This is a genomic window from Rickettsia akari str. Hartford (genome assembly GCF_000018205.1).
GTDB lineage: Bacteria > Pseudomonadota > Alphaproteobacteria > Rickettsiales > Rickettsiaceae > Rickettsia > Rickettsia akari.
Window position 1 is genome coordinate 634,385 of record NC_009881.1, and the last position, 115,343, is coordinate 749,727.

The window sequence follows — 115,343 nt, forward strand, 5'->3', positions numbered from 1 at the left end:
AAACTATAAAACAACAGTTTGTAAATTATGGACTAGAAACAACAGATGTTACAAAACTTACGAATGTAATACCTATACTACTTGATAATCCTGAGTCATTAAAAAAGGTTTTTGATGAATTTGTTAAAGGTGATTATACGGGAATAGCTAAAGAATTGGTAATGTTCATTACGAATAATAACGAAATCAAAAAATATTTAAACGAGAATAAGGAAATATTTACAGGTATTTTAGATAAAACTTAAAAAGATATACAATTATATAATATACTAACACTTATGCTCAATCCACCGGATAAGTTGGTTCAAATCTTAGAAAATATTGAAAATCAAAGATATATTAATATCGCTACTAGTATAGGTAGTTTAATTTGGACAGAAGGTCAAACGCTGAATATTATAAAACAAATACCAAATGTCGTTAAAGCGGGAGTTGGGTATTTTAAATCTGAGAAGTACCTGTAGAATGAGAAAATAAAATTTAGGCCGATGGTATTACATCGTCTAAAATTTAAATAGTAAGATTAATATTGTATGATCTAAAACAAATACACTTGCCATTACTCCTATTTCTAATAATAAAAAGAAAGACGAAATACATAGATAAACTATACTCACTGAATCCCAAAAATTGATATCGTCTACGAACTTTTATAGTACCCTACGTTTTTTCAAAAGTCCTCAATGTCATCCATTGCGAAAGTAGGAATCCATGCTAAAAAATCTTTAAAATTAAAGATTTTTTATTAGATAATTTTTTTTCAAATAAAGCTTTAAGGAACTTTATTTTAGTGAATTCCCGCCTCCGCAGGAATGACATTTAATATTTGTGCAAACTCTTCTTGGTTAGAATATTCCAATGTGGTTTTATCTTGTATCTGATTTTTAAACCAAGTAACTTGTCTTTTAGCATACTGACGGGTTCGTATTTGAGCTGCATTGAGAGCTCTATCTAAAGTCATATCGCCGTCTAAATAAGCTAAAATTTCTTTTATTCCTACAGCTTTTAAATCCACATAATCTTTAGGAGCAAATTGCTTTTTTATTAAAGCTATTTCGTCAATTGCCCCTTCTTTAAATATCTTATCTAAACGCTCATCACAAGTTTTATATAAAAATTTTCGCTCAGGATTTAAGAAGATAATTTTGAAATTAAAATCAGATAAAATTTGCTCTTTTGGTAAAGTTTGAAAGGAACAAATAGATTTACCAGTTTCCAAGAATACTTCATAAGCTCTAATTAAACGCTGAGTATCATTTTTGTTTATTTTAGAAGCAGCAAGCGTGTCAAGCTCCTCTAATTTATTCCATAATTCTATATTACCTATTTCAGTATGTAAGTTTCTTACTTGTTCTCGTAAATCTTCTGATATATCAGGAATATTATTATATCCGAAAACTAAAGAATTGATATATAAACCAGTTCCACCTATTAATATAGGTAGTTTGACTCGAGCAGTTACTTCTTTTATTTTTTCTGCAGCAAGTTTGAGATATTTTACTACCGAAAAATCTTCCGTAATAGATAGAAAATTATATAAATGGTAAGTCACTTCAGCTGTATAGCTTTGCGGAGGGGAGGCGGTAATAATAGGAATTTTCTTATAAACCTGCATTGAGTCGATATTTATGATCTCGCCGTTATATGCTTTAGCTAGTTCATGCCCTAAATAAGACTTTCCACTAGCAGTTGGCCCGCATAAAATTATTATGTCTTTCGTTGTCACTGATATATAGTTTAGTCTATAATTGTTGGGTCGTTGCATGGCTCGGTTTTTCGTCATTGCGAAGAAATTACAGAGTCATTGACGAAGCAATCCAGTAAAAAATGCTGATTTACAGAATTTTTCTATGGATTGCCACGCGGCCTACGGCTGCTTGCAATGACGGGGTGGTATCCACATCGGTAACACCTCGCAATAATGACATCGTACAATTAAACGGTTTCAGTTTCATGTTGGCCGACTAAATAAGCCCGCATCCATGTAGTCAACTCTTAGACTCTTTAAACCGTTAGATGCTGCTACACCATCTTTAAGTTTAAAAACAAGAGAATCATAATTAGTAGGCGCAAGGTCGTTACGTGTGAGAAAAATATATAAAATAATATTTTAGAAAGCAATAATTCTTTAATAATTAATTAATAGCCCGTATTTTTCAAGATATTTATTAATTATAGCTATTATTTTCCCTAAGCCATTTTTACTAGCTGATTCAGCTCTTGCAACTATAATAGATTCGGTGTTAGAACTACGCAGTAACCACCAACCATGCTCGGTATTTACCCGTACACCGTCTATATCATTAAACTCTATTTTCTCTTCTAATAATTTTTCTTTAATCTCTTTAATAATTTGTAATTTTAACCTAGACGGAACAAATATTTTAATTTCCGGTGTACTATAGCTTTTCGGTAAATCCTCTATTATTTCATCCAGAGTCTTACTTGATTTGCTAAGTAAATCTAAAAATCTAAGTGCTGCATAAATTGCATCATCAAAGCCAAAATATTTATCGGCAAAGAATATATGCCCGCTCATTTCACCGGCGAGTAAAGCATTTGTTTCAAGCATTTTGCTTTTAATAAAAGGATGACCTGTTCGCCATATTATAGGATTTCCGCCAAATGACCTAATTCTATCAACTATTAACTGACTGGCTTTTACATCGACTATTATGGTAACACTCGGATGTTCCTTTAAAATATTCTCAGCAAATATACATAAAATTTGATCACCGAATAATATCTTACCGCCCCCGCTTACAATACCGATTCTATCACCGTCACCGTCAAAAGCTATACCAAGGTCACAATTTTGTTCTTTAACCACTTTTATTAGCTCTTGTAAATTAGCAGGGTTGGTAGGGTCAGGGTGATGGCTTGGAAAATTCCCGTCAATCCTACTATTTATGATTATGTTGTGATTAGTTAAATGCTTTTTTAACTCTTCAATAATATTGCCTGTTGCTCCATTGCTGCAGTCCCAAGACACTTTTAACTGCGGATTAATATTTATTCCCTCTAAAATACGTTTTAGGTATTTATGTTCTATATTATGTCCACAATATATGTCATGCCCGCGAAATCGGAAATCCATGTCTCCACTTGTATTAATATGAATTCCTGCTTTCGCAGGAATGACATCAGGGGTTGTGGGCATAACATGATTATTCAAAACCTTTGCTAATAAATCCTTTATCTGATCACCGAAAAAAGATTTACCGTGTTGCAGCATTTTAAAGCCGTTATCGTCACGAGGATTATGCGATCCCGTAACCATAATACTACCGGCAGGCATAAATTGTTTATCGACAAAATATAGTACTGGTGTCGGAACTACGCCAATATTTATGATTTCAGCCCCTGCATCAGTTAGTCCTAATTCTAAAGCTTTACAAAGGGTATGGGAGCTGAGCCGACCGTCTAAACCAATACAGATTTTGCTATTATCTTTTGTGATAGTCATCTTGGCGAAACAAAAGCCGATTTTATAAGCTATTTCTTCTGTTAAATCCTTAAGGCTATTGCCTCTTATATCATAAGCTCTAAAAATTTCTTTGTTAATTTGCATAAAAAACCATTTATGTCATGCCCGCGAGAGCTGGCATCTAAAAAATAACATTAATAATTATAAACATATAAAAACTTGTTTTTATATGTTTTACTGGATCCACACCTTCGCGGGAATGACATAAAACGACCCATGCAACAACATCTACTACTACTCGCAATGACGCGTTTGCATAGTCTAAAAACTAAAGCTTTCACCTAAATACACTTCCTTAACTTTTTTGCTGTTTGCTATTTCCTTAGGTTTTCCTTCTCGCAATACTTTGCCCTCAAAAATAACATAAGCACGGTCAACTGTATCTAGAGTATCACGTACATTATGATCGGTAATTAATATACCTATATTAAATTCACGTAAATAAGTAATTAGATTTTTGATATCGGAAATAGCAAGTGGGTCAATACCGGCAAGAGGCTCATCAAGCATAATAAATTTAGGCCCTATTGCAAGTGAACGTGCAATCTCAAGCCTACGCCTTTCGCCGCCTGATAAGCTAGCAGCGGATAAATCTTTTAAATGCACTATCGAAAATTTCTCTAGTAAATTATTGGTTTTTTGTTCAATTACTTCTTTATCATTTTCAGATATCTCAACTACAGCTTTAATATTATCCTCAACCGATAATCCTCGAAATATCGAAGGTTCTTGAAGAAGGTAGCCGATGCCAAGCCTTGCTCGTAAATAAATAGGCAAGTTGGTAATATTGATACCATTTAAAAGTAATTGCCCTGAGTCCGGTTTCATTAAACCGATAATAATGTTAAAACAAGTTGTTTTACCGGCTCCGTTAGGACCAAATAAACCAACTATCTCTCCTTGTTTTATATTCAGAGATATATCAGTTAATATATTCCTTTTTTTATAGGATTTTGATATATTTTTAACCTGTAAGCTATCCATCTTTTTTATTTGTGTTTTGTTGCTATACGTCATTCACACGAAAGCGGGAATCCATTATTCACTTGTATTAAGATGGATTCCTGCTTTCGCACTAATAACCTAGATATCCATGCGAGCAATGCTACACTAAAGAACTCTATTTCTTAACAAGATCTACATAATAGATTAGTTTATTAGTTTTTAAAACATTATCGTCGCGTTGTAATATCACATTACCAAGTAGAATAAGTTGTTTGTCATCAAAAAAATATTTAACACTATCTGCAAGTAATAATTCATTATTTATTTTTCTTTCTACAGTCAATTTGGTTGGAACAACTATATGATCAATAGTTTGCTTTTTATCTATTGTTTTATAAAAAATATATAATTCTTTCGTTCTAAGTATCGCATTATCGAAGTAAACAACTACATTTCCAAGATATTCTGCCTTTTGTTTGGTTCTATCAATAATTAAAGTATCAGATGTAATATGTAGACTTGAAATATCTTTATCACTAGCATATATAGACATACTAACATTAAGAAATACTACAAGTTTAATAATCCGATAAATCGATGATTGTGGAGACATTGCCTTTAAAAATTATAATATTAGTTTCATCCATTATATTAAAACTATCCGAAGTAATTGAAGAATTTTTGTAGAATAATTTAGCAGAGGAGTTGCCGGTTATATTCTTATTTACTAAATCAATCCTTGCATCGTTAGTGTTAAATATGATCTCATCAAAAAAAAGTTTTACATCATTTTTTAAATCTAATATGTTTGATCCTTCATCTAAAAAGCCTTCTTTCGCATTGATAATAAAAGTTTGGTCTTGATTTACGTTATAAATAGCATTTATCACATCTAGTTTATATTTGTTATCCGACTCTTTTATAGCTCGCTCAGTTTTAATCTTATACGCATCTAAATTTTTATTTACTCCTTCAAAAATTGAATCTTTCAATATAATATTATATTGAAAATCAAAATTTTTAGTATCTTTTAACCTGTTTTTTGTAACGTTAATATCATTTTCTTCATTAATATAACCGCTTTTAATTAATATATATCCTATATAAAAAATTCCAACTATTATTAAAAGATATAGAGATTTCCAAATTTTTTTTCGCCGTTTATAAAAAGAAGGCATAGATTTTAGCTAACTCCCATACGTAGCAAATCATGAATATGAATAATGCCTATAATAATATTATCATCAACAATTGGTATATTAGTGATATTTTTGGCTTGCATTAAATTTAAAGCCTCTTTTGCAAATATTTCCGATGAGATATAAATAGGATTTTTGGTCATAACACTTGATGCTGTTTTTAAGTGGATTTGATCGTTAATATGACGACGTAAATCCCCATCGGTTATAATCCCTATCAAATTTTGGTTTTTATCCGTGACAAGTGTACAACCTAAACGTTTTTTATTCATAATAATTATAGTGTCGGCAAAGGACGTATCTTCATATACTAAAGGTATTTCATCACCGCTACGCATTAGGTTTTTAATTTTTGTTAAGTTAGCACCGATTATACCTCCTGGATGATAAATTTTAAAATCATCTTTAGTAAAGCCTCGTTGTTCATGTATAACAGTTATTAAAGCATCACCCAGTGATAACATTATTAAAGATGATATAGTAGGAGCTCCAATTAAAGAAGCTTCCGGGTGCTCAGGTACTATTAATAAAAAATCGCTTCTTTTAGCTAAAGTGGAATTTTTATCCATTGTCATTGCAGCAATTTTTATGGAAAAGTTTTTACAATATTCAACCACATTAAATAGTTCTTTAGTTTCACCGGAATTAGATAGCATAATTACCAGATCATGTCTTGTAACCATACCTAAATCACCGTGACTTGCTTCTGCCGGATGTAAATAAAAAGCAGGCATACCAGTTGAAGAAAAGCTAGCAGCTATTTTTCTTGCAATATAACCGCTTTTGCCTATGCCGGTTAGGATTATCCGTCCTTTGAAAGATAATAAAAATTCTATAATCCTGCTGAAGTCTTCAGGGATATTTTTAGATAATTTTTCTAAAGCACTTGCTGCACTAGAAATAACCCTCTTTGCGATGATTTGGTAATTATTTGTGTGGTTCATTATGTGCTCATTTGTGAAAATCGCAATTGCGAGCAATTAAAGGCTTTGTTGTATAGATCATTGTATGCTATTTTTGTATTAAGACCGATGTCATGCCCGCGTAGGCGGGAATCCAGAAAAATAACTTAAAGTATCGATATAGAAGTTATAAATTTGATGAAATAAATCTAAAAAACAAGTTTTTTATAGGTTTTGACTGGATTCCCGCCTACGCAGGCATGACATAAATTGATCCACACAACAAATGACATTTAATTAAAATACTTACGTTCTGTAATTACTTCAGTAGTGTCAGAATTATTATCTTCATTCCAAGCTCGTTTCTTACTAGAATCACGTCGCTCAGGTTCTGAGTTTTCCTTAGAATTATTAACATTATTTTTTTGCTTTGGATTATTTGAAGATTTATCCTTATCGGCATTTTTAATAGTTAGTTTTGCTTTGCCTTTATTGTCAAAGCCTATTAGCTTAACTTTTACTATATCGCCTTGTTTTAAAACACTGCCAACCGTTTCTATTCTTTCTTCTGCAATTTCACTAATATGAACAAAACCATCTTTAGTACCTAAATAATTAATAAAAGCACCGGAATCTAAGACTTTCATTACCGTACCGTTAAATATTTCACCGATTTCAGGCTCAACGGCAATAGCTTTAATTTTATCTAAAGCGACTTTTAGCTTATCTCTATCTGAAGCATAAACAGAAACCGTACCGTCATCGCTTATATCTATTTTAGCATCGCTAGTCTCACAAATTTCCTTTATTACTTTACCGCCCGGTCCTATAACATCTCTAATTTTATCCTTATCTATTTTTATAGTAGTAGTAGAAGGAACATTCTTACCTAGTTTGCTATTTGGTTTACTGATAATTTTATTCATTTGATCCAGTATATGCAAACGACCGAGTCGTGCTTGCTCTAAAGCTGCTTTCATTATTTTAAAATCTACTCCGGATATTTTGATATCCATTTGTAATGCAGTAATCCCTTCGCTAGTTCCTGCAACCTTAAAGTCCATATCACCGAAATAATCTTCATCGCCGAGAATATCCGATAATACGGCAAATTTTTTGCCTTCTTTAACAAGTCCCATAGCAATACCCGCAACCGGTGCTTTTATCGGTACGCCTGCATACATTAAAGCAAGAGAACTACTGCAAACAGTTGCCATTGAAGAAGAACCGTTAGACTCCGTAGTTTCAGCAACTACTCTAATAGCATAAGGAAATTGTACTTTATTAGGTAATATTGGATTAATAGCACGCCATGCGAGTTTACCGTGTCCGACTTCACGACGACTAGGTGCTTTCATCGGCATTGCTTCATTTACCGAATAGGGTGGGAAGATATAATCAAGCATAAAACGCTCTTTATACTCACCATCTAAACTGTCAACTAGCTGCTCATCTAAACTAGTACCGAATGTAGTGCTAACTAAGCTCTGCGTTTCCCCTCTAGTAAATAAAGCTGAACCGTGTGCGGAAGGTAGCAAACCTATTTCACAAGCAATTTGTCTTATATCCGTAGTACTTCTTCCATCGATACGTCTATTTTTTTCTAAAATTTCGTTACGCAATATATCTGATTCAATAGATTTTAAAGCCGATTCGATTTGATAATTACTATATTTTTTATTTTCTATATCGCTTACAAAATGTGTAAGCACTTTTTCATGTATTAAATCTAAATTAGTACTACGTTCCTGTTTAGATTTAATCGCAAAAGCTTGTTTAATTTCTTTTACAAATAACTTCTCAATTTCTTTCTTTAATGAGGCAGGATATAAATCTTGCATTTGAAACTTTGGTTTTTTAGCTTCTTTTGCTAGTTCTTTAATGATCTTTATTATCGGCTGGAAGCTTTCAAACCCAAACTTTACGGCTTCTAACATTTGTTCTTCAGAGAGTAAATTAGCTTCCGATTCAACCATCATTACCGAGTCTGCTGTTCCTGCAACTACTAAATCCAGCTGACTTGTTTTTAATAATTCAAGTGTCGGGTTTAAAACAAATTCACCGTCGATTAAACCTACTTTACTTGCAGCAACTATTTCTAGATAAGGAGCAGGGGATAGACTAAGTGCAGCCGATGCACCGATAATTGCAAGTATATCTACTGGAGTCTCAGGATCATATGACAGAACAGTACAAGTTACATGAGTTTCATTAACAAAAGCCGGATGAAATAACGGTCTAATCGGTCTATCTATTAAACGAGATACTAAAACTTCTCTATCTGATGCTTTTCCCTCACGTTTAAAAAATCCCCCTGGTATCTTACCGGCAGCATATGCCATTTCTCTATAATTAATTGTTAAAGGAAAAAAACCTATACCCTCTTTTGCTTTGTTAGCTACTACAGCCGCACATAACAAAACGGAATTACCCATTTTCACCGTAACTGCCCCATCAGCCTGACGTGCTATTTTACCTGTACTAAGCTCAAGAACTTTCCCGTTCCATGTAACACTCTTAGTTATTTCGTTAAACATCTATTTATCTCATTGCATAATTTAATTTTTCTTTTTTATTCCGGATTTTTATTATGTCGTTTCCGCGAAAGTGGGAATCCATTACTTTAAAGCTTTTTAAAAGCTCAATTGATCTTGCTTTATCTTGGATTCCCGATGCCGCGGGAATGACATAGGTACACTACTTCACCTTCCTAATGCCTAGCTTACTTATTAAATCTAAATATTCGCTAAGACTATTCTTTTTAATATAGTTAAGTAATCTACGGCGGCGTCCGACTAAAACTAATAATCCACGTCTTGAAGTATGATCTTTATGATTAGATTTAAAATGCTCGGTTAAATTATTGATTCTTTCAGTTAAGATAGCACATTGCACCGCACTTGAACCGGTATCATTTTCCGTTATAGCATATTCTTTAATTAATTGTTGTTTACGTTCTTTAGTAATCGACATCAATAATTTCTCCTTAAATTGTTATAATACATTAAACACACGTAAAGAATTAAAGCAATTCTTGTTTAAGCTACCTATTGCAAGCAGAGTACCCTTATAGCGAACCCATAAAAGACTAATGTCGTCTTCATAATCAAATATGCATTTCTGTCCATATTTAATTTGCTGTGCTTGGCTGTCAGTTGCATCAAGAACCAGGATGTCGTCCAGTATTGCTTCTATCTTTATGCTTTTTTCCTCTAGGAAACTTTTCGTAATTTCGTCAGGCGATTTAATTCGGATAGCATTTTCTGCTTTAAATATTCCAACCTGAGTACGGCGTAATTCTATCACAAATCCTAAACTTTGCAAGGACAATGCCAAATCTTCTGCTAAAGTCCTTATATAAGTACCTTTTGAGCATTCCGTATAGTATATAGCGATAGCATTTTTCTTATCAAAATTTAAACATTTTAGATTATAAATCGTTATATTTCGTGGCTTTAATTCTACTTCTTTCCCCTCTCTAGCAAATTTATAAGCTCTGACACCGTTAACTTTAAGAGCTGAAAAAGCCGGCGGTATTTGTGTTACTTTACCGATAAACTTAGAACATACGGTATAAGCCTCTTCTTGAGAAGGGATATAATTTTTTGTTGCTATTACGGTGCCGGTATAATCGCCACTATCGGTTTGTAGTCCAAATTTTATTGTAAAAATATAGGTTTTTCTAGAATCAATTAGCAGCTGTATCAGCTTTGTAGCTTCACCTACGGCAATGGGTAGTATCCCTTCCGCTTCAACATCTAAAGTACCGGCATGTCCTACCTTAACTTTTTTACCGAGTATTTGTTTTACCATGCTAACCAGTTTAGCAGAACTTATACCTCCTGGTTTATAAATATTTAACCAATAATTACTCATTAATATACTTCTATAAAATAAATGGTTCATACCTCAAATTAAATGAGTATATCCTTGACTCAAGTTTAAAAAATCTTTAATATGTAACTCTAGCCAATAGCAAGATATAGGTTAGACCAAATAATGACAATTAACCCCAGTAGTATAGGAGATTCTTCTTCTAAAATCAATATCCGTTTTTCCAAACTTACCGATTATATATGGCCTATAAAATGCCACGAAGTTTCTAAATTTTTATTCATCACCTTATTAATGTTCTGTATTTTATTTATCCAAAATCTAATCAGAGCTTTAAAAGATAGTATTGTTACTACTATGATAGGTGCCGAGACTATCTCGTTTTTGAAGTTTTGGGGAGTGATGCCATCAGCTTTCTTAATAACCGCTGTATATGTAAAGCTTGTTAATAGGATAAAAGCAGAAAATATATTTTATCTTATTATATCAATTTTTTTAACATTTTTTGCTTTATTTGCATACGTTATTTTTCCAAATCATGAAATACTGCATTTAAGCCCTGTAACCGTTCAAAATTTAATGGTAAGCTTACCTAATTTAAAATGGTTTATATTGCTTTTATCAAAATGGAGTTTTTCGCTATTTTATATAATCGCCGAATTATGGCCAAATGTAGTTTTTGCATTACTTTTTTGGCAGTTTGTTAATAATATTACTACCGTGGAAGAATCTAAAAGATTTTATCCGTTATTCGGTTTACTTAGTCAAACAGGTATTTATTTAGCAGGGCAGTTTTTAGAAAATCTAAGTAATATTAATGATTACATAACTAATAAATTTGCATTGCAATCGTCTTTTCATACACTTTCTATACAAATTATACTAACTATGGTATTAATTTTAGGAATAATAGCTATTAAAACTTTTTGGTTGCTTAATCATAAAGTACTAGACAAAGAGCATATGGCGTTACTCAAATTTAAAGCAAAGAAAAAATCTATGACTATTGCCGAAAGTTTTCAGATGATTCTATTGTCAAGACATATTAGATTAATTGCAACTTTACTTATCTGCTATGGCATTGCCATTAATTTAGTAGAAGGTCCTTGGAAAGCAGCAGCTACTAAAATTTATAAAACCCCAACCGAATATGCAGCTTTTATAGGAGGTTATTTGAGCTACACTGGAGTATTTACTATTTTATTTGTCGTACTTGGTTCAAATATAGTTAGAAGACTTGGCTGGTTTACGGCGGCTGTCATCACACCTTTAATAGTTTTTATTACCGGTATATTATTTTTTGCTGTTAATAATTTTGAAGGATTTGTCGGCTTAATAATAGCAAATTTTATTCTAACTGATCCTACTTTAGTTGCTATAACAATAGGTGCTATTCAAAATGTACTTAGTAAATCAAGTAAATACACCTTATTTGATTCAACAAAAGAAATGGCTTATGTTCCTTTAGATCCGGAAATAAAAAGCAAAGGTAAAGCCGCTGCCGACGTGATAGGTATAAAACTCGGTAAATCCGGTAGTGCATTTTTACAATCATTGGTATTTATGATATTACCTTCCGCTAGTTATCAATCTATTTCCATCTGTTTAATGATTATATTTATAATTACTTGCTTAACTTGGCTTTGGGCAACTACAAAACTCAATAAAGAATATAAAAATTCCATTAAATTTTTTCAATAGTAATATCGGTTTTTTCTTGATATTACTAAAATCTCTATATACTATCCTTGGCAGTATAACACAAACTGTGAAACAACGCCGTGTTATTTGTTTTAATGTCATTGAGATGAGATTACAAAATAATTGACGAAGCAATCTCAGGCAAAATTTCTGAGATTGCCACGCTCCTTACAGTCGCTCGCAATGACGGCTCGATATTCGCGTGGGCAATCACATAATTACTTACAGTTTGTGCTAATTAATTTTTTATTAAATTAGAGGAGGTTTTATGAGTCAAGATCATACTGGATATGAAAATGATGAAGGATATGAGTCCGATATAGATGAAAAAACACAAGAACAAGCTGCTCCTGCGCAACCTACGCTAGATACAGCTGATGATGGTTTTAGCTTTACTCCTGCATCTTCTACTCAATCTACTCCTGCCATTAGTACTTTATCTGGCACTATTTCCACTGACGATCAGATATCAGACCCAATAACCAAGGCTGTAAGAGAAATAATTATACAACAACAAAAAGATGAGATAGCAGAACAAATATTAAAAGACCTGGCAGCCCTTGTAGACCGTGATTTAGCTGAACAAAAAAGAAAAGAAATAGAAGAGGAAAAAGAAAAAGATAAAAAGTTAAGTGTGTTTTTCGGTAACCCAGCTAATAGAGAATTTATTGATAATGCTTTAGAAAAGCCTGAACTTAAAAAGAAATTAGAATCAATAGAAATAACAGGTTATAAAAATATTCTCTTAACATATAGTGCCGCTAATGGATATCATGGTGGATTTAAGCCGGTACAGTGGGAAAACCAAATAAGTGCAAGCGATCTTAGAGCCACGGTAGTTAAAAATGATGCAGGCGATGAACTCTGTACATTAAATGAAACAACTGTTAAAACTAAGCCTTTTACTGTAGCTAAAAAAGACGGTACTCAGGTTCAAATCAATTCATACAGAGCAATAGATTTTCCTATAAAACTTGATAAAGCCGATGGGTCAATGCATTTGTCGATGGTAGCATTAAAAGCTGATGGCACAAAGCCCTCTAAAGATAGAGCAGTATATTTCACTGCTCACTACGAAGAAGGACCAAACGGTAAACCTCAACTTAAAGAAATAAGCTCACCGCAACCTTTAAAATTTGCCGGAGACGGACCGGATGCGGTAGCTTATATTGAGCATGGCGGAGAAATTTATACACTTGCGGTAACACGCGGTAAATATAAAGAAATGATGAAAGAGGTAGAACTACACCAAGGGCATAGCGTTGACTTATCACAAATTATAGCTGAAGATTTAACAAAGGTACAGGGTCGATCTCAGGAAACACTTCAACCGATAATAACTCCGAATCAAGAATTAAAATCATCTATTGAAACGCCTACCACTACACAAGTACCTCCAATTACTCCTGCCAGCCAACCACTACACACTGAGACTTCACAAATGCCACAGTCGCAACAAGTGAATCCAAACCTCTTTAATGCAGCTACAGCTTTATCATGCAGCATGCAAGATTTATTAAATTATGTAAATGCAGGTTTAACAAAAGAAAAAGACGGTAATACACAAATTGATTTAATTAACGAAGCAGCTACTGCAATTCTTAATAATGAGAAAGAAAAGCAGGCTAATTTCATTACTTTAACTAAAAATATGGTCAATAATAACGCCCTCACGCCGGATACAAAAGTAGCTCGAGTAAATGCGGTATTAGAAACCATAAAAAATAATCAGGATACCCCAGACATAGAAAAATCAAAAATGCTTGAAGCTACAGTAGCTATCACATTAAATTCAGAGAATCTCACACCGAAGCAAAAACAGCAGATGTTAGAAAAGGCAGTAGATGTCGATTTAAGTTTTAAAGATGATACAAGTAGAGCTGTGGCAATTGACGGTATTACGGGTGCTGTAATAAAAAGTAACCTTTCTACTAAAGATAAAGGGACCATGCTGATAGCAGTAGGTGATAAGGTTAATGCCTCTGAATTAAGCAATGCGGAAAAACAACAATTATTAGGTTCTGTATTAAAGAAAGGTGTAGAAACCAAAATTCTCAGTCCAGAACAACAACAATTGATGCAGCAGAATTTAGATAAGATTACAGCGGAACAAACTAAAAATGATAACATAACAGAGGTGCAAGGTATTTTAGCTAACCCTGCGTTTAATACTATCGCTAAAACTGCAGCAATACAAAAGGTTACTACAAAGGTTTTAGATAGTCCGATTACAGCAGAAATAAAAGGTGAAACGCTTGAAAGTATTACTAAGATAGTTGCTGAGAGTCCTTTGAACGTTCAAGATAAAACAGACATTGTTAAAGGTATGGGAGAAGCTATAGCTAGTCATAGAACTATGGCACCTACAAAAAAAATTGCTGCTATAGAATCCGTAGAAACAGGGGTAGCAAAAAGTATAACAGATTTGGAAGATAAAAAGTTAATGACTAAAGGGTTAGTAGATGGTATTTATGAAGACAAAGCAAATCCTGAAATAACTTCTGAAATGATGAAAGCTGTTTCTAAAGGGGTTGATAATAGTACTGCTATACCGGAAGATAAACAAGCTCTTAAAGATGCAGCGAGTGAGGCAGCTTTAGATAGAGCAACTCAAAATTTCACTGAAGAGTTAAAAGGACAGAATTTAGACGAACCTAAGCCTCGCGATGATATATATAACAAAGCTCAAGATATAGCTTATGCATTAAAAAATGTTGTTACCACTGTTTTAGATGCTAATCCTGAAAAACGTGAAGTCTCAGAAGAAGAAGTTATGAACAAAACTTCCAGTATATTAAATGATATCTCTAAGATTGCAATTGAGAAAGTCAATAATTTGCGTGCTATGCTCTCTCCAGATAGTAATCTTAAAACTCTTGAAGAAAAAAAAGCTGAAGCAACAAAAAAAGTAGATGAGCTGGTAAAGGAATTTGGTACTAAATCTTCGACTGAAGAACAGCAAAGTTTCATTCAAGCTAATTTAATTGACGATAAAACTTTATCTAAAGAGGTACGTTTACAAACTATAGATAAGTTATTACAAGAACAAGCACAAAAACGAGCAGAAGCAATTAAAAACCCTAATGTTAAAACAGAAGATTTAAGGGTAGTATCAGGACAGTCCGCATTAAAACCTATAAGTAACGATGAGCCAGATATTGAAAAAACTAAAATGGTAGTAGGAAGAGATCGAGTTAATATTAAAGATAATATAAAAATTATGGGCGCATTAATGAATGCAAGAGATAGCATTATTCAGTCGGAAAAGCTAAATAAATTAATACCTATTAAAAAAGAGTCGGCCTTTCCGCAACGCTAATTAAGATTTGTATGCTATATATAATGGCAAGCAATGTCATTCCTGCGAAGCATTGTTACGTGGAGCGGTTTTACCTCTGTCACTCCCACGGCTTGTCTGCGATATGACACCGAATGCGTTTTGTGGTCCAAGCAACAACACCTTTCTGCAAACGCAGGAAGCATGTTCTTGTATGGTTATTTTATCAATTAAGGTGGCTTTTCCAAATTCCCGCTTTCGCGGGAATGACATCGGGATAGTTCCATAAAGCTGCTTTTAGCTAGGAAATAATGATAGTGACTATTTCTCAGCTATAAGCTGAGATGTTATAAATAGAAGTGTAATCGATTAGAAATAGGTCATCATTAATAGTTGCACCTTCTTGCTCATCAATATACTGCTGTATCATTTCATCAGTAATATTACCCAAACTAACTGCCATATAACCTCTAGCCCAAAAATGATTGCCCCAATACTGCTTTCTCAAATAAGCAAATTCTTGCAATAATATTCTTGAGCTACTGCATTTTCAATACTGCACAAGTTTGCTAGGTGTTATTTGCGGTCTATACTAGATAAACATATGAACATGATCACAAGCTACTTTGCCTGAAATTATCTGTACTTCATGTTCCATACAAATACTCCTAAATAAATCTCTAGATCTCTCTTCGCTACCTTTCACGTTAATACACTCTTGCTATACTTTGGTACCCACATATTGTGTACTTTTAAATCATACTGGATATGGCTATTTTTTTCTATAACTTCTCATATCTCTTTATAAATTCGTCGCCAAGGCAACTTCATTATATCTTACATTCGACTAAAGGCGATTGATTGTTCATCCCAAATCGGCATATTAATTATTTTACGAGCTAGCTTTTAGCTTATCTTTTCCGGCTAAACATTTTACTAGATTATTAATGGCTTGTTGTTCTTCCGTGCTATTAATTTTCATAAAATTTCTTGAAACTTCAATACACATACGTTGATGTTGAGTATATACAGGCTGCGGTTTATTAGCTTCTTCTAAACCTTCAAAGAAATAATCAATATTCCTATCTAAAGCTTCTGCTATTAGTACTAGCCTTCCTACAGAAATTCTATTAATTGCTTTTTCGTATTTTTGTAATTGTTGATGAGTAACATCAATTACTTCAGCAAGTTGTTGACGAGACAACCCCTTAGCGAGTCTTAAAGAATAAATTTTCTGACCGATAAAACTATCGATTTTTTGTATAATATCGTTTTTTCTACCCATTATCTTCTCCTTGGTTACTAATTATGTCTATATTTAAAATTTTTCTTTGAACAAAAATTATGTTATAATATATTATTATAAAATATGTGGCTATCGATAATTTGATACCATTAAACTTATCCAATTGTAAGTAGAAATAATACCATAAATTAGTATTATAAGCAACTACAAAATAACATTTTTAAGTTTTTTGTAATCATTTGGTAAATAATTATTAAAGAATCGTGCAAAATTATTTCTTATCACATAGAAACAGCATAAGAGATTTACAACTATTTTAAAGATACAATATAAATATCTTATGTTTTAAAAACTTATTTACTGAGGTATAAATTACAATTTATATAAAAATAAAGTTTTGCTGTGTTATAGAAAAATATAAAACTAATACAAGGGAAAATTTTATTTCTATGTCAATATTTCAAGTCAAAGATAAAATATAGTTTCATTTTAACTATAAATTAATTATTTACAGCGAACTTATTTAAGGTTAAATATAAAATTGATAATAACAACTAAATCTTATAATGAGAAAAATTTTTAATTGTCTTTACGTAGCCTTATTTAAAACAATAGAAGATGATGGCGTTGAACATTCGGGATATATGTCATTCATGATACTTGTATCTATTTTCCCTTTCCTAGTATTCTTATTAGCTTTAACAAGCTTTTTAGGAGCTTCAGAACTTGGTCAAAATTTTATACAAATTTTTCTGGAGAGTCTTCCGGAACAAGCAACGGAATCAATAGAAAAGAGAATACGAGAATTACTAAGTGCTCCTCCTCAAAGTTTAATGAATCTTGCCATAGTAGGCAGTATTTGGACTGCTTCTTCTTTTGTAGAATGTTTAAGGACTATTTTAAATCGTGTATATCAAATAAAATCCCCTCCCACTTATGTAAGAAGAAGATTACTTAGTATTATACAGTTTCTTATAATTAGTGCCTTAATTACCTTTACTATGTTTCTTTTAGTGGTGATTCCAATATTATTTACAAAAATACCGATAATATTAGAGACCATTGAAAAATATAAGATTATTTTAAATTTTACAAGATATTCTTTAATTTTAATTTTATTATTTTTAGGTGCCTCAGCTTTGTATTATATATTACCCAATGTAAAACTAAATTTTATTGATGTATTTCCAGGGGCTCTATTAACTGTGATATTATGGGTCATAAGCGGCTACTTGCTTTCAACATATATAGTCTACTATAATCAACTAAATCTAATGTATGGTTCCCTTGGTAGTATAATAGTTACATTAATATTCTTCTATATTATAAATATGATATTTATCTATGGTGCAGAATTTAATTATCTAATGAAAAATTATAAAAATATAGAGTGAAGTACTGCTTAAAGCACTTCATAATTATCTAATTTTACAAAAAAAATAATTAATTGAAACAATTTCGGCAGTTTTATATTTAAAACTTTATATCAATCTTTATTTTAGAAGTACAATTTATTTAAAAAAGTCCGGTTTAAATAACATAAAGCTCTCTTGAGATGACGTAGGTAATGGAGTTAAATTATATTGCGGATCGAAAGCATTCCCGTAAATTTTTTCTATTTTGTGAAGCGAACTTGGAGATCTTAAAGCCAACAATATTGACTTTAAAATAGTAAAAATTGCTATATATGGATCGGTTTCGGGAGAAGCTAAGCGATGCTCTAAACGTTTAGGAAAAGAATTAGGAGTTCGTACGGCTACACTTCTATTATTTCCACCGTACGATATATGAGTAGGAGCCATAAATTGTTTATTTATTCGTGAATAATCTAGAGTAGTAGGCATAAAAGCGAGTATGGTATCTAGCATATAGTGACATAGCCCTTGTGCTGCTAAAATTATATAATAATCATTGAACGCAGAATTAAAATTAATATGAAAATGCATACTATTACCATAATCATCCAAAAATGGCTTAGGAGAAAAATCTATATACCCGTTTAACTGCTGTGCAATTTTTTTTAAAATATTTTTAACCTCTAATATATTGTGGATATATTGTATTAAGTTTACAGAAGGAGGGAGATCTATTTCAAATTGGTTATTGCCTTTTTCTTTTTTTATTTTAGCAATTTTGAATCTAGCTAAGTATTTGCTTGAAAGTATTTCAAATTTAGCTATATCAACATTGTGACTTAAATAAAACTCTATTTCTACGCCTATAATAGGAATTAGGTTATAGTCTTGGTGAAATTGTGCTATTATTTTTTCCAACTGTTTATTTTTTTGTAAACGTTTGGATAAAGTATTAATAAAACTATTATAATTAATATAGGGTAGTTTCATGGAAGGATTAATCAACGAATCAGTTTATTATAAAATTTTTGATAAAACATTCAATAATTCTAGTCATAGATATATAAAAAAAAATAACTCTATAAATGAAGCAGAAATAGTTGAAAACAAAAAATCTATTACTACTTATTTTAAAGCACAAGATATTTTAATTTTAAACCAAGTACATAGCAATCAAATTGTTAATGCTGATAAGTCCACAATTGCCGTACCTGAAGCAGACGGCAGCATTACAACTAAAAAAAATTTAGTATTAGCTGTACAATCGGCAGATTGTGTACCGGTACTACTTGCAAGCGGCGATGGTAAGATAATAGGAGCGGCACACGCAGGTTGGAAAGGCAGCATCAACAATATTATTAGTAATATAGTTACTAAAATGATAGAAAAAGGAGCAAAGAATTTAATAGCAGTGATCGGTCCTGCTATAGCTCAAAGTTCATATGAAGTTGATGATGAATATTATAAAACTTTCTTAAGTAAAGATATTAACAATAAACAGTTTTTTATAAACTCGATAAAGGAAAATCATTATATGTTTGATTTACCGGCTTTTGCAGAGTTAAAACTTAAAGAAGCAGGTGTTAAAGATATAAAAAATATTGCTGAAGATACTTACACAAATCCATTAAAATATCCAAGTAAAAGACGCTCATATCATTTGCAAGAACCTTATAATCAGAATATATTATCAGCTATCGTAATTAAATAACAGTATTGTTAAATAAATATTGATGGTTTAAAAAAGCTACATCATTGCTAGCGGACATATACTACGTGGATACCACTCCGTCATTGCGAGAAGAAACTGAAAGTTTTGACGAAGCAAGGAAGAACAAACATTCTGTAAATCAGAATTTTTTTAATTATTTTTCTGGATTACCACGTCGCTTCGCTCATCGCGATGACGATATCTATCTTTATTGAGCAATGCCAAAATAATGCTTCATTTATCCAGAGTATATTAATGAATCACGAGAAACATTACTATCAAATAGTTTATGCACCAAACGATATTTTTAAAAAACAAGCAGAATATATAGACATTGTTGATGATAATATCCGTACTATTTTGTCGATCAAATGCTTCAGACTTTACATATAGAAAGGGCAGTTGGCCTCAGTGCTAATATGGTAGGAATATTAAAGCGTATAGCAATAGTTGAGCTACATGAAAATAATAAATCATCGCCTATAGTGTTGATTAATCCGGAAATAACTTATTTTTCGGAAGCAAAACAAACTTTTATTGAGTGTTCTTTATCATTTCCAGGCATTGAAGCCTCTATTACACGCTCAAAAGTAATCAAGGTAAAATATCTCGATTATGACGGTAATAAACAAGAACTAGACGCAGAAGGCTTTTTAGCGACTGTAATTCAACATAAAATAGATTATTTAAACGGTAAAACTTTCTTAGATTATTTATCAAAACTTAAGCGTGATATGCTCCTTAAAAAGATGCTCAAGCATATAAAACTCCATCCTCCACATATTCACGGTAACACTTGTAGACATTAATTAATTCTTAAAATAATAAAACTTTCTTGACTATTAATAGAAAAAGTATAATTTATTTACAATTTTATTTTTTATTAATAGATATGAAGGAAATATTTTATGTATCAATAACAACTAAATATATCTAATCAATATCCAGAAGAATGTTATATAGATCAAGAGGCTTGAATACTTAAAACACCTTGTAATCTATATAATCACTCATTGAACATCATACATAATACAGAATCAATAAAATCTATAGAATGTGTAACATGAACAGTAATATATGGATAGATGTGGGTAACAAAAGATTTACACAAGGCTTGATGCCGCCCGCTAGCATATCTTGGTTATAATAGTTTTGGTGATAAACAAAATATAGATAAGGTAAAATTATATATAGCGGTGGGAAAAATTTAGACAATGAAACATGTAAACAACTCATTAACAGTCAAAATAATAAAAACTTTGATCTTAGTGAATTTTTACAAATTAATCCAAAAATACTCTCAAAATCTTTTAAACAAAGCCAACCAATTTGCTAGTATATGTAAATCTAATGCAACAAATATTTCTAATGATACTGTATTATATAATGATACAGTTTTAGAAGCTTACCGTCCATTTCTTAGAGCGGATTTGCTTGATATTTTTAAAATTCATTTAACATTACAAGATAAAATAGTGTACTATGGACATAGAGGAACTATAAAGTATATAGGAAAACGCGTTATTGAAAAAGTGTCTGATTGTGGTAAAAAAATTCATGAATTTTATTTATACCGGTAACAATAAAAATGTTAGTACTAATCTCAATACTAGTAAAGTTACCACATAAAACTACTGAAATCAGGAACAAACATAATAAATGTTACGGTGAAATACGTGAAACCCATATAAAATTTAGATTAAATAAACATTATCCAATAACAATTATATAATATAGATCACTTTCTCTTCATGATAAAATAATCCCTAGATGGTCTTTTGATTTTAAATTTGTTCTGAGCATTCCTAACGGAGATAAGATGGAGGCAAAAGATAATGCGTATCTAGGCATTAATTATAATCTTGAAGGTAAAATATATAAATTAACTGTACCAAATCCTCACATAGTTTCTTAAAACCCTCTTTGGCCTACTTTAGTCATGTATCATGGTCAAATTTATACATTACATGTAAAATAGTGGACATTATCACTACTTAGTGCAAAAAGTATATGAACATAGAGGAATGGTAACAATATTGCATGAAGACCCACCTTATTCTTTAGAATTGATAGGTTGATTGGAAGTATGGCCAAATTACAAAAATGACAGTAAAACAAAAATCACATCTTTATAAACCTTAGCCAAGCTTCCCAGTCACGTTTGCCTAAATCTTCTTCAAACGATAATAAGTCTTTTACAGTCTGCTTACATATTTCTACAGAATGGATTATAATCTCTTGTTCTTTTGTAGAATTTAGTACACATTGTGTTTTACAAGCTTGTTCTAAATGGTAAGTATAAAACATAGCTTCATGAATAGTTTTGCCTCAGGTAATAGCACCCGTGATTACGAAGTAACATCACATAATTTTGCTTAAGGTCATTAAAAGTCTACTACTTTACTTATCAGTATTTAGCACTCGAGAATTATCATCATGATATGATATCCTTCCCCTTCTAAAATTTTTCCGTATAAACTCACTTTTAAAAGATTCTCCGTAGTTACTTCTTCAAACCTTAGTCCAAAAGGATAAATATAGTAAAAATTGGCATTTTTAGGTCTTGCGGATAGATGCGTATAAGTATGATCCCAGCGATAAATATGCCATTATCCGGTAAGCGGTAGCTAAATTATATTTTATATCCATAATTGTTAAAATCTATATTGGTTTTATCTCATGCTTGCGTGGCTTTGACCTTATGTATGTGATTCCCGATTTCGCGGGAAATGACATAGGAGAGTGGTGCAACAAATCTCCAAAAGCTATTTAAAGGGAGCGTATACTGCTTCTTTCTTTATCTCTATCGTTGCTTCTTTAGGTGCTTTTATACATTCTTGTAAAGATTTTGTCCCTAAATACGGTGCTAGATTATAATTTAATATATAACATTGTAAATTATCTTTCTTACCGCCAAAATTAAATTCAATTTTATTGCCTTGCTCCAATAGCGTTTTAACCTTTGTCGTTTTTTGAATAAAATTCTTTTGTTCTACGTTTAAGTGTTTGATTCTTAGTATATTTTTTACTACGGAAAATGTAGAAATAGCAAAAAGCATAAGGAATATAAATAATTCTTTATTACTTTGCTTATTTAAGAAAATACTATTTTGAATATATGAAGCTGCAATCATTCCGATCGCTATCACATAACATCCAAGGTATCTAAGTAACGATGCTCCTCTCATTGCCTCTTCATAACTAAAGTTAAAGAAATATAAATATAACCGCCATAAAGCAAAAATTAAAAAACATCCAAACGTACTTATCAGGAAAAATTTATATTCTTGCAGCAAATCCAGTTTATATTGATGAATTCCGTACCATGCAGCTATACAAATAGTATATACAACTAAACTGCCTTCTTTTACTAAGAATAACAAGAGAAATTTACCGTAATTTAGTAATAATGCTCTATGCTGTTCATTAAAATTTTCAGCAATATATATCAAATTGCTAACACTATGTTCACCTCTGTCAAAAAAATCATGAGTATTTTGAAAATAACTCATCCAAATCAAATTACACCAAATTGGCAAGGTAAGTAGAATTAGATATATAATGTAATCACTTGATTTTTTAGGTTTTTTATAAAAAATCATATAATGAGCTATAAGAATTATCGAAGCAAAACTTGAAAACCATGTTCCAATTTCTCGGAAAAGTGCAAGCAATATCGTAATAGGTAAAATAAGCAATAATGCTTTTTTCTTGTCTTCCTCAATGATATAAATCGTAAAAATAGCTCCGAACATTAAGCCAATAGTACTATCATTATATATAGAGCGAATTCCTGTCGTATATAATACTACGATGCAAAGTAAAAGTGAAAACAACATTCCGGTTTGCCAGAGCTTCTTATTTGCGGCTAAAGGAGCTAGAAATGCTAAATGTAATAAGAAATGAGCAAATAATACGTTACCGTCTGAATAACCTGAAAGTGAAAGCATAAAGTAATGATAAACGGCAGCACCTCTAGGATAATGTGCATGAGTAGTAATAATAGAAGTGAACGAGTTTTGACTTTCAAAAACACCGAAATATAGCAATTCCTTAGTAAATATCCCCCAGTGCGAGAAATCATCATAAGCATGCAGAGATGCTTCCATTGTATAAAGAAAAAATATGAAGATTATTAAAGCGAATATGATGATTTCAATTATATTTTTTCTAGATTCCTGCTTCCGCATGAATGACATAAAGTGAGAGGATGACATGAAAGCTAAAAATATACCGATGAAATAACTTACATGTGTTATAGCTGGTAATAGCTTTAACATAGTAAAGCAATATAAAATCGGTACTAATATGCTGATTGTTACGGGAATAGCGAAGGTCAATTTTGTTTTGAAATATTTGGCAAAAAAAGACGAAAACCCAAAAATGCTTAATATCGGTATTATTATCATATTAATTTGTAAATAAATTTTTGGTCATTGCGAGGAGCTATAAAACCCACTGTGTTACCCCCCATGGCTTGACCATGAGTGCAACCGCCTTTATTCACCCGTGTTTAATCTTAGCTTGCGCTGCGGCGATTCTTGCTATAGGGATACGGTATGGAGAGCAAGAAACATATTTTAAATTCATTCTATGAAAAAATGCTATAGAAGCAGGGTTTCCTGCATGTTCCCCACAAGCTCCGAGTTTCAAATTAGCATTACTGCTTTTCCCTCGTTTTATAGCAATTTCAATTAATTCTCCTACTCCTTCTTCATCTAGAGTAGTAAATGGATCGGATTCAAAAATCTTTTCTTCTAAATAATATGGAAGAAAAGATGCAATATCATCTCTAGAAATTCCATATGTAGTCTGAGTTAAATCATTAGTACCAAAACTAAAATAGTCAACTTCCTTAGCTATTTTCTTACTGTCGAGCGCTGCCCTTGGTAGTTCTATCATAGTACCAAGCGTAAAAGAAAATTTATATCTATAACGTTGTTCTAATTCCTCTATTACCTCATAAATATCCATTTTAAGCTTTTTTATTTCACCTACATTGCTAATTAAAGGAATCATTAGTTCTAAGTTACATTCTATATGTTCTTTTTTATGTAGCTCAAACATAGCCGTAAAAACTGCTTCAATTTGCATTTTGTAAATTTCCGGTGAACATATACCAAGTCTACATCCACGGTGACCGAGCATAGGATTTACTTCATGCATAGCATGAAGACGTTGATTAATCATGGACAAAGGTAGATTTAAGCTGTTTGCCAAATCCTTTTTATCTTCTTCAGTAGTAGGTAAAAACTCATGTAACGGCGGATCAAGTAATCTAATATTTACCGGTTTATCTTTCATCACTCTGAATAAAGCTTTAAAATCCTCCGTTTGCAGAGGCAATAATTTCTGCACGGCAAGCTTTCTACGTTCTATATCAGGAGCAATAATCATTTCCCTTACTAAAGGAATTTTATTTTTATCAAAAAACATATGTTCGCTACGACACAAACCTATACCTTGAGCCCCCAACTTTATAGATACTAAAGCATCGTTAACCGTTTCGGCATTTGCACGAACTTTTAAGCTACTAATTTCGTCTGCCCAATCTAAAATTAACTTTGATTCCTCACTGAAAGTAGGTTGAATTAACGGCATTTCACCTAAGAAGATTTTACCGCTACCTCCATCAATCGTGATAATATCACCTTGTTTAATAACTATATCACCTGCTGTTAATATTTGCTTTTTTTCATCTATAGATAAATTACTTGTACCGCACACACAAGGCTTCCCCATACCTCTTGCCACAACTGCGGCATGTGAAGTCATTCCGCCTCTAATAGTTACAATACCTGAAGAAACATGCATTCCGTTAATATCTTCGGGGCTTGTATCATGACGTACTAAAATTACTTTATGATGATGAGATAATTTTTCAGCATCATAAGGCGAGAATACTGCAATACCAGTTGCAGCACCTGGAGACGCAGGAAGCCCGTCGGCAATAGAAGTAAACCCTTTACTGTAATCAATACTTGTATGCAATAATTGATTTAATGATTCCGGATCGATTCGCATTAAGGCTTGTTCTTTAGAAATAAGCTTTTCTTCTACCATTTGTACGGCAATATTAATAGCAGCGATGGCTGTTCTTTTTGCAGTACGTGTTTGTAAGATATATAGCTTATTATTTTCTATAGTAAATTCTATATCCTGCACATCTAAGTAATGTTCTTCAAGCTTTCTCGCAATTTGTGATAATTCCTTAAACACTTCCGGCATCATTGCTTGCATAGAATTTGAACCATTGGCAATAATAGGCATAGGTGTTCTAGTTCCAGATACTATGTCTTCACCTTGAGCATTTATTAAAAACTCTCCAAAGAGCTTTTTTTCTCCTGTAGCAGGTGATCTAGTAAAAGCAACTCCCGTAGCTGAAGTTTTACCTAAATTACCGAAAACCATTGCTTGGATATTAATAGCCGTACCGAAACACTCCGAAATATTATTGATTTTTCTATATATAACCGCTCTATTACTCATCCAAGAATGCAGCACCGCTTTAATTGCCGATTCTAATTGTTCATAAGGATCATTAATTAGTTGCTTAGTATACTTAATATGCAACCGTTTAAAATCTTCAATAATTTTTTCTAATAATTCTACGGTAATATCACTATCTTTATGAATATCGGCTTGAATCTTGTGCTTTTCATAAATTTGTTCAAATAGATCACTAGGTATAGATAATACCGTTGAACCATACATTTCTAGAAATCTTTTGTAACTATCAAGAGCAAATCGTTTATCACCACAGGAATCCGCAAGAGCATTACACACTTCGTTATTCATGCCAAGATTAAGGATAGTATCCATCATTCCAGGCATTGAAATCGTAGAACCCGAACGAACCGATAATAATAGTGGATTGCTTGTGCTGCCGAAAATTTTACCGGTAGTTATTTCAAGTTTGGTGATAGCCTTTTTTAAGTCGTTTTGAAAATTTTTAGGAAAGTTATTATTGTGGGTATAAAAGTAATTACATAGATCCGTAGTTATTGTAAAACCATCAGGAATAGGGAGTTTTAGATTAGACATTTCAGCAAGACCGGCACCTTTGTTACCAAGGACATTCTTCATGCTAGCGTTTCCGTCACTACCATTACTGCCAAAATAATAAATTAATTTTTTCATATCATATATCAAAATTTGCTAACAATTTATGTGTTTAGAAGCATTAAACACATATTTATACAGTATGAAAACAATAGTAGCAATGTTAAATTTAAGAATATCGTTAATAAAATAGTTGAAATTTTAAATTTGTTATTATAATTTGTTATTATACTTATTAATTAAATTATATTCTGTGTACAAAAGTCAAATTTTCAAAAAGATATTATTAATTTTTGCTAAAAAATATCTCAAAATAGCAAATCAATTAGAAACCCTCACAGAACCTAATAGGTGCATTGAACTTCTTCTAAATGCTATTGACTAATTTAAGAAAATTGACCATAATTCTAAACAGGTCGTGCAGTTGCGTGATGATATAGCAAAGCTGTAGATCACGAGGAAAGTCCGGACTCTATAGAGGTATGGTGCCGGTTAACCTCCGGCAAAGTATTATTACTTTAGGGAAAGTACCACAGAAAATATACCGCTGAATTGTACGTAAGTACTCGGTAAGGGTGAAAAGGTACGGTAAGAGCGTACCGGTAAGTTGGTAACAAATTACGCATGGTAAACCCCACCAAGAGCAAGATCAAATAGGCATTACAGAACTTATCAAGTTCCCGGATTATCTCTAGCCGGCTTGTAATGCGGGTAGATCGCTTGAGGTAAACGGTAACGTTTATCCTAGATAAATAACTGCAATGAATTTATATTCATACAGAATCCGGCTTATAGACCTTATTGTCATACCGTATCCGTATGTCATTCCTGCTTTCGCATGAATGACATACGAAGTGTTAGTACACCATATGGCAATATGACGAGACCCCGGAATGACCTGGAACTTACTATGACACAAATTTAATGAAAAAGTTATATTATTATCCTATTTGCCCTCTTTCAAGACAAGCTCGTGTCTTCTTAAAAGAATTAGATATAGAATTTACTACGATTAAAGAAGATTATTGGCAATTCAATAAAGGTTTCTTAAAAATAAATCCTGCTGGAACATTGCCTATTTTAAAAGAACCATACGGCTTATTTGTGGTAGGTATTTATCCTTTTATTGAATATCTGAATAGCAAATATCCGAATTTTAATTTTTTAGATGAAAATATTGATATTTGTTGCGAAATGAGACGATTATTCTTTTGGTTTAACGATAAATTTTATCGTGAAGTTACTAAGATTATTATCGATGAAAAAGTTATAAGATCAATTGCTAAAATGAGCAGCCCACGAACCGAGTTTTTACGTGCTGCAAAAAATAATTTAAATTATCACTTAGAATATATAACTTCTTTACTCGAAAAAAGAAGTTATCTCGTATCGGATTCACTAACTATTGCCGATATTGCCGCAAGCTGTCACTTATCGGTACTTGATTATTTCGGTGAGATTTATTGGGATAAATGGACACTTATCAAACATTGGTATTCACTAATTAAATCAAGACCGACTTTTAGGTTATTATTACAAGATAGAATACCAGGCTTTACCCCTCCGAGCTATTATACAGATTTAGATTTTTGAATATATAATTTAATAATTTGATTCTTTCCGTATCATGAGCTTTAAGTATTTTACGAATATTATTAAGAGATTGATTTTTTATGAGTGCAGGCTTATATTCAAGATGAACTCCACTTAAAATAGCTGTTCCGTCGCCGTAGGTACATTTTATTATTGCAGGTTTATTATCTTCATAACTTGCTATTATTTCAGTATCTTTAGTATTTTCTGCATCAACAAAATATCCACCACCATTATAAAAAGCATAACAATCCTTAATATTTAAATTAAGCGTTGGATTTATTTTAAGGTAAGCGGCCCTTGCTCCTTTATTTGAACTATAGTAGTAAGGAGCAAGCAATGGCCCTCTAACCGTTCCATTGAAAATCCTTAATTCTCTTTCACCTATAATCTCTATATTTGTTCCTTTAGCAAATGCTAAATAATTGCCGCTATAATAACTACCCGCACATATTCCAAGAAAATTACCGCCATTTTTTAAATAATTTTTTATATTATCATTTCCTTTACCTTGCAATTTTTGTACATAGTATAAATCTCTTCCACCGAGTAAAATAAGTAATAAGGTGTTTTGAAAACACTTTTCCTCTATAATGTCTTGTGCAGTAATATAATCTACCTTATACTTTGGAGCATAAAGTTTTAAGGTGTGCACGCAATGCTTAATACTTTCTTTTGAAACTCCTAAATCATTATAAATTTTTATTTTCATTTTTATATTATTGACAAGAACATTATATAATTCTATTTAGTGTAATTACTTAAAAATAAATTATGAGGTAATTTTATGCAACTTAATTCAATATCGTTACCGTTAACCAAAAGGCAAGCAATAGAAATAGTTTTAGGAGTGGCATTACTTACTATTTGTTCACAAATATTAATACCGTTTAAGCCTGTTCCCATAACATTACAAACTGTTGCAGTACTATTTATCGGGCTTACTTATAATAGGGTCAGCGGTACTCTAGCAATATTATCTTTTGTGACGCTAGGAGCTGCAGGTGTGCCGATATTTGGTGAATTTTCTAGCGGGTTACCAATATTATTAGGTATTACCAGTGGATATCTAGCAGGTTTCATAGTTGCCGTATATATTATGGCTAGCTTAAAAGATAAAATTTTTACTTCTAATAAATTGTTAAACCAAATTACTTTATGCTTAATCGGTAATATGATTATTATGGGTTTAGGCTGGCTATGGTTATCCAAATTTTTAGGATTAAAAGAAGCATTTTATAGTGGTGTACTATTTTTTATAATACCCGGAATAATTAAATCAGGCTTATTAATCGGACTTATCAATGTGGTACAACCAAAAACTCGATGAACTTCTGTATTGCCTAAAAATTTTGATGTCATTCACGCGGAAGCGGGAATCCAGGAACATTTAGTATCATACCGCGACTTGATCACGGTATCCAGTCTTTGTTAATTTTTTGCTGTGTACCACGTGGTCAAGCAACGGGGTAACATAGTATGTTTTACTGGGTTCTCGCTGCCGCAGGAATGATATCAAGTATTGATATATAACTCTATCATTCATGCAAAAAATCAATAACAATGCTAATTCCGCATTTTCCGGTGCCGACCTGGAAAAATAATATTAAATATGATCTTGAAAATATAGCAAGCCTTTTAAAAGCCTTAGGTAACCCTCATTTAAGGCTTCCTCCCGTCATACATATAGCAGGTACCAACGGTAAAGGTTCAAGCAGTGCTATGCTTAAAAGCATCTTTACGATTGCCGGTTATAAAGTACATTGCTATACATCTCCTCATTTATTCGAATTTAATGAACGAATCGTAGTAGCAGGTGAAAAAATCTCGGATAATGAATTATGGCAAGTTTGTGAAGAGGTGAGGGTAGCAAGCGAAAAATTTAATATCGAACCTAGCTTCTTTGAAGGTACTACGGCAGCAGCATTTGTAGCATTTGAGAAAACAAGAGCCGATATATTAATTTTAGAGACGGGACTAGGCGGTCGGTTAGACGCAACAAATATAGTAGAACGACCGTTAATTACTTTAATTACACCTATTTCATATGATCATATGAATGTGCTTGGGTCAACATTACCACTAATAGCAGTTGAGAAATCCGGTATTATGAAATCTTGCGTTCCTTGCGTTATAAGTATACAAGCTTTAGCAGTTTATGAAACATTATTTGCAAAAGCTGAAGAGCTAGATGTACCTACTTTTTGTTATGAATATGATTTCAGTATTAAAAAGGCGGAGAACGGATTTATTTATTCATCACGAAATTTTAGTTATGAATTTCCTACTCCTTCACTGCTTGGTGATCATCAATTAATAAATGCTGCAAGCGTTATTGCTTTAATAAGTTTGATAAATAAACAATTTAATATTAGCAACGACATTATCTCTAAAGGACTGCAAAATACTATTTGGCGGGCTAGAATCGAAAAAATAGAACCGACAAAATATTCCAGATTAATAGGTGATAATGTTCAAATTTGGGTAGACACAGCTCATAATAATAGTGGGGCTCAAGTTTTTGCAAATTGGATTCGTGATAACTTAAAATCACCGATATATTTAATACTCGGTATGACTAAAAATAGGAATATCAAGGAGTTTTGCTCCTACTTTAAGGATTTGACAATTAAAGGTTACGGTGTTAAAGTTTTATCCGAACCGCTAAGCCATAGTGCAGAAACAATAAATTTGGAAGGCAGAAAGAGCGGTATTGATTTTAGCGCAAGCGACTCACTCGAAGATGCGATTAGTGATATAAAGAAGATAAACGGTGATAATAAAGCAAATATTATAATAACCGGATCGCTTTATCTAGCTTCCGATTTTTATAAATTGCTGTCTACTCGATGAACTGTAAAAATTGGCTACATCGTGCTACAAGAGCGATGGTGCTCACCGATTCTTATACGCTCCACTCCTCGTCTTGTGAACTCCTTGCTCTTTTTACAGTTGATCTTCGTATACCCGAGACAACAACAAACCTAAAACCCTATCTAGGAGAAAATAACATGACATATTGCAACAAATCTAATCAAACCTCATATCCTTTTATCTTACCTGATTTACCTTATGACAAAGAGAGTTTTAAACCACATTTTACTCCCGAGACTTTTGATTATCATTATGGTAAACATCATAATGCTTATGTACAAAATCTAAATAACTTACTCAAAGATAAAGAAGAATTACAAAAAAAAGATTTAGAAAAAATAATATACTGGTCGTCTCAAAACTCAAATGCAGCTATTTTTAATAACGCAGCCCAAATATGGAATCATACTTTTTTTTGGCATTCAATAAAGCCGCATGGCGGAGGTAAGCCAAATGGTAAAATATTAGAACAGATTAATAAAGATTTCGGTAGTTTTGAAGGATTTTGCGAGCAGTTTAAGCAAGAAGCAGTGGGGCAGTTCGGTAGCGGCTGGGCATGGCTGGTATATCACGATAATAGGCTACAAATTATAAAAACTGCTAATGCCGGCACACCTATAGCAAACGGTATGAAGCCGCTTCTTGCATGTGATGTATGGGAACATGCTTATTATATTGATTATCGTAACAAAAGACCTGATTATGTGGACATATTTATTAAGCATATGATTAACTGGCAGTTTGTAGAAGATAACTTAATGAAGTAAAATTATGCATTTAGAGGATAATTAAATAGACTCAAGAAACTCTTATCGCATATATAGCCTTTAGTGTATGTGGAGCTAAGTGAGCAATATATTCCGGAACTTATGAGGCAGCAAAAAAACCAATATTTTAGATAATGTCAAGGCGGTAGCAGGTTCTTCCGCCGGTGCTGTAACTGTAGCATTGGTAGCTCTCGGAACATCACCTGAGCGATTTGCAGAAATGTCTAAAAATACACATCTGCAAACTTTGCTTGGGACAAAATAGTTTTCTGCGGGTATAGTACAGTTAAATAAAGATGGTAAATCTTTATATGATATATTAGAAATTGTTATTAAAGAAAATATAGGAAATTTTTTATAGAGATCAGATATAATAAATGTTAAAGATGATAGATCTCTTGATGAATTAAGAGAATGATACAACCAAAAAGACGGTAAAATATATTTTAAAGATGTAGCGTTACTGCGACAATACGATCCAGTGCAGTATAAGGATTTAGTAATTACATCAACGCAGAAAGAGACAAGTGAACTAACTATGTTCAATAGCTTTGATACGCCAAATCTTGACATTGCTTTAGCTTGCCGTGCTTTTGCTCCTATACCACTTGTTTTTGAGCCGGTAGAAATTGACGGTAAAAAATATGTAGACGGTGGATATAGAGATAATGTACCGACCAAATATTTTAAAGACAATGGACCGGAATTGGATACAAAAGAAGTAACTGATAATATGAAGGAAATTACCTTAGCTAAAAAGCAATGTTGAACTCTAGCTATGGCTTTTGGCACAGGTATGGAAGCTAATGCAAATATTGCGATATATAGTGCAAAAAAATTTGAAAGCCCACGTAATATCGTAAAGTTTTTAGCTGATGTATTATTTAAGACTCTTGCAAAAGTATGAGGAAAATTTAAATATACCGAAACTCTAAGAGGAATTAATGAGCAGTTACATGACAATGCTTTAAACATTGTTGTTTTAGATACTACCGGAATAGATACTTTGACTTTCAAAGATGCACAAAAATATTCTGATTATTTGCATATTAAAGGATATTGTCAAACTAGAGAACATTTGAATAATCATGACCTTGGCAAAGAAGCAGATAAAACATTTGAACATCAAAAATTTCTACTAAATGTTTATGAAGTTTATGATAATAAAAATCTACATAAAACTTTTGGAACCAAATTATTAGAAATGTTTATTCCGTCAACAAAAATAATAATACTTCTAAATGGCAAGAAGGAGTTATTGAAAATCATGATGATAAAGCAAAAATGTTATTATCATTTTGTAAAACTGAAGCATTAAATGAAAAGCTTAAAGAATATGTAATTATTGCTGCAACTAGTCATAATAATACACTAAAACCGATACAAACTCATTGAAAGCGTTGCTGCATAACTTAAACGATCCCGCTACTTCAAGTAAAATAAAAGATAGTTTTATTGAAGTACTTGGAATAGATAAAAATAAAGATGTACTATTTGATAAAACTAAAACCTTTGATGAAAATATTACTAAGTTTGAATTTACTCAACAAGATTTAGAAAGCTTTATAACTAAAAGTAAAAGCGAAGCACCGAAAATTCAAAGCAAACATAGTAATACTGTGGCTAGAAGTAATGCAAGTATGGGATAATTATTGCCATTGCGAGGAGCAAAGCGACGTAGCAATCCAGACAAAATAATAAAAATTTCTGTAAATCAGAATTTTTCACTGGATTGCTTTGTCGAATTACTGTGTAATTCTTCTTGCAATAACGATGACTAAAAAATGAACATAGGTAAATTTAAACTAATTGTTTTTGATACACTAGACAGTACAAGCTCTGAGGCTATGAGAATAGTTCAGAATGCTAAAGTTGATTCAAACTATGCAGTACTAGCCAAATCTCAAACTAACGGACGTGGTAGAAACGGAAAAAACTGGCAGTCTAGGTCGGGTAACTTACATGTAAGTTTACTAATAAAGCCTGATAAAGAGCTAGCATTATTACCGCAATTATCTTTTGTTACAGCACTTGCCATTTATGATTGTATGTCATCCCGTGGCTTGACCACGGGATCCAGTAAACCAACAACTAATGATACTGTAAGCTGTGTTCTGGAGCCTGTGGTCAAGCCACGGGATGACATTATACAACTAAAATGGCCTAACGATGTTCTCGTGAACGGTCGGAAAATTGCCGGTATACTTCTTGAATCTGTTAAAATAGAAAATAATTATTACCTTATTATCGGTATCGGTATTAATATTACATATCACCCTGATAATATCGACCAGCCTACTACTAGCTTAATAAGCGAAAATCTACCGCCTATAGAGACGCAAGCTTTACTTCAAAAATTAATAGAAAATTTTGAAAAATATTATCAAATCTGGCATAATAACGGTTTTTCTTTTATTAGACAAAAATGGTTAGAACATGCGTACAAGTTACATGAAAATATTAGCGTCAAACATCAAAATGATATAATAACCGGTCTTTTTAAAGATATCGATAATACTGGTAGAATAATATTGCAACTACCTTCCAAAAAAATAATCTCTTTTTCCACTGCTGAACTTTCTTTTTAGCAAAAAAAATTACTAAATTTAAATTGTAGATTTAATTTTTGTTCACCTATACTTAAGCTCTAATTTAACAAGGTAATAAATATATGCCCCAATAGAACAGCGCTCCCAGTTATGCGTCTCAGGCATTTTTAACAAATGCGTATGAGAAATTTAAAAGTCTTGCTCACGATAATATTTGTACTTTAACACAAAATTTCTTAAAAATTGCAAAAACTTTTAAATGTGCGTTATTTACCGGTAATAATAAGGCATTTAAAGGTTTAATAGAACTATATGACGAAGTAATAAAAAATGCCTTAGCATGAACTTCAAAATACGAATATAACATGATTTAGAGATATTATTGTCTTAATTGGAAGAGAATTTGAGAATGAAAAATGTATAAATACCTCTTAATAGCCTGTCATGTCTACATGCACCAGAAAATTATTCAGAGCTTATATCCTTAATACCTGAAGACGAAGATGAGATAATAACCTCAGGAGATAATTATTGTAATATTATAGGGATATGAATTATGAACGCAATTACATTAGAAAAAATCATAATTGTTGGTAAAAATGCTCCAAAGCAATTATTAACTGCTGAGTATCTATATACTAAAGGAGTAGCATTATACTCCGGTGCTATAATCTTGTATCAAGATAAAAAAGTAATTAATGATGCGATACAAAAGAAATTTATTGAATCTATAAAATATTTACAAGAAGCAATAATACTTGGAAAATTAGAGGCTTGCTTCGTAGTTAATGATTTTTACCATAAAGATTATCTTAACCTTGCAATGCCTTGAGATGGTTATTTAGTAAGTATCACGGATTATAAATTATCAAATATAAAAGTTCCGGAAAGTGCTAAATTAGATAACTATAACATATTTGAAAATTAATAGTAGAAAAAGTGGACTTTCTCAATAAAACTAAAAGTGCATAGAATCCTGCAATTTCCTACTTTCGTAAAGACACTGCCTACTTAGAACCATTAATAGAAAAATTTAATCGTGACCTACCAGGAGATTAGCAACTTACTAGTAGAAATAGAACCTGTAGAGAACTTAATAATGAAATCGTTGATTTTTCTATGATTGAATTAACTTAATTCAATCGAGAGGGAAATAGTACATAAGTCATAGGTAATACAAAGAGTGACAATATTAACACTTGTTGCTTTGAATTATAAAAAATTGCTATCCACCATATCTTAAAAAATAAAGGGATAAAATAATAATGAATCACCAAGATAAAAAATGAACTAATAAAAACACCTAAAAATATAAAGATTATAGATAGATTATACCAAAAATTAAAAGAAGCATTCTGTTGCTGGCAAGGAGCAGCTTAATACAAATTTAGGAAATACAGTTTTTATTCCTGTGTAGATACGAAGTAGTCATTGCGAAGAGCTGTAGGCGACGCAGCAATCCAACAAAAATAATAAAAATTCTGTAAATCAGAATTTTTTACTGGATTGCTTCGTCAAAACTTACAGTTTTGCCTCACAATGACGGAAATAATTTGAAAGGTAAACATGTGCAAAAAAAACAGTCGTGAAAAATTTTCAGCATCAAATTAAGTTTTTAGAAAATATCACAGGATAGTGTATGGATTGGTATAGAAATTAATATGCTATGCCGAAATTATGGCGTTATGCGATAGTAAATTCCTTGCTCTAGAAAATATAAGCTTCAGACATATAATAACGGAAAGGTATTTTATATTTAAAATAAGATTTATTAAAAATATCACTACTAAAATGCGTATTTTTTAAAGAACGGAAATTTGAAATTAAACGGATTATTAATGTTGAAGCAAAAAGCAAATTTTTAAATATAGTAGCGTTGGAAATATATGTATCATGATTTTATCTATAATTTTCGGCTCAGTTTGTATAAATTACTTATAAACGATAATGAAATAAACACTAAGATTAACAAAATATATTTTGCCGTTGTTCAGGATGCAAAATGTCCGTTCTTACTTATTAATATATTGAATGTTAATAATGTATCTACTAATGTACAAAATATAATACAGCTGGAATTTGAAAGATGTATTTTTACTAATGATAAAAATCGTAATATTGCTCTAAGCCTTGCTAGTAAAATAAGCGATCAAATAGAACATTACTCATTTGAAAATGTTGCATGGATAAAAGCAAATAAAATAGAGTTGCAAGCTAGCAAAGATTTAGTCAATACAAAACTGGTAATGAATTATCATGCGTTGTTGAAAAGCCATCTGTGTTCTAGTAGCGTGACAGGTGTGGTCTGTATGGATATCCAAGTCGTCATTGCGAGCGACATTTGGTCATGTGGCAATCAAGAAAAACTTGTAAAAATGAATTTTCACGATATACGCATGCCGGAATTTAAGTTTTGCGGTCGGAAAGCCGTAATTGTCTACTTCTCATGCTATAACTAAATCAGGTCTAGAAGCAAGACATTTAGACTACAACTATGGCTGTCAAAAATATTTAATCAACAATGCAAAGTTAAGCAGTACTAAATTTGAGCAATGTAATAGCTACTTTAAAGCAAGACGAGGCAGTAATTTTGCGTTTAGATTTAGGGATTATGCCTATTATAAAGTAACTAACGGAATGATCGCTAGAGGTGACGGCAATTTAAATAAATTTCAGCTAAAGAAGATATATAGCGATGCTATTGCTCCTTACGAACGAGTAATTACTACACAGGTTAAGAATAATAGTGTAGTTCTATATATTAATAACGCAAGGACTATGGGTATAGTCGATTATAATGGCGGGAATGTAACCTTACCGAAGCCTTTAGGACAAGATACAACTTTAAATGCTGATTTTACTTCTGACGTAGCGGTTAGATTTAGTATAGATAGTTTTGCATATTATCATTGTAATGACGGTTCTATAGAATTACCCAACATAGAGTTTATGGCGGTAATTATATTAGTATTGCCATTGAAGAAGTAATAACAAAGCTCTCTAATTTTGTTTATTGTTTTAAAATTAAGCTAGCTAGCGGTGAGGAATTAAACTTAACAAATAGTGATCATGCTATAAAAAGTGAGGAGAGAGTTTTTTACCGAATTCCGGTTTAGATGTCAAAGAAGCGGAATTTAACAATTCTGCACAAAATCATATAATCTTGGAAGGGTATTTTGAAGAAAACTGCATTATGACGACAATGGATTTAAATAATTCTATTGTTAAAATCGTAATATATACTGACAAGCTTTTTGAGCATTTCGTTACATATTATTGCACTTCATATACACAATATGATTTAAACTTTAAAATATATTTAAAACCTGAAACGGTAAAATATAATCAGACTATAATTAATCAATATAGCAAAACATGTAAAGCCGTTTTCGGAAATAGTAAATGCCAAATAGATAAAGCTTTATATAGCGGTATATATAATAATGTTAAAGAAATGCTCAAGGCAAGTTTAAAGATAAAGAAAACGGCTATTATGACGGAGGTCGAATTATATTCGGCAAAAATCATTTTAGCAGTACAGTTCTAAGCAATGTCAGTGATTTGATTATATTAGACGATATTATACAAGATTATGCTAAAGATACAGAGGAAGTAAACATTATTGCCGGATGTGATAAAAATTTTATAAGCTGTTGCAATAAATTTAATAATGTTATAAACTTCAGGGGTACACCACTAAGACCAAAAAAAGACTTTATAAATTTAGTATAATCAATGAAACAAAGTTTTATAAAACTAGTATATGCAGAGCTAAAGAATATAATAAATATGAAAAGCTCCAAACAACAGCAAAAAAAAGAAATGCAATTAATGGATTATTTTAGAATAGTTGAAAGTAATGTATTATATGCATTTCAAAAAATAAAAAAGGAATATGAAAGATACTAAACGTTTTTTTAACAAAAATAATAGATTAAACAAAGGTTATGCTAAGACTTTTAGTGTCAATGAGCCTGATAATAATTTTTACCGTAAAAAGTTTGAACATATATTACCGCCAATTGATTTAATCAGTGAATATGAGAGTATTTATCCCGGTACTTTACAGGAATTAATTCATATGGCACAAAAAGAACAATCTCATAAGCATGCTATAGACCTAAAAAACTTGAAAATACAGGAAAGAGTCGCTAAATTAACACGAATCTGTTTATTAATATTTGGAATTTGCCTTATAGTTTCAATTTTTTTAAAACTTTCTAAATAAAATTAAAGACAAAATATTTTATTTACTTGTAATTTTAAATAAAATAAGTTAAATGCAATATATATTTATTTATAAACATAATACGGAGCAACTTTATTTCTAAAAATAATTTTCCTAAGGCTAATAGAGAAATCAGAGCTAGAGAAGTTCGTCTAGTAGGCGAAAACGGCGAAATGCACGGCGTCGTAAATATTAGGGAAGCATTAGATATGGCCGAAAGAGTCGGTCTTGACTTAGTCGAGATATCACCAAATGCTGTACCCCCTGTCTGTAAAATTCTAGATTTTGGTAAATTTAAGTACGAAAGCAAAAAGCGTTTACATGAAGCACGCAAAAAGCAAAAAGTCGTCGTACTTAAAGAAATGAAATTTAAACCTAATATCAGTATAGGTGATTTTGAAACTAAGCTAAGAAAAATAAAAGAATTTTTAAAAGACGGAGATAAAGTAAAAATTTCTTTATGGTTTAAGGGACGAGAAATTCTTCATAAAGAAGTTGGTCAAGAACTATTTAAACGTATAGAAGTAGGACTCGAAGGACTCGTTAAAATCGATCAGCATGCTAAAATGGAAGGTAAGCAGATGATAATGATAGTTAGCCCTGATATTAAGGTGTGATAGCTACTCAAATCATTATGAGCTACGTGGCTGTTGTTACATGGATCGGTAGAACCTACTCGATTTTGTTCTCGCGTAGGCGTGGATCCAGCAAAATAACTTCACTATTAATATAGAAGTTACATATTTTATAAAACAAACATATAAAAAAAGTTATTTTTATATGTTTTACTAAATTCCTACCTACGCAGGAATGACATAGAAGAGCCATACAACAACGCCTCCTCGCAATAATGTTAAGAACAACAATAATAAAAAATCGAATCTAAACAAATTATGCCGATTAAAATTTTAATGCCTGCTTTATCTCCGACTATGACGGCAGGCAATCTAGCTAGGTGGTTAAAGAAAGAAGGGGATAAAGTTAATCCTGGGGAAGTGATTGCCGAAATTGAAACCGATAAAGCCACGATGGAAGTAGAAGCAGTAGATGAAGGTATACTTGCCAAAATAGTTATCCCACAAAATAGTCAAAATGTACCTGTTAACTCTTTAATTGCCGTATTAAGTGAAGCAAGAGAAGAAAAAGCGGATATTGATGCGTTTATTGCAAAAAATAATAATGTATCACCGTCACCGAAACCAGATACTAACCTTCCAAAACACCACGAGAATATAGCTAAGGTAGAAGAACAGGTAGCAGTGATAAAACATGATACTAGTAAAATATTCGCCTCACCTCTTGCAAAAAGACTTGCAAAAATGGGAAATATTAAACTTGAGAGCGTGAAAGGTAGTGGTCCGCACGGTAGAATAGTCAAACAAGATGTCTTATCATATACTCCTAGCACTGTTCATAATAAAATAGTTAGTAGAAATCCTGAAGAATATCGTTTAGTACCAAATAATAATATCCGCAAGATTATAGCCAAGCGTCTGCTTGAATCTAAACAAACAGTTCCGCATTTTTATTTATCTATAGAATGTAATGTTGATAAATTGTTAGATATAAGAGAAGATATTAATAAATCTTTTTCTGAAGATAAAGCAACAAGGATATCGGTTAATGATTTTATTATTTTAGCAGTAGCCAAAGCTTTACAAGCAGTACCAAATGCCAATGCTAGTTGGAGGGAAGATGCGATTAGATATTACAATAATGTCGATATTTCAGTAGCGGTAGCGATTGAGAACGGGCTTGTTACACCGATAGTTAAAAATGCCAATCAAAAAAACATTATAGAGATATCTCGTGAAATGAAAAAATTAATAAAGAAAGCAAAAGATAACAAATTAACCCCTGAAGAATTTCAGGGCGGAGGGTTTACAATTTCTAACCTCGGTATGTACGGTGTGAAAAATTTCAATGCTATAATTAACCCACCGCAAAGTTGTATAATGGGCGTCGGAGCCAGTGCAAAACGTGCTATAGTCAAGAATGATCAAATAACTATAGAAACAATTATGGATGTAACTCTTTCTGCAGATCACCGAGTAGTAGACGGAGCAGTCGGTGCTGAGTTCTTGGCAGCATTTAAGAAATTTATAGAAAGCCCAGCTTTGATGTTGATATAAGTCGTCATTGCGAGCATTGCACCTGTGGATCAATTTCAGCTCTGTGTCATCCTGTGGCCTTGACCACGGGATCCATAAACACAACTTAAAATACTAATGTTATAGTGTGTTAAGATGGATACCGAGCTCAAGTCGCGGTATGACAATAATCAAAATAAAATAACATGAGTTTTTCAGATAATTTAGCAAAAATTTTAGATAAATATGACAATTTAGGCAAAAAATTATCTTCCGGCATTATGGGAGACGAATTTGTTAAGGCATCTAAAGAATATGCCGAACTTGAAGATGTTGTAGTAAAAATTAAAGAATATAATAAAGCTAAATCTGAGCTTGAAGAAGCAAATAATTTTAAGCTAGAACTGGGATTTGATAATGCAACTTTAGCAATGATTGAAGACGAAATACATATCCTTGAAAATTCGTTACCAAAACTTGAAAGAGCTGTAAAAATTGCGTTATTACCGAAAGATGATGCGGATAGTAAAAGTGCTATTATTGAAGTTAGAGCAGGAAGCGGCGGAGAAGAAGCAGCACTTTTTGCTGCCGTACTTTTCAATATGTACCAACGATACGCCGAGTTAAAAGGATGGCGTTTCGAGATATTAGCAATTTCCGATACTGGCATAGGCGGTTATAAAGAAGCATCTGCATCGATAAAAGGCAAAGATGTATTCTCTAAGCTCAAATTTGAGTCGGGCGTTCATAGAGTGCAGAGAGTACCGGAAACGGAATCACAAGGACGTATTCACACTTCGGCAGCAACAGTTGCAGTACTTCCTGAGGCTGAAGAGGTTGATATTAAAATTGAAGATAAAGACTTAAGAATTGATACTTATAGAGCTTCAGGGGCTGGTGGACAGCACGTTAATACTACCGATTCTGCCGTACGTATAACCCATATCCCTACCGGTATTACCGTAGCATTACAAGATGAGAAGTCGCAGCATAAAAATAAAGCAAAGGCGTTAAAAATTCTACGTGCTAGAATTTATGAAGAAGAACGACGTAATAAGGAACAAGAAAGAGCCGATAGTAGAAGAGGGCAGATAGGTTCGGGAGATCGTTCGGAACGGATACGTACTTATAATTTCCCACAGGGAAGAGTATCCGACCATAGAATAAACTTAACACTTTATAAGATAGACGAAGTAGTTAAAAACGGACAATTAGATGAATTTATTGAAGCTTTAATTGCAGAGGATGAAGCTAAAAAACTTTCAGAGATATAGATGCGATGTCATGCAATGGCTTGACCACAGCATCCAGTAAAAACCATTTAAAGTATACCAAATTATTTTGGCATTTTTAATTGGATTCAGTGATAAATCGAATTAGATAACACCGAGATATTTTTAGTATAAAAAGATGGATACCGTGGTCAAGCCACGGTATGACAATGTAAAATGAAAACACAAACATCTATAAACGGTAAAATCTGGCAGCAGAAACTGATTCACGAAGATATAGTCACCGAGTTATGTCGTAGTTTCAAAATTAGTGATTTACTTGCTAGGATAGTATCATTAAGAGTAAATAATCTAGAGGAAGTAGAAAATTTTTTGATACCGAAAATCAAAAATTTATTACCTGATCCTTTTCATCTACTCGATATGAAAAAGGCTGTAGATAGAACCGTTAAAGCTATTTTAAATAATCAAAAAATATGTATCTTTGCCGATTATGATGTAGACGGTGCTACTTCAGCTGCTTTACTTAAAAATGTCTTTAGAGATTTAAATATAATATGTGATATTTATGTTCCTGATCGTATAGCTGAAGGATATGGTCCGACTCCTTTTGCTATGCAAAAAATTAAAGATAAAGATACAGAACTATTAATTACGGTTGACTGCGGTGCTATGGCATACGAAGCCATAAAATACGCAAAAGACCTTAACCTTGATGTTATAGTAATCGATCATCATATAGCTACGGAAATATTACCGGATGCAGTAGCGATAGTCAATCCAAATCGTATTGATGAAAAAAGCGAATATAAACATTTGGCCGCCGTAGGAGTTGCGTTCTTATTTGCAACTGCAATATTATCGCATTTAAAGAAACAAAATTATTTCACGCAAACAATGCTTCAGCCTAATCTAATGAAATATCTAGATTTAGTGGCTCTTGGTACTGTTTGCGATATGATGACATTAACAGGCTTAAATCGTGCATTTGTCTCAAGCGGTTTGAAAGTAATGCAACAACGACAAAATATTGGTATTAAAACATTATATGATATGGCAGGACTTAATGAAATACCGAAATGTTATCATTTAGGTTTTATTTTAGGTCCACGTATCAATGCAGGCGGCAGAGTAGGAAAGTCAAGTTTGGGGGCTAATCTCCTCTCTACTAGTTGTTCTAATGAAGCAAGTAAATTAGCTGAAGAACTCGAAAAACATAATAATGAGCGTAAAGTAATTGAGTTATTAATGATAGAAGAGGCAACAGAAATTGCTTTAACTCAACAAGATAGTAGTTTATTATTTATCGTAAAAGAAGGATGGCATCCAGGCGTTATAGGAATTGTTGCCGGCAGATTAAAAGAAAAATTTGATAAGCCGGTAGCGGTTGTGGCTTTAAATGACGGGATTGGTAAAGCTTCATGCCGTTCTATTTTAGGTATTGATTTCGGTGCTGAGATTATCAATGCTAAAAGCAAAGATTTGCTAATAGCAGGCGGAGGTCATGCTATGGCTGCAGGTTTTACCGTAACTGCTGAAAAATTACAGGAATTGCAGAATTTTTTTAATAATGCTTTTAGAATTAGTATAAATACACTAGAAAATTATAAGCATGCAGAATATGATATTGATTTAACGGTTGATGGTGTGAATTTCCATTTAATGGAGGAATTAAACACTTTAGAGCCTTTCGGTCAAGGAAATCATGAGCCTATATTTAAATTCGATGATTTATTTGTATTAAAAGCATATATCGTTGGAAGTAAGCACATTAAATGTATGCTGGTTCCAAATAAGCGAAGCTTTGGTAATAAAGCCTTATCTGCTATTGCTTTTAATTCGGTAGGAACTTCATTTGAAGATGTTTTATTAAGCCCTAAAGCAAAAAATATTGCCGCAATAGGAACGTTAAAAACCAATAATTGGCAAGATAATTATACTATTCAATTAATTATAAAAGATATACTTCTTAGAGAGTAAATAACATTGCACACATGGATACCTGAACCATCATTGCGAGGCGCCGTAGGCCACTCGGCAATCTAGAAAAAATAATAAAAAAATTCTGTAAATCAGAATTTTTTACTGGATTGCTTCGTTAAAACTTACAGTTTTTCCTTGCAATGATGGGAAGCCGATCCATGCAACAAAGCCGAAAATAGATAAACGATTACATAATAATAACTTTAAAAATAATAATATTGATGAACGATTCAAAGAAAACAAAAATTTCTCAAGACTTAGCAGAAGTACAAGAGCATTATCAAGATTATCCATATCCTTTCCGAGACCCAAATCAAGAAAAAGAACGTTTACTTGCAATTTGCGGTGAGTTCTTAGGAGAATTAAACCATTTTCTATATAAAGGAAAAGAAAATTTTGATAATAATTTTAGATGCTTAATAGCGGGTGGCGGCACTGGTGATTCAACTATTTATCTTGCCGAGCAGTTAAAAGATAAAAAAAATGCCGAGATAATATATCTAGATTTTAGTAAACCCAGCATGGAAGTAGCACAAAAACGTGCAGAAGTACGAGGACTTAAAAATATTAAATGGATTAATGATTCAATATTAAATATACCTAATTTAAAACTTGGAAAATTCGATTATATAAATTGTACCGGTGTGCTGCATCATTTAGCAAATCCCGATGAAGGTTTAAAAAATCTAAAAGATTCTTTAAAGCCAACCGGCGGTATGGGTTTAATGGTATATGCTAAATACGGACGTACCGGTGTTTATCAAATTCAGGATTTAATGAAAATGATAAATAAAGATACTAAAAACCGTGTCGAAGAAGTAATGAACGGGAAGCTAATTCTAGATAATTTGCCTGCTACTAACTGGTATAAAAGAGGTTGGGAGTTATTTTCAGATTACCAAAATTTCGGTGACGTCGGAGTTTATGACATGTTCCTGCACAAACAGGATAGAGCCTATTCCGTTCCTGAGTTATATGAATTCGTAGAAAAAGCTGGCTTAAATTTTGTTGACTATCTTGATCCTTTAGAAAAAATTTTATTAAGACCGGCAAATTATATAAAAGATTTTTCACTTCTGCAAAAAGTTCAAAAGATGGATAAAGTAACTAGAGAAGCAATTTCCGAAATACTTACCGGTAATATTATTAAACATTCATTTTACGTATCTAACCAAAAAGATAGTGTAGCCTCTCTTGAGGACCTTGATAATATACCATACTTCCATAATATTGCCAATTGTGCTAAACAAATTTACGAGCATTTGGAATCTAATCCTTCACCAGTAAATAATGCTATTAATTTTACTATTAATAATGGGATATTAAACAATGTTAATATCTCAATGTATATATTTGGAAGCACGAAATATATTTTTAAATATATGGTAGAAGAGAAAAGTTTAAGAGAAATATTTGATGCGGTACGTAGCGAACTAAACCAAGAAATAAGCAATGAAGCATTATTAAACGAAGTGAAAAACGTTTTCACTCCATTACTTAATGCAAATGTGTTATTATTAAAATCAAAGGATTTGTAGAGTATACGTGGATTGGTTTATCCAAATGTCCTTGATGTCATACCGAGGCTTGTACACGGTATCCAAGAAAATAATCAAATGATTAGTACTTTTATTGTTTTTATGGACCCCGTGGTCGAGCCACGGGATGACACAGTGAGTTTTTACCGGTCTATGCAACAATACCTGCATACAATGACGATTTGAGTTGACAACGTGCTATTACGTTGTTAGTATGCCTCTACATACATAAAACAGCTCTTATAAGCTAACAAGATAAATAATTCTTCAAACCACAAGAATACATAAAATTTTCTAAAAATCTAATTTGATTCCTAATTTTAAATAAGTATATTACTTACCTTTAAACTTAATTGCTAACTCAACTTTTCAATTATAATCTATTAATAATAAGATAATGAACACAACTAATAAAGAATCTACAGAAGAACTTAACAATATCGGATCCAATAACAGTCATAATAATTTTACAGAGAACGGTAATGTTATTAATTTAAAACAATTAAAACGTAAATTACCTGAGGAACTACAAGCTCAAGCAGAAGCATTAAAAATTGAAAATATTAATTCATTACTTAAACAAGAATTAGTTTTTGCAATTTTACAAAAATCTGTAGAGCAGGGAGGTTTAATAGTGGGAGAAGGGGTACTTGAAGTACTACCTGACGGATTTGGTTTTTTACGTTCGCCAGAAGTAAATTATTTAGCAGGTCCTGATGATATTTATATTTCTCCTAGTCAGATTCGTCGCTTTGGTCTGCGTACTGGTGATACTGTAGAAGGTCAGATCAGAGCTCCAAAAGCCGGAGAACGTTATTTTGCTTTGCTGAAAGTTAATAGAGTAAATTTTGAAGACCCTTCTAAAGCTTATCATCGTGTTCATTTTGATAATTTAACTCCATTATATCCTGATGAAAAATTAGGATTAGAACTTGAAAATAATAGTAAAGATAGTAAGGATTTTAGTACACGAGTTATTGAACTTGTTGCACCCATGGGTAAAGGACAACGTGCATTAATAGTAGCACCACCTCGTACAGGTAAAACCGTATTATTACAAAATATAGCACATGCAATTACAACCAATAATCCGGAAGTATTTTTAATAGTACTGTTAATAGATGAAAGACCTGAAGAAGTAACCGATATGCAACGTTCCGTGCGTGGAGAGGTTGTTAGCTCTACTTTCGATGAACCAGCAAGTAGGCACGTGCAGCTTGCAGAAATGGTTATCGAAAAAGCAAAACGTTTAGTAGAACATAAAAAAGATGTAGTAATTTTAGTAGATGCGATAACACGTTTAGCTCGTGCTTATAATACCGTAGTGCCGTCATCAGGTAAAGTATTAACGGGCGGTGTTGATGCTAATGCACTACAAAGACCGAAAAGATTTTTTGGAGCAGCACGAAATATCGAAAATGGCGGTTCGCTTACTATAATAGGTACGGCTTTAATTGAAACCGGTTCTCGTATGGATGAGGTAATTTTTGAGGAGTTTAAAGGTACAGGTAATTCCGAGATAGTTCTAGATCGTAAGATTGCTGATAAACGTATTTATCCGGCTATTGATATAACGAGATCAGGAACTAGAAAAGAAGATTTATTAGTAGATAAAATAATATTAAATAAAATGTGGGTTCTGCGCCGTATTATCGACCCAATGGGTAGCAGTGAAGCAATGGAATTTTTACTCAAAAAACTTAAAAATACTAAAACCAATAATGAATTTTTTGAGATGATGAAGAGTCCTGAACGCCCTAAGAATGGTTTGTAAAAGAAGACAAATAAAATCTCGTTTGTTAGTTTGGAAACTAGCAGCTATTATTTTAATTTCTATCATATTCTTACTAGTTGGTAAAGATTTTGCTCCAAAAGAGGTTTTACCTATTAATATTAATGAAGACTATATAGCTTACATATTTAATAGACGAAATAATTCTTGAAGACGAAAAGCGTGATAAAAAGCTCAAAAAAAATAATTGATGCTTCTCATATTAAAGCGTTAATAGTTAACGTAAATTCTCCCGGCGGTAGTCGGCTCTGAAAAAATTTATACTATCTTACGTAAAATATCCGAGCAAAAGCCGGTAGTAATCGTTATGGGAACAATGGCTGCAAGCGGAGGTTATTTAACCTCTCTCAGAGGCGATTATATTATTAGCCATAACGGCACTATTACGGGTTCAATCGGTGTAATACTACAAACATCCAATTGGGGATTAAGTTTAATAATTTCAAATAAGGTGCATTAAAAGCTGTCCCAAATCCTACTGAAAAACTGACGGCAGCAGTGCGGGTAGCTGTTATTGAAAATATAGATTTTTCCTTGAACTTGTTTCAGAGAGGCGTAATCTTCCTATCTAAGAAGTAAAAAAGCTCGCAGACGGACGAGTGTATTCAGGTCGTTAGGCTTTAAAGTTAAAGCTTGTTGATGCTATATGCTCGGAAGATACTGCATGAAAATGGTTACAGGAAGTTAAGAAAATTAATGCTAATCTACTAGTTAAAGATTATCAATGAAAACCAAAATTAATGGACATAATATTTGAAGATTTTGATAGTATATCACCTAGTTTTTTTTAAAATAGTTTTAATGGAATCAAAGCAATTGTTTAATAATGGTTACTAAGAATTATTTAATAGATAAAGTACATGAGAAGCTGAATTATCTTGCCAAAGAAGATGTTAAAGATTCAGTAGATTTAATCTTAGATTATTTAAGTCGGTCTCTCAAAGAACAAGAGCGTATCGAGATTAGAAATTTTTGTAACTTCTCCATCCGCAAACGCAAATTCCCTAAAAGCAATAAATTCTATAATATTGTTTATTACAGAATGCCTAAAAGTTTATTTCACTATACAGAGTAGATACGGAATGGTCTAAATATAGTGTTATAGAGAAGTGGAAAATAATAAAAAGCATTGTACTACATAATAATATTGTGTACATAGCTCTTTATATTGAAGATTTAGAACTTTTCAAAAAAATACTGGTTATTCAAGCACTTAATATAGACTCTCTCATGTATCACGATATTATAGGTAATGGAAAATATGATTCTTTTTTGAAGCAAAATATAATTAATTTTTGAAGAAGTATGTTAATAGAATCTTTAAAGGAAAAAATATCATCAATAATGACATATTAAAAAAAAGAATCTGATGATAACCATAAATGGGAATGTGAAGAAACTTTAGAATATTAAATTATGATAAGCCTAAAATTTAAAATATTATGAAGAATCTTTAGATTATTACTTAAACGTTATAGGATATGGTAATAAAATTTTCCTCTAACTTGACATTATAATAATATGCAACTATCTTAAGTGTAAAATTCAAACATGGTATTTATTATGATAAGATATCTAATAATTTTATTTGCTTCTATAGCTTTAGTTGGTTGTACGTGTCAAAAAACTACGAAATCAAAAGAAGTATTAGAACTTGACGGTGATCCAAGTTATGCAATTATGAAAACAATTGATAATACTAACAGAAATATTGCTAATACCACCTCATCTATTCCGAGTACTCAGGTTAGATAGAAATGCTTGTTATTATTGCTTCCGCTAAAACTCTTAATTTTAAGAAGCTAGCTCCCAAAACAGGACTAACTTCTCTTATATTCCATAATTTAACTAATCAGTTACTTTCTACACTCCAAAGCTATTCTGAGAATCAATTATCGGAAATGAATATAAGTACAACACTTGCACATAAAACGGCAAAACCTTAAATTTTGTATCTGATATTGAAGAAAATATAATATTTAACTGTGATCCTCATTATATTAAACACACATTCGATAATTTAATAATTAATGCTCTCAGCTATTGTAGTGATGGACTAATAAAAATTGATTTACAAAAGCAGAAAGACAGTATTGTATTCAGTATAAAAGACGATGGAATAGGAGTACTGAAATAGGAAATTGCAGAGTATATTCGGCGTATTTGTCGTAAGCTCTAAAACACGTACACCGGCGGGAGGTAGAGAAGTAATAGAACTGCACGCAAGAAAAATTTGGGCAGAACATGATAAACATGGCAAGACTCAGTTTATTTTCACGATGCCTTATACTCGGTAAATTTCAAAAATTGTCGTCGTCTAGCAAGTTCTGCGGTACTCACGTATCAGATCCTCACATTGCAGACTCCTTGCTCTTTTTGAACTTTACCTTCGTATAACCTATAGCACCGGCGTCAAGCTTGTCCGGATAAACAAGATAAATTAAAGGAAGCTATTAAAATGCTAGCTTTACATGGTTTTAAAACTTTAGTAGAGTCGCTTCTCCTCAAGAGGAAAGGCTGAGAATGTTCAAAGAAGCTATGGAAAATAAGCAGGTTAAAATAATTGGGGCTTTTCGCGGTTGATATGGATGCAGTGAATTTGTAGAAGATTGTTTTAATATAAAGCAAAAAGGTGATAAAATCCTGATAGGCTATAGCGATACTACCGTTTGCATTTATTAACAATTATAATATCCAACTATTCACGGTTCAGTATTAACCTCGTTACTACCGCCACTAATCAGGCTATGATGCCTATAATAGATATTCTTGCAGGGAAAAAGAGTGAAATACAACTTAATATCTATAGAGGCAATGATTTTCGGTGATTTTAATCAAAGATTATAAAGCTGATAGAACATGGCATGGAGGAAGTAATTATAAACATGAAGTAATTATAAACAGTAATATTTTAAGTTTTACTAGCCCTTTTGAAATAGTAGAAAACAAATGATAAATTCTATCAGAATAGGTACAAGAAACAGTCCACTTGCTTTAATACAAACTAATTTAGTGATTCAGCAAATCAAACAATTTTTTCCTGATATTAATTGTGCAATAGTACCTATTATTACTAGCGGTGATTTAATCCAAAATAAACCATTATACGATATAGGAGGTAAAGCTTTATTTTTAAAGGAAATAGAGCAAGCCTTGCTTGATAAAAAAATTGACTTAGCCGTTCATTCTTTGAAAGACGTACCGGGTAGAATACCTGAAGAGCTAGTAATTTCCGCTGTTTTAGAGCGTGAAGACCCAAGAGATGTTTTTGTATGTTTAAATTATAAATCCATAAAAGAACTGCCGCAACATTCCGTAATAGGTAGCTCGGCAGTCCGAAGAAAAGCATTTATCCAAAAAATAAGACCAGATTTAAAGGTAACAATTTTTAGAGGGAATGTTGATTCAAGAATAAAAAAGCTAATGACCGGCGAAGTTGATGCAACAATTTTAGCATATGCGGGTCTGAAAAGGCTTGGAGCGTTTAATCCAGAATATTGTCATTTGATAGAATATTCGCATATGTTGCCGTGTGTAGGGCAGGGAGTCATTGCAGTTGAGATACGACAAAATGATAATTCTATGCTTGAGATATGTAACCAAATTAATCATCTGCCTACCTGTGAACTAATAAAACCCGAAAGAGCGTTTTTAGAATATCTAGATGCTAATTGCCGTACACCGATTGGTACTTACTCACAATATCTAGATGCGGATAATATACAAACCGATTTTATGCTTGGTAACCCCGATTGCAGTAAAATAACCTTCCACACTGAAATTACCAATATCAAAACTTCAAAAGAAGGTGGCATCAAAGCCGCTAAAATGATGTTGAATCAACTGAAAAAATGATTTAAATAATTGTTCTATAATCTATATTATGGAAAATCAATGATAATAATGAAATGGTGCATTCGATTGGATTTGAACCAACGACCTTTGCCTTCGGAGGGCAATGCTCTATCCAGCTGAGCTACGAATGCAAATGTTGTCATTACACGATTAATAAGAACGGTCTAAAATAAATCTAATAATCGAAAACAAATAATCTTTATAAATATTCTGAACCGGAATTTTATTTAATAATTTAGTTATTTCATGTTCTAAGTTACTCAAATAATTAATTGTTTCATTGTAGATTTCATGCTTTACCATTAAGTCACGTATTTGCATAAACTCATCATTAGTACGCTTATCGCATTTAATTATATTTTCAAGCCAAAGACGCTTATCTTGCTCTAGCTTATTATATAAAAAAATCAGCGGTAACGTAACTTTTCCTTCTAAGAAATCATCGCCGATATTTTTGCCTACCTGTTGATCATTACCCAAATAATCAAGTAGATCATCTATAACCTGAAATATCGTTCCGAGTAATGTCCCAAAGTATCGTATATCTTTAGAAATATGGTCTACCTGCTCTGCTATAATAGCTCCAACTTCACAAGAAGCACCAAATAACTCAGCAGTTTTAGACTTAACTATTTGATAATACTCTTCTATAGTTATAATACGTCGCTCATTTAGCTTAACTAGCTGTATTACCTCCCCTACGGAAATAATTGCTGAAGCTTTAGCTAGAACATTCATAGCTTTAATAGAGCCAGAAGCGACCATTAACTTAAAAGACTGACTAAATAGGAAATCACCGACTAAAATACTTGTTTTACTTCCCCAAATAACGTTAGCCGTAGGTTTGAATCTTCTTAAAGTGCTGTCGTCTACCACATCATCATGAAGCAATGTAGCGGTGTGAATGAATTCAACGGCACTTGCGAGCTTTATATGATTATCGCCTTTATAATCAAACATTTTAGCGGTTATTATAGTTAAAAGCGGACGAATTCTTTTACCGCCTGCCTCTAGTAAATATTTACCGACCTTTTCTATTAACTCTTCATCACTTTTTAAACAGCTAATGATTAAATCGTTTAACTTAGTTACTTCATCTTTTAAATCTTGCTGTATTTTTACTATAATATTCATGGTGTTGTTTTATTACTAGAGCCCTGTTAGCGTCATACCGCGGCTTGAACCGTGGTATCCAGAAAGTACTAATAGAACCCGTGATCAAGTCACGGGGTGATAAATCCAGGCAACATACACTCCTCTAATATTTTTTGATTAATATTCGGAATTAACTCCATAATTTTTTCTTTTACATTTTCTCCGGGTTTCACTTTCTTTACTGCTGCTTGGTATAAAGATAAATAATATAAAGGTATAAGTTTATTTATATCATCTATAGTACCTATTTTAACTTTGTTTAAATCGGATAAATCAAACTCATACTCAATGCTAGCGTCAATTAAATTAGATGAATTCGGGTGATCTGAAATAGCTTTTAAAAATGATTTTAGAGCATCTCCGTATACTTCTTTGCTCTCATTGGATAAGTCTTTAAAATCACCTACCCCATATACATATAGACTTAAAACATCTATTATTTTAGAGTAATCATTAATTACTATCGTACCTTTACTGTAAGAATCTTTAAGAGCATTTACTATAGTTTCATTTGTTATATTAAATCCTGATGCATTTGAATATAGACTTAAAGAATTTATCTGTGCTCTAGTTAATTTATTTAATTCAGTAACTAAATTAATATTTAAATTCAAATGATATTGCCTATCTTCAACAATACTAAATTGTTTATTATTATTTAAAATATAGCTTAGTTCATTATTAAAATCTTTATATATATTATTGGAAAGTTTAAACAGATAGGTTTGCCTATCGTAATATTTCTTTATAAATTCTAAAGAACTTATTATAAAACCAGGTTTTAGCTTAAATTGCGAATCTACCAAAAGATCAATATTATTATTGCCGAAATCGTTTAACTTACCTTTATATAATAAATTAATATTACCTTCAAAGTTATTACTATTTATTTTTGCATTAGTAACTTCAATTGTTAAATCTTTAGCAATATCTTTAAAATGCAAGCTACTAGTACTAATCAAGAAATTACCGGAAAATTTGAAGTTATTATTCCAAGCTGGTCTATATAATAATAAGCCTGCAGGTATGATTCTATCTTCAAGGTTACTTTTTACTACTTCGGTTTCATAATAAATTTCTAATTTTTGCGGTATATTATCAAGGAAATCTTGTTTACTTGTATAATACTTACTTTTGTCAAATAAAATAGTAAGCATAGTATGATCTTCTTCATATAATTTTTGATTATCAACTAAGTCAAAAATTTCTGTTTTACCGGAAGTAAACTCAATATTTTCTATTAAATTTATAATTTCAAATAAATCTTTTTTTGATCGTACTATTTCAAATAATTTAAAACTTAACGGTATTTTTGTTGACAATATACAGTTCTCATTATAAAATCTCACTCCGAATCCTCTTTGAACCGGCTTAAATTTTCCTAATGCTTCTCCGGAAAAATTTATAAATAGTTCCTGCTTAAGTAAATCATAACCAATATTTATCGGTGTAGTAAATTCAATTGCTCTATTAATACTCTCTTCTTGCCAATTAACTACTGAAATACCCCATTTAAAGGGAAAACCATATGGATAAACTTTAGAAAATTTAATCAGATATTGCTGATTAAGATTGTTATCAGCATCTTCTATATTAAGGTTAGTATAAGCATATTTTTGATTTATAGAGTGTGATAAAAAGAACATAATAGTAAACCACAGACCACTATATGCGAGTATAATAAAGATAGTTATAAATAATATTATTTTAAGAATTTTTTTCATTTCTTTAGGTATTTTTGTATGTATGTCATCTTACACAGCTCTATATATTCCTTATTCAATTTTATAACGTTCCAAATCCATAAACTCATGATAACTATAAAAATTACCAATAAATATATTATAATAGAATCAAAGGTAGCAGTCGGAATAATAATAAATATCAAAGACTGGATAAATGCTCCAAGCGATTTACCGAATTTAGTACCTATTACCTCCACGGCAGCTTTTCCCTTAGTTCTAAGCTCTAAAGATAATGGGATATACGCCATTTCTTTTGTTGAATCGAATAATGAATATTTGGACGATTTACTAAGTATGTTCTGAATTGCCCCAATAATAATCGCTGCATATAGAAGATTAAAATCACCGAAACATGCTCCTATTTCTTCAATAAAAATTATAAAGATAAAAAACATAAAGCCGGTAATAGACAACATAATAGGGGTTAATAATGCAGAAATGAGCCAACCGAGTCTTCTCAGAATATTGCTGCCTATTATCATGAAGGTAACGCATGATATCCCCATCCAAATATTAAACCTGCCCATAAAGTTAACATAGTCTATAGTGTTTGGGTGTAATTCTTTTATTTTTGCTTTCCAAGGTCCCTCGACTATATTTATTAATAATCCATAACAAATTATTAGTAAAGCAACACGACCTATATATTTTGAGTGAATTACTAATTTGATACTTTCAATTACCGAAAGTTTTGTTTTCGTTTTAGCCGTAACTTTTTTTATATCTAAAACATTTATGGAATCCGTTAAAATAAATCTATTTATTATTCTAAATAAAAGCATAGCCATTATTCCTGCAGTAACAATAATTGACATGATTGGCTGAAGCATTATAGCATTTCCGGTAGATGCATTAAAAGAATATGGTAATAATTCTGAATCAATGACATTTTGCCCACTTGAGAACAAGACAAGTACGCTGCCTGCTATTATAAGACCGATATTGCCAACCATTCCAAGAACTGGATAGAATCTTTTAGCTTTAGAAGTATCAAAAATGTGATTGGCAAACTGCCAAAACATTAAGTTTATTACTACTGCACTCCATAATTCCGCGAAAATATACATCAATGCATAACTCCATTTACTACCTATTTTAATGAACCATTTAAAATTAGGGTATGAAGCAATTAAATTATTTATCATTTCATCGTTAGGATGATAAATATCTTGATTTGGATAAATAATATAGGCAAATAATAAGAAAAATAGTAAAAAACTGCCGACTATAATGTAGAAAATATATTCAAAATTTAATTTATTACTAAGCTTAACATAAAGTACGGTAAAAATTACGCATGAGGGTAATACTAACCATAATTTTAAGAAACTAATAATTTCAGCTCCCATAGAAGGTACTACTAAACTATCTTTGATAGATCTTAAAGCCCCAAAATTAAAAAGGATACATAACATCATCAAAGCCATAGGTATAAATAGCTTTAATTCTTTCCTTTCTATAGGCCAAATTATTTCTTTAACTTTTTCAAAGAAAATTTTAGGCGGTAACATTTTTATTGTGACCTTACATATTAAAGTTAACTTTTAAATCTCTTAAGTGCTAAAGTCAATTAAAATAATGAATTTATACTAACTCCAAGGTGTTATTTCTCTATATCGCCAGTAGTATTTTGTCATTTTATCTAATTTGTCCTGATTTGTCTGCCATAGTTCATGCTTATCGGTAGTCCATGGCTTAGGTCCTGCATAGTGTAAAATGAAGTAAGAAAAATAAGGGCTTTGATTCTTAAAATATGTCAAAAAGTTCCATCTCATTGACAAAGGATAAATGTAATCATGAAAAGCTATATTTAACACATCTTGATCAGGAAACGAAAAGTCACATTCTGATTTTTTTATAGTTTCTAATATCGCAGATTCAGTTTGTTTTTCTCGCATATTTTTTAAGTTTAAAAATATTATCCCGCTATTTTTGTAAGAATGAGCCATATTTCTTTTACATTCTTTTATCAATTTATGATTACAATATGTAATACCTGTATCTATGCTACCTGCGGCAATATAATTACTCATATCTATTTTTTTAAGAGAATTCAAATCATGCAACACTATAACATCCGCATCAAGATATAATATAGAGTCTAGCTGAGGAAAGATCTGATCAAAATATAACCTATATATTACTAAACTAGGCCAATTATCCGAAAATTTTATTTTCTTATCAGTTAAAGCTTGATTTAATATATTTTCAGGGAAAGTAGTAAAGTCTATAGAATAATCTCTGATATATTTCATGGAAGATAATTTTTCCATTGATTCTTGACTAACAGGGTCATTAGAATCCATAACAATATGAAATCTATAGAAACTATCTAAATCACTATTTAGTAAACTAGAGGCTATTACTGCACCGGCATGAATAGCAAACTGATCATTAATAGTTAATGCTATATCTAGTATGTTATTTTGCTTTATACCAGTTAACTTAATTACATTTTGTATTTCTTCTATGGCAATCTTATAATCAGTTTGTATAGTTTTTTCATTATAAGATGACCTGCCTAGTACATGAATTAAGCTAAGCCTATATAAACATCTAGCAGTAAGTTCCGGTATATTAAGAGAGATTAAACTATTTAAAAAATGAATCTCATCGACTGTATAACCGCTATAATATTTTAGGAAATCATCATCATTTTTTATTTCTAATATTTCTTTTACTTCCCCTTCGTAACCTAGAATAATGAGTTTAGCTAAATTAACCGCAGCTTTTTTAGTATATAAAGTATTTAAACCATAACTACCGTTTTTAATCGCTTTATATTGCTGGACTAAAGTAGCATTTTTGTCTAGATAAAGACGTAGTAAGCAATCATAACCCTTGGCTACCTCTAAACGCATCATTCCGTCTTCTACTTGAAAAGAGCAAATTTTTTCTAACCTTGCTTTATCGCTTGAGTTTAAAGATTCACTATCTTCTAATTGTTCAAGTGCTAGATCAAAATTTAATTGATCTTCACGTATTGTACTATAGAACTTTTTATAACTATAAGCCCCAATATCCATAATACAACTTGTATTTTTATGCATGCTGTAATTACTTATGAAAAAAGTAGCAATAACTATTATCATTAGAAAAATACAAAAGGATAATATTAAATTCGTACGAGACATTATATATTTATAAAAAATTAATTTACAGATTTTAACAATTAATAACAAAAAGAACAATAGCGTGGCAATCTCAGGAGCTTTTTTATATTATCTTATGAGATTGCCACGTCGTTGCTAGTGCAACTCCTCACAATAACGGTGATTTGATGAAAAATTAAAAGCAAAAGCTTGGTCAAGAATCTTGCATTATATAGGGATAATTTTGTCCTACATCTTGAATAAGATTAAGGAAAATGATAAAGTCACATTTAAACCATGAAGTAGGAGGAAAACTTATGAATAGCTTAGCTCATAGCTGGACACGCGAAAGTATTGAAGAATGTAGAAACATAAAGAGAAAATTATTATAGCTAAAAAGATGCTATCTATAAAAAGAGCCTATAAATAAGATTATAAATTTTACAGGTTTAAAAAAAGAAGAAATTGAGAAATTAAAATAACATAATTACATTACATGCTGCAAATAAACAGAATAATCACATTTTTGTATAGCTACAGGCGCATATATAAACTTCATGTTAAATAACTCTCGTTTATGTATTATTTGGTTGTTTGGACTTATTAGCGGTTTTAATCTAATGATTACCGGTAATACTTTAAATTATTGGCTTGCTAAAGAAGATATAACACTGCAAACAATCGGTATATTATCATTCATAACGCTTCCCTACTCTATTAATTTTTTGTTAGCACCGATTTTTGATACAGTGCAAATTAAATATTTAAACAAAATATTTGGTCATAGATTATCTTGGATTTGCTTCACTAGTACTGCGTTAATATTTCTTATATATAGTTTCAGCTTTCTAGATCCTCGTACTAATCTAGTATTATTTACCTTTACGGCTTTAATTATTTCTTTTTTTAGTGCTGCCCAAGATACGATATTAAGTGCTTTAAGAACAGAAATAGTACCTAAAGAATCGCTTGGGTTTACTTCAGGAATATATATATTCGGTTATCGGGTCGGTATGCTTTTAGCTGGTTCCGGAGCTATTTATTTATCTATTTATTTTACATTTAATGAGATATATAAAATCTTTGCCGGCTTAGTATGTATTTATTTAATTTTATTGATTGTAGCTACTAGATATACTAATTCTTTTTGTCTCGTTGAAGAAAAAATATGTTATCCCTGCGGAAGCGGGAATCCAGAAAACAAGCAAAATAAGAATGAATTTTTGATAAAACGTTATTATTCTAATTTCTTAAAGATCTTTCTGGATTCCCGCTTCCACGGGAATGACATAGAAAGCGGCAATGACATCAGCATCTCATACTTCATTATTCTTATATTAATTTTCCTAGTATTATATAGATTACCGGATAACTTAATCAATGTTATGATTAATCCATTTTTGCTTCATCTTGAGTATGATGCTTTTGAAATAGCAAGTGTTGGAAAGTTTTGGGGGGTTGTCGGAGCTATAATCGGCGGATTACTCGGCGGCTTTATTATGAAACATAAAAATATATTAAACAGTATATTGTTATTTGGGATTATTCATGCTTTAGGACATATTTTATTTATTTTTCTTGAAATAAAGGGGAAAAATTCTTTATTATTATTTATCACGATAGGAATAGAAAGTATTACCGGTGGTATGACGATGACTGCTTATATAGCTTTTATTTCTTCGCTATGCCAAGGTAAATTTCGAGCTACTCAATATTCTTGTCTTTCATCGATGATGGGAATTTCACGCTCAATTTTTCCTATAATTTCAGGCTATATGGTGGTAAATTTCGGTTGGCAAAATTTCTTTTTATTTACTACAATTATTACTATCCCGTCTTTATTAATATTATTAAAGATAAAAACTAAATTACAATAATGAATGATATATTAAGTGCTTTTTTACATGGTATTGTTTTAGCTCTTGGTTTAATAATGCCGCTTGGAGTACAGAATATTTTTATATTTAATCAAGGAGCAACACAGCCAAAGTTTAGTCAGGCTTTACCTCTAGCATAATTGCAGCATCAATATGTGATACTATTCTTATATGTATTGCAGTTCTTGGGATATCTTGGTTAAAATTATCTATATTTATTGTTGGATTTATTTGCTTAATTTATATGGGATATGATACTTGGCATCAGCCGCCTATTGACCTTACAATGAATTCCGGGGCTTTGTCAGCTAAAAAACAAATTTTATGCGCTATATCGGTGTCACTATTAAATCCGCATGCAATTATGAATACGATTATCGTAATAGGGACTAGTGCTTTAAAGTATAACGGTATTGCACAAATTATGTTTACCTTAACTTGTATATTTATATCTTGGATATGGTTTTTTTCTTTAGCAGTTGCAGGTTATAATATCAGGAAGCTCAAAAAAAGTAGTACGATTTTAACTATAATTAATAAGATCGCTGCTATTATTATTTGGGCAGTTGCTTTTTATATTGGAGTACAAATATTGTATGAAATCGGTTTTATTAACTAGAAATATTGAAGAAAATAATAAAACTATAAAAAAAATAAGTAAATATAATTTAGATTTACGTTATATTCATTGTCCTTTAATTAAATATGCAACTCTAGATTTTAATATTTATAGTTTAGATAATTACTCAAATATAATAATTACTAGTAAATACTCAGCAAATATCTTAGTCGGTTATAACTTAAAACAAGATATTTGGGTAGTAGGTAGTAAGTCAAAACGATTATTAGGCAAGAAAGTAATTTATACTGCTAAAAACGTGGCAGATTTGATTAAGCATTTTCCTCCTGATTTATATGAGCAGACTATATATTTATCTTCAAATGAAATTACTAAAGATTTACCTAATAAAATAGCTAGACATATCATTTATAATGTAGAATATTTGAATGAGCTGCCCATATCTATTATAAAAGAGTTAGAAAAAAATATTGATTTTATATTACTTTATTCTCAGAATAGCGCTAAGACTTTTATAAGATTACTACTGCAAAATAATTTACTAACATACTTACAAGATAGCCTAGTTGTAGCCATAAGTTTGAAAGTCGCAAATATAGTTAGACCTTTTATAAAAAATGTGGTTTATTGTGATGACCGTAACCCTAATGATATAATCAAGTTATTATTTGAAAATGCAAAAATTCGATAGTTTATTTAAAAGCCAAAACATCTTTTTTATAGCAATAATAATATTTGTCTTATCTTCTTTTACTTTTTACCATAATAGAGCCGATATTTTAAAATTGTTTAAAAGTGAAAATAAAGATTTAAGCCAAATCCCTGATCAAGCAGTAAAAAATAAAGAAAATACTACCTCGGAAGACAAGGAAGCAGCCAATCTATTATCTACTAAGTCGCTTTTAAATTACGTAAGTTCTTTAAAGTTTCCTGAAGCACCGGAACCTGGTTCCTCGGTCAAGCTACGTGATCATAATGTAGAAGCTCCTATTAAATCATATTCAGTGGATTATATTAATTACTTATTAAATGTAAATCTGTTAGTATATAATTTCATGCAGGATAAAGACTATAGTAAGGAGTTAAGCATAGTAAAATCACGCCTACTGCCTCAAGATATAAGAAATATTTTTAATAACCTAGAAGCATATAATAATAAGTATGTTTTTTCTAAATCAAGTAGTACGGAAGTAATTTTTCCTACCACCCATAAATGGCTGGAGAAATTTATCAAAATTGAGAAAAAAACTTCTGCTATGATGATAAAAGAACAATATAAAACTCTAATTTTAGAGAAATTAAACTATCTAATCGATTTTCTTTATTCAGAAAAATTTATGCAGGAGTTTGTAAATAAAGATGTTTAGGTTATTATTAATATGTGCTACTTTTTTACTACTTTATTTCGGGTGTACTTTAATAGAGAGCTTTGATTCCAAAGTTTTTATTAGTTTATATGATTATAATATTGAGACTACATTGTTCTTTAGTCTGATTTTGTGGCTTTTATTACTAATTTCTTGTTTTATTGTAATTAAGTTTTTAATATTAATTATCGATTTACCGTCTACAATACATAATATTTTTAATAAACGAAAAATTAATCATGAGAGATATGCTTTAATTTTAGCTTTTGCCGAATATATTATGAATAATAAAGCTAAATCTGCTTCAATTGCTCGCAATAGTTTAGCTTATGAAGCTTTAAAGGATTCTCAAGCATCCCATAATTTAATCTTAGCCGTAACTGAAGAGGATATAGATAGAAAAATTTCCTATTTTCAAAAACTTATTACATCTAAAGAATTTGTTTTTTACGGTAGCAAAAACCTAGCAAAACTTTATTATGATAAATCTTTGTATGAGAAAGCAGAAAATTACGCAACAAAGGCTTATAATTTGAATGAACTTGATAGTGACAATTTAATTACTTTAATGCGTTGTTATGCTAGATTTTCTCTATGGACGAAATTTATTTTTATAACAAACAAGCTCGCAAAATTTCATAAACATGATTCTATGCCGGAAATTGCTGAGTATTATTTATTAGCAGCAAAGCAAGAAATAGAAAGTAATAATACAGCTAACGCTATAGATTATTTGGACACAGCTATAGATTTAAATTTTTATAACGATGAATTACTAGAATTTTACTTTAATTTAAATGATAAGCTTAATGTTAATAAAAAGACCAAAATATTAAAAGATGCTTTTCGTATTATCCCATCTTTAAAATTAGTGAAGCTATTTAAAAACTTTACTTCTCTATCAGATAGGCAAATTTACGAAGAATTAACTATGGAGTTAGATGCTAAAAAAGATGAAATATTAATTTTGGCAATAGGAGCTTATTTAGAATTATAGGTGTTGTTGTATCATGTCATTCCTGCAAAAAGCATGAATCCAGAAAAAAAATAGTCTTGATATTAAAACAAACCTAAAAATAAGTTTTTATAGGTTTTACTGGCTTCCCGCTTTCCTTGGAATGACATAAAATGAGCCATGCAACATAGCGCTTCGCTGCGTCATTGTTGCATGGCTCGAAAAGCCTGCTGGGTGTCCACCGTGTTGCCAAGCCACGGGATGACACAGGTGAAATTGATCCACACGGTGCAACTCCTACTTGTAATAACGGAGAAGAACCTAATATAAAAATAGTTTCTTTTTGCTCTTACTAATTGCTTCATGTACATTGTTATTATGGTGATGATAATTAGATTGGATCGTTATTAAGTAATCATTTATTGCTTTAGAAAATTCCTCAGTTTTATAACGAAAGAAATGGTCCGCCCCATTGATAATTTTATAATCAACTTTAATATGGGATTGTTGCTTAGATAATCTATTTGCTAGGTCTTTTACATCATCTGCCGATACTATACTATCATTATCTCCCTGTAATATAAACCCTGGAATAGGACAAGGTGAAAGGAATGAGAAATCATATTTATGAATTGTATTAACCGGCGGCGAAATAGCAATAAAATGATTTATTTCCGGACGTCTCATTACAAGCTGCATAGCTATCCACGCTCCAAAAGAAAAGCCTAATATCAGGTTGGACTGAGCATTTGGGTTATTCTGCTGTAACCAGTCGAGAGCTGCCCCAGCATCAACAACTTCACCGACTCCATTATCAAATTTACCTTGCGATCCCCCCACTCCTCTAAAATTAATACGTAAGACGGTATAACCGTTATCTGCTAAAATTTTATAGGCATTATAAACTACTTTATTATTCATATTACCCTCATATAAAGGATGAGGATGAAGAATTAATGCAATAGGGGCATGAGATGCGGTAGCTTTTGCATATCTTCCTTCAATTCGTCCTTCTGGACCGTTAAAATAAATTTGCGGCATAATTATTCATAATATTTAATTTGTGCGATATGATATTTTACCACTTTTTCTTATTAGTGCAACTATTCTTATATTTTAAAACACTATCACTAAATAATCGATTGTATTGACGCATGCCGCCATATATACTAAAATAGCGGATAATAATCACTGAATGGAGTTATATTATGAATACAGTAGATATTAGATTACGTGTTTCAGCAAATATAAAGACAGAAGCAGAAGAAATATTTAAGCAAATTGGGATGACTATGTCGGAAGCCATTAGGATATTCCTCAATCAATGTATCAATAGCGGCGGTTTGCCTTTCAAACCACATATTAAGATTCCTAATAAAGAAACATTAGAATCATTTAAGCAAGCAGAAAACGGTAAATTTGAAAACTATAATTTAAAACAATTTGAAAAATTTTTAGACGATATCACTAAATGAGACAGCTGCACTCCACTGTAATTTTTAATTGCGATTTAAAACGATTGCTTAAAAGAGGCAAAAATATAAAAACAATACAAGCAATAGTGAATATGCTTGTAAACAATATTGCTTTACCACAAAAATATAGACCTCATAAACTCATAGGCTATCATTACCCAAAATGGGCATGTCATATTGAACCTAATTGATTGGCTATTAATATATGAAATAAAAAAAGATACAATTATTTTATATCGAACAGGAACATATGCAGATTTATTATAAAGTTCATAGCAAATTACAAATAGCAAATTACTTTTGTAATTTGCTATTTATTATGACCTAAGAAAATACTGCTCGCTCGACTGCATCTGCACTATGTTGTACTAAATCCTTAGCGATTTCTTTAGTAACCATTTTTTTTAGACCGTTTTTCAGTTCTTGTCTAACACATCCAAGCATCTGCGATTCTGCTACAATAATCAATTCCTTATATTTAGCGTGATCAGCAGCCATTACTTTCTCTAGATGTTTAACAACGCTCCTTGCTGCCTCTTTATGTTCTATATCTTTTAGCGAAGTATGCGGCTCAAATAACGAAGCCGGTGTAGATTTATTTTGGTAAAGGCTTTGTCTTCTTTCTCTATGGTGGTGATGCTCATCTAAATCCAAAGATAATTTTAAAGGTTTATTAGTAGTAACTTTAATACCAAACGCGTCGTAAAGCATCATTTGCTTACTATCGATAACTGCAATTAATTTTAACGGTGCTGTACTTACCATAAATACCTCCATAATAATATATTGGTCATTTTATGATAATACTAATTATTATATAAACCAATATTAATTTAATAATTTTTGCTTTTCGCTATTAATGATTTGCTCAACCTTATCATTTAGAATACGTACATCTGTTTGCTCTACCTCTGCTTTTTCTATTACACCTATAATCTTTACCTTTATAGTTCCAGGTTGCTTAAACCAAAAACCTCTAGGCCAAAATAAACCTGCATTATGAGCCATCATTACAATCGGCACTTTAGTAATTGAAGCAAGTTTTACGGCACTCGGCTTAAATTTCACCGTTCTATCAGGTGGGACTTTGGTTGATTCCGGAAATATTATCAACCATAATCCTTCTTGTATTTTTTCCTGACCTTCTCTTAAAATCTGAGCGACCGAGCTATTAGTACCACGGTCAACCGCAATAGGTTTAACCATACGAAGTCCCCAACCAAGCAATGGTATATTAAATAATTCACGCTTTAATACCCAAGAATGTTTAGGAATAATCAGTTGCATAAACATTTGATCCCAAAAGGATTGGTGATTAGACACGACTATTGAGATTGTTTTCGGTAATTTCTCAAGTCCCTCTACTTCATATTTTAAACCGCAACAAATCTTTGCAAGCCACACAAAAGCATAAGAAAATATAATGGCAATTCTATATCTTATTTGATAGTTGACATTGAAAAATGTTACGGGTATGTAACATATAAGAAAAAAAATAAATGTAAATAACGATAATAATCCGTAAAATGATAAAATTCTTAAACGCCACAGCATAATTATTAAATAATTATTAATTAAAATAGTACTTATAACATAAATTTATAGCGAGTAAAATAAATAAGGTATTATAATGAAAAAAACTGTTCTTTCCGGTGTGCAAGCGACCGGTTCTTTACATCTCGGTAACTATTTAGGTTCAATTAGACACTGGGTTAAAATGCAGGAAGAATATAATTGTTTTTTCTTCTTAGCAGATTTGCATTCTATCACGGTTGATATTAAGCCATCAGAACTTAATAATTCAATTATAGGGGTTCTTGCTGTTTATTTAGCAGCAGGGCTTAACCCTGATAAAGTAACGATTTTTGCCCAAAGTATGGTGAAAGAGCATGCAGAGTTTGCTTGGCTACTAAACTGTGTTACACCTCTTGGATGGTTAAAGCGAATGACGCAATTTAAAGATAAAGCAGGAAGCGATCAGGAAAAAGCTTACCTTGGGTTATTTTCTTATCCGGTACTTATGGCAGCGGATATATTGATATATAAAGCTGATATAGTGCCTGTAGGTGAGGATCAGAAGCAGCATTTAGAGCTCACAAGAGATATTGCAGGTGTGATAAATAGAAAATTTGATAAAGAAATTCTAAAAGTACCTGAACCATTAATTAGTGGTTCAGGTACAAGAATCATGAGCTTACGGGATGGATTAAATAAAATGAGTAAATCTGATATATCTGATTTCGCGCGTATTAATTTGAAAGATGATAATGACCTTATTCATCAAAAAATAAAAAAAGCCAAAACTGATCATTTAAGCTTTGTGAGCTATGATAAAGAAACAAGACCGGAAATTAGTAATTTATTAGATATTTATAGAAGTTTATCCGAAGAGAGTTTAGAAAAAATAATAAATAATTATCAGAACCAAGGTTTTACGAAATTTAAAGAAGATTTAGCAGAAATTATTATTACAAATCTACAACCGATACGTGATAAATATTTAGAATTAATGAATGATAAAGAATATTTATTAAAAATACTACGCAGTGGCGCAGAAAAAGCAAGCATTAGAGCTTCTGAAACGGTTAACGCAGTGAAAGAACAATTTGGATTTGTGATTTAAATTTATAATTTAAAGATTTCCCTTGAAATATATAAGATTATTTGGTATGAATCTTCTCGGATAGGTGGCCGAGTGGTTTAAGGCACTAGTCTTGAAAACTGGCGTACGGGCAACCGTACCGTGGGTTCGAATCCCACCCTATCCGCCACACAGCTCAGTTTATGAGATTATACTCTTTGATATTATCTTTGTAGTGTTTTAGTATACTAATCTAACAACACTCTAATCACTGTTTGGTAAGAAACATTACTGCAAATGGCATATGATTTAAAAAATTCTATACTCTCTTTACTTATATTTCAAAAAGATCTTATAATTTGCAACAAAAAATAGCCAAAATTAAATCTTTTGAGAGATATCCATAAAACCTAAGGCAACATAAGGAATTTACATGCAAGAGGCAGGGATAAAAGATAATTATTCATTCGTAAGAAATTATAGATTAAATAAATTAAAATAAGATAGTGTTTGTAAACTTAATTGGCTTTTTCTTTCCGGCGGTCCTGGTATGTGAGATAATTACTTGATCAATTTTGTATCAAGATTATACTTACAAGGTAGATTATTTATATGGTATTTTCCCGGGGATTGCAATAATCGTAATACTGAAGAAATAAATTATGAAGGTTGGAAAGAGTGCTTAATAGAGGTAGTAGATAGATTAGCACCTTGTATACTCGTTACCGATTCTTTTAGTGGTATGTTTTCGCTAACTACAGATAATTTAGCAAATATATTAACCGGTTTAGTTATAATGAGTTGCACTCCGAATAATCCTTGGACAAAAGAAACTGCTAATAAATATAACGTATCGGATATAACTAATGATATAAATGAGTTATACGCAAACACGACAGATGATCAATTAAAGATGTTTTTTTATGCAAACATCACACATATATTTTGTGAACATGAAATCTCAGTTGGAAAGCAATTATTAGAACTTTGTTCATATAATATAAAAACAAGAATATGGGCTAGCCAAAATTTTTATAACTCTTATAAACATAGACGGATACCAAATAAATTACCTACATTAATTATTGGAAGCCAGGATGATAAGTAGCTTCATATCAAACTATTTTCAGAAAATACAAAATGGTCTCGTTCTCACACAAAAATAATCAAGAAAAATCTTTTTTTAATTATTACCTTTTTTTAGTAAAAAATATTGAAAATTGACGAATGGCTGGGACGGGAGGATTCGAACCTCCGAATGACGATACCAAAAACCGTTGCCTTACCACTTGGCGACGTCCCATTGTATAAATTAGAATGTATAGGCTTTATACCAATAAATAGCGGGAACGTCAATTACAATAATGATTGTAAAAATAAATTTATTTCATTGTTAAGCCAACCCCTCGCCTGCGGAGATAATAAATCATAAATTTTAGCTCTAATTTTGTTATAATATTCCTTAATATAATTTATTTCATCAATATTAAGTAGTTTCGTATCAATCAATTTACTATCATAAGGTACTAGGCTTAAGGTTTCAAATTCAAGCCATCCGCTATTTTCTTTTACATACATTAAATTTTCTATTCTAATTCCGTATTTGCCAGGAATATAAAAACCAGGTTCGTTAGATAGAATCATACCTTTTTGAAGTACAGTTCTATTACGAAGATTTATGCTTTGGGGTCCTTCATGAACACTCAAGAAACTCCCTACTCCATGCCCTGTACCGTGTGGATAATCTAGCATGTCTTGCCATAAATATTGCCTAGCTAGTATATCAAGATTAGCTCCTGTGATGATATTTTTTGGGAATTTGGCTTTAGCTAAAGCAATATGTCCTTTAAGTACTTGCGTATAACGCTTTTTCTGCTCATCAGTCGGCGTACCTATCATGATTGTCCTTGTTATATCGGTAGTAGCACCACTATATTGACCGCCGGAATCTATCAGTAATATCCCATGCCCTATAATTTTTTTAGCATTTTCCAAAACAGCTCTATAATGAATAATGGCACTATTCTCCTGAAATCCGCAAATAGCAGGAAAACTATCCGAAACATAGCCCTCTTGTTTAGCTCGATACTCTGTAAGTTTTAAACCTAGGGAATACTCATTCAATTCGTCATGCTCATGATCCCATATGTCATTCCTGCGAAAGCTGGAATCCATATTATGTTTTTCTAGATCCATATTTTCACGAAGATGACATTGAGCCAAATCAGCAAAAAACTCACATAAAGCTACTGCATCTTTAATATGAAAATCGATTGCATGCTTAATTTCGATATCGTTCTTACAAGCTTTAAGCGTTAAACATGGATCGGTAATTTTTTGTACTTTTTTATCAGCTATTAAGTCCATTATATGCACAGAGGCTATAGTATCATCAACAAAAATATTGTCATGACCCTTTAAAATATTTCCAAATTCTTCTTCCGGTAAAATTGTTATTTCAGGACGTGCATTAATAATTTCGGCATCAATTCTTATGAGATCAATAAATAGATATAATTTTGTAGACGTAACGATTACTTTTGCAAACATCAAAGGTGTATAAGCAACGTCACTAGCACGCAAATTTAGTAACCAACATATGTATGAGCTATCGAGAATGATTAGAGCATATTGCTCATTATAATTACTGGATCCCGCGGTCAAGCCGCGGGATGACAATAAGGTTTTACGACATTTATTTATTTTATCATTATGACTAGCACCCGCAAATTTAATATCATGTAAATAAACTTTAGAGTTTGGCTCTGATGGCTGATTATGCCAAATTTTATCAACTAAATTTCCGTTAATCTTTTGAAAATTGAGCTTTAAATTTGATATAGCTGGACAAGTAAATAATTGAGGATCATATCCTACTCTGCTATCTTTATTTAAGGTTGTGGATATATCTTTTAAGTCAAAAATCTTAAAAAGCTCTAAATCCAGCTCTTTATTTGCTTGCTCTAAATAACGCCCGTCGGTAAAGAATAATGCTGTATCTTTACATATAATAACTATACCGTTTGAACCGGTAAAACCTGTTATATATTCAAGCCTTTTGGCATACTCAGGTACATATTCGCTCATATACTTATCGTTAGACGGAATTATATAACTGTCTATATCATATTCTGTGAATAAGCTTCTAAGTAGATTAATGCGGGTTTTTGTCATATTCACTACCTGTCATACCGTGATCAAGCCACGGTATGACAACAGGCTACAATTTAGTTCTATTCCTCCCTCTATACCACCCATAATATAAAGGAATACCTGATATAGTGAATGAACAAGCTATAATTAGAGTTTTAACAGGTGTTGCATAGATAACCCATGCACAAAAGATAATCGATATTAGGGCTATAAGTAAATAATAAGAAGAAAATTTTTCCTTTGAACTACGAATTACCTTGAAGGAAGCTAAGCTACAAATTAAATAAACAAACAAAAATGCTATTACCGAAAAATCTATTATTTGCGTAATCTGCTCGGCAAAATTATCATTTGACGTAAAGGCTAATAATGGCACAATGCCAAGGCAACTTAGAATAATTCCGTAAGTTGGGGCGTTATTGCTATTTTTCTTAGCAAAAAATTTTGGCAATAACCCGTCTTCTGCAAGTCCTAGAGCAATCTGTCCGCTAGTCAGAACCCAAGCGTTGAGCGTACCTATACATATAATCGAGGCTATAACTGCAATTACGCTTGACCATTTACCACCGAACAATAATGCAGCGGCATCGGCATAAGGAGCTTTAGAATTAATAAGTTCAGAAGCAGGGATTAATCCCATTATACCTATACTATTAATAATATATAACCCCGATACGCAAAAAGTGCCAACTATTATGGCTTTTGGAATAGTTGTTGCCGGATCTTTTACTGCTCCTGCCGTAGTAGTTGCACACTCTACCCCAATAAATCCCCAAAAAGTAAGCAGTGCAACTCTTCCAATAATAGTCGGAATACTTAAATTCTCTACTTCCTTAGCAATAACTATATTATCTATATTAAAATGAGATAATGCAGCTAAACCTACTACAAGCAGCGGAACAAATTTTAAGAGAGTCAAATAAAACTCTGCTTTTCCTGCTACTTCAGGACCTTTTAAATTTAAAATTGCAATAGCAGTTAATAATATTATCTGTAATATTAAATCCAAAATCGTTTGTGATTGAAAAAAAGGCGTTAGATAACCTATCGCCGAAATGACCACTATACTTGTACTGACAAAGGATATAACCCAGTAAGTGAAACCGGTGAAGAAAGCTATTGTATCCCCAAAACTCTCTCGTACATAAACATGAGGACCGCCTGTTTTAGGAAATTGTGCACATAAGAATGAGAATACCAGGGCTATACTCATAGCACCGAATAATGAAAGTACCCAGCCCCAAACGCTATATATACCGAACGGTGCTAAACTTAGCGGTAATATAAAAACGCTAGTACCGATTTGACTGCCGGTTACTAAGGCAAAAACCGCCCAGAAACCTAATTTTTGCGACATAATAATTTGATTTAAAGTAAATAGCTTTAAAATAGCTGAAATAATAATTTTTAGCAATAGTTAAAACTACTATAACTATTTGACTATTGATTTCTAAACAAAAGATTGATAGCTTTTTTTAGCTATCAAAAATAATCTTAGGAGTTAATATACCAAGTTAAAGCTAATCCTGATAAGATTTATCCATGAAATAAAGTAAAGGTAAGCTATACAGTAAAATCAGGAGATAATTTATCAAAAATTTCACAAAATTACGGTACTTCTGTTCAAATAGTATAAGCGATCCTAATCATAGCGAGGTAGGCTGGGAGATTTCGTTTTGCGGTGATTTGCATGGTTTTTCTTGAAATCAATAGCCTTAGATGTCATCCCTGCGGAAGCAGGAATCCCGTAAGACATTTTTAGGTCTAAAATATTAATAGAATAACATGCAGTGGGATTCGGGAAACTTGTATAAAAATCCGGTTGTATTCGTATTATTAACATATCCATAATGTCTACTAGTATCTTTTTCTCCTACAATATGACTATTTTTAAAAAAATATATTTTCATAGGAAAACAAAAGTACGAAAATATTTTTGCGAATATCTCTTGAAAAGTAGAGACGGCTCTTAAATCAAAACCTATATTTTCTACATTCTCTGCAATAATAGAGAAATGGACTCCTTGATTATTCAATTTAAGATTTCCTCCAACAACGACATTTTTTTATCAGAAGCGCTGAAATTTAAAACATATTCAGCAGATTCTAATCCATCAACTTTAATATTATAAACCAAATATCCATATTCTTGTTCAATCTCTATACCATTTATTTGATCCAGGTTACGTATTTTATTACCTTGCATTATTTTGATTCCATGCTCATTTTTATTAAATAATATAAACCGCTCTTGATGAAATGTGGCTAATATTTAAACTATCCACAATGCTGGAATCAAAAGCAAAGTGAGAAAACATCATATTACCTAAATGGATCTGTTTATAATGCTGAAGATCAAGCAGAATATAAGATTCATTTGGTTTAATGTCTTGTAGCGATTTTATTATTGCTTCTAGAACAGATTTTTTGTCATCTTCTATATCACTATCTCTCATTAGTCTAATTTTAGCCCTTATGTTCTTTTCTTCTTCACTAAGCTTAGGAAATAACTGAAGTATTTTTTCTAGGTAGGTGAAGGATAAGAGAATATGTTATTATAAATCCAGTGAAACATATTTAAAAAAGTATTACACGTTAAAGGAGTTGCCGCAATACGCTTGTTATGGATGTGCCGTAATTCCTAAAATAGTGATGTTATCTTTGTTTTGTACATAATGCCAAAAAATTCTATAAGCATCAGGAGTATTATTTTCAACATAAACTTCAAATATTTCTTCTCCGTTATTGCCTTTAATAGATTTATATTTATGGGTATTTAAGCTAGGATGGCTATGATTTGCTTGCAAATATGCTAGTGTTTTTTTACTGATTTTAAACGTTGTTCTAATCCTTTATTATTTTCAAGTTCTGCCAAAGCTTTACTAGCCTGAATATTAAAAAGAATTTTAAAAGTCCCCATCTAATTATTTAATTGCTTAAAGCATTGTTTGTTATTAAATAGCCAACTTTCTGTTAAAGATACTTCCGTATAGGGGTCTAAAATAATTTGTCCTTTTTTACTATTCTTGCATTCTAGAATAATGGAATAACATATGGTTGGTAATTAATCAAGTGGGATTATCACACACTAAAGGATTTGCCACAGCCGCAACCTGCTTTTTCGTTAGGATTGGTGAAAGTGAATTGGGATTTGAATTTAGTCTCTACATAGTCTATTTCAGAACCTAGAATATACATTAATGCTTTTGGGTCGATTAGTATCCGTACACCCTTTTCTTCAACTACTTCATCGAATTGATTTTTACTATCGGCATATTCAACGTAATAAGTCTGACCGGCACAACCGCCTGACTTAACCCCTACCCTAACACCAAAGGTAGGCTTGTCTCGTTTTTCTATTAGCAATTTTACTTGCTTTGCAGCAGAATCGGTTAATGAAATAACATTTTTCATGTTTTAAGAGTCTTTTTTGCTTTCTTTTTTCTGTTTGTAATCGGCAATAGCTGCTTTTATTGCATCTTCAGCAAGTAGTGAGCAATGTAATTTTACCGGTGGGAGCGATAATTCTTTTGCTATCTCAGTATTTTTAATTTCTCCAGCATCATTTATCGATCTTCCTTTAACCCATTCCGTTACTAAAGAACTTGAAGCAATAGCTGAACCGCAGCCGAATGTTTTAAACTTAGCATCTGTAATAATCCCGTCATCATCAACTTCGATTTGTAACTTCATTACATCACCACAAGCAGGAGCTCCAACTAGTCCCGTTCCGACATTTTTTTTCTCTTTATCAAGTGACCCGACATTACGAGGATTTTCATAATGATCTATCACTTTTGTGCTATAAGCCATTGTTATTCTCTAAAATTTATTTTCAATTTTGTCATTCCCGCTTTTGCGGGAATGACATACGGTGCATGGGATCACTGGATGACATTAATATTCTCAATGTACAGCCCATTTAATCTTTTTCAAATCAATCCCTTCTTGCATCATTTCCCAAAGAGGGCTTAATTTCCTTAATTTATCGATTTTTGAGCATATTAAATTTACTGCGTAATCAATTTCCTGCTCGGTAGTAAATCTACCGATGCCGAACCTAATCGAAGTATGGGCAAGCTCTTCACCTATTCCCATGGAACGTAAAACATATGACGGCTCTAAAGAGGCAGAAGTACAAGCAGAACCAGAAGAAACCGCTAAATCTTTAATGGCAAGGATAATTGATTCTCCCTCTACTCCAGCAAAGCTTAGATTTAGATTGCCTTTATATCTTGGATCTTTAGCACCATTTAAATAAACTTCCGAAATTCGACTATGTATATTATTTAAAAATCTGTCGAATAAATAATTTACATGCTTAGTATCTTTTTCCATCTCACTATACGCTATTTCAGCAGCAACGCCCAGCCCTACGATTAAAGGCGTAGGTAGCGTACCCGAACGCATACCTCGCTCCTGTCCACCACCGTTTATGAGCGGCGTAACACGAACCCGAGGTTTTTTCCTTACATATAATCCCCCTATTCCTTTCGGACCGTAAATTTTATGCCCTGAGATACTTGCAAGATCAATATTAAACTCGTTAACATCAATTGGAATTTTACCAAAACCTTGAGCAATATCGGAATGAAAGAAAACACCTCTTGCACGGCAAATTTTCCCGATTTCCTTTAAAGGCTGAACAACACCTATTTCATTATTAACAGCCATAACTGAAACTAACATAGTCTGATCGGTAATAGCATTTTTTAGAGTTTCTAAAGCGATTATTCCATTTGGTTTAACCGGTAAGTATGTGATGTTTATCCCTTCTTGCTCTAAATACCTGCAAGCATCAAGTACGCATTTATGTTCACTGACTACGGTAATAATATGATTTTTCTTATTGCCGTAAAATTTTGCTACTCCCTTGATTGCAAGGTTGTTAGACTCAGTTGCACCAGAGGTAAAAATAATTTCTTTAGTATCTGCTCCTATTAACCTTGCCACTCTACTCCTTGCCTCTTCAACAGCGCGTTCTGCTTCCCAGCCAAAAGAATGGCTACGTGAATGAGGATTCCCGAACTTGGTAGTAAAATATGGCAACATTGCCTCCATTACTCTTGGATCTAGTGGCGTTGTTGCCTGATAATCCATATATATAGGCAAAGTTAAATTGTTTAATTGTTGGTTCATATGGTTTATAAAATTAATTTTTTGTATACAAAAAGCCTAAAATTAAACGAGTATATTATACACTTCCTCAAAGGCTTTTATAAAAGCCTTTATATCACTTACTGTATTAGTATGGCTTAAAGATACTCTAATAGAGGATTTTGCCTCTTCTTCCACTACACCCATATTGTTTAATACGTGTGATTTAGAGATTTTTCCTGATGAGCAAGCAGAGCCGGAACTTATGCAAATATTACGTAAATCAAACCCGATTAATTTCACTTGTGCATCTGTATTTTGTACAGTAAATAAAGTAGTATTAGGCAATCTTGCGATATTATTACTCACAATATTTACATTAGGATATTTTTTTAATTTTTGCTCTAAATATTCTTGTAAGCTCTTGATTTTTATATATTTTTCTGAGATATCTTTTGTTATTAACTCAGCTGCCAAACCAAGCCCTGCAATAGCTAAAACATTTTCTGTACCTGATCTTATTCCTTTTTCTTGTCCTCCTCCTATAATCATAGGAGTAACTTGAAAGTTAGAGTTAGAGATTAAAGCACCACCACCATGCCCCCCCCCTATTTTATGCCCTGAAATTGTCGCAAAATCTAATCCCAACTCTTTGATATTTATAGATATTCTGCCAAAACTTTGTACTAAATCACTATGAAATTTTGCATAATATTTTTTAGCTATTTCACTTATTGTGGTTATATCTTGCAGCACCCCACTCTCGTTATTAGCCATCATTACAGAAACTAGTTTTTTAGCAGCGTTACTTTGAGCTAATAACTCTTCTAGATGTTCTAAATCAACCAAACCTTGATTGTTAACTCTTATAATTTTAATATTTGGAGCGTGTTCCATATGGTTATAGATCGATAAATGTTCAATAGCTGAAATAAAAATATCGCCGTCATAAAAATTTTTCATTATTAAATTATTACTTTCAGTTCCCGATGACGTAAAAGTAATGTCATATTCTCGAGATGATAAGGCTATACCAAGAGCCGCAACCAATTGAAAACGTGCTTCTTCTATAACATTCCTAGCAAATACACCTGCTCTATGTATTGACGAAGGGTTAAGCTCTTTATTCATCAAACTTATTATATATTCTTTTACCTTGGGATCGATAAAGGTGGTTGCATTATGATCTAGGTATATCATATATTTATATTTAAGTTTAGAGTATCTTTAATTGAGATATTTTCAAAATAATCTCTAATATGTTTACCAAGACCTTTCCATAATTTATGCGAATTACATTTTACTGTATCAGGTACACAAGTTTTAACGGATTTCTTATAGCAGGTAGTCATTATAAAATTTTCATTAACAGCATCCATAATATCGGAAATTTTTATTTCTTCTAGGTTACCTATTAAAACATATCCACCTTTCGAGCCTCTAATAGCCTTAACTAGATCAGCTTTTTTAAGTTTAGAAAATATCTGCTCTAAATAGTTAAGCGATATATTTTGTTTTACGGAAATTTCATTCAAAGTGACAGGTGCAGCACTTGATTTTGTAGCAATTTCAAGTATTGCCATTACGGCATATCTTCCTTTCGTCGTCAGCATCATATAACCAACATATTAAAACTTAAAATTGTTCAATGTTTACAATACCCAAGTAATTTAGTCAAGTATATAATAATATTATTTAATAAAAAATTAGCTTGTTAATATAAACTAAAAATTTTTTATTATACTAAAATATAAACTATTATAATTATGATTCAAAACATCTATATTTTAGAAAAATTAAAGGTTTTATTATATTTAATTTTTTGTTTTGAATTAACTTCATGTATAATAACTCCTGAATCTCCTTGATACCATCCAACAGTAATAAGTTTCACGCCGGCAAGCGTAGTTATAAATTACTCTTTAAATTATTTACAAGAAGCTACAAACCTTGCGCAACAATTTTGTAACACGATAAACAAAGATGTACAATATACAGGCACACAGTATATAAATAATTGCTGAATCTGGATTTTTGTCAAATGAAATCCAAGCTCGTTATGCTTTCTTTAATTGTATATAGTCAAGTAGAAGTAGAAAAGATGGTCAGAATATCATAAATAACTTTAAATGAATTCTTCCTTATATATATTGCGATAGGCTCTTGTTAATTTGCCAAATAGCGACAAACACTAAACAAGTTGTAAACATTTGTAGTAGCTGTAATAATATGCTTAATTCAGGTATTAATATAATAATAACCGGTTGTAATATTATTGGGACTCCGCTTGAAAACATGACTAATCTTATAGAAGTTTGTATTGAAGTTTTAGTAGTAAGTAAATTAGCTAAGCTATATACTAACAAAACTGTAATACTTCTCTCTAATAAAAATGTTACAAACCAAAATAATATAATAGCCGGCATACCGAAATAAATAAATAAATTTGGGGCATATAATAAATTATCGGCAAAATATTTTTTTATTATTTCAGGAGTTAAAATTACTTTATTTTGTTTGAATATCTCAGAATAGTTAACAGTACTTGGGAAATTTTTCTTAGTATTGGCTACAATTAAATTTATCTTCAGCTTATTCTCTTCAAGTACAAATGGTATTTTACTTTTTTCTTTGTTAGAAACTCGATTTTTTGTATCAATGACAACTATTTTATTGTTATTCTTGCTATATAAGTATATAGGCTCTACTTCTTCAACTGAAATTTTTGAATTATTATATTTAATTTCTGGTAATTGATTGATAATATATTCAATGTTGTCTGTAACTTTTGATGATTGTATCCCATTAAAATAATCTTTTAAAGTTACTATGTAATTTAATATAAAAATACAATAAATTATTGATGGGATAAAAGATAAGATAAATAAATATCTTATTCCGTATCCTTGATAGTTTTTATATACGTCTTTATAAAACTCTATAGAGCTAATTGATAAGCGTAATTGACGGAGTAATGCATTTAATCCTCCTAATATAAATGATAGTAAATACATGTATAAGTAATTTATTTAAGTTCCTCACCATCTTCCTTCTTTAAGCCGGTTGAGGTTAGCTATTACGTCAGTTCTTGCACAGGCTTTGATTAAATTTTTGGCTATATTAATTATGATTTAAGTATTTTCTCTATTTCTATTATATCATTTTGACCAAATTTGGTCAAAGAGTAGAATAAAATTAACTCTATTTTGTATGCCATTATAAAACACTAAAGGATATATGAAAGAAAATTTTTTGTTTTTTATTACTTTTATATGATATTCATCAATATTGCACATATACCTAAATAACCGCAAAGCCATATAAAATAGTGTGTGACACGAGGTTGTATCAAAGAGTTGTTTGCGCTAAGCAGGAAACTATCCATGTCATTCAATTGCTTAATAATTCCTTTAACTTAACTCTAAAGACATAATCAAAGTTATTATTCCATAAATTGCCTTTCCCCCATTTATAAGCTAGATAATGCATTAACGTAGTTTTACCTATTCCTGCACTACTGAGTAACAATACTTTACCGACATACGCTTGAATTCTGTTTATTGATTCAGCTATATTTTTTATTTCCGATTCACTTTTATTAGGTAAATTTCTATAAAGTACATCTATCTTATTTTTTCTGCCTTGAACGACCTAATGATATTATCAATCTCATCATCATTATTATTAGGCAGATCTTTACTACGCAACTCTCTTATCTTTTTTTCCTGAGCTATGGCTTTAAAAATATTCTCTATTTCTACTAATTTCTTGTCTCCGACAACTTTATCACGTAATGCTGCTTTAACTGCTTCATCATCCTCACTCAGTAATATCTGTAATTTTACATAATATTCCTATAAAGACTGAGCTTTGATTTTTGCATCTTCTATTGGCTGTGGTAAAGTATCGTGAGAGCTATATAAGATTCTTAACTTGTCAGTTAATGATTTTGAAGTAGAAGGCTTCATATTTTTAATTGATTAACCAAAATAATTTATTTTTATTTATTACAACTAATAATTATCAAGTTGCAATAATTATTATGGGATTAGAGCTAAGTAAAATTTTACGAAGAAAATAATTCTAATTGTCGGTAGTATTAAAGTGCAATATTATATATAAGTTTGTTGATAAAAAATGATTTATTTACTAATATCTATATTTCCATAAATAATATTAGTTTTATATGCTACTGCTACTTCCTGAAATAACTTTGACTTTAATAGCACTTTTAGGGCAGTTTTTTGCCGTAATGATCCCAAATAAAAATAGAATTATTGCTAATATCATTATTTTATTATGTATATTATCAATTTTTCTTACCTTTAAGTACTCAAGCTATGAAGGAGTATGGCACTCATTTGCTACCGGAATAAGTATCGGTATTAGTAAAAGCATAGTACTGATATTCACTATTATATCCATGATTATATACCGTGATTACTCTATTCTTGTTGCTGAGGAATTAAAATTTGAATTTATCACTTTAATATTATTATCGGTTGTAGGTCTTTTTGTTGCAATCTCATCACGGAATTTTATATTATTATTCTGTGGTATGGAGCTTACTGCTTTAACTTCATATGCACTTGCAGGATTCAAATTAAATGACATTAAATCCTCGGAAGGTGCTGTAAAATATTTTATCTTAAGTAGTTTAGTTAGTTGTTTATCATTATTCGGGATTTCTTTTATATACGGATTTGGTGGAAGTCTACAATTTGAGGATATCTTAGATAAACTACATAATAATTCTGGGATGAATCTTGGTTTAATAATCGGTATTGTACTATTTTTAAGTAGTATTTTCTTTAAACTCTCAAGTGTTCCACTCCATTTTTGGGTCCCTGACGTATATGAAGGCTCACCGATTAGTTCGGTTACTTATTTCACCGCTGCCTCCAAAATAGGTATGGTTATTGTTGTATTAAATATTAGCAAATTAATTATAGGTAATTACTATCCTATTAACTATAATTTAATAAAGATAATTGCTATATTATCTATGCTGTTCGGAGCTTTTGGAGCTATTCGTCAAACTTCTCTAAAAAGATTAATGGCTTATAGTACTATTTTAAATATCGGTTATGTGTTAATTGGCGTTCTTCTGCATAATCAAGAAGGGTATAAAGCAGCTCTACTATATATTCTAATATATGCGGTAGGGAATATAGGTTTTTTTACTTGCTTAATCATGCTGCTCGGTAAAGACGCCGATAAAGCTAGTTTTAAAACTATACAAGGAATTGCAGAGAACCATCAAACTATAGCTGCCGTAATTAGCATAGTTATGTTTTCGATGATCGGAATTCCTCCTCTCACAGGATTTTTTGGTAAATATTACCTGTTGCACCAAGCAATTAATCAAGAAGAATTCGCATTAGCTTATTGTGGTATTTTTACCAGCGTAGTTGCTGCTTTTTATTATCTTAAAGTAGTAAAAGCCATGTATTTTTCTAAAAAGACTGAAAGAATTAAGCTACCTACGCAATATGGGCTTTTACTGATTAATTACTTAGTTACAGGCTTCTTGTTGCTTGGTTCATTTATTATCGCGTTTTAGCCGATGTATACTTCTTATTAACAACACTAGCCGAAGTAATTTTTGCAGGCCTCATAACATTTTCTTTTAGAGTATTTATATGTTTTAGATCTTCTTCATCTAATTTTAATAAATCTTGGGCTTTTTGTTTAGCTTTTTTAGCTAGACCTAATCGACTTGGAGTAACACTAACAATATCATCCGTTCCGACTTCTTTCTTGAATTTTTCTAGATTGTCTACATATTCTCTATCTGCATCTATATGTGTCTTTACTGGTTTTTGTTTTAGTTCTATCTTTATTTTATCAAAAGAATCAGCTAAATTTCTTTCATCTTGAATATCTTCATTGAAACCTTTTATTGTCTTTATTAAAAATTTTTTTGCACTATCTCTAATACCAAGTATTTCTAAAATTCTTGCAAAACTAGTAGTAATTTTATTTCTTAATTTAAGTTTTTGCCCTCCTTTTTTTCTTTCTTCATAATTAAGAATTTTCTCAAAATAATCAGGATATTCTTTCATTAATGTTTTTAATTCTTGCTCTTTCACTTCGTAATAAGGAAAACTATATTTTCTAGAAATTAAACTGTTTACTTTAATTTCTAAGCCGTATTCCTTTAAGGATTCTTGCCTTTTTTTCATTATATCTATTAAACTAGCCTTAATTTCTTCATACATTATTTCTGTAGATTTTTTATTATTAAATTTCTTTGGCATTGCTTGTTTTGCAAATTCTGCAATTGCTTCATTACTATAATATTTAGTTAATTCATCAAAACTTTTATCAATGGTTTTGCTTAAATCAATTTTAGAAGCTGCAAGTAAGCTATCGGCAAAATTAGGATTTTTTGTTCTTAAAGTAGAAGGGAATTCTCTAAAATGGTTAGTAGGTCCGAATCCAGGCAAATGTTTGGCTCTTGAATGCGGATATATATTATTTGTCAACTTATCAAAACTACCGGCAAAATCAATTCTTACTAATTTAGGTAAAGTTTTTGGATTTTTTTGATCTCTGATAACTCCTATATTTCCAACATGTATATCAAAATCGCCGATCAATAAACTTGCAGGCATAATGTTTTCAAAGTTCTGATACTTAATTTCCTTAAAAGCATTTTCTAAGGTTCTAAATAATTTATTTCTAGACCCCATAAAAAGCGGTCTACCGCCATCCTTTCTAAACCAAGAACTCGGTTTAGTTTTAGCAGACATATGTTTATCCATGTCCACATACATATCACTACTATAATTCTCAAAAAATTCAGATTTGACATATATTTGTGAATCAACGGCTTTAGATTTATTAAAATAATCAGGAGCAATTAAATTAACCTTTGCTCCATTTCCGGGACTTATAGCTTCAAAAATTTGAGATCCTAAAAACTCGGCTATATTTTTTGAGCTTGAAGCCTCTTTTTTTATCATCGCTGTAACTTTACCGTCTAAGCTTTGATATACTCCGCCATGCTCTCCTGCTTCATTAGCTCCGCCTCCTTTAGGCTTTAAAAAATTCCAACCTTTAAATACTGATTTCTTATTTTGAGTCATCCTCACCTCTTTATAATGATTTACATAAAATTGATAATTTTTATATAATAATAAAACATATTATTTATTTTATATCAAGGATAGAAGCCGTTTTCTACTTAATTTTATTGTTCTTTAATATTTCAGCTACTTCAAGAGCAGCATAGGTAAATATACCTGTTGCACCGGCACGTTTAAAACTAATTAATGACTCCATCAAAGCTCTCTCCCAATCAATTACTCCTGCTGCTGCTGCCAATTTTAACATTGCATATTCTCCGCTAACCTGATATGCAAAAAGTTTAGCATTAAAATTATTTGCCGCTTCACGAATAACATCCAAAAACATCATACCCGGTTTAACCATTACCATATCGGCTCCCTCTGCTATATCATGCTTAATCTCAAGCATTGCTTCCTTAACATTACGTACATCCATTTGATAGCTTGATTTATCTAAATAATTCTTTTTATTACTCTTAACAGCATCACGAAACGGACCGTAAAAGCTTGAAGCATATTTAGCGGCATAAGCAAGAATTCCAACATTTATAAATCCCTCTTTGTCAAGATATTCCCTTATAGCCCCGATTCTTCCATCCATCATATCTGAAGGTGCAACAATATCTACCCCGGCTTTTGCTAGCACTAATGCTTGATTACATAAAGCTCTTACCGATCTATCATTATCAACTTCCACGTGATGCACAATACCGTCATGACCGCTTATAGTGTACGGATCAAGTGCTACATCACATATTATACCGATATCGATATTAGCGTTCTTTATGCTTCTAATAGTTCTACATATTAAATTATCTAAATTATAAGCCTCGTCGGCATTGTCATTTTTTAGACCTTGATCAATACTCGGAAATAATGCAATAGCATTAATACCAAGCTCTGCTGCTTCTTTTGCCGTTTCTACTATTTGATCGATCGATAAACGATATATATCGGGCATAGTCTTAATTGCTTGTCTTTCATTATGTCCTTCAACAACAAATAAAGGTAACACTAAATCACTAACCGATAAATTACTTTCGGCTATTAACTCTCTAAGCCAAAAAGCTTTTCTATTTCTTCTAAGTCTAATATGGGGGTACATAAAATTCATATCTCATTTTAGTTAATAACTTGGATTCTAATGTAGAAAATATATAACTTAACTATCTTATAGTAAAAATATTGTATTCCAAAAAGAAATTTGTCTTGCAATTTATAAAAAATTTAAGCAAACCAACAAAAATATTGATAATCTTAGAAAATTAGTAAGCAGTGATGATATAATAGCTAATTTAAAACAAAGTAGAAAAAACATTGAATTTCAAGAAAAAGTAAACAACCTTATTCAAATTTATGATGATAATAACATAATCCATCTGCTATAACTAAAGTTGAAGCAAAACTGAAAGAGTCAGGTAAATGGTGTAAAGAAACTACAAAAATGGATAATAATCCTCTTGGGAAAAATATTGGTAATTTTATAAAAAATTAATTTACCGGAGATAAAGCTAAAGAGGCTTTTGATAAAGACGCTATAAAATTCTACGCAAAATACTAAAAAAGCTATAGCAGAAATACAAGAATCTCTTACTAATCCTTCTCCTCATTCATCTAATGTTCCACCGTCAAAGAGTAAAGGAGCAAGATATAGAAGCTAATAAAAACTTTTAGGATCGATATCTATTTTTAGATGGCAAAAAGAAGGAATTTTTATAAGGCTTAGCCAAAATTTTAAATATTTCTGCAAATTAAATTGCTTACTGGCTATAATGAATATCCTGTAACGATATTTACCGGCGAGCTTTGACATTAATGAGCTTGCCGGTCCTAAAATTTTCACGTTTGCTTTCGGTGCAATTCGTACCATATCTCGTGCTATTTCTAGAATTTTAGATTCACTAGAACCTGATAAAATTATCGATGCTGTTTTAGAAAAGGGCGGCATATCTGCTGATTTTCTTATTTCAAGTTCATGCGCGAAAAAACTATCTTCATCACCAGCTTTAACATAACTAAAAATTATATTATCAGGATAATAGCTTTGTAAATATACTACACCTTTACTATCTCCCCTACCAGCTCTACCTCCTACTTGATGCAGTAGCTGAAAAGTTCGCTCAGATGCTCTAAGATCGGCATTATTACTACCAAGATCAGCATCTATTACTCCAACTAAAGTAAGATACGGAAAATGATAGCCTTTCGTTATCATTTGCGTTCCTATTAATATATCAATTTCTAGATTTTCCATTTGATGTAGAAGTTGTACTATTTTTTCCGGATTTTTAGCATGATCTTTACTTATCAACGCAATTTTACTCTCAGGAAAAAGTGCTTTTGCTTCTTCCTCTATCCTTTCTATTCCTGGACCACAGATAGTTAATGTTTCACCCTCTAGACATTCAGGACAAGAACTAAAAATTTTACTTTGATAACCGCAATGGTGACATTCAAGTTTTTTAGTTGATTTATGTACTACCATCCAAGAAGAGCAGAATTTACAGGTAAATCTGTGACCACAAGTTTTGCATAACATGAGCGGAGCATAACCACGCCTATTAAGAAATAATAATACTTGCTTTTTATTATCTAAATTATCTTTGATAGCTTTTATAAGAAGCTTGGATAAATAGGAATTCTTAGCTAGCTTTTCTTTAGTCATGTCGATTATTTCTATATTTGGCAAATCGACATCTTTATATCTATTAACCAATGTAATTCGTTGATATTTACCTGTTTCTATATTATATATCGTTTCAATAGAAGGTGTTGCCGAACACAAAACGATTTGTGCTTTATCAAATCTACCCCTTACGATAGCCGTATCCCTAGCATTATACAATATCCCGTCATCTTGTTTATAGGAATCGTCATGCTCCTCATCTATAACTATTAAACCGAGATTTTTAAAAGGTAAAAATAAACTACTTCTAGCCCCAATTACTACTTTAACTTTATCGCTTAATATACCTCTTAAAATCATTTTCTTTTGAGCTTTTGTAACGTTTGAGTTCCATATGATAGGCTCAAAACCGAATCGCTCTATAAAACGATTAATAATTTGTGTACTTAAAGCAATTTCAGGCAACATAACAAGCACTTGTTTTCCTTTTGCTAAGTAGTCTGCTATTAGATGAAAATATATTTCCGTTTTACCTGACCCCGTAACACCTTTAATAATCACAGGCTTACTGCTTTCATTTAAGACTGTTACTGCCATATTCTGCTCTTCTGACAAATTAGGTAGCACAAAGTTATGATTTACTTTCTGCTCTTTAACTTTAATCGGTTTTTCAGAAATATCTACAGGTAATACTAATTTTGCTATGCTCCCAAGTTCCGACATATAGTAGCTACTCATCCATTTTATTAATTCTAAAACTTCTAAAGTAATATTTAAATTTAACGGTACTTTTTCTTTTATGATTTTTAGCTTTTTTGCTTCAGGAATAGTGGTAAACTCCCATATTATGCCGGTTAATTCCTTATTTCTAAAAGGCACCACAACAAGATCACCGATATTTAGCTCTAAATCTTCAGCTATTAAATAATCTAAAGGGAATAATTTTGCTGCCGGTAATAATATTTTTGCTATTCGCATATATAATGTATTTTATAATTTTTTTTTTATTATATACTAAATTTAATGGATTGTAGAAATTTAGATGATGAGAGATAAAAAGATTATTATAGCAATTTCCGGAGCATCAGGTGCTATATACGGTATTCGTTTGCTTGAAGTACTAAAAGAGCAAAATATCGATACTCATTTGATTATTTCAGAGGGAGCAGCACTTACTATAAAGCTCGAAACCAAATATTCTATAGATGAAGTTAAGTTTCTAGCGAATTATTGTTATAATGATAAAGATTTAGGAGCTACTATTTCAAGCGGTTCTTTTAAAACTTTAGGTATGGTAATAGCTCCTTGTAGTATGAAGACTTTAGCAAGTATTGCTCACTCAATGGAAGATAGTTTAATTAGTAGAGCTGCAGGAGTTGTACTTAAAGACAGACGAAAACTTATTTTAATGACTCGTGAAACGCCTTTGCATATTGGACATTTAGAAAATATGTTAAAAGTAGCGAATTACGGCGGTATCATAGCACCGCCCGTGCCGGCTTTTTATAATAATCCTAAAGCAATAGATGATATAGTGAACCATTCTATTACTAGAGTGCTAGATTTTTTTGATATTGAAACTAATTTAATTAAACGCTGGAGGAGTGTTTAGGTAAAGTAGATGTTATGCCTGCGTGGATCGAAAGACGCGTTCGATATCATAACGTGGCTTGACCGCGGTATCCAGAAAAATAACTAAAAAATACTAACATTGTTAGTATTTTTAACTGGGTCCTGTGAATAAATCACGTGATGACACTGTATACTTTGCACACCCCAATAAACTTTAACAAACAAAATGGCACATAATAAAATAAATAACGACACAAATATACTAACTGATGATGAAGATAATTTACCCATACCAAGGGTTTTACCTTCAAATGTTCAAGCGGAGCAAATGCTACTTGGTGCGATTTTAACCAATAATGAATTACTAAATTACGTATCGGAATTTTTACGTGATGAACATTTTTTTGAACCTATTCATCAAAAAATATATAACGCAATTGAAAAAATTACCGAAAAAGGTTTGATAGCTACACCTATTACTTTACGTAGCATGTTAACTCAAGATAAACTATTTCAAGCAATAGAAGGATCGGAGTATTTAGCAAAATTGATAACTATGTCAATGATGGTAATAAATCCGCTTGATTACGGTAAAATAATATATGATTTAGCAATAAAGCGTAATTTAATAAATATCGGTGAAGAAGTAGTAAATAATGCCTATAATTCTTCATTAGAAGTTGAAGCAAAGGCACAGATTGAATATGCCGAAGCTAAACTTTACGATTTAGCTAGCGAAGGCTTGAATGAAAAAAGTTTTACCAAAATCGGTATATCTATTTCAGAGTCACTAGCTAGTATTAATAGGGCCATGAAAAATAATGATCACGTAATCGGTATATCTACCGGTTTGCTTGATCTAGATAATAAATTATTCGGCTTTCATAATTCCGATCTTATCATTCTTGCAGGACGTCCGTCGATGGGTAAAACGGCATTTGCTATAAATCTTGCACTTAACGCCTGTAATAATATGCGTCGTAAAAATATTATGGATAATCAAGAAATTCAGTCGGTAGGTTTTTTCTCGTTAGAAATGTCCTCAGAACAGCTAACCACACGTCTACTTTCAATGTGTGCAGAAATTGATTCTACTTCTCTTCGTACAGGGATTCTAGGTGAAGAAAAATATAACCGTCTTCGCAAAGAAGCAAATACTTTATCGGAATTACAATTTTTTATCGATGATACCCCTGCTCTATCTATTTCCGCTATAAGAACAAGAGCTAGAAGAATGAAACGCAAGCATAATCTTGGTATATTATTTATCGATTATCTACAATTAATTAGAGGAGCGACTAAATTCGAAAATAGAGTTAGCGAAATTTCAGAGATTACACAAGGTTTAAAAGCGATAGCAAAAGAGTTAAATATTCCGGTGATCGCCTTATCTCAGCTTTCAAGAGCGGTAGAACTGCGTGAGGACAAAAAACCTATGCTATCTGACCTTAGAGAATCAGGAACTATAGAACAGGATGCGGATATAGTAATGTTTATTTACCGTGAAGAATATTATTTAACTAGAAAAGAACCGGCAGCAGGTGATGCTAAACATGCCGAATGGTTAGATAAGCTCAATAAAGTATATAATATTGCCGATATAATTGTTGCAAAACATCGTAATGGACCGGTTGGAAATGTTCCGCTTTATTATGATAGTCAATTTTCTAAATTTGGTAATTTGGAGAAAAGAACTTTTAATTCTGTTTAAATCAGAATTGCCTTAACGTCATTGCGAACGACTAAAGGCGTTGTTGCATGGGTCGATCCCGCTGAGGCTGGAATCCGTCGTTGTCATACCGTGACTTAATCGCGGTATCCAAAAATACAACTTTACAATACTAAATTTTAGTATTTTTAACTGGACCCCGTGGTCAAGCCACAAGGTACAAGTCATTTTCTGGATCCACGCCTACATGGGAATGACATCGGAAAGCTCGAGAATATCAATTATTTCATCAAAATTTTCACGTCGTTTATTTTTTCTACACATTTTATTGCGTTATAAAGCAACTCATTATTATTGTTATTCTAAAGCCACATCTCATTATCATGAATAAACTCACTTAAGGTTAAAACTTGTATCTGTTTTCCTGCGTATTGGTTTCCTAATGAGCTTTGCACGTTATTTCTTACTTGTTTTATTGTTTTATATTATTTTCTACTATCATAGTATTTAACAGTTAATTTAGTTACTATATTAACAAGTTCATAGCCCATTATAAGCATTCCGATAATTACGCATATAATAATTAGATATCGTTTTTGCAATTATTACAAGAATCATACTGGCAAACCATAAAATTGTAATAAAAGCATTAGGTACTACTACTGCTACAATATAAGCCGGTAATATAGTAACAATAGAAGTGGTCATATTACGAAGTACTACATTCGGTATCGGATTCATAAACATAGTTTTAATGGCATCACATAGCCCTACTCCTGGTATTGAGGTAGCGATAGCAAGAGTTGCAATTATCCAAACTAATAATTGTACGGACTGCGATTTTGCTATATTACTTAATTCAATCTCCGACTTCTACATTACTGGTAATCATTTGTTGATACAATGTTGGATTATTATGATGTACTACAATAAGAATACTACAAGTCCAAATTATATATACTATTGCAGGAATTAAACTGCCAAATAAAAACGCCGTCTTTAGCATTTTAGCATCTTTGTTACAATAATTAGTTAAGATATGAAAGATTACTTGGAAACCAAATGAAGTAAAAAAACTACCGGAGTTACTACACTCCATATAGATATTTCTTTATAATTTGGTAAGAATAAAGGTAAATTATCCCACTAAATCATGGAAACAAGTCTAATAACTAAAATTACAATTATTATAATTAACTAGATAAATAGCACTCGATTTATATAATCTACTAACTTTAGAGGTAATAATATTAGAATGCTAATAATAACATACCATGCTAATATATAAGTTATACTTGTATCTCAAGCGAATAACTTCTGGAATTTTGAAGAACCTCCATATATAAATACTGCAAGTAAAGCATGTGAAAGGAGCTTAATGCTTACCGTACCGATGATTTGTGCAGTATGTCCTGAAAAATATTTTCCCAATGCCCCAAGTGTTAAACCTTTACATGCCTAAAGATTAAGCTCTAGATTAATTAAAGAAGTATAATACATTATATCAATGTTATACTAGGTATTATACCTAATTTTGCTTACACCATAAGCAGTGCTATCATACTGCTACCTATACAAGTACCTGACATTAACAGGATCGAACCAATAAGTTTTTGCATAATTTAACGAAATTTAGATTAAAGAACACAGTATGTAATTTTTGCTAAAAAGAAAATCAGTTTAAAAAAAGATAAGATTTTAAAGGAAAAGGTTTTGATAAGTAAAATTAACATTCATGTAATTTTGTTAAAATATATGTGGCGACAGGTATAATTATATTAATTATTTATGTCAAATTATTAATATTGCTTTTGAATGGTATTTTTGTATGTTTTTATTAGACATCTTTTAAATAACCTCTAGAAGCCGGTTTAGAAAGATGTCTATGAAATTTACTATATTTAAAAATGCAAAGATTAGCCAAAATAATTAGTAATGCAGGAATATGTTCTAGGCGTGATGCTGAAAAGCTGATAGCTGAAGGACAGGTAAAAGTAGACGGTATTACAATTTTATCACCCGCTACAAATGTTGATATTAGTAATAAAATCGAAGTATCAGGCATATTAATCAATAATATACAAAAACCAAGGCTTTGGATTTATTATAAGCCTGTGGGTTTAATTACTACTCATAAAGATCCATTATCTCGTAAAACGGTTTTTGAACAACTAACAGGTTTACCTCGTGTTATTTCAATAGGTAGGCTGGATTTAAATAGCGAAGGTTTGTTATTACTAACTAATAGCGGTGACTTAGCTCGTCAGTTTGAGCTACCTTCAAATAGGTTAAAGCGAGTATATCATGTTAGGGCATATGGGAAGTCTGATATTCTACTAAAAAGCGATTATAAAAATTTAGAAATTGACGGGATATTTTATAATCCTCATTCGATAAAGTTACTTAAGCAAAATAAAAGTAATTCTTGGTTTGAAGTAGTTTTATTTGAAGGAAAAAATCGTGAAATTAGAAGAATATTCGAGTATTTTGGACTAAAAGTGCACAAATTAATTAGGATTCAATATGGTAGTTTTACAATAGATAATCTAAAACCCGGAGCTTATAAAGAAATAAATAATAAAATACTGGCAGAATAATTAGTAATGTGTTACCATTAACGTATTTTAACTAATCATATAGAAAACATATGACAAATCTTAATATATATAAATGTGAAGAAAAAGACTTAAACGATTATCTTGATTATATAAAAGATAACCCTAGTGTCTCATTAAATGATTTTATCAAAAATAAATATTTCGCTGAAGATAATAATACAATTATCATGACTAGCTTAGAAAATATGGAAATTAACACAGATTTAGTCAATGCTAATTTCCAAGGTACAATATTAACAGATGCAGTATTTAATAATTGTGATTTAACAAATACCATATTATGTGATGCAGATTTAACAAATGTAAAATTTAATGATTGTACATTTATCAGTACCGACTTTAGAGGCGCAAATCTTCATTACACAGACTTTAATTATAAAGATTATGATTATGATCACTATAAAATCCCCAATCTAAAAGATAAAATACGAGATATAAAACTCTCTTTTTCAAATCTTGAAAGATTAAATAAATACATAGATAAGGATTTAGAAAAAGAACGTATTAAAGAAATAGTTATAGATGAAATTACGAATAAAAAGAAATATATTCTAGCTACGGAAGACGAAGAAACTTTACATACAGTAAAATCAAAAGAGCTACAGACTAAGCAAGAAGAGTTAGAAACTCTAAAGCAAAACCTAGATAATCCTGGGATTGTTACCAATCTTTTAAATGCTTTTTGGAATAGTACAGAAACTATTGCTCAAAACCGACAAAACAAACTAGAAAAAATCAATAAGTTACAGCATGGAATAAATAAATTAGAGACTGAAATATATGCTTTAGATAATCTTAGAATGTTCTGCGGTAACGGTCTTGCAGATATTTTTAAGCAGTTAAAAGATGAAAAAATACAAGTAAAACTAGATCCGTCATATATTATAGGTGCGCCAGCCAAAGAACGTGATATACCGAAAGAATATATAAAATTAACTTCTGCCGAATTTGATCTATATTTAGCTGAAGCAACAAAACAATCTGATACAAAATTATCTCTTACCGATTTTGTTAGAAAGCAAAAAAAACTTTCAGAAGATTTAAATATAGTTCCTGATCTTTCAGACATTAATTTATCAGGTAAAACTCTTACTAATCTTAACATGAAGAATACATTATTTGCTTCAGCTAATTTAGAAAATATTAACATCTCAAATTGTAATTTAGATTTTACTAATTTTGAAGGAGCTAATTTACACAATGCTGTTTTTCAAGATGTTACGGCTCGTAACGCAGTATTTCTTTTTGCTGATCTTAAAAATAGCAAAATTGAAAATAGCGATATGTCGAGAGCTTACATGCCTAAAGTAGATTTATCTGAAGCAGAGGTAACAAATAGCAAATTTAATGCTATTATGATGGTTAATGCCGATGCCGAAAAGTTAATTATGCAAGATTCAGAATGGCAAAATTCTAATCTTACCGGTATATCACTTGCTTATGCAGATATGCAAAGAGTTCAAATGCAAGGAGTAATTTTAAATAATGCACTTCTAGATCAAGCAAATATCGTTTCTACTGATCTTGAAAATGCTTTTATGAATAATGCACGTGCGTTAGAAGCAAAATTCAAAGAGCAATGTAACATGCAAGGCATAACTGCAAGGAATGCCTATTTTAGCGATGCTGAATTTGAAAATATACTATCTTTAAAAGAAGCTGACTTAAGAGAAGCTATAATACAGCGTGTTAAACTTAAGAATGCTGATTTAACAAAAGCAAATCTGGATAAAGCAAATCTTGAATATGCCGATCTTACAAACGCTACGCTTACTAATGCAACTGCACAATTTGTTAAGTTAAGTAATGCTACTTTAGAAAAAGCAGAAGCTGAAGGATTAAATATTTCTGATGTTATTGCTACAAATATTAATGCTAAGGAAGCTAACTTTAAAAATGTAATTATGCAGCGTGCTGATCTTACTAAAGCCGATTTCACTAAAGCGATGCTTGAAAATGCAGATATGCAAGCAGTAGAAGCACTTGATGCTATATTTAAAGAAGCAAATCTAAAACAAGCAAATCTAAAAGCAGCAAATCTAGCTGGAATTAATAAAGAAGGAGCAGATTTTGATAAAGCAAAACTCAACGATGCTACAAAGATGCATGATACTAAAGGTGAGTCTAAAGGGAATTTAAATCATCAAGATAAAGACGGTAAAAAAACATCTGTCAATGTTAACGAGCATGCTAAATTACAAGATAAAATTCATGCAAGAGAAAAAAGCGGTTGGTTTCTGAAAACCGTGGTAGGACAGCTTGGTACAAAAATTGCTAGAACTACTACATCAGGAATTAGCAGCGTAACAAAATTTTTAGCAAGTAAGAATTTTTTAGTAGGGCTTGCCGTAGTAGCAGGTCTTGTAGTAGCAGCTGCACCTTTCGTAGCGATGCCTGCATTATTGGTCACCGGCACAGCCCTTGCTACTAAAGCTGTTATTCTAGGAGCAGGTATTTTAGCTGGAGGTCTAGTCGCTATTTGCACTGATAAACTTATTCAAAAACCTTTACGCAATCTTCAGAAATCATGTGAAAACTTAACTAGTAGTATAGATAAATATATCTCACCGCCTCCTGAAAATATTGATGAATTAGTAAAAGAACAACAACAAGCGAAACAAAAAGCTGAGACAGAAAAATCTAAAGAAAGGGAAAAAAATTTAAATAATGTAAATAATAATATTGATAAAGCTAAAGAACAAGATATTTTAAAACAAGTACAAAATAATTTAAACCAAGAAACGCCAAAAAAAGATAAAACTATAGAAAAACAACAAACAGAGCCTGGTAAATTTGCAGCAAAATTTCAGCCTAACACTAAAGGGAATGGATTTGTTAAAAAAATACAAGACGAAAAAAAACACACAAATTCAACAAAAGAAGTATATAACTAAATAAGTGTTAAAAATAATATCCGGTAAATATAGAAACCAAATTATACCTACCGCTAAAAATATCAAATATCGGCCTTCCACCGGTAAGCTCAAAGAGGCGATATTTAGTATATTAACATCCGGTGAGTTTACCGTTAATAAATTATTTAACGAGAATACACACATTCTCGATTTATTTGCCGGTAGCGGTAGCCTCGCTTTTGAAAGCCTATCAAGAGGAGCAGGTTTTGCTACCTTAATTGATATTGATACATCTTCATTAAGAATAGCCAAAGCATTTGCTAAATCTCTAAATATCGAAGATAAAGTTAATTTTGTTAATATTAATGCCTTAAATCTACCGCAAGCAAATAAGGCTTTTGATCTTGTATTTATAGACCCCCCTTATCATAAGGATATAGTGCCTAAAGTAATGAAATTGCTGATAAAAAACAACTGGCTTGAAGGCGGTACTATAATAGTTATTGAGATGGCCAAACTAGATGATTATGTTTTAGATGAAAATATTGAAATTTTATGTGAAAAACTATATGGTAAGAGTAAGCTATTGATTTTGAGATATGGTTGCCATCCCGCTACTTGATCAGCATTGTTGCATAGTTCGAAAAACCTACTCTATGTGTTATTCCAGCGTAGGCGGGAATAACACAGAACCACGTAACAAGACATTCAAAAACAAACATGACAAAAGACAAGAAGCATTATATCTGTTCTAACTGTGGAAATACTAGTCCTAAATGGTCAGGGCAGTGCTTTGACTGCGGTGTATGGGGTTGTATTGTCGAAGAGATAGTAAGTTCAAATAAAGCAATTGTTAAAACAGGTAGCAAACAAGATTTCGATAAACTTTCAGGTCACGTAGCCGCACAGTTACACATCCCTACACCTATAGGTGAATTAAATAAAGTCCTAGGGGGCGGTTTGGTGCTTGGTTCTGCTATATTAATAGGAGGAGACCCTGGCATAGGCAAATCTACTTTGTTACTACAACTAGCAGCCAGTAATTTTGTATCAAAGATCAATTGCTTATATATAACGGGCGAAGAATCATTAGACCAAATAAAATTAAGGGCAATAAGGCTAAATCTAACGAACTATAATACCGATATTTTAGCAGCCACTAATGTGGAAGATATTATTGCGAGTATGGAAGCTAATAAAAATAATATTGATTTGGTAGTGATTGATTCTATTCAAACAATTACCACAAAAGCATTACAATCGCCTCCAGGCACTGTTTCACAAATTCGTACATGTGCAAATGAACTTGTTAATTATTCTAAGCAAAACAATATAATTATTTTATTAAGCTGTCACGTAACTAAAGACGGTCATCTAGCAGGTCCTAAGATACTTGAGCATTTAGTTGATACCGTGCTATATTTCGAGGGAGATCATAATAATCATTTCCGTATTTTACGTTCATATAAAAATCGTTTTGGCGGTGTTGGTGAAATAGGAGTATTTGAGATGAGCGGCAGCGGGCTTATTGAAGTAACAAATCCGTCTGAACTATTTTTGATGCAGCGAGAGCAGAACGTTATAGGTACGTCTATTTTTGCAGGAATTGAAGGCTCAAGTCCATTACTTATGGAAGTACAAGCCCTCATAGTACCTTCAAATATGGTAACTCCTAGACGCTCTGCGGTGGGCTGGGATGTCAATAGATTATCAATGATACTTGCCGTACTTAGTAGTAGGATAGGACTTAATCTTGCTAATTATGAAGTATATTTAAGCATAGCTGGAGGACTTAAAATTACCGATCCTGCTTCGGACCTTGCAGTAGCAGCGAGCTTAATATCTGCCGCAACAGGCAAACCAGTTCCTGAACAAAGAGTTTTTTTCGGAGAAATAAGCTTATCGGGTGAGATAAGAAAAACTGCAAAAGCAGAAACAAGAATAAAAGAAGCCGTAAAGCTTGGATTTAATAAGATTATCTGCTCTAAACTTGAGCATTTAACGTATGACTTTATATCTTCCGTCTCACATTTAAAGGATTTACAAGAGATAATTAGATGAAAACGTATGTTGTAGTAAATTTGGAAGAAGCACGTAATTTTTTATCTAGTATAGAAGCACAGCTGATATTAACAAATAATGCCTATAGCGTAAAATATTACGGTATGCTAGCAATTAATTACATATTTAAAACTTTAAGTAAAGAATTTCCGAAAAAAGTTTTAGAGATTACCGTAAATGTAGGCGAGGATCATGCCGCGTTATTTACTGCAATCAAACTAGGATATAAGAATATATTATATACAGGGGATTCTAAGGAAGCTAGAGGGTTATTGGGTGGAGTAGAAAACACTCTATGTCATACCGTGGTTTGACCACGGTATCCAAAAAAAATTAAAAAAGACTGGATACCGCAGTCAATCCGCGGTATGATCACCAAGGAAAAACTATGAATATCAAAGATGTAGGAGTAATAATTTCTAAAAAACCTTTGAAAGAAAATACATTTATTATTACGGTTTGTACTAAAAATCATGGTTTATATTCGGGAGTTGTAAAAGAATCTTCTAAAAAAAGCAAATTTATATATCAGGAAGGGAATATTGTAGATTTCCTCTGGCAGGCGAGACTACACGAACATATCGGCATTGCTAAATGTGAACTCATAAAATCTTACACTGGTTATTTGATCATAAATAAAACTAAATTATATGCCTTTAATTCCATTATATCTTTAATCAAAGAGTTATGTCATGAAAGAGAAAAGCATTCTAATTTTTTTTCATTTCTACTTAACTATTTAGATAATTTATCAAAAAATTTTTGTTTTCGTGATTATATTAATTTTGAGCTAACTTTACTTGCCAAGACTGGTTATAAGCTTGATCTTACAAAGTGCGGCGTGACTCACGTTACAACTGATTTAACCTATGTATCACCTAAATCAGCTAGAGCATTATCATATGAAGTAGGGAAGCCTTACAAAGATAAATTATTGATTTTACCAAAATTTTTACTTTCAGATGATAGTGAGATTACATTAGAAGAAAAAAGACAAGCTTTAACTCTAACAAACTATTTTTTTAATAGATATTTATTTCATAATAATAGACAACCTGAAGCACGCCAAACTTTTGTGGGGTATATACTTAATGAGGGCTAAGCGGTCTTGTTGTATGGACTGGTTTTGCGTCATTGCGAGGAAATTACGAAGTGATTGACGAAGCAATCCAGTTAAAAATGCTATTCTATATCATTTCTAACTGGATTGCCACGCAGCCTACGGCTGTTCAGTTCACAATGACGTGGGTAGTATCCACGCAACAATACCTCACGGGAATGACACCTTGTAGCCACAAATAATATAATAATCTATGAAAATACTAGCATTTGACACAGCCAATAATACTGCATCGGTAGCAATATCCGAAAATGAGAATATTTGGACATATATAGAAGAATTACGCCATTCTATGCAAGCAGAGACTCTCATGCCGATGATAGAAGACGTGATGAAATCAGCTAAATATTCATATGATGATCTAGATTATTTAGCAGTAACTAACGGACCAGGTAGCTTTACCGGTATTAGAATAGGGGTTGCTTGTGCTAAAGGTATATTATTCGCCAAGGAAAAGATTAAAGCAGTAGCGGTTAGCAATTTTGAATATGCTTACTTTAGAGCCATAACTCAAGTTAAAGACTATGATAAAATATATGTCTTTTTAAACGCTTATCGCTCACAGCTCTATATGCAGGTTTTTCATAAATCAGGAGAAATAGAAGAGCCGTTATTGATAGACTTCGAGTATGCTATAAAGCTTCTTGCAAATGAGAAAGGTAATATAGTGTGCTGCGGTAGCGGACTTGAATTTATATATCACCAAATTATGCATTTACCGAATATAATAACCTTACCACGTTTTGCACGAGTTAAAGCATGGTTTATTTGTAGATATATTGCTCGTAGACTATCGAGCGGTATGAAGTTAAACAGCTTTATCGAACCGCTGTATATACGCCCACCTGATGCTAAGATAGCTAAAAAGGATAAGCTTTAAAAGAATCTTATCCTCTTTAATTGGGCCTATTTATTAGAAGTATTCTGTCAAATGATCGTTAGGGTCAGAATCATTTCCAATTCCAGAATCATCAGAATTATATCTGCTTTTTTCACTATTACCTAACAATACAACACTAGAACCATTATTTACAAAATTTTCATGATATGTTTCATTAGAATTTTCACACTGTGCTTCTCCTTGTCTTTCAAGCTGCTCTACAACCTCTTCATCGTCCATTAAGGTTATTATGCGTTTAATTTGTGCAACAGGAAGCAAAGACAATATCCTTGGTAAGTTAATATTAACGATTCTTAGTATATTTTCATCTGAGGCATGAGAAATTATTGTTGCTAGCATATCATCTGGAATATTACTTACGATTCTTACTAAACTTTCATTTGGAATAATATCAAGCCTTTCTGCAAATTTTTCTTCTCCTGCTAAAATAATTATATTTTTAAACGATTCATCAGCAATATCCTCATTTGATAATTTATTTAGTGCCTGCTCGGTAAGTTCTTCTAAAGAAAGATTATCAGGGTTTTCATTAAATAATTTATCCAACTTATCTTGTGTGATTAAATCTATTACTTTTTCAAGATGCCAAGGCAAAATATAACTAACTAATTTTTGTGCTTGCTCATCGGGAATATTATTAATTAATTCTGCACATTTTTCATATGTAATCTTTTCAAAGACTTCATCTAATTCATTTTCAGGAATATTTAAAATCTCTTCTACTAACTCATTATCAGAGAGAGTTTCAAATTGATCTAAGAGATTAAATGTTTCTTCATTTTTTACTGCTTCTTGGCAGACTATTTTAGAATTTAAAAAAGGAGATTTCGCTTGAACTTCTACTATTTTGTTATTACATCTTGCAGTTTTTTCATCATGCTGCTTAACTGAATTATCTAACGCTGCTAAAAGAGCAGTATTTTCTTCTTGATTAGTAGTTTGCTTTGAAAAATCAATAAACTCAAACTCATCGCTAGCAAGATAGGATGCTGGCTTTGGACAAGTATTATATTGGATTAAATTTCGTAACTTATTGAACATTGATGTTATTGGCATAATATCTCCCAATTTCTTATGATAATAATCAGCGCCACGATTATAATAGAAATTATGAGGAAGTCAAGATATGGGCTAATAATTATTAACTTTTTATTATATTTGACTTAAAATTGATTAATTTATCACAGATGGACATTCTACTAAATATTATTCCTGCGGAAACGTTGCGTTGCCTGCATGGCTCGTTTATGTCATCCCTGCAAAAGCGGGAATGACATATAATAAAAATTCTACTATAATTGTCTCTGTTCTTGAACTAGCTCAAAAACTTCAACTGTGTCTCCTTCTCTAATATCTTCGTAATTTTCAAATGCTATACCACACTCATATCCTTCTCTAACTTCTTTAACTTCATCTTTAAAGCGTTTTAAAGTTTTGAGTTTTCCTTCGTGAATGACTACATTATCACGTAATAAGCGTACGCTCGCTCCTTGCTTAATAATCCCTTTAGTTACATAGCTACCGGCAATTTTACCGACTTTGGTAATATTAAATATTTGTCTAATTTCCACGCTTCCGATATATTGCTCTCTAACGATCGGATCAAGCATACCGCTCATAATGGCTTTCACGTCATCAATTAAATTATATATTATACTATAATATCTAATATCGACTTTTTCTTTTTCTGCGGCAGTTAAAGCATTTGCCCCTGCTCTAACGTTAAAACCGACAATAATAGCTGAAGAAGCATGTGCAAGAGATACATCGGATTCCGTTATCGGACCTACACCGCTATGAAGTATACGAAGCTTTATTGCATCACTCGGTAATTTTAATAAGCTACCTAAAATAGCTTCAACTGACCCTTGAACATCACCTTTAATAATTAAAGGTAATTCCTTAATTTTACTATTACCGGAAGCTTTTAAAAATAAATCTTCTAAACTTGAACGCGGTGCAATAGATATTTTCTTTTCTTTAGCAAGACGCATTCTATATTCGGCTATATCTTTTGCTTGTTTCTCATTTTGTACTACGTTAAATTTATCGCCGGCAAAAGGTACTTCGTTTAAACCTTGAATTTCTACGGGAACAGATGGGGTTGCTTCCACTATTTCTAGTCCCTTATCATTAGTCATCTTTTTAACTTTACCGTAAGAGCTACCTGCTATTATAATATCACCATTTCTTAAGGTACCTCGTTGAACTAATATAGTGGTTAGCGTTCCTCTGCCTTTTTCGATTTTCGATTCAATTACAACACCAGAAGCTGGACCGAAAGGGCTTGCCTTTAAATCCTTCATTTCTGCAACTAATAAAATCGCTTCTTCAAGTTTCTCTAAGTTAATTTTTTTTAGTGCCGAGATAGGAATAACCATAACGTCACCCCCTGCCTCTTCGCCTATAATTTCGTGGACATATAATTCGTTTTTTACACGCTCAATATCAATATCCGGCTTATCAATCTTATTAATAGCTACAATTATAGGAACGCCCGCTGCTTTTGCATGATTAATTGACTCAACCGTTTGCGTTTTGATTCCATCATCTGCTGCAACCACTATAATAACTATATCCGTTACTTTAGCACCTCTTGACCGCATTTCCGAAAAAGCCTCGTGACCCGGAGTATCAATAAAAGTAATCGCTCTACCGTCTGCAAGAGTTACTCTATAAGCTCCGATATGCTGGGTAATGCCTCCAGTTTCACTTGCAGCAATATCCGTAGATTTAAGAGCGTCAAGTAATGATGTTTTTCCGTGATCTACATGCCCCATTACTGTAACAACTGGAGCACGCATTCTCAAATCTTCAACCTTATCATCACTAATTAAAACATTTTCAACATCTGATTCTTGCACTCTTTTTACCGTATGCCCTAAATTTGTTGCGACTAGTTCCGCTGTATCGGTATCTATTGTTTGGCTTGCATTCGCAAGAACACCTAGCTTCATTAATTCCTTAATTACATCTGCTACTCTTTCAGACATAGCATTTGCAAGATCGCCAACTCCGATAACTTCCGGTATCGTCACTTCTCTATATACCTTCTCAGGTGCTTGTGATGCTAATTTACGCTTTTCTTTTTCTCTAGCTCTTTTTATAGAAGCAAGACTTCTAGTTCTACCGCTTTCGTCATCGCCGAGCATATTGAAAAGATCGACTTTTTTGAATTTTTTTGGCTCTTCTAACTTAATCTTTGGAGCAACTACTTTACTATCTGCTGTTTTATCTAATTCTTTCTCTAATTCTATACCGTAACGTGTTCGCATTCCTACTAAAGGAGACTTTACAAAAGATTCTTCTTTCTTTTTAGATATTTGTGACGGTATATGTTCATTATCTTGAACGATTTTAGCACTAACTTCTACTTTATTTTCTTCGTTATTTTGCTGTTTTTGTTCAACTTCTTTATCAGTTTCTAGCGGTTCTATTTTTGAGTTAGCAGACTGGTTAATACTTGCAAGTTTACTTAAAGTGCTGATTTGTGAAGTGTCATTTAATTTAGATTGCTCAGCAGCTTTTTTAAGAATAGATAAACGTCTGTTAAATTCTTCCTTATTAGCATCAATAGCAGTGTGATCTAAACTATTTCTTTCTTGATTTAATGAAATGGTAGTAGTACTACCGGTAGAGCTTTTTCTAACTTCTACTAGTGTCTTAGATTTAGCATTAACAAAGCTTTGAGCTCCTGTAAGAGAGTCAAAAGACTTATTAAGCGATAATTTTGAATTGCCAAGTGTCAACTTTTTGGGTTTGATTTCCTGGTTATCCGTCATATTTAAAACCTTTGTGTTTCTGTTTTTTCTGTCTACTACTTATTACATCATTCCCGTAGAAATGTTGTACACATAGCTATCATTCGCGCAAAATCGGGAATCCAAAAAAAGTATAAATACACCAAGCTTTTGAAATTAAAAGCTCGATTCATCTCACTTTATGCTGGATTCACGCCTACGCGGGAATAACATCGAGAGTGTTTTTTGATTCATACAACCACCATTTCGCAGGAATGACGTACATTCCCATCCTCTAACTATCCTTTAATTCACCGTGCCGTCTAGCAGTTTTAATCAGTAATTTAATATTTTCGTCCGTTATATTAGAATTTGGAGCTAAATTTTTAAATTCATTTACACTCATCTCTCCTAAATCTTCTATGGTCTTTATACCATATTCGGCAAATTTTAATATTAATTCAAGCGGTAATGCTAATATATCTATTAATTCTTGCTCAACTCCTAAATCCTCTAACTTTTTGATAATCTTTTCATTCTTAAGGTCGACGTAATTAACAGCTCGATTTTTGATCTCTACTGCAAGTTCTTCCTCAAAACCTTCGATTCTTGTCAAAGTACTAACCTCACTACTGGCAATTTGTTCTACCGAATTAAATCCCGTTACCGATAAAAGCTGACCTATAACTTCTTCAACATCTAAAGCTTCCATAAATAATTGCGTAGAAGTCACAAACTCTTCGTTTCTTCTTTTTGATTCCTGCTCTTCAGTCATTATATCGATATTCCAACCTGTAAGCTTAGAAGCTAAACGAACATTCTGCCCTCTTCTACCTATTGCAATACTTTGATTTTCTTGTGAAACTACTACTTCTACCTTATGCCTATCCTCATCAATCAAAATTTTTGTAATCTCCCCAGGTGCAAGCGGTGCAAGAGCATTAACTATAAACTGTGCAAGATCATTACTCCATAATACTATATCAATTTTCTCTCCGTTTAACTCATTTGTTACTGCTTTTACTCTATTACCTCTAATACCTACACATGAGCCTACGGGATCTATACTACTATCCGAAGCAAATACCGCTATTTTTGCTCTTGAACCGGGATCACGTGCTACTGATTTTATTTGAATAATATCTTCAAGAATTTCAGGTACTTCTATCTTAAATAGTTTAACTAGCATCTGGTTATCTACTCTAGACAAGAAAATCTGCGGTCCTTTTGTCTCTTGCCTTACATCCTGTACATATGCTTTTATCCGATCATTAGGTTTAAAATTCTCACCATTAATTAATTGATCTTTTTTTATTATTGCTTCAGCACGACTCAAGTCAACTATTATATCACCGTATTCTATTCTCTTAACTATCCCGTTTATAATTTCGCCTTTTCTATCTTTAAAGTCATGATATTGTTTTTCACGCTCAGCTTCTATAACACGTTGAGTTATCACTTGTTTTGCAGCTTGCGCTGATACTCTCGCATGATCAATCGGTGGTAAATATTCATATATCTCATCACCGATTTTAGCTTCCGGATTCTTTCTTAAAGCTTCTGCAAGTGAGATTTGCGTTAAGTAATCTTGTACATCTTCTACTATTTTTAAGATTCTTAAAAGATTTATCTCACCGGTTTTCCTATTTATCTGAGCTTTAATATTATATTCATTACCGTATTTTTTTCGTCCTGCTACTTGTACCGCTTGTTCAACAGTTGAAACCAAAATTTCTTTTGATATTCCTTTCTCACGAGCTACAGAATCTATAATTTGTAAAATTTCTACATTACCTATATTAGACATACATTATCTCTTATTGCTTTAGGGTATTGCGACAATTTCTTACACGATTTAATTTTGGTTATTTTTTAAAAATACCTCAAAATAGATAATCAATTAGAAACCTTCACAGAACCTAGTAATTTTTTCAATACTTCTTCAGTTAAAACTAGATTAGCATTTTTAATTAAATCATAATCAATTAGTACTTCTTGTGCTTCACATTTTAAATATACTTTATTATTTTCGGCTTTAATTATTTTACCCTGATAACGAGTTTTGCCGTTCAATAATTCTTTAAGTTTGACTTTAACTTCTCTTCCTAAAAATCTATTATAATTTTCAAACTTTACTAACGGACGTTCAAGACCGCTTGATGCTACCTCTAAAGAATATGCATCTTCTATTAAATCTTCAACATCTAGAATAGCTGAGATAGTACTACTTGCTTTAGTACAATCTGCCACAGATATTTTTTCACCGTTTAAGCTATCAATCAATATCTCGACTACTTTATGGTTAACACCTTTAAACTTAATAAGCACTAACTCAAATCCCATATCAGTCAAGGATTTTTCTATTACGTTTGTTATTTGTTGTTCAATAGTTTGCATATTTGATGTTTATAACAAAAAAGGTGGGATAAACCCACCTACCTATAATTTTTATAATGCTTATCCGTAGCAATAATACACTAATTAGAATATATAAGCAATATTTAACTTTATATTTTTATGTCTAAGAGGCTTATTGTACAGTACAATTTTTACTTTATATCATTCCCGCGGAAGCGGAAATCCAATTAAATCAAGCTTTCCTAAAGCGTTATTGAAAAAATTATCCAACACAAAATCTTCAATTTTAAAGACTTTGTAGCCTAGATCGATGCTTTCGCATGGATGACATCGAGAGCTTTTTAAAAAATGTACAGTACTATAACTAAGAAGCTATCTTTAATCTCGTTTATAGTTGCTCTCTGTTTTTTCAATACATGAATTTTTTTTGCATCTTTCAAGTGCTGCTTTTGAATCGGTAATATCAGCAATTTCAAGTAACCCAATCTTAGTCCAAAAGCGGATTGTAGAAACATTTTCGTTAGCGAATTTAGCTAGTTTCCCGATTTTCATTAATCTTTCTGATTTTCTAATATCTGACGGCTCTTTGGCTATTATTGCCTTGAAGTAGATATCAAGTGAACGGTTAACTGCGTGATAAATAATCTTTTCATATTTTTCTTTTGAACCACCAAACTGTTCAGTTTCTAAAGACGTAATATAAGGCAATCGTTCTTGAGGTTTTATAATTGCAGGCGGATAGCCTTCCATAATTAAAATTAAATTCATTAATAGACGTGCAGTGCGACCGTTGCCATCTGAAAAAGGATGAATTGTTACGAGTCTATAATGAGCTTCCTATGCAAGCTCAACCTGATGAATATTTTTAACTCCATTTAACCAACTTATAAAATTTGTCATTAATAACGGCACTTTTGCAGAATTAAGCATTACTACTGTAGAACCTGCAATACGTACGGATACATTTCTATAATGACCTGCATTATAGTTATCAATATTATGTAGAATTGTATGATGTATTGCTAAAATATCTTTTTCGGTGATTTCGTAATATTTCTTTTTAGCAAACTTGTGGATAATATCTAAAGCTTTTGTATGGTTGGTAGCTTCTAAATGTTCTACTAATGCCTTACCTCCTATAGTTAAACCATTTTCAATAACTATAGCAGTCTCTTTGCAGGATAAAGTACTTCCTTCGATAGCATTACTTGTATAAGTTAATGCTATCTTAAACCACTAATCTAAGTTTTTAGTTAATTCAGCACTTAACGGACACAAATCATCTAACTTCTTCTTTTTTTATCTAAAAGATGACATTGCATAAACATGAAGTATTAAGTGTTACTTTATGTCATTCTTATTTAATTATCAAAGCTTAAAATGTCCTGCTATTAAAAACTCCTTATTCCCCTTAGATCCCAGTATTGGACTTTCTATAATATCAAACATATTAAAATTATGCTCTTGTTCAAGCCAATCTTTGATTTTATCGCATACTTTTTGATGTAAGAAAGTATTTTTAATAATTCCTCCCTGCTCTACTTCATGCTTTTCAACCTCAAATTGTGGTTTTATCAAAGCAATAAGCATACAATCTTCTTTAGCTAAACTTAGTGAGGTCGGCAATATAGTAGTTAAACTAATAAAACTGGCATCACAAACAATTAAATCAGGCTTTATTGTTATTTGTTTATCGCTTAAATATCGTGCATTAGTCTTCTCAAGCACTTTAATTTGTGGATTGTCACGTAATTTAGGATGAAGTTCGCCATAACCTACATCTACAGCAAAAATTAATTTTGCTTTACGCTCAAGTAATACTTCGGTAAAACCGCCTGTGCTACTACCTATATCAATACAAACTAAATTTTCAGGATCAATTTTAAAATAATCCAAAGCAGCAATTAACTTTAATGCACCTCTTGAAACATAATTATGCTGAGGTAGCTTGACCTTAATGTCGCTATCATTTATATTAACCTGTATCCCAGGCTTAATTAACTGCTCATGCTTATTATGTACTTTACCTTGAATAATCAAGCTTCGTGCTATAGTAATATCTGTTACAAAGCCTTTTTGAAGCAAATATTCATCAAGCCTTATTTTAGTCATAACTTTTTAAATCTGAATTTAACTTATGTTATAGTGGTTCATTTAAATAGATAAGAAATACATAATTTGTCTAATTGAAAGTTGCAGTTGCAATTAGACATAATATATCTGAGCCATACAACAATGTTGCAATTGAAAGGAGTATGGCAATCTAGAAAAATATTTAAACCCTAACCAATATATGTCTTTTCTTGCCAGCAGAGAGTTTTATAGCATTTTTATCGAGTAAGAAAGTAGTATTAATTATAATATTCTCATCTTCGACTAATTTATCATTTATCTTAGCACCCTTCCCTCTTATAAGCTTGCGTGCCTCTGACTTAGAGCTAGCAAGACCTACATCGTGAAATAACTCATATGCACTAATACCGGTTTGGAGTAGTGCCTGCTCTAAAACAACGGTAGGTAAACTCTCATCGATTTCTCCTTGTTCAAATATCTTTACTGCAGTTTCCAGCGCTGATTTTGCTGCCTGCTCCGAGTGACAAAGCTTAGTTAGCTCATACGCTAGTTTCTTTTTAGCTGCATTAATATCTTCAGCCGCTAATCTCTCAAATTCATTAAGCTCTTCAGAAGTTAACTCACTATACAATTTAGCAAATCTAATTACGTCGGCATCTTCACAGTTACGCCAATATTGGTAATAATCATACGGACTTAACAAATCTTCATTAAGCCATACTGCCCCTGCAGCAGTCTTACCCATCTTAGCACCTGAGCTAGTCGTAAGTAGTGGCGTAGTCATACCGAATACTTCTTTTCTACTTATTTTACGAATTAAATCCGCTCCCATTACGATATTGCCCCATTGGTCACTACCGCCAAGCTGCAAACTACAATTGTAATGCTTGCTTAAATAGTAAAAATCATAGGCTTGCAGCAACATATAGTTAAATTCTAAGAAACTTAAATGCTGCTCACGCTCAAGCCTTAGTTTTACCGAATCCATAGTAAGCATACGGTTGATCGAAAAATGAACGCCAAAATCTCTTAAAAACTCTAGATAATTAAGAGAATCAAGCCACTCTACATTATCGAACATAATAGCATCACTTTTACCATCACCGAATTTGATAAATTTTGATAGTGATTTTTTAATCCCTTTAGCATTTTTTGCTATATCTTCTTTGCTTAAAATTTTGCGAGCTTCGTCTTTCCAAGTAGGATCACCGATTTTACTCGTACCGCCGCCGATAATGACAATAGGCTTATGCCCATGCCGCTGAAGTAACCGTAATATCATTATCTGCATTAAACTACCGATATGTAGCGATGTAGCAGTACAGTCAAAGCCTATATAAGCCGCTATTTTTGTTTCTTTCGTTATAGTAGTTAACCGATCCAAATCGGTACATTGATGGAAATATCCTTTATTTATAAATTCTTCTATAAAACTCATATATTATTTCTTATCTTTTAACAATTCCTTTTTTGCTTTTCTACTAAATAATAAAGTCTTAAGGAAAACAGTGTCTTCATCTTATTCTACAAACGGCACAGCATATACTTGATCAATCATTCTAACATATAAATTTTTTTGCCTGCATGCTTCCTGTGATTATAGTGTAATTTGATATCTAGTAAATTACCGTTTTCAATTGATTGAACTATCTCTTCAAAGCTTACACCACGCCCATGTAATAACTTAGAGTTCTTTTCATGATTACATCTAAATTTAATCATTCGTATCTAAAGTTTAGTAGCATCTAAATGAATTAGCATATTAAGGAAGGTAAGCCATGCTTAGAAGCTTTAATGTTTATTGCCTCTATGTCATGTTCTGCAACCATGATAGTAACAGATCTATTTATTATTAAGATGTGCTTTTGCAGACTTTTAAAATAATGCAATGCGAGCAGGATCATCAACTGTTTGCTGCTTTTCAAAATTATCTTCAATATCGTGTTCGTAAGGATCTAGCTTGATACCAATAACACAACCATTTTTAATGTTTAGTTGATTATAAATAATGTAAGTACTTTGTCAATACTTGATATATTAGATTATCATGCGAATAATTGTAAATCTTTACATCGGATTTTTTGAAAGAAATTTAATTTAATCTACTTTTTAGTTTTCTTTTATTATAGGAAGTAAAATATAAATCAAAAACAGGCAATAAGGCAAATTTAATCAAAAGTGTAAAATTAAATAATATTGTTGAATTTTTTATTATAGGAAAAGTTAAAAAAAAGAATAACAGAGTAAAACTAATAATTATATTTATAGCTTTTGCACATTATTTAAGATCAAATCAGAATTATATTTAAAGCAAATATATACGATACCATAACCCAATAAAACTCCTATTGATAATAAAAGCAGTAAGTGACAAGGATTGTCTTTCTATAACAAGAAATATATACCTATCACAAAAACTAATGTATCAATAAGTAAGATTTAGTACTATTTTCCATCTACCTAATTTGTGCATGCATCAAATGATGCCATGCCAGTCTTTTACATAAAAATCAAGCTCTTTATTTTGATCATAATTTTGTAAAAGAGATGTTAAATTAGTATTTCCAAGCTCTAATAACCAATGTAGAAATGAAGAAACATCAGTTGTTGAAGAAGTTAAATCTTTGTGTAATAATTCTTCAATATTTATTGCATCTTGAGCTTTAAATATACTATCAACTATCTCATAACATTTTTCTATATAATGCTTAGTAGTAGAAATATCTACTTTATTATTTTTTAGATTACTAATTAAAGGACCTATTTTTGTTATCGCATTGTTTGTAAATTCTGTGAATATTGCTAGAGATAAATTACTAGCATTTTCCGTAATACTGTTAGACACTCTAAAGATTCATTATGTTGTAATATAATATTATATGTATTAAGTTATTGATTTGTATGCCTAAAGGAATTAAAACTTTAGCTAGTGCTTTTTTCTGTTCTACGTTTAAAATGCTCCACTTCCATTGTGACATCAAAAACATTACGTGAAAGTTTTGTTCATCTTCTATAAGCTCAAGGGGTTTATTTAATAAACCATAAAGTTCTCCGGTAGCTCCGCCACAAGCAAGCCAATGAGCTGTAGTATTACCATTATTGTCTCGTCCATCCCAAATAGTACTACTATAATTTCCCATTTTATGATATGCAGTTTTAATACAATTTTTTAATAAAATTACCATATCTTTTTATCTCCTGCTGATTATTAGATGTTACATTGAGTACAGACTTCATAAATCATAAAGCTTCTAAAGCATTAAGATTTATTGCTACATAAGGAGATATGGTACCTTCAGGTTTTGTTAGCTGGACAATTATATTGCCTCACTCATTTACATTAGTTGATGCTAATACCCCAACAGCCTCAGTAAATTTAAATTCTTGTATAAGTTGGGAAAGATTTGATATCATAGCTCCAAAAATTTTTTTTATAAAATAAACTACAAAATTTATGGTCTAGAAATTATCAAAAGCTTAACTATTATCTAATACCAAGGAGCGAGAGATAAGTTTATTTTAATCCCTTTAACAGTAATGTCAGCTTCTTTACAAGCAAAGTATTTTTCTTCTCTGATTAGGACGATTGCTTTATTACGGTAACTTGAGCATATTACACCGATTTGATCCTTACCTGCAAGTATTTCTTCATCTTTCACTAATGCGGATAAATCTTCATCTGCTGTAATTTTATATATCTTTCTTCTTATAACACCTTGATATTTAGCTCTTGAAATAACTTCCTGCCCGACATAACAGCCTTTGTCAAAACTAATTGCATTTAACTCCTCAGCACCGTACATATTAGGAATAGATTTATCTGTAATTAAATCTTCTACACCATCTATTATTGCAAAATTATATTTATCTTCTAGATATAAGGAGGCTGGATTCCCGCCTTCGCGGGAATAACATTGGGTGTGGGGTGTTGCATGGATCGATTCCATCTCTGTCACCACGTGGCTTCTACACGGTGTCCAGTCTTTTTTAATTGTTTTCTGGATACCGTAGTCAAAACACGGTATGACACCGCACTTATTTATAGAACGAAAACCAAGCATAGAATATCTAGGATCACGAGACGTAACTAGTGTGTCTATATCTAATTTTTGAAGTGAGTAGATAACTTTATATTCGTCACTACAATCTATTATTTGTATTTTAGAGCGCAATTTATAGAAGTTTAAATGCTCTATCAAAGCAGCTTTATTACTTTTATCAATATCAAGGTAAATTTCCTCAAGGTTGCGAACATACACAAAAAAATCAAATAAATATCTTCCTTGATTAGTAAGTAAATAGGTATAGCAATACTGACTTTTCTTAATATCGTTAGTAATAAGATTTTGTAGAAACTTTACGGAATCTAAACCTATTATTTTGATAATCTCTCTATTACTTAATATTTCATACATAATTATAATGTTATTGACTTTATAGGTGCCTAACCACTATACTCTAAATTTATATAAATTAAACTTAATAATCATGAGATGTTCATCTTACTGTACTGCTTCCGAATATAAGATGAGTGATCTAGTTACTAATTTAAAAAAGATTGGTCTTGAACCTCAACATTTTGACGATGTTTTATATATTCGGAAAGAGATAAATAAAGATTCTGATTTTATAGAGATATTTTTCTTTCCGTTTGGCTGTGTAACTATTTGGGGCGGCGATGAAATTCAAGAAAAAATAGTTTTAAGCGATACTGATTTAGTAACAGCAAATAAGCTTAAAGAGCCGGTATCTGATTATATTTATTGTGAATATAATACGGAAGTCGAGAAAACATTTATTGATGAAGAAAAAAATAAAATAATCTTAGCAGATAAATCAGTTTTTGTTAAACTGTCTATTTCCCATGCTCTTGCACAATCGGTTAAACTTAGCGTTCTTGAGCAGTCTGTTAGTAACTTGATTGTTCAGACAACTCCTATACAACAGGAACTGGCTAGGACCGGTAGCGTATCGCTTTCTAAAAAGGAGATATTACAGCAAATAGGTATATTATTTAACGAGCGTTATTCTATTAGCTTGCATAGCGATATATTCGATACTCCTGAATTCTTTTGGCGTCGTCCGAGCTATGAGCCTCTATATCTGATGACAGCAGAGTTTCAAGACATAGAAATACGGCAAAATATAATGAATCACCGGCTTAATATGATTCATGAGCTTTTGGACATTCTGTCAAATGACCTTAATTATAAACATTCTACAAAACTTGAGTGGATTATTATTATTTTAATCGGTCTTGAAGTTGTCCTGTCGTTGTCTCATACTAATCTTTTCTTAAAAATTATCGGAGCTTTATAAATATCTTCTATGCAAATTATTGATAGTCAAAAAACATTAGAAGAATTTTGTAACAGGTTAGCAAATAAGACATGCTTAAGCATAGATACGGAATTTGAGCGTCGCTATACCTATTATGCTCAGCTTAGTATAATTCAAGTTAAAGCAGAAGAATATTGCGGAATAATTGATGCATTAAGCAATTTAGATCTGAATGTTTTTAATAAGTTACTTGAAGATAATAATATTACTAAAATATTTCATGCTCCTCGGGAAGATTTAGAGATTTTCTATAATTTATTTAAAACACTACCTGCTAATGTTTTTGATATACAAATTGCAGCAAATATTTGCGGATTCGGTAAACAACTAAGCTATGATGACATTTGTTATAAGCTAATCGGTATTACTATTGATAAAACCCACCAAAAATCTAACTGGCTAAAACGCCCTATCACTAGTGATATGTTAAATTATGCAATGTTAGACGTGAAGTATTTGTATAAGATATATCAAGAGCTAAATAATATAATTATTAGAAATAATTTAACTAATAAATACAAAACTACTCTTAGTTCTTTATTAGACGTTATAAATTATAAGGTTGAGCCGAAAGATGCGTGGAAAAAAATAAAATATAGAAGTGATGATGAGAGTTTTAACCGTAAAATTCAAGTACTTGCAGCTTATCGTGAAGAGAATGTACAAACTATAAATATTCCTCGTAAGCATTTTATTTTAGATGAAGATATAATAAAGCTTAGTAAATACCCGCCATTGAATCACAGGGATTTTAAAAATCTCAATTTAAAAAGTAAATATTTACACAAACAAAAATATAAAGATGAAATAATAAGTTTGTGTAATAACTTATAAGAAAAAAGATACAAATCAAATAATGTGCAGCCTATATATTATACCGAAATCACAAAATCAAGTTTACGATCATGAGGTTCAACAGGAAAATTATCTATTAACTGCTCTTTTAAACAAACTCCGACAGCCAAGATATTTTGGTTATTATTAAGATATCGATCAAAATGTCCTGTGCCGTATCCAAGTCTGTAATACTCATTACTAAATGCCCGCCCTGGGATAATACTAACTCAGGAATAAAAAATCATTATTTAGAGGCTCATAGGTTTTAAATGCACCTAGCACTAATTCATCATTGGATTTATATGAACAATATTTGATTTCATCTGCTATAATTTTTGGTAGGAAAAATTTTATTTCAGGATGTAAGTTTGTTATTGCAAGTAAATTAATTTCGTATTTTAGAGGATAATATAGACCAATTGTTTGTACTTTTAACTCCTTTAATAACAGGTTAATTTTATTGATTAGGGAGTTTTTGAATAAGTCGTAATTAATCTCATTTTGGTTTTTTATGAAAAATTCTTTGAAATAAAGACGCAGCTCTTGTTTGGTTATTGTTACTGTCATTCCAGCACTCCTTTATTTCATTCTCACGTAGGCGGGAACACAGAAAATAACTTTAATATTAGTACAAAAATTACATTCAATATTTGAAAATAAACATTTAAAACAAGTTTTTTATATGTTTTACTAGATTCCCTCCTACGCAGGAATGACATTGGAGTAGAACAATATCACATATTGATACTCCTCTTATCCACACTAAGAGCTGCTTCTTTTATAGCCTCGCTTAAAGTCGGGTGGGCGTGGCAGGTTCTTGCTATATCTTCTGAAGCTGCTCCGAATTCCATATAAGCCGTAAGCTCGGCAATGAGTGTACCTGCATTGGCTCCTATAATATGAGCTCCTAAAACCCTATCGGTTTTACTATCGGCAAGGATCTTAACAAGCCCTTCCGTACTACCGATTGCTCTTGCTCTACTATTTGCTAAAAACGGAAACTTACCTACTTTATAATTAATGCCTTTTGCTTTTAACTGTTCTTCCGTTTCACCGACGCTTGCTACTTCAGGATAAGTATATATTACGCTTGGAATTAGATTATAGTTAACATGTCCTGCCTGCCCTGCCATAATTTCCACGGCAGCTACAGCCTCTTCCTCGGCTTTATGAGCAAGCATAGCTCCTTTTACCACATCCCCGACTGCATAAATATTTGAAATTGCTGTTTGGAACCGGTCATTAATCTCAATTCTACCTTGCTTATCTGTAATAATGCCGACAGACTCAAGCCCTAGATTTTGCGTGTAGGCTTTTCTACCTACTGCCATTAATATCACATCGCTAGTTACTACCGCACTCTTACCGCCCTCCTCTATTGTCAGATTTACTTTTCCTGACTTTACTTCAGCAGACAACACTCTAGTATTTAGTTTAAACTCTATACCTTGTTTTTGCTGTAGCTTCATAAACTGCGTAGCAATTTCTTTATCAAGCATAGGCACAATGCTCGGTGCATACTCAATAACCGTTACTTTAGCACCTAAACGACGCCAAACTGAGCCGAGTTCTAAGCCTATATATCCTCCCCCGACAACTATTAAGGTCTCAGGTACTTTAGAAAGCTTTAAAGCTCCGGTAGATGAAACTATAAACTCTTCATCTATTTTGATATTTGGTATTTCTATGACGCTGGAACCCGTAGTAATTAGGATATTTTTGGCTTTAATTTGCTCATTATTTACTTCCACAATGTTGCTCGCGATAATTTTAGCTTCACCCTTTATCCTAGTAATCTTATTCTTAGCAAATAAGCTTTCTATCCCTTTTGTAAGGTCAGAAACTACTTTATCTTTATTAGCTATCATTTTTTGTAAGTCTAATTTTACATCCGCAGTAATACCTATACTCTCAAAATGCTTTAAAGCTTCTTCATATTTTTCAGAGGAATTAAGTAAAGCTTTCGACGGTATGCATCCTATATTTAAACAAGTGCCACCGAGAGTATCATTTTTCTCAACACACACTACTTTCATACCAAGCTGAGCAGCTCTAATACTACCTGTATAACCGGCCGGACCGCTACCTATTACCACTAAATCAAATTCTTGCATATGTTTACCTTATATTATCCTCTCTTTGTCATACCGTGGCTTGACCACGGTATCCAGAAAAAAATTAAAAAAGACTGGATCCCAAAATCAAGGCGCGGGATAACAATATTCAAACCACGACATGGCAACAATACAATATTATAAGCCCTATAACAACTTTAATCTTATACTATTCTTATTGGGTGCAGCAATAAAACTAATTAAATTAATATTATCTTCAAAGCCGTGGGTATAATTTTGTAGTAAAGAAAACATCTTTTTAGAAATAGCGTAATTATGACTAGAATTTAGTGAATTTGACTCACCGATATTTTTTATTTCCCTCATTAAAGCTACAAGATGATCAAATTTTAGCTCTATATTTTCATAGTCAATAATTACTTCGGAAAATCCTGCTTGCAATAATAGCGTTGGGACATGGTCAAAATGAATAAAGGGAGAAATATGAGGATAGTGTTTAAAATCACTTGCTGTTTCAGCATCTATTAAAGATTTACGTAAATTCTTTAAACTATTTCCTCCGACAAAATTACCGATAAAAATACCCTCAGGTTTTAAAAATGTTTTTATATTAGACAGAAAACTCTGCACATCATTTATCCAGTGTAACCCTAATGAATAAATAATTAAATCAAAAGAGTCTTTTGGAAATGCTAAATCTTCATCATCAATTAACAATTTGTGATTATACTCAAAAGAATCAAGCAATAAAGGCGACATATCTGTTACGGTAATATTGGCACTTCGATAAGCATTTTTTAGTAAGCTCGTAAGATAACCACACTTAGCCGATATTTCTAGAATATCCGACACATCCTTATCAATCATCCCTAATCGACTGATTATATCATTAGCTGCATGCTTGATAAATAAGCTGTTATTTATTCCCGCTACTGCATTATTTCGGTGATTTTTTAGCTTTAATCTGTTGAATATATAATTCTCTCATTTGTTGTTTAGAATTAAAGTCCTTAATTAGGTCTTCTATTCCTACAGTTTTTCCATCTTTATACTGGCTGATAATTCAAAGAATCATCTTTTAGCCAGCTATTCTGAATCAGTTTTCTCTGTCTTTTAGTGCGAATATCATCCCCTTTAACTCTATCTAATCCTTTAAAATTCTTCTGAATACCTACAACTATAGGTTTTGTATTGTGATTATTAGGCGATGAAGGTTCTAAACTCAACAGGCCTTTTTCTGAAGGATTTAAATCCGAAGTTAGACCCAAACGCTGTAAGTAGACAGGTTTTAGTTATTTATCATTACTAGAAACTTTTTTTCTTTCTACCGCTGAAACATTATTCTCGGTCTTATTGGATTCTCCTAGAGATTTATAACTACTTATACACCACAATACTAATATAAATTTCTCTAATATCAATCACTCTGTATCTTATTAATAGTTAATATAAATTAAATAACACATGAATCAAGTACTGAAATAAATTAATTATTTCTAAAGATATTATCATCGTATCTTTTTCTATAATATATTTTGTAATTCTCATTTCTTATATCATTACACCATTGGTCTTGTTGTTTTTTAATATAATAATTTAGAGAATTAGATTTACTTTTACTGGTTTGGAAATTATCTTCACAAAATTTTAAAAAACCTGATATTACAGTTTCGACTCCATTAGTCTCAGATTTTTTCTCAAGAAATTGCATAGAAAAATTAGTAGGATTGTTATGTTTTAAATAAAATTGCTTATATTTTTCATAAATTTTATTTTCTTTTTTTATTTGTTGTTCAGAGAAAGATAATTTTTCCTCTAATAATTTATGAATTTCGGTACAATCGCTCCAAGGTAATTCTATTGTTAACTGCTCTTCCTGATATTCAAAATTATCTTGAATATTGTTAAAATCGGCATTTGCATTTACAATACTTACTAATATTGAAAAACAAATTAATAGTTGTGATACGCAGTTCAACTTGAAAAAGAGCAAAGAATCCACGAGGCGACGAGCGGAGCGTATACTTAATATTTGAACACCGCAGAACTTGTCGGATGACGCAGCCAATTTTTTAAGTTCAACGAGTATATTCATAGAATTAATTAATTTTAGCAGGAACCGGTATCA

101 protein-coding genes, 3 tRNA genes, 1 other RNA gene and 17 pseudogenes (1 of these 122 cut by a window edge) are annotated in these 115,343 nt (G+C 31.7%); 60 read left to right on the top strand and 62 right to left on the bottom strand.

Annotation, left to right across the window (positions count from 1 at the left end; genetic code table 11):
• Positions 1-161 precede the first annotated feature (161 nt).
• A pseudogene (locus A1C_RS09490) lies at positions 162-606 on the top strand (hypothetical protein).
• Between the two features lie 181 nt (positions 607-787).
• Here the strand turns inward: A1C_RS09490 and miaA are convergent.
• The 9 genes from miaA to truB form a co-directional block, all read right to left on the bottom strand.
• Positions 788-1,726: a tRNA (adenosine(37)-N6)-dimethylallyltransferase MiaA gene (miaA, locus tag A1C_RS03180; RefSeq protein WP_012149619.1), complete on the bottom strand. Its 939-nt coding sequence runs from the start codon at positions 1,724-1,726 to the stop codon at positions 788-790.
• A 402-nt stretch (positions 1,727-2,128) separates the two neighbouring features.
• Positions 2,129-3,571 (bottom strand): phosphomannomutase/phosphoglucomutase, encoded by a 1,443-nt coding sequence (locus A1C_RS03185; protein ID WP_012149620.1) that lies wholly within the window; start codon positions 3,569-3,571, stop codon positions 2,129-2,131.
• 177 nt (positions 3,572-3,748) lie between these two features.
• Positions 3,749-4,471, bottom strand: coding sequence for an LPS export ABC transporter ATP-binding protein (lptB, locus tag A1C_RS03190; protein ID WP_012149621.1), 723 nt, complete (start codon positions 4,469-4,471; stop codon positions 3,749-3,751).
• A 136-nt stretch (positions 4,472-4,607) separates the two neighbouring features.
• Positions 4,608-5,045 (bottom strand): LptA/OstA family protein, encoded by a 438-nt coding sequence (locus A1C_RS03195; RefSeq protein WP_041816772.1) that lies wholly within the window; start codon positions 5,043-5,045, stop codon positions 4,608-4,610.
• Positions 5,011-5,610: an LPS export ABC transporter periplasmic protein LptC gene (lptC, locus tag A1C_RS03200; protein WP_012149623.1), complete on the bottom strand. Its 600-nt coding sequence runs from the start codon at positions 5,608-5,610 to the stop codon at positions 5,011-5,013. The genes A1C_RS03195 and lptC overlap by 35 nt, the downstream gene beginning before the upstream one ends.
• Positions 5,611-5,615: 5 nt before the next feature.
• Entirely contained in the window at positions 5,616-6,575 is a 960-nt protein-coding gene (locus A1C_RS03205; RefSeq protein WP_012149624.1) for a KpsF/GutQ family sugar-phosphate isomerase, read from the bottom strand.
• A 251-nt stretch (positions 6,576-6,826) separates the two neighbouring features.
• Positions 6,827-9,070, bottom strand: a complete 2,244-nt coding sequence (gene pnp / locus A1C_RS03210) for a polyribonucleotide nucleotidyltransferase (RefSeq protein WP_012149625.1) — start codon at positions 9,068-9,070, stop codon at positions 6,827-6,829.
• Positions 9,071-9,230: 160 nt separating this feature from the next.
• Positions 9,231-9,506, bottom strand: coding sequence for a 30S ribosomal protein S15 (gene rpsO, locus A1C_RS03215; RefSeq protein ID WP_012149626.1), 276 nt, complete (start codon positions 9,504-9,506; stop codon positions 9,231-9,233).
• Between the two features lie 21 nt (positions 9,507-9,527).
• A complete protein-coding gene (gene truB, locus A1C_RS03220) occupies positions 9,528-10,409 on the bottom strand; it encodes a tRNA pseudouridine(55) synthase TruB (RefSeq protein ID WP_012149627.1) in 882 nt (293 codons plus the stop codon).
• A gap of 123 nt (positions 10,410-10,532) precedes the next feature.
• Between truB and tlc4 the strand changes: the two genes are divergently transcribed.
• Both tlc4 and A1C_RS03230 read left to right on the top strand, forming a co-directional pair.
• Complete coding sequence (gene tlc4 / locus A1C_RS03225) at positions 10,533-12,068, top strand: NTP/NDP exchange transporter Tlc4 (protein ID WP_012149628.1); 1,536 nt, start codon at positions 10,533-10,535, stop codon at positions 12,066-12,068.
• Positions 12,069-12,336: 268 nt separating this feature from the next.
• Entirely contained in the window at positions 12,337-15,387 is a 3,051-nt protein-coding gene (locus A1C_RS03230) for a Sca4 family spreading effector (protein ID WP_012149629.1), read from the top strand.
• 286 nt (positions 15,388-15,673) lie between these two features.
• Here the strand turns inward: A1C_RS03230 and tnpA are convergent.
• Positions 15,674-16,141: pseudogene (gene tnpA / locus A1C_RS06885) on the bottom strand (IS200/IS605 family transposase).
• Positions 16,142-16,237: 96 nt separating this feature from the next.
• Positions 16,238-16,630, bottom strand: a complete 393-nt coding sequence (locus A1C_RS03240; protein ID WP_012149631.1) for a helix-turn-helix domain-containing protein — start codon at positions 16,628-16,630, stop codon at positions 16,238-16,240.
• Positions 16,631-17,157: 527 nt separating this feature from the next.
• Here A1C_RS03240 and A1C_RS03245 point away from each other — a divergent pair.
• On the top strand, positions 17,158-17,985 hold the full coding sequence (locus A1C_RS03245) for a YihY/virulence factor BrkB family protein (RefSeq protein ID WP_012149632.1): 828 nt from the start codon (positions 17,158-17,160) through the stop codon (positions 17,983-17,985).
• A gap of 117 nt (positions 17,986-18,102) precedes the next feature.
• Here the strand turns inward: A1C_RS03245 and A1C_RS03250 are convergent, their stop codons facing one another.
• Positions 18,103-18,936, bottom strand: coding sequence for a type I glutamate--ammonia ligase (locus tag A1C_RS03250; protein WP_012149633.1), 834 nt, complete (start codon positions 18,934-18,936; stop codon positions 18,103-18,105).
• On the opposite strand from A1C_RS03250, the gene pgeF reads away from it, so the two are divergent.
• From pgeF to A1C_RS08105, 3 genes and pseudogenes are all read left to right on the top strand, one after another.
• Positions 18,935-19,657 carry a peptidoglycan editing factor PgeF gene (gene pgeF, locus A1C_RS03255; RefSeq protein WP_012149634.1) on the top strand — a complete coding sequence of 241 codons (723 nt, stop codon included), beginning with the start codon at positions 18,935-18,937 and terminating at the stop codon, positions 19,655-19,657. The genes A1C_RS03250 and pgeF overlap by 2 nt on opposite strands.
• Before the next feature lie 255 nt (positions 19,658-19,912).
• Positions 19,913-20,466: pseudogene (gene def / locus A1C_RS03260) on the top strand (peptide deformylase).
• Between the two features lie 405 nt (positions 20,467-20,871).
• Positions 20,872-21,237 carry a hypothetical protein gene (locus A1C_RS08105; protein WP_012149636.1) on the top strand — a complete coding sequence of 122 codons (366 nt, stop codon included), beginning with the start codon at positions 20,872-20,874 and terminating at the stop codon, positions 21,235-21,237.
• A gap of 541 nt (positions 21,238-21,778) precedes the next feature.
• On the opposite strand, the pseudogene A1C_RS03265 reads toward A1C_RS08105, so the two are convergent.
• Both A1C_RS03265 and A1C_RS03270 read right to left on the bottom strand, forming a co-directional pair.
• Positions 21,779-22,306: pseudogene (locus A1C_RS03265) on the bottom strand (class II aldolase/adducin family protein).
• 116 nt (positions 22,307-22,422) lie between these two features.
• On the bottom strand, positions 22,423-23,937 hold the full coding sequence (locus A1C_RS03270) for a hypothetical protein (RefSeq protein WP_332239155.1): 1,515 nt from the start codon (positions 23,935-23,937) through the stop codon (positions 22,423-22,425).
• A 28-nt stretch (positions 23,938-23,965) separates the two neighbouring features.
• Here A1C_RS03270 and A1C_RS09255 point away from each other — a divergent pair, with 28 nt between their 5' ends.
• Complete coding sequence (locus A1C_RS09255; RefSeq protein ID WP_012149639.1) at positions 23,966-24,082, top strand: hypothetical protein; 117 nt, start codon at positions 23,966-23,968, stop codon at positions 24,080-24,082.
• Positions 24,083-24,160: 78 nt separating this feature from the next.
• Here A1C_RS09255 and ppdK read toward each other — a convergent pair whose 3' ends face one another.
• Entirely contained in the window at positions 24,161-26,797 is a 2,637-nt protein-coding gene (ppdK, locus tag A1C_RS03275) for a pyruvate, phosphate dikinase (RefSeq protein ID WP_012149640.1), read from the bottom strand.
• A 330-nt stretch (positions 26,798-27,127) separates the two neighbouring features.
• Here ppdK and rnpB point away from each other — a divergent pair.
• Positions 27,128-27,527, top strand: an RNA gene (gene rnpB, locus A1C_RS06295) — RNase P RNA component class A.
• 116 nt (positions 27,528-27,643) lie between these two features.
• A complete protein-coding gene (locus tag A1C_RS03280) occupies positions 27,644-28,312 on the top strand; it encodes a glutathione S-transferase family protein (RefSeq protein WP_012149641.1) in 669 nt (222 codons plus the stop codon).
• Here A1C_RS03280 and A1C_RS03285 read toward each other — a convergent pair.
• On the bottom strand, positions 28,275-29,024 hold the full coding sequence (locus A1C_RS03285) for a BPL-N domain-containing protein (RefSeq protein WP_012149642.1): 750 nt from the start codon (positions 29,022-29,024) through the stop codon (positions 28,275-28,277). The two genes, A1C_RS03280 and A1C_RS03285, sit on opposite strands and share 38 nt — an antisense overlap.
• Positions 29,025-29,099: 75 nt before the next feature.
• Here A1C_RS03285 and A1C_RS03290 point away from each other — a divergent pair, with 75 nt between their 5' ends.
• From A1C_RS03290 to A1C_RS03315, 5 genes and pseudogenes are all read left to right on the top strand, one after another.
• Complete coding sequence (locus tag A1C_RS03290; protein WP_012149644.1) at positions 29,100-29,642, top strand: biotin transporter BioY; 543 nt, start codon at positions 29,100-29,102, stop codon at positions 29,640-29,642.
• 233 nt (positions 29,643-29,875) lie between these two features.
• Positions 29,876-31,165, top strand: coding sequence for a folylpolyglutamate synthase/dihydrofolate synthase family protein (locus A1C_RS03295; RefSeq protein WP_012149645.1), 1,290 nt, complete (start codon positions 29,876-29,878; stop codon positions 31,163-31,165).
• 158 nt (positions 31,166-31,323) lie between these two features.
• Positions 31,324-31,953 carry a superoxide dismutase gene (locus A1C_RS03300; RefSeq protein WP_012149646.1) on the top strand — a complete coding sequence of 210 codons (630 nt, stop codon included), beginning with the start codon at positions 31,324-31,326 and terminating at the stop codon, positions 31,951-31,953.
• A 44-nt stretch (positions 31,954-31,997) separates the two neighbouring features.
• Positions 31,998-33,602, top strand: a pseudogene (locus tag A1C_RS08610) (patatin-like phospholipase family protein).
• Positions 33,603-33,737: 135 nt separating this feature from the next.
• The gene (locus A1C_RS03315; RefSeq protein WP_012149648.1) at positions 33,738-34,541 is read left to right on the top strand and encodes a biotin--[acetyl-CoA-carboxylase] ligase; all 804 of its coding nucleotides are present in this window, start codon (positions 33,738-33,740) and stop codon (positions 34,539-34,541) included.
• Between the two features lie 163 nt (positions 34,542-34,704).
• On the opposite strand, the gene A1C_RS08110 is transcribed toward A1C_RS03315, so the two are convergent.
• Complete coding sequence (locus A1C_RS08110) at positions 34,705-34,869, bottom strand: hypothetical protein (RefSeq protein WP_012149649.1); 165 nt, start codon at positions 34,867-34,869, stop codon at positions 34,705-34,707.
• A gap of 189 nt (positions 34,870-35,058) precedes the next feature.
• On the opposite strand from A1C_RS08110, the gene A1C_RS03320 reads away from it, so the two are divergent.
• From A1C_RS03320 to hemC, 22 genes and pseudogenes are all read left to right on the top strand, one after another.
• A complete protein-coding gene (locus A1C_RS03320; RefSeq protein ID WP_012149650.1) occupies positions 35,059-35,334 on the top strand; it encodes a hypothetical protein in 276 nt (91 codons plus the stop codon).
• A gap of 1,090 nt (positions 35,335-36,424) precedes the next feature.
• Positions 36,425-36,961, top strand: coding sequence for a hypothetical protein (locus A1C_RS09495; RefSeq protein ID WP_232279080.1), 537 nt, complete (start codon positions 36,425-36,427; stop codon positions 36,959-36,961).
• Positions 36,954-37,490, top strand: a complete 537-nt coding sequence (locus tag A1C_RS03330) for a phage distal tail protein, Rcc01695 family (protein WP_052290667.1) — start codon at positions 36,954-36,956, stop codon at positions 37,488-37,490. Before A1C_RS09495 ends, A1C_RS03330 begins: the two co-directional genes overlap by 8 nt.
• A pseudogene (locus A1C_RS09260) lies at positions 37,466-37,689 on the top strand (hypothetical protein); the annotation flags it as partial. The gene A1C_RS03330 and the pseudogene A1C_RS09260, both read left to right, overlap by 25 nt.
• Before the next feature lie 6 nt (positions 37,690-37,695).
• Positions 37,696-38,049 (top strand): hypothetical protein, encoded by a 354-nt coding sequence (locus tag A1C_RS03335; protein ID WP_157211900.1) that lies wholly within the window; start codon positions 37,696-37,698, stop codon positions 38,047-38,049.
• Positions 38,013-38,234, top strand: a complete 222-nt coding sequence (locus A1C_RS06915; protein WP_232279132.1) for a phage BR0599 family protein — start codon at positions 38,013-38,015, stop codon at positions 38,232-38,234. Before A1C_RS03335 ends, A1C_RS06915 begins: the two co-directional genes overlap by 37 nt.
• A 163-nt stretch (positions 38,235-38,397) precedes the next feature.
• Entirely contained in the window at positions 38,398-38,730 is a 333-nt protein-coding gene (locus tag A1C_RS03340) for a DUF2335 domain-containing protein (RefSeq protein WP_012149657.1), read from the top strand.
• Between the two features lie 131 nt (positions 38,731-38,861).
• Positions 38,862-39,347, top strand: coding sequence for a translation initiation factor IF-3 (gene infC, locus A1C_RS03345; RefSeq protein ID WP_232279133.1), 486 nt, complete (start codon positions 38,862-38,864; stop codon positions 39,345-39,347).
• A gap of 276 nt (positions 39,348-39,623) precedes the next feature.
• On the top strand, positions 39,624-40,862 hold the full coding sequence (locus A1C_RS03350; protein WP_012149659.1) for a pyruvate dehydrogenase complex dihydrolipoamide acetyltransferase: 1,239 nt from the start codon (positions 39,624-39,626) through the stop codon (positions 40,860-40,862).
• 164 nt (positions 40,863-41,026) lie between these two features.
• Positions 41,027-42,094 (top strand): peptide chain release factor 1, encoded by a 1,068-nt coding sequence (gene prfA / locus A1C_RS03355; RefSeq protein ID WP_012149660.1) that lies wholly within the window; start codon positions 41,027-41,029, stop codon positions 42,092-42,094.
• A gap of 174 nt (positions 42,095-42,268) precedes the next feature.
• Positions 42,269-44,032: a single-stranded-DNA-specific exonuclease RecJ gene (gene recJ, locus A1C_RS03360; protein WP_012149661.1), complete on the top strand. Its 1,764-nt coding sequence runs from the start codon at positions 42,269-42,271 to the stop codon at positions 44,030-44,032.
• 29 nt (positions 44,033-44,061) lie between these two features.
• A pseudogene (locus tag A1C_RS09500) lies at positions 44,062-44,192 on the top strand (zinc ABC transporter substrate-binding protein); the annotation flags it as partial.
• A 64-nt stretch (positions 44,193-44,256) separates the two neighbouring features.
• The gene (locus tag A1C_RS03365) at positions 44,257-45,573 is read left to right on the top strand and encodes a class I SAM-dependent methyltransferase (protein WP_012149662.1); all 1,317 of its coding nucleotides are present in this window, start codon (positions 44,257-44,259) and stop codon (positions 45,571-45,573) included.
• A 397-nt stretch (positions 45,574-45,970) separates the two neighbouring features.
• Positions 45,971-47,347: a transcription termination factor Rho gene (gene rho / locus A1C_RS03370; RefSeq protein ID WP_012149663.1), complete on the top strand. Its 1,377-nt coding sequence runs from the start codon at positions 45,971-45,973 to the stop codon at positions 47,345-47,347.
• Positions 47,337-48,156 (top strand): annotated as a pseudogene (sppA, locus tag A1C_RS03375) (signal peptide peptidase SppA). Before rho ends, sppA begins: the two are co-directional and overlap by 11 nt.
• Before the next feature lie 35 nt (positions 48,157-48,191).
• A complete protein-coding gene (locus A1C_RS03380; protein ID WP_012149664.1) occupies positions 48,192-48,440 on the top strand; it encodes an HU family DNA-binding protein in 249 nt (82 codons plus the stop codon).
• 488 nt (positions 48,441-48,928) lie between these two features.
• Positions 48,929-49,120, top strand: a complete 192-nt coding sequence (locus A1C_RS03385) for a hypothetical protein (RefSeq protein ID WP_041816839.1) — start codon at positions 48,929-48,931, stop codon at positions 49,118-49,120.
• A gap of 2 nt (positions 49,121-49,122) precedes the next feature.
• A pseudogene (locus A1C_RS03390) lies at positions 49,123-49,293 on the top strand (YaaA family protein); the annotation flags it as partial.
• A 2-nt stretch (positions 49,294-49,295) separates the two neighbouring features.
• A pseudogene (locus tag A1C_RS09265) lies at positions 49,296-49,662 on the top strand (sensor histidine kinase); the annotation flags it as partial.
• Positions 49,663-49,765: 103 nt separating this feature from the next.
• Positions 49,766-50,163, top strand: a pseudogene (locus tag A1C_RS06930) (LD-carboxypeptidase); the annotation flags it as partial.
• A 26-nt stretch (positions 50,164-50,189) separates the two neighbouring features.
• Positions 50,190-50,318 (top strand): hypothetical protein, encoded by a 129-nt coding sequence (locus A1C_RS09505; protein ID WP_012149670.1) that lies wholly within the window; start codon positions 50,190-50,192, stop codon positions 50,316-50,318.
• Positions 50,315-51,220, top strand: coding sequence for a hydroxymethylbilane synthase (hemC, locus tag A1C_RS03400; RefSeq protein WP_012149671.1), 906 nt, complete (start codon positions 50,315-50,317; stop codon positions 51,218-51,220). Before A1C_RS09505 ends, hemC begins: the two co-directional genes overlap by 4 nt.
• Positions 51,221-51,274: 54 nt before the next feature.
• Here hemC and A1C_RS03405 read toward each other — a convergent pair.
• The 5 genes from A1C_RS03405 to A1C_RS03425 all read right to left on the bottom strand — a co-directional run bounded on the left by A1C_RS03405 (position 51,275) and on the right by A1C_RS03425 (position 57,170).
• Positions 51,275-51,351 (bottom strand) — tRNA-Arg (locus tag A1C_RS03405).
• 19 nt (positions 51,352-51,370) lie between these two features.
• Positions 51,371-52,354: a polyprenyl synthetase family protein gene (locus A1C_RS03410; RefSeq protein ID WP_012149672.1), complete on the bottom strand. Its 984-nt coding sequence runs from the start codon at positions 52,352-52,354 to the stop codon at positions 51,371-51,373.
• Between the two features lie 89 nt (positions 52,355-52,443).
• On the bottom strand, positions 52,444-54,099 hold the full coding sequence (locus tag A1C_RS03415) for a ligand-binding sensor domain-containing protein (RefSeq protein WP_012149673.1): 1,656 nt from the start codon (positions 54,097-54,099) through the stop codon (positions 52,444-52,446).
• Positions 54,096-55,631 (bottom strand): nucleotide exchange transporter Tlc3, encoded by a 1,536-nt coding sequence (tlc3, locus tag A1C_RS03420; RefSeq protein ID WP_012149674.1) that lies wholly within the window; start codon positions 55,629-55,631, stop codon positions 54,096-54,098. The genes A1C_RS03415 and tlc3 overlap by 4 nt, the downstream gene beginning before the upstream one ends.
• 78 nt (positions 55,632-55,709) lie before the next feature.
• A complete protein-coding gene (locus tag A1C_RS03425) occupies positions 55,710-57,170 on the bottom strand; it encodes a glycosyltransferase family 8 protein (protein ID WP_012149675.1) in 1,461 nt (486 codons plus the stop codon).
• Between the two features lie 599 nt (positions 57,171-57,769).
• Here A1C_RS03425 and A1C_RS03430 point away from each other — a divergent pair.
• The 6 genes and pseudogenes from A1C_RS03430 to A1C_RS03450 all read left to right on the top strand — a co-directional run bounded on the left by A1C_RS03430 (position 57,770) and on the right by A1C_RS03450 (position 62,033).
• Entirely contained in the window at positions 57,770-59,089 is a 1,320-nt protein-coding gene (locus A1C_RS03430) for an AmpG family muropeptide MFS transporter (RefSeq protein WP_012149676.1), read from the top strand.
• Positions 59,086-59,708, top strand: a pseudogene (locus A1C_RS03435) (LysE/ArgO family amino acid transporter). Before A1C_RS03430 ends, A1C_RS03435 begins: the two are co-directional and overlap by 4 nt.
• The gene (locus A1C_RS03440) at positions 59,686-60,360 is read left to right on the top strand and encodes a uroporphyrinogen-III synthase (RefSeq protein ID WP_012149677.1); all 675 of its coding nucleotides are present in this window, start codon (positions 59,686-59,688) and stop codon (positions 60,358-60,360) included. The pseudogene A1C_RS03435 and the gene A1C_RS03440 overlap by 23 nt, the downstream one beginning before the upstream one ends.
• Positions 60,344-60,607 (top strand): annotated as a pseudogene (locus A1C_RS09510) (hypothetical protein); the annotation flags it as partial. The gene A1C_RS03440 and the pseudogene A1C_RS09510, both read left to right, overlap by 17 nt.
• 63 nt (positions 60,608-60,670) lie before the next feature.
• A pseudogene (locus A1C_RS09515) lies at positions 60,671-61,036 on the top strand (hypothetical protein); the annotation flags it as partial.
• Positions 61,029-62,033 carry a tetratricopeptide repeat protein gene (locus A1C_RS03450; protein WP_012149679.1) on the top strand — a complete coding sequence of 335 codons (1,005 nt, stop codon included), beginning with the start codon at positions 61,029-61,031 and terminating at the stop codon, positions 62,031-62,033. The pseudogene A1C_RS09515 and the gene A1C_RS03450, both read left to right, overlap by 8 nt.
• Positions 62,034-62,312: 279 nt before the next feature.
• Here A1C_RS03450 and A1C_RS03455 read toward each other — a convergent pair whose 3' ends face one another.
• The gene (locus A1C_RS03455) at positions 62,313-63,032 is read right to left on the bottom strand and encodes an alpha/beta hydrolase (RefSeq protein ID WP_012149680.1); all 720 of its coding nucleotides are present in this window, start codon (positions 63,030-63,032) and stop codon (positions 62,313-62,315) included.
• 167 nt (positions 63,033-63,199) lie between these two features.
• Between A1C_RS03455 and A1C_RS03460 the strand changes: the two genes are divergently transcribed.
• Positions 63,200-63,466 (top strand): type II toxin-antitoxin system RelB/DinJ family antitoxin, encoded by a 267-nt coding sequence (locus tag A1C_RS03460; protein WP_012149681.1) that lies wholly within the window; start codon positions 63,200-63,202, stop codon positions 63,464-63,466.
• Entirely contained in the window at positions 63,463-63,657 is a 195-nt protein-coding gene (locus tag A1C_RS09520; RefSeq protein WP_012149682.1) for a type II toxin-antitoxin system RelE/ParE family toxin, read from the top strand. The genes A1C_RS03460 and A1C_RS09520 overlap by 4 nt, the downstream gene beginning before the upstream one ends.
• Before the next feature lie 133 nt (positions 63,658-63,790).
• Here the strand turns inward: A1C_RS09520 and A1C_RS03470 are convergent, their stop codons facing one another.
• Complete coding sequence (locus A1C_RS03470) at positions 63,791-64,231, bottom strand: host attachment protein (protein ID WP_012149683.1); 441 nt, start codon at positions 64,229-64,231, stop codon at positions 63,791-63,793.
• 63 nt (positions 64,232-64,294) lie between these two features.
• Positions 64,295-65,020 (bottom strand): lysophospholipid acyltransferase family protein, encoded by a 726-nt coding sequence (locus A1C_RS03475; protein WP_041816774.1) that lies wholly within the window; start codon positions 65,018-65,020, stop codon positions 64,295-64,297.
• 76 nt (positions 65,021-65,096) lie between these two features.
• Here A1C_RS03475 and trpS point away from each other — a divergent pair, with 76 nt between their 5' ends.
• The 3 genes from trpS to A1C_RS03490 all read left to right on the top strand — a co-directional run bounded on the left by trpS (position 65,097) and on the right by A1C_RS03490 (position 67,155).
• Complete coding sequence (trpS, locus tag A1C_RS03480; protein WP_012149685.1) at positions 65,097-66,089, top strand: tryptophan--tRNA ligase; 993 nt, start codon at positions 65,097-65,099, stop codon at positions 66,087-66,089.
• Positions 66,090-66,147: 58 nt separating this feature from the next.
• Positions 66,148-66,237: transfer RNA gene (locus A1C_RS03485), tRNA-Ser, on the top strand.
• 375 nt (positions 66,238-66,612) lie between these two features.
• The gene (locus A1C_RS03490; RefSeq protein WP_012149686.1) at positions 66,613-67,155 is read left to right on the top strand and encodes a hypothetical protein; all 543 of its coding nucleotides are present in this window, start codon (positions 66,613-66,615) and stop codon (positions 67,153-67,155) included.
• A gap of 120 nt (positions 67,156-67,275) precedes the next feature.
• Here A1C_RS03490 and A1C_RS03495 read toward each other — a convergent pair.
• The 14 genes from A1C_RS03495 to A1C_RS06940 all read right to left on the bottom strand — a co-directional run bounded on the left by A1C_RS03495 (position 67,276) and on the right by A1C_RS06940 (position 77,825).
• A tRNA-Gln gene (locus A1C_RS03495) sits at positions 67,276-67,350 on the bottom strand.
• A gap of 53 nt (positions 67,351-67,403) precedes the next feature.
• Complete coding sequence (locus A1C_RS03500) at positions 67,404-69,221, bottom strand: aminopeptidase P family protein (RefSeq protein ID WP_012149687.1); 1,818 nt, start codon at positions 69,219-69,221, stop codon at positions 67,404-67,406.
• 46 nt (positions 69,222-69,267) lie between these two features.
• On the bottom strand, positions 69,268-70,557 hold the full coding sequence (locus A1C_RS03505) for an APC family permease (RefSeq protein WP_041816775.1): 1,290 nt from the start codon (positions 70,555-70,557) through the stop codon (positions 69,268-69,270).
• A 675-nt stretch (positions 70,558-71,232) separates the two neighbouring features.
• Complete coding sequence (locus tag A1C_RS07755) at positions 71,233-71,406, bottom strand: hypothetical protein (protein ID WP_012149690.1); 174 nt, start codon at positions 71,404-71,406, stop codon at positions 71,233-71,235.
• A 25-nt stretch (positions 71,407-71,431) separates the two neighbouring features.
• Entirely contained in the window at positions 71,432-71,656 is a 225-nt protein-coding gene (locus A1C_RS08120) for a hypothetical protein (protein WP_012149691.1), read from the bottom strand.
• Positions 71,657-71,821: 165 nt separating this feature from the next.
• A complete protein-coding gene (locus A1C_RS03520) occupies positions 71,822-72,007 on the bottom strand; it encodes a hypothetical protein (RefSeq protein WP_012149692.1) in 186 nt (61 codons plus the stop codon).
• Positions 72,008-72,281: 274 nt separating this feature from the next.
• Positions 72,282-72,614, bottom strand: coding sequence for an iron-sulfur cluster assembly accessory protein (locus A1C_RS03525; RefSeq protein ID WP_012149694.1), 333 nt, complete (start codon positions 72,612-72,614; stop codon positions 72,282-72,284).
• Between the two features lie 3 nt (positions 72,615-72,617).
• Positions 72,618-73,013, bottom strand: a complete 396-nt coding sequence (iscU, locus tag A1C_RS03530) for a Fe-S cluster assembly scaffold IscU (protein ID WP_012149695.1) — start codon at positions 73,011-73,013, stop codon at positions 72,618-72,620.
• Positions 73,014-73,106: 93 nt separating this feature from the next.
• Positions 73,107-74,339 carry an IscS subfamily cysteine desulfurase gene (locus tag A1C_RS03535; RefSeq protein WP_012149696.1) on the bottom strand — a complete coding sequence of 411 codons (1,233 nt, stop codon included), beginning with the start codon at positions 74,337-74,339 and terminating at the stop codon, positions 73,107-73,109.
• Positions 74,340-74,381: 42 nt separating this feature from the next.
• Complete coding sequence (locus tag A1C_RS03540; protein WP_012149697.1) at positions 74,382-75,497, bottom strand: cysteine desulfurase family protein; 1,116 nt, start codon at positions 75,495-75,497, stop codon at positions 74,382-74,384.
• Positions 75,494-75,913, bottom strand: coding sequence for an Rrf2 family transcriptional regulator (locus A1C_RS03545; protein WP_041816776.1), 420 nt, complete (start codon positions 75,911-75,913; stop codon positions 75,494-75,496). Before A1C_RS03545 ends, A1C_RS03540 begins: the two co-directional genes overlap by 4 nt.
• Before the next feature lie 525 nt (positions 75,914-76,438).
• Entirely contained in the window at positions 76,439-77,311 is an 873-nt protein-coding gene (locus tag A1C_RS03550; RefSeq protein ID WP_012149699.1) for a DUF1189 family protein, read from the bottom strand.
• A gap of 144 nt (positions 77,312-77,455) precedes the next feature.
• Positions 77,456-77,617 carry an Rpn family recombination-promoting nuclease/putative transposase gene (locus tag A1C_RS09270; RefSeq protein ID WP_332239157.1) on the bottom strand — a complete coding sequence of 54 codons (162 nt, stop codon included), beginning with the start codon at positions 77,615-77,617 and terminating at the stop codon, positions 77,456-77,458.
• A 70-nt stretch (positions 77,618-77,687) separates the two neighbouring features.
• The gene (locus tag A1C_RS06940; protein WP_232279082.1) at positions 77,688-77,825 is read right to left on the bottom strand and encodes an NACHT domain-containing protein; all 138 of its coding nucleotides are present in this window, start codon (positions 77,823-77,825) and stop codon (positions 77,688-77,690) included.
• Positions 77,826-78,483: 658 nt separating this feature from the next.
• On the opposite strand from A1C_RS06940, the gene nuoN reads away from it, so the two are divergent.
• Entirely contained in the window at positions 78,484-79,860 is a 1,377-nt protein-coding gene (nuoN, locus tag A1C_RS03555; protein WP_012149701.1) for an NADH-quinone oxidoreductase subunit NuoN, read from the top strand.
• On the opposite strand, the gene A1C_RS03560 is transcribed toward nuoN, so the two are convergent.
• From A1C_RS03560 to A1C_RS03570, 3 genes are all read right to left on the bottom strand, one after another.
• Entirely contained in the window at positions 79,847-81,388 is a 1,542-nt protein-coding gene (locus A1C_RS03560; protein ID WP_012149702.1) for a hypothetical protein, read from the bottom strand. The two genes, nuoN and A1C_RS03560, sit on opposite strands and share 14 nt — an antisense overlap.
• Before the next feature lie 94 nt (positions 81,389-81,482).
• The gene (gene hemB, locus A1C_RS03565) at positions 81,483-82,475 is read right to left on the bottom strand and encodes a porphobilinogen synthase (RefSeq protein WP_012149703.1); all 993 of its coding nucleotides are present in this window, start codon (positions 82,473-82,475) and stop codon (positions 81,483-81,485) included.
• A 552-nt stretch (positions 82,476-83,027) separates the two neighbouring features.
• On the bottom strand, positions 83,028-84,974 hold the full coding sequence (locus tag A1C_RS03570; protein WP_012149704.1) for a primosomal protein N': 1,947 nt from the start codon (positions 84,972-84,974) through the stop codon (positions 83,028-83,030).
• A gap of 64 nt (positions 84,975-85,038) precedes the next feature.
• On the opposite strand from A1C_RS03570, the gene A1C_RS03575 reads away from it, so the two are divergent.
• Complete coding sequence (locus tag A1C_RS03575) at positions 85,039-85,608, top strand: UbiX family flavin prenyltransferase (RefSeq protein WP_041816777.1); 570 nt, start codon at positions 85,039-85,041, stop codon at positions 85,606-85,608.
• Between the two features lie 186 nt (positions 85,609-85,794).
• On the top strand, positions 85,795-87,279 hold the full coding sequence (locus A1C_RS03580) for a replicative DNA helicase (RefSeq protein ID WP_012149706.1): 1,485 nt from the start codon (positions 85,795-85,797) through the stop codon (positions 87,277-87,279).
• A 498-nt stretch (positions 87,280-87,777) separates the two neighbouring features.
• Here A1C_RS03580 and A1C_RS09100 read toward each other — a convergent pair whose 3' ends face one another.
• Both A1C_RS09100 and A1C_RS09105 read right to left on the bottom strand, forming a co-directional pair.
• A complete protein-coding gene (locus A1C_RS09100) occupies positions 87,778-88,101 on the bottom strand; it encodes an aromatic amino acid transport family protein (RefSeq protein WP_332239175.1) in 324 nt (107 codons plus the stop codon).
• On the bottom strand, positions 88,097-88,336 hold the full coding sequence (locus A1C_RS09105; protein WP_012149708.1) for an aromatic amino acid transport family protein: 240 nt from the start codon (positions 88,334-88,336) through the stop codon (positions 88,097-88,099). Before A1C_RS09105 ends, A1C_RS09100 begins: the two co-directional genes overlap by 5 nt.
• A gap of 808 nt (positions 88,337-89,144) precedes the next feature.
• Between A1C_RS09105 and A1C_RS03595 the strand changes: the two genes are divergently transcribed.
• The 7 genes from A1C_RS03595 (at position 89,145) to tsaB (ending at position 96,771) form a co-directional block, all read left to right on the top strand.
• Positions 89,145-89,834 carry a pseudouridine synthase gene (locus A1C_RS03595; protein WP_012149709.1) on the top strand — a complete coding sequence of 230 codons (690 nt, stop codon included), beginning with the start codon at positions 89,145-89,147 and terminating at the stop codon, positions 89,832-89,834.
• Positions 89,835-89,884: 50 nt separating this feature from the next.
• The gene (locus A1C_RS03600) at positions 89,885-92,749 is read left to right on the top strand and encodes a pentapeptide repeat-containing protein (RefSeq protein WP_012149710.1); all 2,865 of its coding nucleotides are present in this window, start codon (positions 89,885-89,887) and stop codon (positions 92,747-92,749) included.
• A gap of 4 nt (positions 92,750-92,753) precedes the next feature.
• On the top strand, positions 92,754-93,332 hold the full coding sequence (gene rsmD / locus A1C_RS03605; RefSeq protein ID WP_012149711.1) for a 16S rRNA (guanine(966)-N(2))-methyltransferase RsmD: 579 nt from the start codon (positions 92,754-92,756) through the stop codon (positions 93,330-93,332).
• Between the two features lie 98 nt (positions 93,333-93,430).
• Positions 93,431-94,771, top strand: coding sequence for a DNA repair protein RadA (gene radA / locus A1C_RS03610; protein WP_012149712.1), 1,341 nt, complete (start codon positions 93,431-93,433; stop codon positions 94,769-94,771).
• Entirely contained in the window at positions 94,768-95,085 is a 318-nt protein-coding gene (locus tag A1C_RS03615; protein WP_012149713.1) for a hypothetical protein, read from the top strand. Before radA ends, A1C_RS03615 begins: the two co-directional genes overlap by 4 nt.
• Before the next feature lie 74 nt (positions 95,086-95,159).
• The gene (recO, locus tag A1C_RS03620) at positions 95,160-95,873 is read left to right on the top strand and encodes a DNA repair protein RecO (RefSeq protein WP_012149714.1); all 714 of its coding nucleotides are present in this window, start codon (positions 95,160-95,162) and stop codon (positions 95,871-95,873) included.
• 211 nt (positions 95,874-96,084) lie between these two features.
• Positions 96,085-96,771, top strand: coding sequence for a tRNA (adenosine(37)-N6)-threonylcarbamoyltransferase complex dimerization subunit type 1 TsaB (gene tsaB / locus A1C_RS03625; protein WP_012149715.1), 687 nt, complete (start codon positions 96,085-96,087; stop codon positions 96,769-96,771).
• Positions 96,772-96,804: 33 nt separating this feature from the next.
• Here the strand turns inward: tsaB and A1C_RS03630 are convergent, their stop codons facing one another.
• The 12 genes and pseudogenes from A1C_RS03630 to ygfZ form a co-directional block, all read right to left on the bottom strand.
• Complete coding sequence (locus A1C_RS03630) at positions 96,805-97,848, bottom strand: hypothetical protein (protein ID WP_041816778.1); 1,044 nt, start codon at positions 97,846-97,848, stop codon at positions 96,805-96,807.
• Between the two features lie 236 nt (positions 97,849-98,084).
• On the bottom strand, positions 98,085-100,574 hold the full coding sequence (infB, locus tag A1C_RS03635) for a translation initiation factor IF-2 (RefSeq protein WP_012149717.1): 2,490 nt from the start codon (positions 100,572-100,574) through the stop codon (positions 98,085-98,087).
• A gap of 253 nt (positions 100,575-100,827) precedes the next feature.
• On the bottom strand, positions 100,828-102,339 hold the full coding sequence (gene nusA / locus A1C_RS03640) for a transcription termination factor NusA (protein WP_012149718.1): 1,512 nt from the start codon (positions 102,337-102,339) through the stop codon (positions 100,828-100,830).
• An 89-nt stretch (positions 102,340-102,428) separates the two neighbouring features.
• Positions 102,429-102,929 (bottom strand): ribosome maturation factor RimP, encoded by a 501-nt coding sequence (gene rimP / locus A1C_RS03645; protein WP_012149719.1) that lies wholly within the window; start codon positions 102,927-102,929, stop codon positions 102,429-102,431.
• Positions 102,930-103,268: 339 nt separating this feature from the next.
• Entirely contained in the window at positions 103,269-103,658 is a 390-nt protein-coding gene (locus A1C_RS08125; RefSeq protein WP_012149720.1) for a MerR family transcriptional regulator, read from the bottom strand.
• Between the two features lie 600 nt (positions 103,659-104,258).
• On the bottom strand, positions 104,259-105,002 hold the full coding sequence (locus A1C_RS03660; protein ID WP_012149722.1) for a TlyA family RNA methyltransferase: 744 nt from the start codon (positions 105,000-105,002) through the stop codon (positions 104,259-104,261).
• Positions 105,003-105,165: 163 nt separating this feature from the next.
• Positions 105,166-106,401, bottom strand: coding sequence for a tyrosine--tRNA ligase (gene tyrS, locus A1C_RS03665; RefSeq protein WP_012149723.1), 1,236 nt, complete (start codon positions 106,399-106,401; stop codon positions 105,166-105,168).
• A 3-nt stretch (positions 106,402-106,404) separates the two neighbouring features.
• Positions 106,405-106,685, bottom strand: a pseudogene (locus A1C_RS03670) (hypothetical protein).
• A 6-nt stretch (positions 106,686-106,691) separates the two neighbouring features.
• Positions 106,692-106,934: pseudogene (locus A1C_RS09275) on the bottom strand (CopG family antitoxin).
• Between the two features lie 505 nt (positions 106,935-107,439).
• A complete protein-coding gene (locus A1C_RS06220) occupies positions 107,440-107,808 on the bottom strand; it encodes a hypothetical protein (RefSeq protein WP_012149725.1) in 369 nt (122 codons plus the stop codon).
• Position 107,809: 1 nt separating this feature from the next.
• Positions 107,810-108,148, bottom strand: coding sequence for a hypothetical protein (locus tag A1C_RS08645; RefSeq protein WP_012149726.1), 339 nt, complete (start codon positions 108,146-108,148; stop codon positions 107,810-107,812).
• Positions 108,149-108,451: 303 nt separating this feature from the next.
• Positions 108,452-109,378, bottom strand: a complete 927-nt coding sequence (gene ygfZ, locus A1C_RS03680; RefSeq protein ID WP_012149727.1) for a CAF17-like 4Fe-4S cluster assembly/insertion protein YgfZ — start codon at positions 109,376-109,378, stop codon at positions 108,452-108,454.
• A gap of 112 nt (positions 109,379-109,490) precedes the next feature.
• Between ygfZ and A1C_RS03685 the strand changes: the two genes are divergently transcribed.
• Together A1C_RS03685 and A1C_RS03690 are read left to right on the top strand one after the other, a co-directional pair.
• Positions 109,491-110,282 (top strand): RMD1 family protein, encoded by a 792-nt coding sequence (locus A1C_RS03685; RefSeq protein ID WP_012149728.1) that lies wholly within the window; start codon positions 109,491-109,493, stop codon positions 110,280-110,282.
• A 9-nt stretch (positions 110,283-110,291) separates the two neighbouring features.
• Complete coding sequence (locus A1C_RS03690) at positions 110,292-111,137, top strand: ribonuclease D (protein ID WP_012149729.1); 846 nt, start codon at positions 110,292-110,294, stop codon at positions 111,135-111,137.
• A gap of 38 nt (positions 111,138-111,175) precedes the next feature.
• Here A1C_RS03690 and A1C_RS03695 read toward each other — a convergent pair.
• The 6 genes and pseudogenes from A1C_RS03695 to A1C_RS03720 form a co-directional block, all read right to left on the bottom strand.
• Positions 111,176-111,695: pseudogene (locus A1C_RS03695) on the bottom strand (5-formyltetrahydrofolate cyclo-ligase).
• 179 nt (positions 111,696-111,874) lie between these two features.
• A complete protein-coding gene (gene lpdA / locus A1C_RS03700; protein WP_012149731.1) occupies positions 111,875-113,254 on the bottom strand; it encodes a dihydrolipoyl dehydrogenase in 1,380 nt (459 codons plus the stop codon).
• A gap of 147 nt (positions 113,255-113,401) precedes the next feature.
• Positions 113,402-114,121: a methyltransferase domain-containing protein gene (locus tag A1C_RS03705; RefSeq protein ID WP_269479063.1), complete on the bottom strand. Its 720-nt coding sequence runs from the start codon at positions 114,119-114,121 to the stop codon at positions 113,402-113,404.
• Positions 114,122-114,261: 140 nt separating this feature from the next.
• Positions 114,262-114,483, bottom strand: a complete 222-nt coding sequence (locus A1C_RS08650) for a hypothetical protein (RefSeq protein ID WP_012149733.1) — start codon at positions 114,481-114,483, stop codon at positions 114,262-114,264.
• Positions 114,484-114,701: 218 nt separating this feature from the next.
• Entirely contained in the window at positions 114,702-115,193 is a 492-nt protein-coding gene (locus A1C_RS03715; RefSeq protein WP_041816843.1) for a DUF2532 domain-containing protein, read from the bottom strand.
• A gap of 121 nt (positions 115,194-115,314) precedes the next feature.
• Positions 115,315-115,343 carry the final stretch of a lytic transglycosylase domain-containing protein gene (locus tag A1C_RS03720; protein WP_232279134.1) on the bottom strand. The gene runs 748 nt beyond the window's last position, so 29 of the gene's 777 nt are visible here — the last part of the coding sequence; its start codon lies beyond the right edge, outside the window; its stop codon occupies positions 115,315-115,317.

Bases quoted from the DNA above. Each gene is read 5' to 3' on its own strand.
- A1C_RS03185 (WP_012149620.1), bottom strand. From the start codon at position 3,571: ATGCAAATTAACAAAGAAATTTTTAGAGCTTATGATATAAGAGGCAAT.
- lptB (WP_012149621.1), bottom strand. From the start codon at position 4,471: ATGGATAGCTTACAGGTTAAAAATATATCAAAATCCTATAAAAAAAGG.
- A1C_RS03195 (WP_041816772.1), bottom strand. From the start codon at position 5,045: ATGTCTCCACAATCATCGATTTATCGGATTATTAAACTTGTAGTATTT.
- lptC (WP_012149623.1), bottom strand. From the start codon at position 5,610: ATGCCTTCTTTTTATAAACGGCGAAAAAAAATTTGGAAATCTCTATAT.
- A1C_RS03205 (WP_012149624.1), bottom strand. From the start codon at position 6,575: ATGAACCACACAAATAATTACCAAATCATCGCAAAGAGGGTTATTTCT.
- pnp (WP_012149625.1), bottom strand. From the start codon at position 9,070: ATGTTTAACGAAATAACTAAGAGTGTTACATGGAACGGGAAAGTTCTT.
- rpsO (WP_012149626.1), bottom strand. From the start codon at position 9,506: ATGTCGATTACTAAAGAACGTAAACAACAATTAATTAAAGAATATGCT.
- truB (WP_012149627.1), bottom strand. From the start codon at position 10,409: ATGAGTAATTATTGGTTAAATATTTATAAACCAGGAGGTATAAGTTCT.
- tlc4 (WP_012149628.1), top strand. From the start codon at position 10,533: ATGACAATTAACCCCAGTAGTATAGGAGATTCTTCTTCTAAAATCAAT.
- A1C_RS03230 (WP_012149629.1), top strand. From the start codon at position 12,337: ATGAGTCAAGATCATACTGGATATGAAAATGATGAAGGATATGAGTCC.
- A1C_RS03240 (WP_012149631.1), bottom strand. From the start codon at position 16,630: ATGGGTAGAAAAAACGATATTATACAAAAAATCGATAGTTTTATCGGT.
- A1C_RS03245 (WP_012149632.1), top strand. From the start codon at position 17,158: ATGAGAAAAATTTTTAATTGTCTTTACGTAGCCTTATTTAAAACAATA.
- pgeF (WP_012149634.1), top strand. From the start codon at position 18,935: ATGGAAGGATTAATCAACGAATCAGTTTATTATAAAATTTTTGATAAA.
- A1C_RS03250 (WP_012149633.1), bottom strand. From the start codon at position 18,936: ATGAAACTACCCTATATTAATTATAATAGTTTTATTAATACTTTATCC.
- A1C_RS08105 (WP_012149636.1), top strand. From the start codon at position 20,872: ATGAAACATGTAAACAACTCATTAACAGTCAAAATAATAAAAACTTTG.
- A1C_RS03270 (WP_332239155.1), bottom strand. From the start codon at position 23,937: ATGTTAAAGCTATTACCAGCTATAACACATGTAAGTTATTTCATCGGT.
- A1C_RS09255 (WP_012149639.1), top strand. From the start codon at position 23,966: ATGCTGATTGTTACGGGAATAGCGAAGGTCAATTTTGTTTTGAAATAT.
- ppdK (WP_012149640.1), bottom strand. From the start codon at position 26,797: ATGAAAAAATTAATTTATTATTTTGGCAGTAATGGTAGTGACGGAAAC.
- A1C_RS03280 (WP_012149641.1), top strand. From the start codon at position 27,644: ATGAAAAAGTTATATTATTATCCTATTTGCCCTCTTTCAAGACAAGCT.
- A1C_RS03285 (WP_012149642.1), bottom strand. From the start codon at position 29,024: ATGAAAATAAAAATTTATAATGATTTAGGAGTTTCAAAAGAAAGTATT.
- A1C_RS03290 (WP_012149644.1), top strand. From the start codon at position 29,100: ATGCAACTTAATTCAATATCGTTACCGTTAACCAAAAGGCAAGCAATA.
- A1C_RS03295 (WP_012149645.1), top strand. From the start codon at position 29,876: ATGCTAATTCCGCATTTTCCGGTGCCGACCTGGAAAAATAATATTAAA.
- A1C_RS03300 (WP_012149646.1), top strand. From the start codon at position 31,324: ATGACATATTGCAACAAATCTAATCAAACCTCATATCCTTTTATCTTA.
- A1C_RS03315 (WP_012149648.1), top strand. From the start codon at position 33,738: ATGAACATAGGTAAATTTAAACTAATTGTTTTTGATACACTAGACAGT.
- A1C_RS08110 (WP_012149649.1), bottom strand. From the start codon at position 34,869: ATGTTATATTCGTATTTTGAAGTTCATGCTAAGGCATTTTTTATTACT.
- A1C_RS03320 (WP_012149650.1), top strand. From the start codon at position 35,059: ATGAACGCAATTACATTAGAAAAAATCATAATTGTTGGTAAAAATGCT.
- A1C_RS03335 (WP_157211900.1), top strand. From the start codon at position 37,696: ATGACGACAATGGATTTAAATAATTCTATTGTTAAAATCGTAATATAT.
- A1C_RS03340 (WP_012149657.1), top strand. From the start codon at position 38,398: ATGAAAGATACTAAACGTTTTTTTAACAAAAATAATAGATTAAACAAA.
- A1C_RS03350 (WP_012149659.1), top strand. From the start codon at position 39,624: ATGCCGATTAAAATTTTAATGCCTGCTTTATCTCCGACTATGACGGCA.
- prfA (WP_012149660.1), top strand. From the start codon at position 41,027: ATGAGTTTTTCAGATAATTTAGCAAAAATTTTAGATAAATATGACAAT.
- recJ (WP_012149661.1), top strand. From the start codon at position 42,269: ATGAAAACACAAACATCTATAAACGGTAAAATCTGGCAGCAGAAACTG.
- A1C_RS03365 (WP_012149662.1), top strand. From the start codon at position 44,257: ATGAACGATTCAAAGAAAACAAAAATTTCTCAAGACTTAGCAGAAGTA.
- rho (WP_012149663.1), top strand. From the start codon at position 45,971: ATGAACACAACTAATAAAGAATCTACAGAAGAACTTAACAATATCGGA.
- A1C_RS03380 (WP_012149664.1), top strand. From the start codon at position 48,192: ATGGTTACTAAGAATTATTTAATAGATAAAGTACATGAGAAGCTGAAT.
- A1C_RS03385 (WP_041816839.1), top strand. From the start codon at position 48,929: ATGATAAGATATCTAATAATTTTATTTGCTTCTATAGCTTTAGTTGGT.
- hemC (WP_012149671.1), top strand. From the start codon at position 50,315: ATGATAAATTCTATCAGAATAGGTACAAGAAACAGTCCACTTGCTTTA.
- A1C_RS03410 (WP_012149672.1), bottom strand. From the start codon at position 52,354: ATGAATATTATAGTAAAAATACAGCAAGATTTAAAAGATGAAGTAACT.
- A1C_RS03415 (WP_012149673.1), bottom strand. From the start codon at position 54,099: ATGAAAAAAATTCTTAAAATAATATTATTTATAACTATCTTTATTATA.
- tlc3 (WP_012149674.1), bottom strand. From the start codon at position 55,631: ATGTTACCGCCTAAAATTTTCTTTGAAAAAGTTAAAGAAATAATTTGG.
- A1C_RS03425 (WP_012149675.1), bottom strand. From the start codon at position 57,170: ATGCATAAAAATACAAGTTGTATTATGGATATTGGGGCTTATAGTTAT.
- A1C_RS03430 (WP_012149676.1), top strand. From the start codon at position 57,770: ATGTTAAATAACTCTCGTTTATGTATTATTTGGTTGTTTGGACTTATT.
- A1C_RS03440 (WP_012149677.1), top strand. From the start codon at position 59,686: ATGAAATCGGTTTTATTAACTAGAAATATTGAAGAAAATAATAAAACT.
- A1C_RS03450 (WP_012149679.1), top strand. From the start codon at position 61,029: ATGTTTAGGTTATTATTAATATGTGCTACTTTTTTACTACTTTATTTC.
- A1C_RS03455 (WP_012149680.1), bottom strand. From the start codon at position 63,032: ATGCCGCAAATTTATTTTAACGGTCCAGAAGGACGAATTGAAGGAAGA.
- A1C_RS03460 (WP_012149681.1), top strand. From the start codon at position 63,200: ATGAATACAGTAGATATTAGATTACGTGTTTCAGCAAATATAAAGACA.
- A1C_RS09520 (WP_012149682.1), top strand. From the start codon at position 63,463: ATGAGACAGCTGCACTCCACTGTAATTTTTAATTGCGATTTAAAACGA.
- A1C_RS03470 (WP_012149683.1), bottom strand. From the start codon at position 64,231: ATGGTAAGTACAGCACCGTTAAAATTAATTGCAGTTATCGATAGTAAG.
- A1C_RS03475 (WP_041816774.1), bottom strand. From the start codon at position 65,020: ATGCTGTGGCGTTTAAGAATTTTATCATTTTACGGATTATTATCGTTA.
- trpS (WP_012149685.1), top strand. From the start codon at position 65,097: ATGAAAAAAACTGTTCTTTCCGGTGTGCAAGCGACCGGTTCTTTACAT.
- A1C_RS03500 (WP_012149687.1), bottom strand. From the start codon at position 69,221: ATGACAAAAACCCGCATTAATCTACTTAGAAGCTTATTCACAGAATAT.
- A1C_RS03505 (WP_041816775.1), bottom strand. From the start codon at position 70,557: ATGTCGCAAAAATTAGGTTTCTGGGCGGTTTTTGCCTTAGTAACCGGC.
- A1C_RS07755 (WP_012149690.1), bottom strand. From the start codon at position 71,406: ATGCAAGGTAATAAAATACGTAACCTGGATCAAATAAATGGTATAGAG.
- A1C_RS08120 (WP_012149691.1), bottom strand. From the start codon at position 71,656: ATGAGAGATAGTGATATAGAAGATGACAAAAAATCTGTTCTAGAAGCA.
- A1C_RS03525 (WP_012149694.1), bottom strand. From the start codon at position 72,614: ATGAAAAATGTTATTTCATTAACCGATTCTGCTGCAAAGCAAGTAAAA.
- iscU (WP_012149695.1), bottom strand. From the start codon at position 73,013: ATGGCTTATAGCACAAAAGTGATAGATCATTATGAAAATCCTCGTAAT.
- A1C_RS03535 (WP_012149696.1), bottom strand. From the start codon at position 74,339: ATGAACCAACAATTAAACAATTTAACTTTGCCTATATATATGGATTAT.
- A1C_RS03540 (WP_012149697.1), bottom strand. From the start codon at position 75,497: ATGATATACCTAGATCATAATGCAACCACCTTTATCGATCCCAAGGTA.
- A1C_RS03545 (WP_041816776.1), bottom strand. From the start codon at position 75,913: ATGATGCTGACGACGAAAGGAAGATATGCCGTAATGGCAATACTTGAA.
- A1C_RS03550 (WP_012149699.1), bottom strand. From the start codon at position 77,311: ATGTATTTACTATCATTTATATTAGGAGGATTAAATGCATTACTCCGT.
- A1C_RS09270 (WP_332239157.1), bottom strand. From the start codon at position 77,617: ATGGCTTTGCGGTTATTTAGGTATATGTGCAATATTGATGAATATCAT.
- nuoN (WP_012149701.1), top strand. From the start codon at position 78,484: ATGCTACTGCTACTTCCTGAAATAACTTTGACTTTAATAGCACTTTTA.
- A1C_RS03560 (WP_012149702.1), bottom strand. From the start codon at position 81,388: ATGACTCAAAATAAGAAATCAGTATTTAAAGGTTGGAATTTTTTAAAG.
- hemB (WP_012149703.1), bottom strand. From the start codon at position 82,475: ATGTACCCCCATATTAGACTTAGAAGAAATAGAAAAGCTTTTTGGCTT.
- A1C_RS03570 (WP_012149704.1), bottom strand. From the start codon at position 84,974: ATGCGAATAGCAAAAATATTATTACCGGCAGCAAAATTATTCCCTTTA.
- A1C_RS03575 (WP_041816777.1), top strand. From the start codon at position 85,039: ATGATGAGAGATAAAAAGATTATTATAGCAATTTCCGGAGCATCAGGT.
- A1C_RS03580 (WP_012149706.1), top strand. From the start codon at position 85,795: ATGGCACATAATAAAATAAATAACGACACAAATATACTAACTGATGAT.
- A1C_RS09105 (WP_012149708.1), bottom strand. From the start codon at position 88,336: ATGGAGTGTAGTAACTCCGGTAGTTTTTTTACTTCATTTGGTTTCCAA.
- A1C_RS03595 (WP_012149709.1), top strand. From the start codon at position 89,145: ATGCAAAGATTAGCCAAAATAATTAGTAATGCAGGAATATGTTCTAGG.
- A1C_RS03600 (WP_012149710.1), top strand. From the start codon at position 89,885: ATGACAAATCTTAATATATATAAATGTGAAGAAAAAGACTTAAACGAT.
- radA (WP_012149712.1), top strand. From the start codon at position 93,431: ATGACAAAAGACAAGAAGCATTATATCTGTTCTAACTGTGGAAATACT.
- A1C_RS03615 (WP_012149713.1), top strand. From the start codon at position 94,768: ATGAAAACGTATGTTGTAGTAAATTTGGAAGAAGCACGTAATTTTTTA.
- recO (WP_012149714.1), top strand. From the start codon at position 95,160: ATGAATATCAAAGATGTAGGAGTAATAATTTCTAAAAAACCTTTGAAA.
- tsaB (WP_012149715.1), top strand. From the start codon at position 96,085: ATGAAAATACTAGCATTTGACACAGCCAATAATACTGCATCGGTAGCA.
- A1C_RS03630 (WP_041816778.1), bottom strand. From the start codon at position 97,848: ATGCCAATAACATCAATGTTCAATAAGTTACGAAATTTAATCCAATAT.
- infB (WP_012149717.1), bottom strand. From the start codon at position 100,574: ATGACGGATAACCAGGAAATCAAACCCAAAAAGTTGACACTTGGCAAT.
- nusA (WP_012149718.1), bottom strand. From the start codon at position 102,339: ATGTCTAATATAGGTAATGTAGAAATTTTACAAATTATAGATTCTGTA.
- rimP (WP_012149719.1), bottom strand. From the start codon at position 102,929: ATGCAAACTATTGAACAACAAATAACAAACGTAATAGAAAAATCCTTG.
- A1C_RS08125 (WP_012149720.1), bottom strand. From the start codon at position 103,658: ATGAATTTAATTTTAATTATGGAAGGCTATCCGCCTGCAATTATAAAA.
- A1C_RS03660 (WP_012149722.1), bottom strand. From the start codon at position 105,002: ATGACTAAAATAAGGCTTGATGAATATTTGCTTCAAAAAGGCTTTGTA.
- tyrS (WP_012149723.1), bottom strand. From the start codon at position 106,401: ATGAGTTTTATAGAAGAATTTATAAATAAAGGATATTTCCATCAATGT.
- A1C_RS08645 (WP_012149726.1), bottom strand. From the start codon at position 108,148: ATGGTAATTTTATTAAAAAATTGTATTAAAACTGCATATCATAAAATG.
- ygfZ (WP_012149727.1), bottom strand. From the start codon at position 109,378: ATGTATGAAATATTAAGTAATAGAGAGATTATCAAAATAATAGGTTTA.
- A1C_RS03685 (WP_012149728.1), top strand. From the start codon at position 109,491: ATGAGTGATCTAGTTACTAATTTAAAAAAGATTGGTCTTGAACCTCAA.
- A1C_RS03690 (WP_012149729.1), top strand. From the start codon at position 110,292: ATGCAAATTATTGATAGTCAAAAAACATTAGAAGAATTTTGTAACAGG.
- lpdA (WP_012149731.1), bottom strand. From the start codon at position 113,254: ATGCAAGAATTTGATTTAGTGGTAATAGGTAGCGGTCCGGCCGGTTAT.